The sequence below is a fragment of the Promicromonospora sp. NPDC050880 genome, from assembly GCF_044456525.1.
GTDB lineage: Bacteria > Actinomycetota > Actinomycetes > Actinomycetales > Cellulomonadaceae > Promicromonospora.
The window spans coordinates 113,355-202,786 of sequence record NZ_JBITFV010000009.1 but is presented as its reverse complement, the minus strand read 5'-3'; the positions used below and the strand labels follow the sequence as shown (position 1 = coordinate 202,786).

Here is an 89,432-nt window from a genome sequence, read left to right as displayed (position 1 = left end):
ACCATCCAGCAGCACGATCCGAAACAAGAGAGTCAAATAATTGGCATTGACTATCAAGCACACTGTTGAGTTCTCAAACAACCGACGCACACCGTCAGAGCCACAATCTTCCGACCGTTTCCCTGCCCGGGGCAGTTCCTCTAACTTACCAGATTCTTTCGGCCGATCAAATTCGCTTCCGTTCTCAGAACTGGAAGGAATCGCACCTGCCTGCCGAATTCGGCGACTCACCGAACGAGGGGAACACAAAGTTCCTTGATCCTGCTCGGTGGGTTTCAGCCCCGGCGCGGCCACTCGGTCCCTTGCGGGCCCCGTGTCCGTCTGCCCGTCGGGCTGACCTGGAGAACATTACACACGATCCTGCGTACGCGCCAACTCGGCTGTGGTGGCCTGCGGCACACTGCGTTTCCGCAGGTCAGCGACGCTTTGAACAGTCCATGGGCCGCGCTGGGAGAGTGCTTGTGACGGGGGCCACTGGCGGCGACCCGCATGCACGGCCCGCGCACCTCCCCCAGGCCGTTCGTTGCCCGGCGCCCCACCCGCATTTTCCGGTCCACCGCGCCGTGTCGTCCCGCAGGCCGGGTGTCACAGCCTCGTACTACGTTCGTGTCGTGACATCTGAGCCCGCCCCGACCTCCCCGGACCCGGCGTCCGGCGACGTACGACAGGCGGCACCGCCCGGCGTCGTCCGCCGCGCGACCGTCGACGACGCGGCCGAGGCCGCGTGGCTCGCTGCGCTCACGTTCCCGCTCGCGTGCCCGCCCGGGACCACGCCGTCGGACACGGCCGCGCACATCGCCCGCAAGCTCACGCCTGCGCACTTCCGTGCGTGGGCGGGCAGCGATCGCCACGCCCTGCTGGTGCACGACGACGGCACCCGGCTGCTCGGTTACGCGCTCCTGGTGCTCGGCACGCCGGACGGGGCGACGGAGGCAGGGGTGGTTCGCGATGCGACCGGGCAGGAGGCGCCGTACGTCGAGCTGTCCAAGATCTACGTCCACCCCGACGTCCTCGGCGGCGGTGTCGCGAGCGCGCTCATGCGGGGTGCCGTGGCGGCCGCCGCGCAGCTCGGGCCCGGGCTGCCGCTCTGGCTCGGCACCAACGCGCTGAACCAGCGCGCGCAGGCCTTCTACCGCAAGAGCGGCTTCGAGGTGGTCGGCAGACGCACCTACGTGGTGGGCGGCGTGGAGCACGACGACGTCGTGCTCGTGCGCGCCGGGTCCTGACCCAGGCCCGCCGCGGTGCGGTGTGGCCGGCGCCGCAGGGCGCCGGCCACACCGCACTCATGTCGTCCGGTCCGGCTCAGCAGTCCTTCGCGCGCAGCGAGCGGATCTCGACGTACGACCGCTCGGCGTTGCCGAAGGAGTCGACCGGGTAGCCGGGCGCGGCCACCGTGGCGGCGTTGTCCTGCTCCCAGATGCCGTGCCGTCGGCCGGAGCCCGCGAGCGCCGACAGGAACTCGGTGTAGGGCAGGTCGCCGGCGCCGAACTCCACGATGTCGTAGCCCCCGGTGTTGGCCGGGTTCGCGTCGCCGTCCTTGAGGTGCAGCAGCGGGTAGCGGTGCGGGTCGCGCTTGACGTAGTCCACCGGCTCGAAGCCCGGGTAGCGGTGCTGCCCCACGAACGCCCAGTAGACGTCCATCTCGAGGAAGACCTTCCTCGGGTCGGTGTTGTCGTAGAAGACGTCGTAGAGGCGCACGTCGGGGTTGTCGGTGGCGAAGCCGAACTCGCCGTCGTGGTTGTGCTGGTAGAACTTCAGGCCGCGGGCGGCAGCGGCCTCCCCGAAGCCGTTGAACTGCTCGGCCGCGGCGAGGTAGCCCGCGACCGTGCGGTTGTTGGTGGGCGCCTGCGCGGTGCCCACGTGCTCCATGCCGAGGATCTCGGCGATGTCGAGCTCGCGCTCCATGTTGTTCGCGAAGTCGGCGATGCCGCGGTGCGACCCGACGGCCCGCAGGCCGTTGTCGTCCAGGAGCTGCCTGATCTCCTCGGGCGTGATCGCGCCGACCTGTCCCTGGGTGTACCCGGCGAACTCGATCTCCGCGTACCCCATGTCGGCCAGCCGCTCGAACACGGTACGGAAGCCGAGCGAGGACACCTTGTCCCTGATCGAGTACAGCTGGATGCCGATGTGACCGGCGGGCACGAGCACCCGGCCGCGGCGGGCGGTCTCCGTCGCGGTCGCCGTCGTGGAGGCGAGGGTCGAGGCGGCGGCGCTGCCTGCGAGGCCGGCTCCGGCCAGCGTCGCCGCACCCACGGCCACGGTGCCGCCGGCCAGCCTCAGGAAGTTCCTGCGGTTGACGTCAGTGCGTGATTCCATCACTGCTCTCCTTCGGTCCGAGCGGCCCCGGTCGGGCCGGTCGAGTCTTGTGCGGCGGCCGGCGGCGTCCCGACGCCCTCACCCACCATGGTGATCGCGTCGAGGTCGAGGCTGCCGGTCGCGGTGACGTAGAGCGTCCCCGTGGCGGACCGGTCACCGAACGACAGGCCGAGGTCACGCCACGTGCCCGCGGTCACCTTCGCCGTCGCGAACGGCTTGGCCGTGGGCGAGTCCCAGCGGAGCTGGAGCGTGCCCTTGCCACGCACCGTCGCGGTCGCGCTGTCGATGCCGGCCAGGCTGACCCGGTCGAGGGCGACGGAGTCCCGCTTGCCCAGGCCGGCCACGTAGGCGCCGGCCGAGGCCGCCTCGTCCTGGACCACCTCGGCGCCGGTGACCTCACCGTGCTCGGCCTCCTGCAGCTTCGGGTTCAGGCGCAGCGTGGCCTCACCGGCAGCCGGCGGCAGGCCGTTGGCCCCGTTGTCGGTGTAGGTGATGACGACGGCGCCGTACAGGTGCGCGCCCTCGCCGTGCTCCGGGGAGTTGGGGTCGGTCGGGAACACGCCGGTGCAGCCCGTGCCGGAGACCTCGGGGTGGGCGTGCTCGTCGTGGCCGAGCCCGTAGGACCAGGCGACCCGCTCGCAGACGGTCTCGGTGCCGTCCTCGGCGTCGTTGGTGGTCACCTGGAAGGCGACCTCGTCGCCCCAGTCGAAGAACCCGCCGTCGGCCGGGAGGTCGACGGTCACCTCGGGCGCCTCGTTGCCGACGCTGATCGACGTCGAGGTGAGCGTGCGCTTGCCGCTGCCGTCGGTGACCCGCAGGCGTGCGGTGTAGACGCCGAGCTCGGTGTAGGTGTGCGTGACCTCCGGCCCGGTCAGGTCGAAGGTGCCGTCGCCGTCGACGTCCCACTCGTAGGTGAGCGCGTCGCCGTCCGGGTCGCTGGAGCCCGACGCGTCGAACGTGACCTCGACGGGCGCGGACGCGGACGACTCCGGCGTGGCCGTGAACTGCGCCTGCGGCGCCTTGTTGCCCTCGGCGTAGTCGATCCGGTAGAGCCCGGAGTCCGGGTTCTGGCGGAAGAACCCGTCGCCGTACTCCAGGACGTACAGCGAGCCGTCCGGGCCGAACTCCAGGTCGATCGGGTTGTCGTTGATCGGCATGCCCGCGGCGGTGAGCGCCGAGTTGGGGAAGAAGTCCTCGATCTCGCCCACCTCGAACGTGGACCAGTCCACGCTGAACGCGGCGTAGTAGTCCTGGGAGAACTCGCCGAAGAAGGCCTTGCCGTCCCAGTACTCCGGGAGCTTGCCGGGCGCCGTGCTGTCGGCGTCGTAGTGGTAGACCGGGCCGCCCATCGGCGCCTGGCCGCTGCCCGAGCCGAAGCTGACGAGCTCGTCCCGCGGCTGCTGGCCCGGCTGGTCGCCGTAGTACAGGGTGGCCGCCCGCGACGGGGGCAGGTTCGTCAGGCCCGTGTTCCACCGGGAGTTGTTGACGGGTGCCGCGCAGTCGAAGAACTCACGCGGCGTCGCCGTCTCGAAGTTCCACTCGTTGTAGGCGGCGTTCGGCCCGTGGCAGTACGGCCAGCCCGCGTTGTGCGGGTCGTCGAGCCCCACCGCGTTCCACTCCACGTAGCCCATGGGGCCGCGGTCCGCGTTCGCCGCACCGGCGTCGGGCCCGTAGTCGCCCCAGGTCAGGGAGTTGGTCTCCGGGTCCACCTCGATACGGAACGGGTTGCGCACGCCCATCACGAAGATCTCGGGACGCGTGCCCTCGGTGCCGGGGGCGAACAGGTTGCCCGCGGGGATGTCGTAGGTGCTGCCCTGGCCCGGCGCGGTGCCGGCGGGGATCTCGTCCTTCACGTCGATCCGCAGGATCTTGCCCCGCAGGTCGTTGGTGTTGCCCGCGCCGCGCCGCGAGTCGAAGCCCGGGTTCATGTTCGGGGCGTCGTTGTTCGGGGCGTAGCCGTTGGCGCCCGGTGTGCCGGCCGGGGTGTTGTCACCGGTCGACAGGTAGAGGTTGCCCTCGCCGTCGAAGTCGATGTCGGCGCCGACGTGGCAGCACTGGCCGCGCTGCACCTCGATGTCGAGGATCGGCTGCTCCGAGTCGAGGTCGAGCGCGTCGCCGGTCCAGGTGTAGCGGGCCAGGCGGTTGACGCCCACCCACTGGTCCCAGTAGCTCTCGTCCTCGCCCGCGGGGAGCGTGTTGGGCGCGTTGCCGGCCGGGGTGTCCGCCGCGCCGTCGCCGTCGGCGTCCCGCGGCGCGTACACGAGGTAGACCTGGTTGCTCTCCTCGAAGTCGGGGGCCAGGGCGATGCCCTGCAGGCCGTCCTCCGAGTTGGCGTACACGTCCAGGGTGTTGACGACCCGCGTGACGCCCGTGGCCGGGTCGGTCAGGCGGACGTCGCCGTTCCGGGCGGTGTGCAGCACACGCTGGTCGGGCAGCACCGCCATGTCGATCGGCTCACCGACGTCCTTGGTGAGCAGGATCTTCTCGTAGTTCCCCCAGTCGGTGTCCGCCGCCGTGGCGGCTGCGTCCTCGTGCCCGTCGTGGGCGGACGCCGGGGTGGCCAGCAGAGCCGTGCCGACCAGGGCGGTCGCGGCGAACGCCGCGACCGTCTTTCGCCGCGCACGCGCGCGAGCCTGGATAGTCTTCATACGTGATGCAGCTCCTCGTCGAGTTCGTCACGCCGGCCGGGCCTCGTGCGCATCCCATTCGTCCGGGGCCCGGTCTTCATGCGGGGTCGGCGTCGCGCGGCGACGCCGGGTGGTGCTGGTTGGTTCCCTGACGTACCTCCCTGTCAGCGGCCCGTGGCCGTCAGCGGGTCGAGAAGGCGGCGTCGAACGCGGAGTCCGGCGCGTCGTACGCGTGGGAGCGCACGAACTGGAGGGCCTCCGGCGCACCGACCAGGCGGTCCATGCCGGCGTCCTCCCACTCCACGGAGATCGGGCCGTCGTAGCCGATCGTGTTGAGCATGCGGAAGGCGTCCTCCCACGGGACGTCGCCGTGCCCGGTCGACACGAAGTCCCAGCCGCGGCGCGGGTCGGCCCACGGCAGGTGCGAGCCCATGCGGCCGTTGCGGCCGTTCGTCATGCGCTTCTTCGTGTCCTTGCAGTCCACGTGGTAGATCCGGTCCTTGAAGTCCCACAGGAAGCTGACCGGGTCCAGGTCCTGCCACACCATGTGGCTCGGGTCCCAGTTCAGGCCGAACGCCTCGCGGTGGCCGATCGCCTCGAGGGTCCGCACGGTGGTCCAGTAGTCGTAGGCGATCTCGCTGGGGTGCACCTCGTGCGCGAACTTCACGCCTACCTCGTCGAACACGTCGAGGATCGGGTTCCAGCGGTCGGCGAAGTCCTGGTAGCCGGCCTCGATCGCGGCGTCGGAGACCGGCGGGAACATCGCCACGTACTTCCAGATCGCGGACCCGGTGAACCCGATGACGGTCTTGACGCCGAGCTTCGCCGCCAGGCGGGCGGTGTTCTTCATCTCCTCGGCGGCGCGCTGCCGCACGCCCTCGGGGTCGCCGTCGCCCCAGACGCGGTCCGAGACGATGTCCCGGTGGCGCTGGTCGATCGGGTCGTCGCAGACGGCCTGGCCCTTGAGGTGGTTCGAGATCGCCCACACCTTCAGGCCGTGCCGCTCCAGCAGCTCGAGGCGGCCGGCGACGTACTCGTCGTCGTCCCACCGCCAGGGGTCCAGGTGGTCGCCCCAGCAGGCGAGCTCCAGGCCGTCGTAGCCCCACTCGGACGCGAGACGTGCCACCTCCTCGAGCGGCAGGTCGGCCCACTGGCCGGTGAACAGGGTGATCGGTCGTGCCATCTTTTCCTCCGTCGTTGGTACCAGGTCCCGTGGTGCGGGGCGGGCGGCGCCGCCCACCCCGCACCACGCGTATCAGGTGCAGTCGGGCTCGTCGAGCGTCACGACGAGCCGTGCCTCGTCCCGCGGCCCGTCGGTCCAGTCCCCGCGCAGCACCAGCTCGGTCCCGCGCTCGGCGCGCGCGGTCACCAGGTAGCGGCCCGGGTCCAGGTCGTTCGAGCTCGCGACCGGGCGGCCTGCCTTCCTCCCGTCCCATGTGGTGATCCGGTAGGACCGCACGCCCTCGACGGCGCGCGGCACGATCGCCCCGCCCGCGTCGCAGGTGGGCTGCACGACGTCGACGGCGGGCGACGACGGGAGGTACGCGACCCCGTCGCCCACGAAGTCGAGCCAGTTGACGTTCGACTGGCCGGCCGTCTGCACGAAGTAGAGCGTGCCGGTGCCGGCCGGGACGTCGTGCAGCGTCGCGGTGACGTCGGTGTAGACCTGCCAGTCACCGGTGGCCGGGACGGACACGCTGCCGATCTCCGGCCCGTCCGGTGCGTTCCACCGCACCGAGATCGGTCCGCCGCCGCTCGGCGAGGCCGCGCGCAGCGTGACCGCGTCGATGTTCGTCAGCGAGATCGGTGCGTACGCCCACCAGTCGTCGGGCTCGATGTACCCGATGTTCTGGCCGCCGCCCGCGCTGTCGCCCGTGCCCTCGCGCTGCACGCCGGGGTCACCGCTGCTCGTCGAGCCGGGCAGCCGGCCGGTGTCGGTGAAGTACTCGGCCTGGAGGCGCTTGGGCTGCAGCACCTGGAGGTCGTTGGCGGTCAGCGGGACGCCCACCTCGCCGCCGTCGTCGGTGTAGGTGGCCTCCAGCGTCCAGAACATGTTCGCGTCGGCGCCGTGCCCGTCGTCCGCCGCGGTCTGCAGCACGCCGGTGCAGCCGGTGAGCTCCTCGATGGGGTGCGAGTGCGAGTCGTGGCCCAGCGAGGTGTACAGGGTGACGTCGGCGCAGTCCACGGTGCCGTCGGGGTCGTCGACGTCGACCTCGTAGCGCACCCGGTCGCCCCAGGCGAAGAGCCCGCCGTCGTCCGGGACGGTGAGGGTGACCGTCGGCGCGTCGTTGCCGACCACGACGTTCACGTTCGCGACGCCGGTCGCACCGCTCGCGTCCGTCGCCGTGAGCTGCGCGGTGTAGGAGCCGTTCTCGGTGTAGGTGTGGGCCGGGTCCGCCTCGTCGGACGTGGTGCCGTCCCCGAAGTCCCAGTGCAGCGTGATCGGCTCGCCGGCCGGGTGCCGCGTGCCGTCGGAGGAGAACTGCACGGCGAGCGGCGCGTGGCCGTCCGTGACGTCGGCGGACGCCTGCGCGATCGGCGTGCGGTCGCCCTGGGTGTAGGCCACCCGGTAGACGCCGCTGGTGTCGTTGTTGCCGCCGAAGCCGCTGCCCCAGTCGATCACGTAGAGGGCGCCGTCCGGGCCGAAGTCCATGTCCATGGCCCGGTCGAAGCCCGCCGCGGGGTCCAGGAGCCCGGGCAGCACGCGGTTGATGTCGACGAGGTCGTCGCGCTGCTCGCCCGTGAGCTGGAGCGAGTAGACCTTGCCCTGGTTCCACTCCCCCAGGAACGCCTTGCCGTCCCAGTAGGCGGGCCACTTGACGTCGGAGTCGAGCTCGGGGTCGAACTCGTAGACCGGGCCGCCCATCGGCGCGCCGCCGCCCCCGATCTCGGGGAAGTCCGGGTTGCCGCCGTAGCCGTACCAGATCTCGGCCTCCTGGGCGGGCGGGAGCTGGGCGAGCCCGGTGTTGTTCGGCGAGTCGTTGACGACGCCGCCCGCGCAGTCGAACGCCGCGCCGGACGTGCCGGTGGCGAAGTCGTAGTCGACGTACGGCGTGCTCGCGCCCGTGCAGTACGGCCAGCCGTAGAAGCCCGGGTCGCTCACCACGTTCCACTCCACGACGCCGGCCGGGCCGCGGGCCGGGTCGGCGGTCCCGGCGTCGGGACCGTAGTCGGCGACGAGCACGTTGTCGGTCTCCGGGTCGATGCCGATGCGGAAGGGGTTGCGGAAGCCCATCGCGAAGATCTCGGGCCGGGTCTGCGCGGTACCGGGGGCGAACATGTTGCCCTCGGGGATCGTGTACGTACCGTCCGGCTCCGGGTGGATGCGCAGCACCTTGCCGCGCAGGTCGTTGGTGTTGGCGGCCGTGCGCTGCGCGTCGAAGGCCTCCCGCCCGGACCGCTCGTCGATGGGGGCGAACCCGCTCGACTCGAACGGGTCGGTGTTGTCGCCCGTGACCAGCACCAGGTTGCCCGCGGAGTCGAACTGCATGTCGCCGCCCGCGTGGCAGCACCGGTCACGCTGCGTGGTCACCTTCAGGACGGCGATCTCGCTGGCGGGGTCGATGGTGCCCGTGGCCGGGTCGTAGGTGAACCGCGAGACCCGGTTGTGCGGGCCGTCGCCGCCCACGTCCTCGGGCGACCAGTACAGGTAGACCCAGTGGTTGGTGGCGAAACCGGGGTCGAGCACGATGCCGGTCAGGCCGTCCTCGTTCGCGAGCGTCACGTCCAGGGTCACGGCGGTGGTCGTCAGGTCGGTCTCCGGCGAGATCACCTGCACCCGGCCGTCGCGCTCGACGTAGAAAACGGTTCCGTCCGGAGCGACGTCGAGCATCATCGGGTTGGCCGTGTTCTCGTCCAGCGGCACCGTCTCGTAGCTCGAGTCCTGCGTGGCGTTGCAGTCCGAGTCGACGACGCCCGCCGCGGTCTGGATGCCGCCCAGCAGGTGCTGCAGGAAGGCCGGCTCCGCGTACGACTCGTTGGTGTGCCCGCCGCCCGTGTACCAGGACCGGCCGCCGTCGTAGGTCTGGCACCAGGCCGTCGGGTGGTCGGCACCCATCGCGCCGCCGCCGGGGTCGTAGCTGTCCTCGTCGAGGCTGGCCAGGACGTGCACGTCACCGCGCGGGTTGGACCGGAAGTTGTACCACTCGTCGTACCGGTCCCACCGGTCGGGCAGGTGCGCCGTGGACGCGTGGGCGTGGTCCTCCACGTCGATCGTCGCGTCCTGGTTGGCGGGATGGCTGTTGAAGTAGGCACCCACGAGCTCGCCGTACCAGGGCCAGTCGTACTCCGTGTCGGACGCCGCGTGGATACCCGCGTAGCCGCCGCCACCCTGGATGTACCGCTCGAACGCTGCCTGCTGGTCACCGTTGAGCACGTCGCCCGTCGTGGACAGGAAGACGACCACCTCGTAGCCGGCCAGGCCCTCGTCGGAGAAGACGCTCGCGTCCTCCGTGGCGGTGACGGTGAAGTCGTTGGCGGCGCCGAGCTGGGTGATCGCCTCGATGCCGGCCGGGATGGAGCCGTGCCGGAAGCCCGCGGTCTTGGAGAAGACCAGGGCGTCGAAGGGTTCCGCCACCTCGTCGGCGACCGCGTCGGCAGGTGCGGCGGCGACCTCGGCCGGGACGGCCCGGGACGTGGTGGGTGGTGCGGCGGCCGCGGCCAGAGCGGCCGGGACGCCGAGCGCGGTCACGGCGGCTGCCGCGACCGCGGACCGCAGGATGCGGCGGGTTCGTTGCACGTTTCTCACCTATGGCTCCTCATCGAGTCGGGTCAGTACTAGTGCGGTGCGGTACTTCTCGTGCGGTCGTTCTCGTGCGGTACTGCCGGGGACCGGGAGGCCGGCCCGGACACGTGGCCCGGGCCGGTCCCGCTCCGCCCGCGGGCGCCCGGCCTACCCCGGCCGGGCGCCCGCCACAGCTCAGACCAGGGACACCCAACCCCCTCCGCCGGCCGCGCTGCGCTCCACGGCGTCCAGCACCCGCTGGACCCCGAGCCCGTCGGCGAACGACGGCGTCGGCTGCTTGCCCGCGGCCAGGTCGCCGATCAGGTCGACGACCTGGTGCGTGAACGCGTGCTCGTACCCGAGCCCGTGCCCCGGCGGCCACCACGCCCCGCCGTAGGGGTGCTCCGGCTCGGTGACCACGATCCGCCGGAACCCCGCCGTCGCCGCCTCGTCGGTGGCGTCGAAGAAGTGCAGCAGGTTCATGTCCTCGAAGTCGAAGGCCAGCGAGCCCTCCGAGCCGTTGACCTCCAGCCGGATCGCGTTCTTGCGGCCCCAGGCGAACCGGGTCGCCTCGAAGGTCGCCAGCCCGCCGCCGGACAGCCGGCCGAGGAACACCGCGGCGTCGTCCACGGTGACCTTGCCGGTGCGGCCGGTGTCGGCCACCCCCGACAGGCCGGACGACGCCGCGGCCTCCGGACGCTCGTGCACGAACGTCTCCAGCAGCCCGCTCACGCCCGTGAGCGACTCGCCGGTGATGTACTGCGCGAGGTCCACCACGTGGGCGCCGATGTCGCCCAGCGCACCGGAACCCGCCTTCTGCTTGTCGAGCCGCCACGACATCGGCGCCTGCGGGTCGGCGATCCAGTCCTGCAGGTACTGCGCGCGCACGTGCCGCACCTGACCGATCCGCCCCTGCTCGACGAGCTGCCGGGCCAGCGCGATGGCGGGCACGCGCCGGTAGGTGAACCCCACCATCGCGCGCACGCCCCGCTCGGCGGCGGCCTCCGCGGCCGCCACCATCGTCTCCGCCTCGGCCACGCTGTTGGCCAGCGGCTTCTCGCACAGCACGTGCTTGCCCGCCTCCAGTGCGGCCACCGCGATCTCCGCGTGCGTGTCGCCCGGCGTGCACACGTCGACCAGTCCGATGTCGTCCCGGGTCAGCAGGCCCTGCCAGCCGACCACGGCCTCGTCCCAGCCCAGCCGGCCGGCCGCCGCACGGACCGCGGCCTCGTCCCGGCCCGCCACCGCGCGCATGCGCGGCGCCAGGGCCAGGTCGAAGAACCGCGGCGCCGTGCGCCAGGCCTGCGAGTGTGCCGCCCCCATGAACGCGTAGCCGACCATGCCGACGCCGAGCTCGTTCTTCTCACTGCTCATACCGCGCCTCCCCCCACTGTTGTCCCACTGTCGTGCAGCACGCCCGGACGGGCGTCGTCCCGATGAGTCACAGCGTCAGGAGTCGAAGCCGATGGGCAGGTACTCCTCGACGTTGTCCGCCGTGACGACGGGCGCGAAGAGCTGGACGGTGCGCGGCACGCCGATCGAGGCGAGGTCGCTCACGTTCTTGTTCTGGGCGATCAGGCGGGCGAGCTTGACGCCGTCGGCCGCCTGCGTGGACGGGTAGATGACGGTCGCCTTGACGACGCTCTCCGGGTCCTGGATCTTCTCCATCATGTTGTTGGACCCGGCACCGCCGACCAGGAAGAACTCGTCGCGGCCGGCGTTCTCGATGGCCGCCAGCACGCCGATGCCCTGGTCGTCGTCGTGGTTCCAGATGGCGTCGATCTGCGGCTCGGCGGACAGCAGGTTCGCCGTCTGCTCCTCGCCGGACTCGACCGTGAACTCGGCCGCGACGCGGGCGTCGACGTCGAGCCCGCAGTCCTCGAGGGCGTCCGCGAAGCCCTGGCTGCGGTCCTGGGTCAGCGGCAGCGAGTCGATGCCCGCGATCTCGGCGACGACGGCGTCCGGGTTGTCGCCGAGCTGCTCGCAGATGTAGGTGCCGGCGCTCACGCCCATGCCGTAGTTGTCGCCCAGCACCGTGGCGCGGGCGGCGAACGGGCTGGTGAACTCGCGGTCCACGTTGATGACCGGGATGCCGGCCTCCATGGCCTCCAGCGCGACGTCGGTCAGCGCGGCGCCGTCGAACGGGAGCAGCACGATGGCGTCGACGCCGTCGTTGATGAAGCCCTCGATCTGACTGATCTGGACGTTCACGTCGTTGGTGCCCTCGGCGACCCGGAGGTCGACGTCCTCGTACTTCTCCGCCTCGGCGCGGGCCGCGGTGGTGATGGCACCCATCCAGCCGTGGTCGGCGGCGGGGGCGGAGAACCCGATGACGACCTCGTCGCCGGGCTCGTCGTTCTCGGTGACGGCGACCGGACCGGTCGCGGCGTCCTCCTCGGTCTCGCGGGGCTCGTTGCTCACGCAGCCCGCCAGGAGCAGTGCGGCGCAGGCCGTGGCGGCCACGGCGCCGGCGACGCGGCGCGGACGGACGATGGACGAGGACATGGTGATCTCCCTTGATCCTGGGTGGAACTGCTGGGTTGTCTCGGACGGGGTGTCGCGCAGGGTCACGTGCTCGTCACCTTCTCGCGCGACGCGAACCACTGCTGCAGCAGCACGGCGCCCACGATGATCGCGCCCTTGGCGATCGCCTGGACCGAGCTGTCGAGGTTGTTGAGGACGAAGACGTTGGTGAGCGTCGAGAAGATGAGGACGCCCAGGACGGTGCCCATGATGGTGCCGCGGCCGCCGGCCAGGAGCGTGCCGCCGACGACGACCGCCGCGATGACGTCCAGCTCCAGCAGCGTGCCGTGCGTCGAGGAGCCGGCGGTGGTCCGGGCCAGGAGGATCACCGCGCCGATGCCCGCGGTCAGGCCGGCGAGCCCGTAGAGGTACAGGGTGTGCCGCTTGATCTTGATGCCGGCCAGGCGCGACGCCTCCGGGTTGCCGCCCACGGCGACGGTGCGGCGGCCGAACGTGGTGCGGTTCAGCAGGAACCAGCCGGCGGCGGCGACCACGACGAAGATCCACACGATCGTGGGCACGCCGAGCGGCCGCGACTGGAAGACGTCGAGGAACGGGTCCACGTACTGGATGACCTGGGTCCGGCGCCCGGCGATGATCTCCGCGAGCCCGCGGGCGGCGGCCAGCATCGCCAGCGTCGCCATGAACGCAGGCATCTTGCCGTAGGCCACCAGCAGGCCGTTGATCAGGCCGGCCACCAGACCGACGGCCAGCGCCGTCACCGGGACGACCCACCACCCGTAGTCCTCCGCCATGTACTGGGTCGACAGCGTCGAGGCCCAGACGGAGGCCAGCCCGACGACGGCGCCGACCGACAGGTCGATGCCACCGGAGGTGATGACGAACGTCATGCCGATGCTCACCACACCGGTCACCGCCGCGAGGCTCAGGACGGTGATGAGGTTGCCGGTGCTCCAGAACCGCTCACCACCGGTCGCGATGCCCACGACCACGAGCAGGACCAGGGCGAGCACGAGGCCGCCCATCCGCAGGGCCGGACCCATGAGGGCCGATCGTTGGCTCACGCCACACTTCCTTCCATGACCAGGTCGAGCACGGCGTGCTCGTCGATTTCGTGGGCCGGGCTCTCGTGCACGGCCTGGCCGTCGGAGATGACCAGTACCCGGTCCGCCAGGCCGAGCACCTCGGGGATCTCGCTGGACACGACGATCACGGCGGCACCGTCGTCGGCCAGGCGGCGGATCAGGGTGTAGATCTCGGCACGCGCGCCGACGTCGACGCCGCGCGTGGGCTCGTCGAGCAGGAGCACGCGGCAGCCGTGCACGAGCCAGCGGGCCAGCAGCGCCTTCTGCTGGTTGCCGCCGGACAGCGTGCGGGCGTTGCGGTCCACGGACGCGGGTCGCAGGTCGAGGGCCTCGACCTGCTCCCGCGCCGCGGCGCGCTCGGCGCCCTCGTCGAGCAGACCTCCGCGGGCGATGCGCGCGAAGGTGGACAGGGTGATGTTGCGGTAGACGGGCTCGTCCAGGAGCAGGCCCTGGCTCTTGCGCTCCTCGGGGCACAGGCCGATGCCCGCGGCCACGGCGGAGTCCACCCCGCCGCGCAGGCGCTTGCCGCCCACGCGCACGGTGCCCGACGTCGCCCGGCGGGCGCCGTAGATCGTCTCCAGGATCTCGGACCGGCCCGATCCCACCAGACCCGCCAGACCGACGATCTCGCCGGCGCGAACGGTGAGGGACACGTCGGAGAAGACGGCGCCGAGCGCGAGTCCCTCGACCTCGAGCACCGGCTCGGCGTCCTGCGGGACGCCCGGGCGCTCGGGGAACGCGTACTCGACCGAGCGGCCCGTCATGAGCTTGATCAGGTCGTCGGTCGGGGTGTCCGCCACCACCAGGCTCTCCGCGACGGTGCGACCGTCCTTGAGCACGGTGATCCGGTCGCCGAGCTGACGGATCTCCTCCAGCCGGTGCGAGATGTAGACGACGGCCACACCGTCGGCCGTGAGCTCACGGACGATGCGGTGGAGGTTGCCGACCTCCTCGGAGTCCAGCACCGCGGACGGCTCGTCCATGATGACCACGCGCGCGTCGCGCGACAGCGCCCGGGCGAGCTGCACGATCTGCTTGCCCGCGGCGGGCAGGCTGCCCACCTCGCGGTTCGGCGAGATCTCGTGGTGGCCGAGCCGGTCGAGAAGCTTGCGGGTGTTCCGGGCCGCCTCGGACCGGCGCGTGACGCCGCCGCTCGCGAGCTCGTGCCCGAGATAGATGTTCTCGGCGACGGTCAGGCCGTCGACGACGTCCAGCTCCTGGTAGATCGTCGCGATGCCGAGCCGGAGGGCCGCGACGGGGTCGGAGATCGTGACGGGGGTCCCGTCGAGCAGGATCTCGCCCGCCGTCGGCTGGTGGGCACCGGCCAGGGTCTTGATCAGGGTGGACTTGCCCGCCCCGTTCTGGCCCAGCAGGCAGTGCACCTCGCCGGGGCGGACCTCCAGGTCCACGCCGTCGAGCGCCCGCGCGCCGGGGAAGTGCTTCACGATGCCACGCATCTGCAGCAGGGGCTGCCGTGCCGTCTGAGGTGCCGGCTGCTCTGTCGGTTGGGGGTCTGCGTCGACCATGTATCGAACGTAGAGGGACTTTTGCCGACCGTCAAGCAAAAGTCGCGACTTCGTTGGCCATGATTCACTAGAGGCATGGTGGAAGTGGCACGGGACGTGGTTCAGCAAGCACCGAAGGTCTCTGGAGCGGGTGACATGTTCCAGCTTCTGCGTGACGGGCGGCCCCGCACGCGGGCTGACCTGGCCGCCGTCACGGGACAGGCCCGGTCGACGGTGGCGGCGCGCATCGACCTGCTCATGGCGGCGGGCCTCATCGCCCCGGCGGGCGAGGCGACGTCGACCGGCGGACGCCCGCCCGCGACCTTCGCGTTCGCGCCGTCCGCGCAGGTGGTGCTGGGTGTGGACCTCGGCGCGACGCACGCCCGGCTGGCCGTCACCGACCTCGCCTCCACCGTGCTCGCGCACCGCGAGATGCCCCTGCTGATCACCGACGGGCCCGGACCGGTGCTCGACCGCGTGGCCGAGGCCGGCACGGAGCTGCTGCGCGAGGCCGGACGGTCGGCCGGCGAGCTCGCCGGTGTCGGCGTGGGCCTGCCCGGGCCGGTGGAGCACGCGACCGGCCGGCCCAACAACCCGCCGATCATGCCCGGCTGGGACGACGCCGACGTCCCCGCGATCCTGGGGGCTCGGTTCGACGCGCCGGTGCTCGTCGACAACGACGTGAACATCATGGCCCTCGGTGAGCACCGGGCCGCCTGGCCCGACGTCGCCGACCTGCTGTTCGTCAAGGTCGCCACCGGCATCGGCGCCGGGATCATCGCCGACGGCGCGCTGCGGCGCGGGGCGCAGGGCTCCGCGGGCGACATCGGGCACGTCGCGGTGCCCGGCGTCACCGACGTGGTGTGCCGCTGCGGCAACGTCGGGTGCCTGGAGGCCATCGCGAGCGGGCTGGCCGTCGCGAACCGGCTGGAGGGCGCCACCACCCCCGCCGACGTCGTGGCCATGGTGCGCGCCGGCGACGTCGCCGCGAGCCAGGCCGTGCGCCAGGCGGGCCGGGACATCGGCGCCGTGCTCGCCACGAGCGTCAGCCTGCTCAACCCGTCGATGATCGTCATCGGCGGCATCCTCGCCGACGCCGGCGAGCACATCGTGGCCGGCATCCGCGAGGTGGTCTACCAGCGCTCCCTGCCCCTGGCGACGCAGCACCTGCGCATCGTGACCGCCCGCACCGGCACGCAGGCCGGCGTCCTGGGCGCGAGCGCCATGGCGGTGGACCAGGCCCTCTCCGCCGAGGCGGTGGACCGCCTGGTCGCCTGACCCACCCCGCGCACGCGACAGACGCTCAGGTCACCCGCGTGACCTGAGCGTCTGCCGTGCGGGGACCTAGCTCAGGTCCTTGACCCGGACGTCGCGGTAGCTGACCGCCTCGCCCTGACCGTGGTTCTGGAGCCCGATGAACCCCTGGCTGAGGTCACGCGCGGGGTCGGTGCTGACGAAGTCGTTCACCAGCTCGCCGTTGAGGAAGACCTTGATCGTCTGCCCCTGGACGCGGATCTCGTACGAGTTCCAGGACCCGACCGGCTTCAGCGCCCGCTCCACGACCTCCGGGTCCGCGCCCTGGAAGGTGTAGATCGCACCCGTGGTGCGGTCCGGCAGGTCGGTGGCGTCGATCTGGATCTCGTACCCCTGGTTGACGGCGACCCACGGGTCGTTGCCCGGGTCCGGGAAGCCGACGAAGACACCACCGTTGTCGTCCTTCTTGAGCTTCCAGTCGAGCTTCAGGCTGTACTCGGTCAGCTCCGTGGAGTGCCAGAGCAGACCCATGCCACCGGCCCCGCGGATCGTGCAGTCGGCCTGGCGGCCGAACGAGCCCGGGCCGGCCATGTTCCAGCCGTCCAGCGAGGCCAGCGTGCCGTCGAACAGCGCGGTGTAGCCCCGCTCGTACCGCTTCGGCTCGCAGATGTCGGCCCCGCCGCCGACCTTGAGGAGGTCGAGGTTGACGTTGCCGTCGTCGTCCGCGTCGTACCGCAGGGTGATGGTGTTGACGCCCTTGCGCAGGTCGAGCGACCGGGTCGCCGTCGCCCAGGTCTTCCAGTCACCCGTGGACTCGAGCGCCCACGGCTCGACCTCCTCGCCGTTGACGAGCACCGACACCGTCTTGGTGCCCTGGAACGGGTTGGGCCCGTTGGAGTAGCGCAGGCTCACCGGCTGGGTGCCCGCGCGCTTGACGGTGGTGGTGAAGGTCGCCGAGGCGCCCACCTCGGTGAAGCCCGCCGCGAACCCGGAACCGGAGTAGCCGTTGTGCTCGTTGGCCACGTTCGCGCTGCCGCGGAGCGTCGCCTCCTCCGCCTCCTGGAAGCCGGCCGGGGCCTTGTACCCGGGGATCGCGTTGAGGGTGTACCAGGCCTCCGTGTTCCAGAGCTCCCGGCCCTCGGTGTCCGCGAACGGGCGCGGGCTGCGCAGGTGCACCACGTAGCCGGGCTGGCGCCCGTCCACGGTGAGCGTGACCTTCGTGCGGTCCCGGGAGACCGTGGCACCCGAGACGAAGAGCTGCTGCTCGTCGACCTTCGGGCCGCCGTAGGCGCGCGTGGGCACGTAACGCCAGTGGTCCAGCCGGAACGCCGCGTTCGGGTTCTCGGCGATCTTGTCCACCGTCTCCTGCGACAGCGGCTGCGTGTACTCGACCTCGAAGCCCTTCTTCGTGACCCGCATCTCGGTCATGTCGAATGCGTCCTCGCCGTTGGGCGTGAGCTTCTGCAGGCCGTAGCGCAGCTTGCCGGGCTCGCTCCAGTTGCCGCCCTCGCCGATGCCGCCCACGTACAGGGCGCCGTCGGGGCCGACGACGGTGCGGTTCACGCCCGCCTCCAGACCGGCCGAGTGGCGGAAGACGGCGCCCTGGTACTCGCCGTCGACCTTCTCGAGGAAGCCGCGCTGCAGACCGCCGTAGGTGACGTCGCCGAACACGAGCTGGCCCGCGTACGGGCCCTCCTCGAGTTGCACCGGGGCACTCGGCGAGTTGCCGATCTCGTTCTGCGGCACCCAGAGCGCCGGGGCGGAGACGGGCTGGTCGTCGTACGGGCCGGCCGGGTTGGTGAAGTGGTTGAAGAACTTGCCCTGCTCGATGTGCACGAGCTTGGAGCTGGGCAGCCACGCGCCCTGGTTGTCCATCACGAACAGCTCGCCGTCGGGGCCCTTGACCATGCCGTTCGGCGTGCGCAGGCCGCCGGCCACGTACTCGACCTCGCCGGTGCGGCGGTCGATCCGGATGGCCGTGCCCCGGTTCTCGGCCGGCTGCGGGTCCGTGGTGGCACCACCGTTGTTGATGGCGACCGACAGGTTCACGTAGAAGTACTTCCGGTCGTGCAGCAGACCGAACGCGAACTCGTGGAAGTTGCCGCCGAAGGGCCACTGCGCCACCGTGCGGTGGTTGTCGTAGAAGCCGTCGCCGTCCGGGTCGGTGAGCTCGGTGAGCCCGTCCCGCTCGGACACGTAGATCGAGTCGCCGATGACGGCCACGCCCATCGGGTTGAACAGGTCGGTGGCGACCTTCTCGTAGGTGACCTGGTCCTTGGACGTCTCGCCGGTCACGTTGTCGAGCAGGAACACCTCACCCGGCTCAGGGTTCTCGACCCAGCCGCCCGGACTCACCGAACCGGAGGTGACCACGGCAAGACGGTCGTCGTCGGTCCAGTCGAGCGCGGCGACCATGGGCTCGAACCCGTCGGGGCGCAGGTCGGTGAGCGTGTAGCCCGGGTAGACCGAGTCGAGGCGCATGCCGTCGCCGGCGCTGTCGTCCTGACCTTCGCAGTACTTGGTGCCCGGCGCGGTCACGCGCACGACGCCGGCCTCGGTGCTCAGAACGCTGGACGGCACGACGACGAAGTCGCTGGTACCCGGCGTCCGCCACTCGAGCTTGAGGATGTTGTCGTTGGTGTTGTCGAAGTACTCGACGCGCAGGTCGTGGTACCCCGCGTCGAGCGCGACGGTGCCCTCCTTGGACGTCGCCTCGTGCAGGCCGTCGTGGTCGATGACCACCGCGTCGTCGATGACCAGGCGTGAGCCGTCGTCGCTGGTGAGCCGGAACTCGTAGTTGCCGGCGGCCGGGACGTCCAGGTTGGCCAGCGCGTGCGCGATGAAGCGCTCGCCCATCCCGAAGTCTGCCTCGGTCGAGTAGTCGATGGTGGGCTTGAGCTGGTCGACGTTCGGTGTCTGACCCGAGCGGAGCGTGCACAGCTCGCTCAGGTCGCGCGCCAGGTCATAGGTCCGCAGCGTCACCCCCGGCTCCTGCGGCGGCAGGTCGTCCGCCGCCGTCGCGGCGGGGACGGCTCCCGACAGCATCACCGCTGTCAGTGCGACGGCGGTCGCGCCTGCGGCCGCCTGTCGCGTGAGGGTCGTGGTTCCACGTTGTGGCATGAGGTCTCCTCGGTCGGCATTGACCTTGCGGCTAGCAACCTAAGGGGACTTTTGTCGCTCGTCAAGCAAAAGTTGTCAGATGCTCAGCGTTACACGGCAGCAGATCGGCGCCCGGTCCGAGGGGACCTGGGCGCCGAACGTGGTGTCCGTGACGTGCTTCGGGCCTACTCCGCGGTCTGCTCCGTGGTCTGCTCCGTGGCCTGCTCCGTGCTGCCTGCCAGCGCTGCCGGCCCGCCCTCCAGCAGCAGCTTGAAGCCGTCCTCGTCGAGGGTCGGGATCTCCAGGGCCTCGGCCTTGGCCGCCTTGGAGCCCGCGTTCTCCCCCAGCACCACGTAGTCGGTCTTCTTCGACACCGAGCCGGAGGCCTTGCCGCCGGCCGCGATGATGGCCTCCTTGGCGCCGTCGCGCGTGAAGTCCTCCAGCGACCCGGTCACCACGACGGTCAGGCCCGCCAGCGGCCCGCTCGGCTCGGTGTCGGCCTCGGCCATCGCCGCCGGCCCCGGGTGCCCCGGGGTGGCGAGCTGCACGCCGGCCGCGCGCCATGCGGCCAGGATGTCCTGGTGCCAGTCCACCGCGAGCCAGGCCTTGATCTCGGCGGCGATCACGGGACCGACGCCCTCGACGGCCGCCAGCTCCTCCTCCGAGGCCGCCTCGATCGCGTCCACCGACCCGAACCAGCCCGCGAGCGCCCGGGCCGCGACCGGTCCGACGTGCCGGATGTTCAGCGAGACGAGCATGCGCCACAGGTCCTTCGTCTTGGCGCGCTCCAGCTCGTCGAGCAGGGTCTCGGCAGTCTTGGCCGGTCCGTAGACGGGGTGGTCCTTGCGCACACCAGCGGCACGCCGTTCGGCAGGCGTCGCGTCCTCGTAACCCGGCGGATAGGTTCGACTGACCACCCTCTGGAACGGCCGGACTACCTTGGCCATCATCGTCGAGCCGTCTGACATGGTGACCTCGGCGGACTCACCTCTTCCGTCACCCGGCCGCGGCAGCCCGGTCTCCGGGTCGCGCACGACCACTCGGATAGGGGCCAGCTGCTTGACGGTCAGGTCGAAGAGTCCACTCTCCGTGCGCAGTGGCGGTTCCGCTGGCTCAAGCGGCTGGGTCAGCGCCGCCGCCGTCACCTCGCCGAGGGCCTCGATGTCGAGGCCACCGCGGGATCCGATGTGCTCGACCCGGCCGCGCACCTGCGCCGGGCAGGACCTCGCGTTCGGGCAGCGCAGGTCGACGTCGGCCTCCTTCATGGGGCGCAGCGGCGTGCCGCACTCCGGGCAGTTCGCCGGCATCACGAAGTCCTCGCGCGGGTAGCCGTCGTCGGCGAGGGCCGGCACGGGGCCGAGGATCTCGGGGATGACGTCGCCCGCCTTGCGGAGCACCACGACGTCGCCGATGCGCACGCCCTTGGCCCGCACCACGTCCTGGTTGTGCAGCGTGGCCTGGCGCACCGTGGAGCCCGCGACGAGCACCGGCTCCATCACGGCGTACGGGGTGGCGCGCCCGGTGCGGCCCACGCCGATCTGGATGGCGAGCAGCCGGGTGTTGACCTCCTCCGGCGGGTACTTGAACGCGATCGCCCAGCGCGGCGCGCGACTGGTCGACCCCAGGCGGCGCTGCTGCTCCAGGGCGTCGACCTTGAGGACGATCCCGTCGAGCTCGTGCTCGATGTCGTGCCGGTGCTCGCGGAAGTACTCGATCATCTCCAACGCGCCGTCCAGGCCGTCGACCACCCGGTTGTGCGGCGAGACGGGGATGCCCCACTGCTCGAACAAGGTGTACGCGTCGGACTGCCGGGCCAGCTCCTCGTGCTCCCCCGCCTGCCACTGCAGGGCGCCGACGCCGTGCGCGTACATGCGCAGGCCCTCCACGCGGGCGATGCCCGCCTCCAGCTCCAGCCCGTCCTTGTTCTCCAGGAGCTGGCGCAGCCCACCCGCCGCCGCGTTGCGCGGGTTGGCGAACTGGGGGAAGCGGCGCAGCGCGGCCACGCGGGCCCGCTCCACGTCGAACTCCTTGCCGGCCTGCCGCCCCGAACGCTCCCGCGCCTCCTCCACGGCACGCTCGCGCAGCTCGGCCTGCAGCTCGTTGAGCCGCGCGAAGGTCGCGACCGGGATGAACACCTCACCGCGGACCTCGACCAGGTCGGGGTGGCCCTCGCCGGACAGCCGCTGCGGGATCGCGGCGATCCGGAGGATGTTCCGCGTCACGTCCTCGCCCACCCGGCCGTCGCCCCGGGTGACGCCCCGTACCAGCCGCCCGTTCTCGTACACGAGCGAGATGGCCAGCCCGTCGATCTTCACCTCGCAGAGCAGGCCGGGATGCTCGGTACCGAGGTCTCGGTGCACCCGGTCCGCCCAGACCGCGAGCTCCTCGGTGCTGAACGCGTTGTCGAGCGAGAGCATCTGCTCGATGTGCTCCACGGTGGCGAACCCGGCCGCGGCCACGCCGCCGACGCTCTGCGTGGGCGACTCGGGGCTGGCCAGCGCGGGGTGGGCGGCCTCCAGCGCCTCCAGCTCGCGCATCCGCACGTCGTACTCCGCGTCGGACGACACAGGCGAGTCGTTCTCGTAGTACGCCCGCCGGTCCTCCTCGATCCGGGCCACCAGCTCAGCCCACCGACGCTGCACGGCGGCCTCGTCGCTCGTCGTGTCGCCGGTCCCCGGGATGCCTGTCGTCTCGCTCACAGACACAATCATGGACTGAACCACTGACATCCGGCCGGGCGGGCACCGAAGCCCGCGCCGAAAGCTCTGTCGACCTGGGTATTCGCATCACTACGGCCCCTGTCGCGCACGGTCCGGGTGCCGCTACCATTCGAGCAAAATGCCAGGAATCTACTGAGAGCAGGGGTCCCTTGAAGATTGCCGTCGTCGGTGCCGGTTTCGCAGGCCTGGCCACCGCGAAGATCCTCCGAGAGTTCGAGCACGACGTCACCGTCTTCGAGAAGGCGCCCGACGTCGGCGGCGTCTGGAGCGCGACGCGCCGTTACACCGGCCTGCGGACCCAGAACAACAAGGACTCGTACGCCTTCTCCGACCTGCCCATGCCGCGCGACTACCCCGAGTGGCCCACGGGCGAGCAGGTCCAGGCGTACCTCGAGCGGTACGTCTCCACGTTCGGGCTCCGCCCGAGCCTGCGCCTGGCCACCGAGGTGGTCCGCGCCGAGCTCACCGACGCCGAGGACGGCTGGATGGTGACCGCCCGGCGCATCGGCGCGCCGGTCTCGGCACCCGAGCGGTTCGACCACGTGGTCGTCGCCAACGGCATCTTCTCCGACCCGGTCTTCCCGCAGTACGAGGGCTACGCGGACCTCGTGCGGGCCGGCGGCAAGCTCGTCGCCTCCAGCCAGCTCAACACGCTGGACGAGGCCCGGGGCAAGAACGTCGTGGTTGTCGGGTACGGCAAGTCGGCGTGCGACGTCGCCGCCGAGATCGGCCCCGTCGCCGCCTCCACCACCGTCGTGGCGCGGCGGCTCCTGTGGAAGATGCCCAAGCGCGTGGCCAACTCGCTCAACATGAAGTACCTGCTGCTCTCCCGGTTCGGTGAGGCGTTGTTCCGCTACCAGGACCTGGACAACGGCATGGAGCGGTTCCTGCACGGTCCCGGCGACAAGGTGCGTGCCGGGATGCTGTCCAGCATCGGCTCCGTCGCGACCTGGCAGTTCAAGCTCAAGAAGCTCGGTCTCGTGCCGCGCGGCGAGTTCGCCGAGATCGCCAACAGCACCGTGTCGCTCTCCTCGGACGGCTTCTACGAGCAGGTCGCCAGTGGCGCCATCACCGTCCATCGGGACACCGAGATCCAGCGGTTCGAGGTCGACGGCGACCAGCCGGTGGCGGTGCTCAGCGACGGCGGGCGCATCCCCGCCGACCTCGTGGTCTGCGGCACGGGCTTCCACCAGCGCGTGCCCTTCCTGGACGACGCCGTGGCCGCCCGCCTCGTGGACGACAAGGGCAACTACCAGCTCTACCGCCAGATCCTGCCGGAGGGCGTGCCGAACCTGACCTTCGCCGGGTACAACTCGTCGCTGTTCTCCCCGCTGTCCGCCGAGGCGGGAGCGATCTGGATCGCCGCCTACCTCGCCGGCGTCATCGAGCTGCCGCCGATCGAGGAGCGGCGCAAGCACGTGGCCGAGCGCGTGGCCTGGATGGAGCAGCGCACGGGCGGCAAGCACGCCCGCGGCACCAACGTCATCCCGTTCTCGATGCACCAGATCGACGAGACGCTCGACGAGGCCGGCGTGAACATCAGCCAGCGGGCCCGCACCGTCCAGTGGCTCCTGCCCATCGACCCGTCGGTCTACCGCAACGTGGTGCCCCGCCTCAAGGAACGCATCGCGGCCCGCACCAAGGACCGCGTCGGCTCGGACGCCTGACGCACGGCGAGAGACCTGGTGTCTGCGGTGAGACCTGGTGGAGCAGCACCAGCTCTCACCGCAGACACCGCGTCTCGGCGATCACGGCCGGGAGGGCCGGCCCGTCAGCGTTCCGGTGGGGGGCCCGCGTCCGGCGGGGTGAAGCGGACCGGGAGGGTGCGCGGGTAGCGCGACCACGGCGACACGGACATCTGCAGCGACTCCGCCGGCACCCGCAGCTCCATGTCGAGGATGCGCCGCAGCAGGGTCTCCACGGCGATCCGGCCGATGAGCGGGCCGATCCGGTGCGCCGGGCAGGCGTGCGCGCCTGCGCCCCAGGTCAGGTGGAACCGGCTGCCCAGCTCCTCCCAGGGGTCGTCGGTGCGGATGGCCCGGTCCGCGTTCGCCGCGGCGACCGCGGGGACGAGGGCGTCCCCGTAGGCGATCCGGCGTCCGCCCAGCTCGCAGTCCTGCCGCGCGAACCGGGGCAGCACGTGCGGCGCCGGCGGGTGCCGTCGCGACACCTCGTCCAGCGCGTCGTCCAGGTCGAGCCGTCCCCGGCGCACGCGGGCCGCGAACGCGGGGTCGGTCAGGATCATGTGCAGGGTGCTCGCGATCCAGGCGATCTCGGCGTCGTGCCCCAGGCTGAACATCACGCCGATCGAGGCCATCACCTCGACGTCGTTCGCGTGGTTGGGGTGGTTCACCAGGGCGGTGGTCAGGTCCTCGCCCGGTTCGGCCCGGTGCGTCGCCACGAGCACCGCGAGCAGCGACTCCTGCTCCCTGGCCGCCGCACGGGCCTGCTCCGTGCCCGCGTACAGGGCCTCGGTGAGCTCGTGCATGCGGTTCCCGTCGGACAGGCTCATGCCGAACATCTCGGTCATGACCATGACGGGCACCGTGACGGCGTAGTCGGCGACGAGGTCCGCCTGGCCGCGCGGCATGATCCGGTCGATGATCGCCTCGCACGTCACCGCGACGGTACGGGCGAGGCGCTTCTCGTCGACGCCGCCGAGCGCGTCGTCGAGCGGCGCGCGCAGGCGGCGCTGCTGCATGCCGTCCAGGAAGTACGCGTTCTCCCGCGGCGCCAGCGCCGCGAACACGCCCGAGTCCTCCGGGAGGGAACGCTCCTGGACGTAGCGCCAGTTGCGGGAGTTGCGGGAGAACAGCAGCTCGTTGCGCATCACGCTGCTGGCCTCGTCGTACCCCAGCACGAGCCAGGCGGGCACACCGGGCTCCAGGTCCATCGGGGCGACGGGACCCCACTCCTCGCGCAGCCGCTCGTAGATCTTGTGCGGGTCGCGCGCGCTCGTGATGTCCGACAGCTGCATGCGGTCCGGGATGTCCTCCAGCCGCTGGTGCAGCCTGTTGGCCAACGTCACGCGTTGACCTTCTGGAAGACCGGGAAGGTCATCGCGTGCTCGACGAGGGTGATGAGGGTCAGCACCGCGGACTGGCGGTCGCGTGCGTCGCACTCCACGATGGGCGTCTCGGGCAGCAGGTCCAGCGCCGCCCGGACCCGTTCCAGCGGGTAGTGCGGCGAGTCCGGGAACTGGTTGACCACCACCGCGAACGGGATCTTGGTGCGCAGCTCGAGCTGGTCCAGCACCTCGAAGCTGTCCTCCAGGTGGCGGGTGTCGATCATGACGAGCGCGCCGACGGCGCCGTCCGCCAGACCGGCCCAGAGGTCCCAGAAACGGCGCTGGCCCGGGGTGCCGAACAGGTACAGGGCGATGTCGTCGGTCACGGTGATGCGACCGAAGTCCATCGCGACCGTCGTCGTCTCCTTGTTCGGCTGCCCCGGGTCGATGCCGACGCTCGCCGTGGTGATGCGCTCCTCGGTGCGCAACGGGTCGATCTCGCTGACCGCGCCGATCAGCGTCGTCTTGCCCACCCCGAAGGCACCCACGACCAGCACCTTGACCGACCGTGCGACGGTCGGCGCCAGGTGCTGTCCGGGCGCGGTGCGGTCAGAGCTTGCGGAGTCCATCGAGAATCTTCTCCAGGATGTCCTTGCCGGGCAGGACGTGCGCTTGATGGTTGGAACGGATGGTCAGGTTCCCCGAGTCGACCAGGTCCGAGACCATGACCGCCACGAGGCTCACGGGTAGCTGCAGGTATGCCGCCACCTCGGCGAGCGCGAGCGTGCCACGGCAGAGCTGGACGAGCTCGCGCTCCATCCGGCCCGCCGTCGAGAGCACTGGCCGGCTCTCGACGGCGCGCACGAGCGTCTCCGGTCGCAGCGTGTTGCGCGACGGGTGCGCCCGCCCCGAGGTGAGCACGTACGAGCGCACCGGGTGGTCGCGGTACTCCTCGGTGTCCATCCCCTCGCCCCCTGTCGGTCGGTCGGGTCCTGGTCGAGCTGTGGTGCCTGAACCTCCGGGCCCGGACGGGCCCGGTCACTGCTTTCCGCGGTACTTTCCGGACGGCGCCGGCGGGCCGGTCAGCCCGTGATCGGGTCGGTGCGCAGGGTGCGCTCCCCGATCTGCAGCACCTGGGCCTGCATCTGCTGGGCGATCAGCGCCGGGTCGATGACCGCCTCGGTCACGACCGCGAGGCGGGAACCGTCACCGGCCCCCCGCACGAACAGGAACCCGCCGTCGAACTCCACCATCACCTGGCGGATCGTGTCGCTGTTCCCGAACTCCCTGCTCATTCCGATACCCAGTGCCGCCAGTCCGGCGCACGCCGCCGCCACCTTGTCGGCCACGTCCAGCGGTGTCTGGTCCGTCCGGACCTTCATCAGCCCGTCCGAGGTGAGCACGACGACATGCCTCACCCCCCGTACACCACTGATGAGCTCGAGCATCCAGCTGTTGCCGTCGGTGCTCGTCATGCCGTCGGCCTGCGTAGTCATCGGTCCTCCGAAGGTCCGCCGGCACCGGCCGGCGGTTCGCTGCTGTCAGGTGAGTCCCCGAACCGAGCCTCGCTCGAGCTGAAGAAGGCGCCCATCCACTCGCCGGCTTCCTCGGCCGTCTGAGCAGCACCCGGAGCGCTGGTACGGGGCTCCGGGGCCGTGGTCCGTCCTTCGGGCGCGTCCGCCTCTCCTCGGCGCGAACGCCGCTGCGGGAGCGCGGACGGCTCGGGGAACTCGTCGTCCTCCGGGCGGGGCCGCCCAGGACGCAGGGGCAGCTCGCCAGGGGCCTGCACCGGGGCACCGGCCACGGGCGTCTCCTCCTCGTCGTCGACGGTCTCGCCGGGCGCGCTCAGCGGCTCGGCCAGGACCTCGGTCACAGGGTCGGGTGCCGCGGGGGCGGGCCACTCGTCGTCGTCCGCGGGCTTCGCGGTGGGCAGCTCGGGTGCGAGCGGTGCCTCGACGACGGCGGTGGCGCTGCGGCTGGACCCGAGCGCCGACACCCCGCTGGACGGCGTGGTGGCGCTCGGCAGGGTCGCTGCCGGCGTGAGCATCCCCGACGGCACCACTGCCTCGGTGAGCTCGGCCGGGATCATGACGATGGCGCGCAGACCGCCGTACACGGACTCGGTGACGTCGACGCGGAAGCCGTGCCGGCGTGCGTAGGTACCGACCACGGCCAGGCCCGTCTGCGGGATCTCGCCGAGCTCGGTGATGCTGATCTCGCGCTTGCCGGAGGCGATGTCGCGCGCCTGCTCGAGCTGCTTGAGGTCGAGGCCCACGCCGCAGTCGTCGATCTCGACGACGGCACCACGTTGCACCTGGCGCAGGGCCACGAGCACCTGGGTGGTGGGCGGGGAGGACTGGGTGGCGTTGGACAGCAGCTCGGCCACGAGGTGGATGAGCGGCTCCACGATCCGCGCGGAGACGGCGACCCCGGGGTCACCCGAGACCTCGACGCGGTGGAAGGCGGTGATCCGGCTGGCGGCGCCCTTGACGACGTCGGGCAGCGGGAGGGGCTCGCTCCACTGCTGACCGGGCCACTCGCCGCACAGGGCCGCGAGGCTCTGGGCCTGGCGGGCCTGCTGGGCGGCCGCGTGGTCGACGCGCATGGAGGTCTGCAGGATGTCCGGGTCGGTGGGGTGGCGCTGCACCATGCGCGCCGCCTCCTCCTGGATGCGGTGCGCGGCGGCCTGGACCTTGCGGCTCAGGGCGACCACGGCGACCTGGACGGCGTCGCGGCGGGCGACGCGCTCCTCCTGCACCCGGGCGAGCATGCTCGCGGCCTCGTCGAGGCGGGCCTGGGCGGCGGCGTCGCCGGGCAGGTGCGGCAGCGGCGGAGCGGGCTCGCTGTCGAGGAAGGCGGGCAGCTGCTCCTTCGCCAGGGCGTCGAGGGCGGCGGACGCCGCGGCGGCGCGCTCCTCGGCCCGGCGGTAGGCGAGGACCAGGTCCTCGTGCGAGGCCATGTCGTCCCGGGACGACCGCGCCGCGATGAGCGCGGCAGCCACGGCGAGACCGACGGCGGCGATGCCGACCAGCCATGCGGGCCACATCGACGAGGCCCCGGTGGCGGTGAACAAGACAGGTGCCACGAGTACGTAGGCAAGCACGCCGGCGACGCACACCCAGGGCGCGACCTGGCGCAGCCTGCTCGGCGGAGGAGAAGAAGACATCGAGCTCACCGAGCCGATCCCCCTAAGTTGTTGTCTCGTCAGAGTCTGGGAAGACTCGGCTGAAGAGGGCGAACAACCCCCTGGAGTGCAGTTTCTACCACAGAGCGTCCTGGCCGTGGAAGGGCGCGACTGTGGTGCGACAAGCGAAAATATCTGCCATTGAGGAATGTGGCACCCTCATGGCGCGATAACACCACAATAGGGCTAAAAGCGGGCAGGTGCGATGCGGGAGCCTGACGCACCTCCGGAACGGCCGCGCGGACCGCCGCCCGGCCGGCCACCCCGCCACGGTCGGCCGCGTAGGGTGCTCACCATGAGCGTCGAGCACACCCAGACCACCCCCCGGACCGCTCTCCCCACGACCCCCCTGGACCCCTGGGCCCCCGACCCGTTCGCGTGGCTCGAGGACGTCGAGGGCGACACCGCCCTGGAGTGGGTGCGCGAGCGCAACGCCCACAGCGCGGCTGCGCTCGGCGGCGAGGCCTTCACCGCCACGGAGCGTGCCGTGCGCGAGGTGCTCGACTCGGACGACAAGATCCCGCACGTCTCCAAGGTCGGCGAGCACTACTACAACTTCTGGCAGGACGCCGCGCACCGGCGCGGCCTCTGGCGCCGCACCACCCTCGACTCCTACCGGACCGGCGAGCCCGAGTGGGAGACCGTCCTCGACCTCGACGCCCTGGCCGAGCAGGAGGGCGAGAGCTGGGTCTGGCACGGCGCGAGCGTGCTGCGCCCGACGCCGGAGCAGATCGCGGCCGGCGAGCCGCGGCGGCACGCGCTGGTGGACCTCTCCCCCGGTGGCTCCGACTCCGACGTGACACGCGAGTTCGACCTGGTCACCAAGCAGTTCGTCGCCCCGGAGGCGGGCGGTTTCGTCCGGGCCCAGGCCAAGGGCGGGCTGTCGTGGGTCGACGCGGACACCGTCTACGTGTACACGGACTTCGGCGCCGGCACGATGACGCCGTCGGGCTACCCGCGCCAGGTCAGGCTGTGGCGGCGCGGCACGCCGCTGGCCGAGGCGACCCTCGTCTACGAGGGCACCGAGCAGGACATGTACATCAGTGCGTCCCGCTCGCACACCCCGGGCTTCGAGCGCGACCTGGTGCACCGCGCCCTGCGGTTCTACGCCAACGAGACCTACCTGGCCACGGGCGTGGGCACGGCCGGGCAGGCCCTGACCAAGATCGACGTGCCGGACTCGGCGAACGTGAGCCTGCACCGCGAGTGGATGCTCGTGCGGCTGCGCGACGACTGGAGCGTCGGCGGCGCCACGTACCGCGCCGGCTCGCTGCTGGCCGCGCTGTTCGACGCGTTCATGGCCGGGTCGCGCGACCTGACGGTCCTCTTCGAGCCCACGCCGACGACGTCGCTCGCCGGGGTCACCTGGACGCGGCACCACCTCGTGGTCAACGTGCTGGACGACGTGAAGAACCTGCTCCACGTGCTGACGCCGCCGGCGGACGGCGGGGCGGGCTCGGACGCCGGGGCGGCGGGCGGCGAGTGGGTACGCGGCGAGCTGCCCGTGGGCGGCGAGCTGCTCACCGTCGGCGTGGGCGCGGTGGACGTGGTCGACTCCGACGACGTCTGGGTGGTCACCACCGGCTACCTCACGCCGTCGACCCTGAGCCTGGCCACCGTGGGCGGTACGCCGGCGGAGCCCGAGGTGCTCCGGTCCGCGCCGTCCTACTTCGAGACCGCGGGGCTGGAGGTGCAGCAGCGGTTCACCACGTCCGACGACGGCACGCGGGTGCCGTACTTCGTCGTCGGCCGGGCGGACCTCGTCTCCGGCGCGGCGGGTCCCGCGCCCACGCTGCTGTGGGGCTACGGCGGGTTCGAGCACGCGATCCTGCCCGGGTACTCGGGCACCGTCGGGCGCGCGTGGCTGGACCGCGGCGGGGTGTACGCCGTGGCGAACATCCGCGGCGGTGGCGAGTACGGGCCGGCGTGGCACCAGGCGGCGCTCAAGGAGAACCGGCACCGTGCGTACGAGGACTTCGCCGCCGTCGCCCGCGACCTGGTGGCCACCGGCGTCACGACGCCGGAGCGGCTCGGCATGGAGGGCCGGTCCAACGGCGGGCTGCTGGCCGGCAACATGCTGACCCAGTACCCGGAGCTGTTCGGGGCGATCATCGTGGGCGTGCCGCTGCTCGACATGAAGCGGTACTCGCACCTGCTGGCCGGTGCGTCCTGGATGGCCGAGTACGGCGACCCGGACACCGACGACTGGTCGTTCGTGCGCGGTTTCTCGCCGTACCACCTGTTCGACGCCGCACGGGAGTACCCGCCGGTGCTGTTCACGACGTCGACCAAGGACGACCGCGTGCACCCCGGTCACGCCCGCAAGATGGCGGCGCTCATGCTGGCCGCGGGCAAGGACGTGACGTACTACGAGAACATCGAGGGCGGGCACGGCGGCGCGGCGGACAACGCCCAGGCGGCGTACATGGCGGCGACCCACTGGACGTTCCTGTGGAACCGGCTGGCGGGCTGACCTCCCCGCGCCGGCCTGGCTGAACCTGGCGCGGCCCGGGTCCGCCGGGCCGGCCGGGCGGTCAGGCCTCGGCCCGCTCCGCCAGGGTCTCCGCGACGCGGCCCAGGTTGGCCAGCTCCGCGCGGTGCGCGTCCACCGAGGCGAGCGTGGCGCGGTGCGCGGCCAGCAGCGTGACGTCCGCAAGGCCCGTGGCGGGCAGGCCGATCCGTCGCCACGGGACCGCCACCAGGTCGGACAGCGCGCCGAGCGCCGGGCCCGCGCACTGCGAGACCTGCGCCGGCGGCAGCCCGGCCCACAGCCCGGTGCCCCGCTCCACGGCGCGGGCGATCAGCTCCCAGGCCTTCTCGTTCCACCCGCCCGGACCGACGTCGGCAAGGTCGAGGCCCAGCGCGTCGGCGCCCGCGAGCACCACCGGCGGCACTCCCACCCAGGTGCCCCCCAGGTGCACCACCGAGCGCGCGCCCGCGTCCCGTACCGCGGCGAGCACCGGCTCCAGACCCTCCACGATCTCGGGTCCGGCCACGGCACGCAGCCGCGAGTAGCCGGAGAACGTGGGCAGCACGCCCGCGTGCACCTGGCCGAGCAGCGGCTCCGCGAGCTGCACGGTCACCTCGGCGCCGGGCACCTGGGCCACGACGTCGGAGACCAGCCTGCGCACACCGTCGGCGAGCGCCAGGCCCAGGTCGGCACGCGCCCCGGTGTCGGCCAGGACGCGGTCGCCGCGGGCCGCCCAGAGCTGGGCCGCCAGGGTCCACGGCCCCAGCACCTCGACGGTGAGCGCACCCGTGTGGCCGTGCGCCGCGACGGCCAGCGCGCCGAGGTCCTCGCGCCAGAACGCGTCCGCGCGCCGGGCGTCGGCACCGGGGTGGTCGGTGAGCTTCCAGCCGTGGGGGCCGAGCTCGACGGGCATCTCGGTCAGGAGCACCGCCGTCCGTCCCAGCGGGTCCGCGCCCGGGCCGCGCTGCGTGAGCTGCGTCAGGAAGGGCACCGCGTCCACGCCGGTCGGCAGCTCGGCGAGCTCGCCCAGGGCGGTCTGCTGTGCGTCGAGCACGTCACGCTCGCTGCCGGGCCACGGCCCGTGCCCGCTCACCGCGGTCATCGGCTCTCCTCGTTCAGATAGGGGGTGGTGCAGGCCAGGGTCGCGCTGTTTCGGTCCCTTGCATGGGATCGGGACGGCTGGTCGGTCGCGTGCACCGGATCAGGACGGATGATCGGTCCCTTGCACCGGATCGGAACCGCTGATCGGTCCCTCGCACCCGATCAGGACCGCTGATCGGTCCCTCGCACCCGATCAGGACCGCTGATCGGTCCCTCGCACCCGATCAGGACCGCTGATCGGTCCCTCGCACCCGATCACAACCGCTGATCGGTCCCTCGCACCCGATCACAACCGCCGATCGGTCGCCAGCCCCGAGATCGGTCCGTTGAACGACCGATCTCGGTACCTCCGACCGAAGTCGACAGGGCAGATCGGGCAGGGGACCGATGTCAGTGCCGGGCGGGCCGCGTCAGCTTCGCGCCCGGGAGCGTCCGGCGTGGGACACCGTTGCCTGGCCCAGCACCCGCGTCCCTCGGTACACGACCAGGGACTGACCGGGCGCGACGCCTCGCAGCGTACCGCCCGTCAGCTCGACCTCCATCCCCGGCGTCGCCGGACCGCCCGCGGTCGCCAGCTCACCCGCGGACGCCAGCTCACCCGCGGACGCCGACTCACCCGCAGTCGCCAACTCACCCGCGGACACCGACCCACCAGCGGACACCAACTCACCCGCGGACACCGACCCAGCCCCGGCCCCGACCCCAGCCGGCTCCACCCCGGCCACCGCGCGGACGCGCGCCGCGACGGGTGCCCCGTGCGCGCGCACCTGCACCTCGGCGTCGAACCAGCCGTCCGCGTCCGGCACGACGGCGCCCTCCGGTGCCCCGGCCCCAGGCCCGGCGCCGTCCGGCAGCACCCCGTCGAACCACAGGGCCTTCTCCCCCGCGATCCGGTCCACGCTCAGCAGCTCGGCCGGGCCCACCACCACGGTGTTGGTCGCGGGCTGCACGTCCACCACGTAGCGCGCCCTGCCGTCGGCCGCCGGACGTCCCAGCGCGAGGCCCCGCCGCTGTCCCACGGTGAACGCGTAGGCGCCGTCGTGCTCGCCCACCACCTCGCCGTCGACGTCGACCACCTCGCCCGGGCGCGAACCCAGGCGCTCGCGCAGGAAGCCGCGGGTGTCGCCGTCGGCCACGAAGCAGATGTCGTAGGAGTCGGGCTTGGCCGAGACCGACAGGCCGCGGCGCGCAGCCTCGGCGCGCACCTCGTCCTTGGACGCGAAGCCGCCGAGCGGGAACATCGCACGGGCGAGCCGCTCGGGCCCCGCCACGGCCAGCACGTACGACTGGTCCTTGGCGTCGTTCGGCGAGCGGTGCAGCTCGCGCACGGTGCGCGCGCCGCCGTCGGGCAGGGCGACCTCCCGCGTGACGATCTGCGCGTAGTGGCCCGTCGCGACGGCGTCGAAGCCGAGGGCGGTCGCCTTGTCGAGCAGGGCCTCGAACTTGATGTGCTCGTTGCAGCGCACGCACGGGTTGGGGGTGCGCCCGGCCTCGTACTCCGAGAGGAAGTCGGCCACGACCGTGTCCTCGAACCGCTCGGACAGGTCCCACACGTAGTACGGAATGCCGAGCACGTCGGCCGCGCGGCGGGCGTCGCCGGCGTCCTCGATGGAGCAGCAGCCGCGCGAACCCGTGCGGAACTGGTCGCGGTTGCGGGACAGCGCCATGTGCACGCCCACCACGTCGTGCCCCGCCTCCACGGCGAGCGCGGCGGCCACGGCGGAGTCGACGCCGCCCGACATGGCGGCCAGCACCCTCACGAGACACCGCCCAGCGCCCGGCCCGACACCAGGCCCGCGGCCTGGGCCCGGGCGACCACCTGGGGCAGCGCGGCCACGAGCCGGTCGACGTCGGACTCGACGGACGTCGACCCGAGCGTGAACCGCAGGGCACCGCGGGCCTCGGTCTCGGGCACGCCCATCGCCAGCAGCACGTGCGACGGCTGCGGCACGCCCGCCTGGCACGCGGAACCGGTCGAGGCCTGGACGCCCGCCGAGTCGAGGAGGTAGAGCAGCGAGTCGCCCTCGGCGCCCGGGAACGTGAAGTGGGCGTTGCCCGGCAGGCGCAGGCCCGACGCCGGGTCCGCGCCGCGCAGCACGGCGTCCGGGGCGGCGTCCCGCACCCGGGCGACGAGGTCGTCGCGCAGGGCGGACAGACGGGCCGCGCGCTGCGGCAGGCAGTCGACGGCGTGCCGAGCGGCGACGCCGAAGGCCGCGATCGACGCGGTGTCCAGCGTGCCGGATCGCACGCCGCGCTCCTGGCCGCCGCCGTGCAGCACGGCGTCGAGCGCCAGGTCTCGCCGGGCCAGCAGCGCGCCGACGCCGACCGGGCCGCCGAACTTGTGCCCGGACACGGTCATGGCGTCCACGCCGGACGCCGTGAAGTCCACCTCGGTCTGACCCACCGCCTGCACGGCGTCGGTGTGCACGGGGATGCCGTAGGGCCGGGCGGCGCGCACCACGTCACGGACCGGCTGGATGGTGCCCACCTCGTTGTTGGCCCACATCACGCTGATCAGCGCGGTCTCGTCGCCGTGGGCGGCGAGCTCCGCGCGCAGGGCGTCGAGGTCGAGCACGCCGTCGCCGTCCACGGGCAGGAGCACGATCTCGGCACCCGCATGGCCGGCCAGCCAGAACGCGGGGTCGAGCACCGCGTGATGCTCGACGGCGGAGACGAGCACGCGGGTGCGGCGCGTGTCCTGGGCGCGGCGCCCCCAGAAGATGCCCTTGATCGCGAGGTTGTCCGCCTCGGTGCCGCCGGACGTGAAGATGACCTCGCTCGGCCGGGCGCCCAGGGCGTGGGCGAGGGTCTCGCGCGCCTCCTCGACCGCACGGCGCGACGTACGGCCCGCGGAGTGCAGCGACGACGCGTTGCCGGTGCGCTGCGCCTCGGCGACGAACGCCGCGAGCGCCGCGGCCGACATGGGCGTGGTCGCGGCGTGGTCGAGGTAGGCGCCGTCCGGCTCGCGGGGCGCCTCGCCGTGCGACACCGTCAGGGGCGCGCGCTCGGGCTCGGGGGGCGGGGTGGTCACGGTCATCAAGTCTACGAACGTCTCGGGGCCGCCAACGCTTCCCGTGGTGTGACCCCCGCGATCCCCACGCGAACCAAAGACCGCTGAGTGCGGGATATTCGACCTCCCGAGGCGTTCGGAAGGGCGAATGTCCCGCACTCAGCGGCTCGGGTCAGCGGCTCGGGTCAGCGGCGGTCGCGGTAGACCTGGACGACCGTGGGGCGCGGGCCGCGGAAGTCGCCCGCCTCGGGGCGGACGCCGGCCGCGACGTAGTCCGGGAAGAAGGACTCCGGTGCGTCGAACGAACCGTTCTCGCCCGGGTGCTGCACGTTGACGTAGACCATGCCGTCGCGCGAGTCGACCAGCGGGCCGCAGGTCTCGGCGCCGGCGGGCACCGAGAGGAACTGCTGCACGTGACCGCGCTCGCGGCCGGCGACGGGCACCTTGAACAGGCCGTCGCACTTGGCGATGCCGCTGGAGCTCGGCTGTCCGTCGGTGGAGATCCAGAGGTTGCCCTCGGCGTCGAACGCCAGGTTGTCCGGGCACGAGATCGGCGAGACCCGGTCCTTGGGGTAGCCGGAGAAGTACGTGCCCTCGACGGCCGGGTCGCCCGCCACCAGCAGCAGGTTCCACGTGAACCGGGTGGAGGTCTGGTCGCCGGACGGGATGATCTCGACCACGTGGCCGTCCCGGTTGCCGTTGGTGGTGACCCCGTTCACGACCTTGTGGGTGCGCGGGTTGGGCTCCGTGGCGCCCTCGACCGTGTTGGTCGGGGTGCGGCCGGAGTTGTTGGTGCACGCGACGTAGATGCGGCCCGTGACGGGGCTGATCTCGACGTCCTCCGGGCGGTCCATCTTGGTGGCGCCGACCTTGTCCGCGGCCAGGCGCGTGTAGACCAGCACCTCCTCGAGGGACATGCCGGGCACCTTGCTGCGGCCGTCCTTGACGAGCGGGATCCACTCGCCGGTGCCGTCGAAGGCGCCGTCGGAGGGCAGGGCGCCCGAGCCGTCGATCTCGGCGGCCGGCGAGTCGCCGGTGAACTTCGCGACGAACAGGTCGCCCTCGGACAGGAGGGTCTTGTTGTGGGCGCGCGCCCAGCGGGAGTCGCCCTTGGCGACGCGGTTCTTCGAGACGAACTTGTAGACGTAGTCGAACGCCTGGTCGTCGCCCATGTAGGCCACGGCGTGGCCCGAGCGGGACAGCGTGACGTTGGCGCCCTCGTGCTTGAACCGGCCCATGGCGGTGTGCTTCACGGGCTTGGCGTCCGGGTCGTACGGGTCGATCTCGACGATCCAGCCGAACCGGTTGGCCTCGTTCTCGTAGCCCTCGGACTGCGCGAAGCGGGCCTCGTCCTTCTCCCAGCCGTAGCTGGTCGAGGAGCCGATGCCGTAGCGGGCGTCGGCGGTCGGGTTCGCGCCGGCGGCCACGAAGTAGCCGTTGAAGTTCTCCTCGCCGGACAGCACCGTGCCCCACGGCGTGGTGCCGCCCGCGCAGTTGTTCATGGTGCCGAGCACGCGGGTACCCGTCGGGTCCGCGGCGGTCTTCAGCAGGTCGGAGCCCGCCGCCGGGCCGTCGAGCACGAACTCGGTGCCCAGGTGGATGCGCCGGTTGTAGACGCTGATCCGCTGGTAGTCCCACGGCTTGCCCGTCGAACGACGGCGCACCTCGACCACGGCCATGCCGTGCGCGGCGCGCTCGATCGCACGCGCGTAGGCGTTCTGGGTGCGGCTGCCGTCGGCGGCGGTGTCCCAGTACTTCTCCGTGGGCGGGAACATGATCTCGGCGTTCGTGTACTCGAGGTTCGACACCAGGAGCCCTCGGGTGCCGCGGCTCTTGTCACCCGGCCGGATCGGCAGGATGTCGAGGTAGTCGCAGTTGTAGCCGAACTGCTTGGCCTGCTGCTCGGGCGACTGGTTGTCCGGGTCGAAGGTACGGGCGCCCGGGAGGATCGGGTCGCCCCAGCGGATGATCGGGTCCCAGGTGTAGCCCTCGGGCACGACCAGCGCGTCGACGTCGACGGGCTGCGGCTCGATGGCACCGAAGGCCAGGCCGCGACCGTCCCCGTGCCCCGGCAGGCGGCCCTCGGCCAGCGTCGTCGCGGTGGCGGACGGCGCCCCGGCGGCCTGCGCGCCGATCACCACGGCACCGGCGGCGACCGCCATGGTGCCGAGCATCGCGCGGCGCGACAGCACGGAGCTCACGACGTCCTTGAAGTACTCGTTGGCGCTCTCGTTCGGAGCGGGGTGAAGGCACGCGTCATTGCACTTGAGGCGGCAGGTCACGGGGCTGCGCTTGCCACGCGCGTGCGTGTGCACCGTCAGCAGGGGGCGGTTCTCAGGGGCGATCGTCATCGGAGGTTCTCCGGTCCGAAAGGGGGGTGGGACGTCGTCAACCTAGGAGCAGGCGGTGTCCCGGCCGCGAAAGCCCCGGTACGCGCAGGTGAACGGGACATGTCCGGCAGGTGGTGAGGGCTTTCCTCACCCGAGGATCGCGTGGCTGGTGACGTCCCGCCACCCCTCGGCGCGCAGGAGCTGCTCCGCGCCGCGCGACCGCAGGCCGCGCTCGCAGACCACGAGCACCGGGCCGTCGAGGGGGTGGTCCAGCAGCTCCGCCGGGAAGTTCCCGGCCGCCAGGTCCTCCAGCCGTGCGAACACGGCACCGGGCACGGCGCCCGGGCGCAGCCCGACGTCCAGGAGCAGGACGCCGGGGCCGGGTGCGACGGCGGAGCCGTCGGACGGCGCCGCGGGGTCTCCCCCGGACGCCGCAGCACCCCCCGCGGAGTCCGTGGAGCCCGCAGGATCCGCTTCATCGCCCGTGAGCCCCACGGCACCCCCGGCGTGACCCGGCGCACCACCCTCGGACGACGCCCCGGCACCCTCGTCCGCCCCGCCCGGCGCCGCCAGCGTGATCGTGTCCCACCCCGAGGTGCGCGCGTCGTAGGCCAGCAGCCGGCCCAGCGCCGGGTCGCCCGTCCCGGTCAGCACCTTGACCGCCTCGACCGCCATGGTCGAGCCCACGACGCCGCACGCCGGGCTCAGCACGCCGACCGTCGCGCACGACTCGCCCTCGGGCGGCTGCGGTCCGAACACGTCCGGGTAGGTGATGGCGCGCCCGTCCGGGGCGGCCGACCAGAAGACGCTCACCTGGCCGTCCCAGCCGAGCACCGTGCCCCAGACGACGGGCAGGCCCAGCGCCGCGGCGGCGTCGGACACGGCGTACCGGGTCTCGAACGTGTCCGACCCGTCCACCACCAGGTGGTAGCCGGCCAGGATCGACGCGGCGTTCTCGCGGGTCAGCCGGTCCCGGTGCGCGATCACCCGGACCTCGGGCGCCAGGGCACGCAGCGCGTCGGCGGCGGAGTCGGTCTTGGCGCGGCCCACGTCGGCCGCGGTGTGCAGCACCTGGCGCTGCAGGTTGGACGTCTCGACGGCGTCGTCGTCGATGACGCCGAGCGTGCCGACGCCGGCCGCCGCGAGGTACTGGAGCACCGGCGACCCGAGGCCACCGGCCCCGACCACGACGACCCGCGCCGCGGCCAGGCGCTCCTGCGCGGCCACCCCGAACCCGTCGAGCAGCAGGTGACGGGCGGCCCGTCGCCGCTCGGCGGGCCCGAGCCCGCCCGCGGGGGTCATGATCGGCTCCACCACGTCATCCCACCACCCCGGTGCGCCGCGCCTCAGCCCTTGTGCCGGCGGATCTCCGCCGCGGCCTGCGGGAGCACGTCGGCGAGCTGCCCGACCACCGCGAAGTCGCAGATCTCGAAGATCGGCGCCTCCGGGTCGCTGTTCACCGCCACGATCACCTGGGACGCCTGCATGCCGCCCCGGTGGTGCGGCGCCCCCGAGATGCCGGCGCCGATGTAGACGCGCGGGGCGACGGTCACGCCGGTCTGTCCCACGTAGGTGTCCCACCAACCCTCGAACGCGGCGTCACGCGACGCGCCCACCGCGGCACCCAGGGCGTCCGCGAGGTCCTCCACGGGGCCGAAGTCGCCCTCGGTGCCGCGCCCGCCGGCCACCACGATCGCCGCCTGGTCGAGCGGCGGGCGGCCGCTCGTGTCGGCCTTGACCGCACGCGACACGAGCGTCACCGGGGACGGTGCCACCTCGACGGCGTACCCCTCGGTCACCGGCTCGACCGCGGCCTGCGCGGGCTGCGCCACGGCGGAGTTGGCCCGGACGGTCACGACGGCGACGTCGGTGGTCACGGCGCACTCGGTGTCCCACGCCCCGGCGAACACGCGCTTGCCGGCCACGACCCGGCCGTCCACGTCGCGCACGGAGGCGGCGTCGATGACCAGGCCCGCGCCCAGGTCGCGGGCCGCGAGCGCCGCGGCCTCCTTGGCGGCGAACGAGGTGGGCAGCAGCACCAGGTCGGCGTCGGTCAGCCGGACGGCGGCGGCGAGCGCGGACGCGACGACGGCGGGCAGGTGCCGCTCGTCGCCGCTCACGCAGGCGCCGTCCCGGGACAGCTCGGCCTGGTGCACGGTCTCGACGCCGTAGGTGCCGAGCTGGGCGAGCACCTCGACGGTCGGGGCCTCCAGGGTGACGGCCTCGACGCGGCCGAGCCCGCGGGCGATGGTGAGGAGCTCCAGGGCGCTGGTGCGGACCTCGGTGGCCGGGTCGAGCAGGACCAGGACGGTGCGGTTGGTCATCACGTGCCTTTCGTCAGGCGCTGTCTGTGCGGTCTGGGGGCTCCGGTTCCGCTCCGGCTCAGACCAGGTCGTTGCGGATGAGGAAGCCGGCCAGGGCCACGCCGCCCTCACCCTTGTCGGTGACGATCTCGGGTTCGGCCCGCTCGGGGCGCGGGGCCGCGGCCAGCACCTCGGTGCGGGCCCCGGAGGCGCCGGCCAGGGCGGTGTCCAGCCCGAGGTCGGCCGGCGACCACACCTCGATCTCCTTGGTGCGGGCCGCCATGATGAGCTTGAAGCCGGGGAACCGCGGCTGGTTGGCGCCGTCGGTCACGGACAGCACGGCGGGCAGCGGCGCGGACAGCACCTCGGTGGCGTCGTCGATCTCGCGCGTGATCGTCAGGACGCCGTCGGCGAGGTCGACCTTCTTGGCGAGGTTCAGGGTGGGCAGGCCGAGCTCGGCGCCGAGCAGCGTCGGCACCACGGAGCCGAGGCCGTCCAGCGCCGCCATGCCCGTCACCACGAGGTCCACCGGCGACTCCTGGCCGAGCCTGCGGATCGCGGCGGCGAGCACCGCGGCGGTGCCGAAGTAGTCCGAGCCGGCCAGCTCGTCGCCGGACACGCGGATGCCGCGGTCCACGCCGAACTGGAAGGCCTTGCGCACGGCGAGGTCGCCGTCGGGGCCGGCCATGGTGACCACCACGACCTCGCCCTCGTCCGGGCCGATCGCGCCCGAGGCCCGCTCGGCCTCCAGCAGCCGCAGGGCGGCCTCGATCGCGTTCTCGTCGAGCTCGTTCAGGCTGCCCTCCGCGGCCGCACGGACGACCCGGCCACCGGAGAAGCCGCGCTCGGTGTTGATGTCCGGGACGTACTTGACGGTGACGACGATGCGCATGGGGTTACGGTACGACGCCGAGCGGTGTGGCACGGATCGTGTCCGCCGACAGTCCTGCAACGATTGATCACATGGCGCAGTCAGAAAGAGTCGAACCGCAACGGGCGCCGGGCGAGCCGGCGCCCCGCCAGGTCGTGCGGCCGCTGATCCGGCCGACGGCCCGGCGCAGCCACGTGCCGCCGCTGGGCGTGTACGTCACGCCCGACGGCGGTATCGACGCGGCGGTGCTCGCGTCGCACGCGACCGCCGTCGACCTGTGCCTCATCGACGTCACCGACCCGGCCCTGGACGAGCACGATCCCGCCCGGTACACCGAGCGGCGGGTCGAGATGGTGGGTCCGGTGTACGGCGTCTGGCACACGCACGTGCCGGACGTCGCCCCGGGCCAGCGCTACGGCTTCCGCGTGCACGGGCCCTGGGACCCGCACGCGGGGCTGCGGCACAACCCGGCCAAGCTGCTGGCGGACCCGTACGCGCGGGGGTTCGCGGGCCGCCTGCGCTACGGGCCCGAGGTGATCGGCTCGGTCTCGGCGCGGCAGGACGACCGGCCCGGCCCCGGCCTGTGGCTCGGCGACCCGTACGGGGCGGCGGACGGGACCGACTCGCTGCCGTACGTGCCGCACTCCGTCGTGGTCGGGCCGCTGACGCCGCCACCGCCGCTGACGCGGCCGCGCGTGCCCTGGGCGGACACCGTGATCTACGAGGCGCACGTGCGCGGGCTGACGATGCTCCGCGAGGACATCCCCGCCGAGCTGCGGGGCACCTACGCGGGGGCGGCGCACCCGGCCGTCGTCGAGCACCTGCTGAGCCTCGGTGTCACGACGCTGGAGCTGCTGCCGATCCACAAGAGCGTGGCCGAACCGCGCCTCGCCGCGCACGGGCTGCCGAACTACTGGGGCTACAACACGCTCGGGTTCTTCGCGCCCAACGCCGCCTACGCGACCCGCGCCGCGCAGGAGCAGGGTGCGGAGGCCGTGCTCGACGAGGTGCGCGGCATGGTGCACCTGCTGCACGAGGCGGGCATCGAGGTGCTGCTCGACGTGGTCTACAACCACACCGGCGAGGGTGGCGACGACGGCCTGCACCTCGCGTGGCGCGGCCTCGACAACCCGGTCTACTACCTGCACGACGGCGCCTCGCCCGCCGCCCTGGCGGACGTCACCGGTACCGGCAACTCCCTCGACTTCCGGCGCCCGCGGGTGATCCAGATGGCCCTGGACTCGCTGCGCTACTGGGCGCAGACGGTGGGCGTGGACGGCTACCGGTTCGACCTGGCCGTGACGCTGGGGCGCGGCAACGTCGGCTTCGACCCGGACCACCCGTTCCTCGTGGCGCTCCAGACGGATCCGGTGCTGTCGGGGCTCAAGCTGGTCGCGGAGCCGTGGGACGTGGGGCCGGGCGGCTGGCAGACGGGCTCGTTCCCGCCGCCGATGGCGGAGTGGAACGACCGGTTCCGGGACGCCGTGCGCGGGTTCTGGCTCGACGCGCCCAAGCAGGGCGTGCGCGGGCAGGAGATGCTCGGCCTGCGCGACCTGGCCACGCGGCTGGCGGGGAGCGCGGACCTGTTCGGCCCCGGTGACCCGCCGCTGGTGCGCGGGCCGGTGGCGTCGGTCAACTACGTGACGGCGCACGACGGCTTCACGCTCGCCGACCTGGTGGCCTACGACCACAAGCACAACGAGGCCAACGGCGAGGGCAACCGCGACGGCTCGGACAACAACCTGTCGTGGAACCACGGCATCGAGGGCCACACGCCGTCCGGCGACGACGCCACGACCGACCCCTGGCAGGCCATCGTGCCGCCGCGTCGCAAGTCGCAGCGCAACCTGCTGGCCACCCTGCTGCTGGCGGCGGGCACCCCCATGCTGACGGCGGGCGACGAGCTGGGCCGCAGCCAGGGCGGCAACAACAACGCCTACGTCCAGGACAACGAGACGTCCTGGATCCGGTGGGCGCTCGACGACGCCGCCACCGACCTCCTGGAGACCACCCGCTACCTGCTGCGACTGCGGCGCGAGCACGCCGCGCTGCGGGCCGACTCGTTCTACCTGGGCTCGCCACGGCCGCACGAGTCGGACCCGGACCTGCTGTGGTTCGCCGAGACCGGTGCGCTGATGGAGCCCGCCACCTGGAACGAGCCCGGGCGGCGTGTGCTGCAGATGCTGCGCCCCGGGCCCGGCGCGGGCGACGCCGACGTGCTGCTGGTGCTCAACGGCGGTTTCGGTGACGTCGCGGTGACCCTGCCCGCCCGGGCGGACGGCGACGCACCGTGGGAGCTGGTCTGGGACTCCGGGTGGGACGCCCCGCGCGTGCCCGAGGACGAGGCCGGGCCGCGGACGGCGTCGACCCTCGACCCGCTCAGCATCCAGGTGCTGCTCTCGCCGGGCCGTACGTAGTTCACCCCGGGGACGGCCGAGGGGGCTGACCGTGGCGCCCGCGACCTGGCTACAGTGCGGTCATGACTGACTCCGTCCACAACAACGACGTTGCCGCCGCGGGGAGCACCGACGTGATCGTCGTCGGCGCGGGCCTGTCGGGTCTCGTGACCGCGACCGAGCTGACCGCGGCGGGCCGGCGCGTGGTCCTGCTCGACCAGGAGCCGGCCGCGTCGCTGGGCGGTCAGGCGTGGTGGTCGTTCGGCGGGCTGTTCCTGGTGAACTCGCCCGAGCAGCGCCGGCTCAAGGTCCGCGACTCCGCCGAGCTCGCGTTCGCCGACTGGCTGGGCTCCGCGCAGTTCGACCCCGGCGCGGAGCGCGGCGAGGGTCCGGACCGGTTCGGGTACCGGTGGGCGCAGGGGTTCGTCGAGTTCGCCGCGGGCGGCATGCGGCCGTGGCTGCACGGCAAGGGGGTGCGCTGGTTCCCGCTGGTGCAGTGGGCGGAGCGCGGCGGCTACCCGGCCGGCGGCCACGGCAACTCGGTGCCCCGCTTCCACGTCACCTGGGGCACCGGGCCCGCGATCGTCGCGCCGTTCGTCGCCGCGGCGCACGAGGCGAACCGGGCCGGGCTGCTCGACCTGCGCTTCCGGCACCGGGTCACCTCGCTCGTGGTCACCGACGGCCGCGTCACCGGCGTCCGCGCCGAGGTCCTGGCCGACGACGACGCCGAGCGCGGCGAGCCGTCCGGCCGTACCGTGACCGGCGAGGTGGAGCTGTCCGCCCAGGCCGTCGTCGTCGCCAGCGGGGGCATCGGCGCCAACCACGACCTGGCCCGCGCCCGGTGGTCCGCGAGCGCCGGGCGCCTCCCGGAGCGCATGCTCTCGGGCGTGCCCGACTCGACCGACGGACTCATGCTGGGGGTCGCCGCGGCCTCCGGTGCGGCGCTGGTGCACGAGGGCCGGATGTGGCACTACCCCGAGGGCATCGCGAACCACTCGCCGGTCTGGTCGAAGCACGGCATCCGGATCCTGCCCGGCCCGTCGTCGCTCTGGCTGGACGCCGACGGCAACCGGCTGCCGGGCCCGCTGTTCCCCGGGTTCGACGCCCTCGGCGCCCTGCAGCACGTGACCTCCCGTGGCGACGACCACTCGTGGTTCGTGCTGAACAAGACCATCATGGAGAAGGAGTTCGCACTGTCGGGCTCCGAGCAGAACCCCGACCTGACCGGCAGGTCGGTGCCGCTGCTGCTGGAGCGCGTGCGCGGCCGGTCGGTGCCGGTGCGCACCTTCGCCGAGCAGTCGCAGGAGTTCCTGTGGGCCGACACCCCCGCCGAGCTCGCGGCGAAGATGAACGCGCTGACGGAGGCGACGCCCGGATCGAGCGGGCACGTCGACGCCGAGGCCCTGGCCCGGCTCGTCGCCGCCCGGGACGCCCAGGTCGCCACGGGGCTGGGCAAGGACCCGCAGGTCGTGGCGACGTCGGCGGCGCGGCACTTCATCGTGGACAAGGCGATCCGGGTGGCGCCGCCGCGCGCGCTGACCGACCCGCAGGACGGACCGCTGCTCGCGGTGCGCCTGTCGGTGCTGACCCGCAAGACCCTGGGCGGCCTGTGGTGCGACGAGACGGGCCGGGCCCTGACGCCGGACGGCGAGGTGCTGGACGGCCTGTGGGCCGTGGGCGAGGCCGCGGGCTTCGGGGGCGGCGGCGTGCACGGGCACCGCGCCCTGGAGGGGACGTTCCTCGGCGGCTGCCTCTTCACGGGGCGGACGACGGGCCGGGCCCTGGCGGAGTCGCTCTGAACCCGGCTGGCCCGGCTGCGCGCGTCGGCCGGGTCGGCCGGGCGGTGCCGTCTCCCGCTACCGCAGCAGGGCCTGGCCGTCCTCCAGGCTGATCACCACGGCGCCCTGGGCGCAGCGGGTCACCAGCTCCGTGGGCCAGTCGTCCGTCAGCCGCACGGTCTCCACCGTCTCGTCGGCACCGGCACCGGCACCGTCCCCCGGGCGCAGCCCGGTCACGCGGCTGCTCCGCGCCCGGCCGAGCCGCGCGCGCACCGGGTCGGGCCGGTCGAAGAACCAGTGCGTCGGCGCGTTGGAGTCGAGCGCGTCCGCGAGGCGCTCCAGGTCCCGGGCGGCCAGCCGGAGCGCGGGGGCCACCCAGGTGCCGTTCTCGGTCACCATCGCCTCGGTGCGGCGCGGGTCGGTGAGGCCCACGCGGGTCCCGTCCCGGAACGAGCCCGCGGCCAGCCCCAGGGCGAGGTCGCGCACCGGCGCCCCTGCCACGGCGCCGAGGAGCTGGGTGGCCAGCACGTGGGGCACGTGCGACACCAGCGCCACCGCCTCGTCGTGCAGCTCGTCGGTGAGCACCGCGGCCGTGCCGCCCAGCGGCCCGGTCACCAGGGTCAGCACCTGCACGAGCCGGTCCGGGTCCGTACCGGGCCCCACCGTCACCGCCCACGGGACGCCCTGCATCAGCTCCGCCGACGACGCCGCGAAACCGCTGTGCTCGGTACCGGACATCGGGTGTGCACCGACGTACCGCTCCCCCAGGCCGGCCTCGGCGACCGCCTCCCGCACCGGCCCCTTCACCGAGCCCACGTCGGTCACCGTCGGGTCCCAGCCGGGCTCGCCCGCGAGCGCATCGGCCAGCTCGGCAGCGACCGACCGCATCGCGCGCAGCGGTGCGGCGAGCACCACGACGTCGGGCCGGTTGGCGGCCAGGCGGGCGACGTCGTCGGCCACCGTGAGGCCCGCCGCGCGGGCCTCGCCGCCGGAGACGGGGTCGGTCGCGACGACCGGCACCGCCGCGGCCTGGAGGGCGCGGGCGATCGACCCGCCGACCAGCCCCAGGCCGACGACGCCGACGCTCACCACAGCAGCCCCCGGGCCCGCGCCGGGTCGGGGTCGGCCGAGGAGACCGAGCCGACGGGCACGTGGTCGGGGTCGAGCGGGCCGTCCAGGGTCCGGAACCCGGCCCCGGCGGGGAACAGCCCGAGCGTCTTGAGGGAGTCCCCCGCGGCGAGCAGGTCGCTGAGGACCTCGCGGGCGGCCGGGGCCCACGGGGCGTCGTCGAACGTCACGACGAACACGTACCGGCTCTCCTGCGCCTTGAGCGGCCGCGTGATGAGGCTCGACATGTTCACGCCGCGGTCGCCGAAGGCGGCGGTGATCCGCGCCAGCACACCGGGGCCGGTCACCGACGGGGTGATGGCGAGCATCGTCTTCCACGCGGTCTCGCCGGCGGCCCGCGTGCGCTCCAGGTACGCGCCGGCCACGGCACGCCGCGTCAGGACGAGGAACCGGGTCCGTCCGCCGCGGAAGTCCTCGACCGCCGTCGCGTAGGTGTCCAGCCCGTACAGCTCGCCGCAGATCGTGGGTCCCAGGGCGACGGTCCCGGGCCCGGCGTCGCGGCACGCGGCCGCGTTGGACGACGCCGGGGCCGTCGCCAGCCCGGTGCTCGTCACGAAGCCGGCGCACTGCGCCAGGCCGTGCGGGTGCGCGGACACCTCGGTCAGCTCGCCGTGGTCCGGGCGCACGAAGGCGTCGAACGACACGTCGATGGCCACCTCGTCGACGGCCACGACGTCCGCGCTGGACAGCAGGGCGTCCAGGGACGGCACCACGTAGCCCTCGACCGAGGACTCGACGGCCACGACGCCGAACCGGGGGCTCGCCGGCCCGTCCGTCGGAGGACCGGCCGGAGAGTCGGCCGCGACGGCGTCGTGCACGTCCTTGACCGTGGCGAGCGGTTCCGCGACGACCGCGCCGTCGGGCGCGTACCGACGGGCCCAGTCGAGCGCCGCCTGGTGGGTGAAGGTGCCCTCGGGACCCAGGTATGCGACCCGGGTGGCGGGGCGACCGGCCGGCGCCGTCATGCCCACCGCGGCGTCAGGGCGTCCGGACCGGGCACGAACGAGTCGCCCGGCAGCACCGCGAGCGTGCGGTGCGCGACCCCGCGCTGCGTGAGGGCGGCGACGAGGTCGTTCAGCACGTCCGACGTGGGGCACGAGAACGAGGCGAAGAACGCGTGCGGACCGCCCGAGGAGGGCTGGCTGCGCAGGTGGACCAGGTCCAGACCGGCGTCGGCGATGACGGCGAGCGTGGGCTGGAGGGATCCCAGGTGGTCGTCGGACGGCCCGAACGCCAGCCACACCTGCGCGGGCTCGGTGAACGGCGGCCAGTCCGCCCGGGACTCCAGGAGCCCGTACCAGACGGGTCCGCCCGCGGCCAGCGCCGCGCTGTCCGGCAGCTCGGTGAACCCGGCGGGCACCCGGGACCGTTCGATCACGAGCGAGCCGCCCTCGCCGGCGAGCGCGATCCGCTCCGCCACCGTCGCCCGCGTGGGTACCAGGCGCAGGCTCGCACCCAGGCCGCGCAGCACCGCGGCGCAGTCCCGCACGCCCGCCTCGTCGATCACCACCTGACCACCCGTGGCGCCCGAACCGACCCAGACCCACTGACCGGGCACCGCGACGGCGGCCGTCACGATGAGCGACGCGTCGCCCTCCAGCAGGGCCCGCTCGAGGCCCGGCGCCGGGTGCTCCGGGTGTCCCAGGTGCACCACGGCGGCCAGCGCGTCGATGCTCGCTACGGTGGCGAGCGTGTCCGCCGTCGTGCCGAGGTCGAGCAGCTCCACCGGGTCGTTCCAGCCCGCCATCCGCGCGGCGAGCACCGCGTGCGCGGGAGACTCCCGCTCGCTCCGTCCTAGCATGTGCGCAACCTACCGCCCGTCAGCCGTCCGAGCCGCCCGGTCCGTCGCAGACCACGGGGTTGTCGGGGTTGTAGGAGTGGTTGAACGAGTTCTCCTTGACCACCTTGCCCTCGTGGAGCACCTTGCGGGAGATGGTGACCGAGAAGCCGTCCTCACCGCCCGGGTACGGCTGGCAGTCCGCCGAGGAGTCGTGGATGGTCGTCTTCGGCACGATGTTCCGCTTGGGGCTGGTGCTCTCCTGGACCGTGTAGTACTTGGTGCTCCAGATGCGGACCGTGAGCTTGCCGTCCGCCACGAAGGCCTGCATGACCGCGCCGTACGGGGTGTCGTTGCGGAACTTCATGTCCTTGGCGCCCACGTAGATCGTGGCCTCGCGGCCCGCCGGGTAGCGCGGGAACCAGTAGGAGTGCGCGTGGTGCTCGATGTCGTCGAACCCGGCGAAGAAGCCCGCGTTGAACGAGGTGGTGGCCATCTGCGAGAGACCACCGCCCACCGCCTCCACGTGCTCGCCGTTCTCGACGACGCCCGCGTCGAAGTACCCGTTCTCCAGGGTGATCGGCGCCAGGGCCTCCAGCAGCGAGAAGGTCTCGCCCGGCTTGACCAGGTTGCCCGTGACCATCTCGGCGCCCCGCACCAGGTTCTGGGTGCGCACGGGCTCGTTCGTCAGCGGCGTGCTGAACTCGGACACGATCTCCTTGACGCCCAGCGCCTCCAGCGACTCGACGGTCTCCTTCGGGTCCTGCTCGACCAGCTCGACCGACGTCTCGCGGTCGTCGCTCGTCGCGGCGATCCGCACGGCCTTGCCGGTCTCCGCCGGGTCCAGGGTGGTGCCGGTCTTGCCCTCGACGACCGTCGGCGCACCGCCCACGAACTCGAAGTGCGCGTCGTCCGGGACCTCCAGCAGGTCGGTCGTGCCCTCCACGATCGCCGCCACGGCGGCCTCGCGGTCCACGATGGTCCGCAGCGTCTCGTCCCGCTGCTCGAACCGGACCAGCCCGGCCAGGACGGCGGGCGTGAGCACGGGCTTCTGCCCGCCCACCGACACCGTGACGGGTGCCGAGACGACCTTCTGCGCCACCGCGAAGCTGTCGTCCGTCTCCTGCTGCGTGATCGTCGGCTCGACGGTCTCGATCGGCAGGTCGAACGGCCCCTCGTCGTGCAGCCAGCGCTCCTGGATGATCCGGGAGGTCTCGCTGGTGACGATCCGTGAACCGTCCTTCGCGTCGGTCTTGGCCGGCTGCCCGTCGACGAACGACACGGTGCCGTCCACGGGCGCGACGGTGAGCGACTCCTCGAGGCCCGCCACGGCGGCGTCGAACTTCTCGGAGTCGATGTCCAGGACCAGCTCCTCCTCGGTGCCGCCGAACATGTGCGCCCACATGCGCACCGGGCTCAGCGAGAAGCCGGTGAGCTGGGCCGCGGTTGCCTCGGCGTCGATCGCGAGGCCGCTCGGCTCCGGGGAGAGCTGTGCCTTGCCCTCGCCCGCCGTCAGCGCGATCGGCTCCTTGAGCCGCGGGCCGAGCTGCTCCGTCAGCGCGGAGGCGGCCTCGCCCTGCGTCATGCCGCCGACGTCGACGCCGGCCACCGTGGTCTCCTTCGGCACCCGGTCGCTCAGGCTCCAGGCCACGAGCGAGTAGACGCCGAACAGCACGACGGCGGCGAGCACCGCGAACAGCGCGAACTTCGGTCCGCGGCTCGGGGCGCCGTCACCGGCGAGCCCGTAGAAGCTGCCCGGGGCGGTCGGGGCGCCCGGCCCACCGGGTCCGCCGGGTCCGCCCGGTCCACCGCCGGGACCGGCAGGTCCGGCCGGCTGCTGCGCGGACGCGGACGCGGCGCCGGGGTTCACCGGCGCCCAGCGCGAGACACGCTGGATCGCGCCGGTCAGCGGCTTGAGGAACGAGTTCTGGCCGCCGTCCGGAGCGGGCACGCTACCCGGGCCGGACGGTGCGGCGGAGTCCGGGCCCGACGGCGGGATGAGCGAACGCGGCGGCACCGACGGCGGCGCACCGGGGGTCGCCGGTGCCGGCGGGGCTGCGGGAGCGGACGCGGCGACGCCCGGCGCGGGGGTGGACGGGGCGGACACCACGCCCAGCGGGGTGACGCCGGAGGCAGCGACAGGCGCGGTGCCGCCCGAGGCGGCGGGGGTGACGCCGGACGCCGCGGCGGAGGCGGCGGCCGCGCTCGCCGCGACGGCTGCTGCCGTGTCCTTGGTGGGCGACGGGGCGCCGGCGGCTGCCGGGCCCGCGGGGACGGAGGCGGACGTCCTGTCCGGTGCCGTGCCCGGCGATGTGCCGGGCGATGTGCCGGGCGATGCGTCGGCCGGGGTGTCGGCGGATGCACCGCCTGACGAGGTGTCGGAGGACGCGGGGCCGGCAGGCACAGCGCCCTTCGAGGCGTTGGTCGGCGCACTCTCCGTTGCGGGCCTGCTCACCGGAGCAGCGGACGGAGACGCGTCGCCGGACGGCGTAGCGTCTCCGGCGGCGGCACCCGCGGCAGCACCTCCGGCGGCCCTCGCAGCAGAACCGGCCGGAGCACCCGCAGCGGCACCGGCCGCAGCACCCGCAGCGGCACCGGCGGCGGCGCCCGCCGTCGCGTCCGAGCCGGACGCACCAGGGGCGGCGTTCGGGGTGCTGCCCGCGCCCGGCGCCTGCTTGGGCGGCCGTTCGAACGCGAAGACACGCGGCGTGTACCCGCTCTTCGGCGTGGTGGTGGCCTTGGTCGCCGGGGTCGCGAGCTCGTTGACGACCGTCTGCAGCACGGCCACCTGGTCCGGGTTGTCGGCGGTCGGCGGCTCGGCCGGGGTCGCGGACGACGAGCCCTGCTGGTCCCCCGACGGGCTCGGCTTGCTCCGCACGGGAACGGCCGGGGCCGACGCCGCGCCCGGCGCCGACGCACCCTGCCCGCCCGCGGACGGGGCGGCGTCACCGGCGCGCGGAGCGGACCCCGCGGGGACGGCCGGTGTACCCGACGGCTGGGCGTCGCCCGGTCCGGGAGCCCCGGCGGCCGACGCAGCGGGGGTCCGCCCGGCGTCGACGGGTGTCGCCTCCGGCCGGTCGGCCCCGGCCGGCGAGGCACCGGACCCCGCGTCGGCCGTCGTCGCACCGCCGTCCGACGTCGCAGCCGGCTTGGCGCCGCCCGACGTCGCAGCCGGCTTCCCGGCGTCCGACGGCGACGCGGCGGGCTCGTGCGGTGACGCTGCGGACGGCGCGGCGCCCGCCGCTGCCTCCTGGGCGCGCGCGGGCGTGACCGGCGGGGTGACGGGCTGGCGGGCCTTCGGGGCCTCGGACTGCTCCGGAGGGGTCACGGGCTGGGCTTTCTCTGGGGACGGGGAAGCCGGCTGTGCGGTCGGTCGACCGGCCGGTGCTGCGAACTGCACGGCTCCCGGGTCGGTCGGCCGTGCGGGGGGTGTGGCAACCTGTCGGGGAACGCTGCCGGGGCGCGTTCGGGACAGGCGGGGAGGCATCGCCGGGGCAGGTTCCGTCCCGGCGTTCTCGTCTGACGTCGGCTCGAGCGGTTCGTCACGCTCGGTCGGCTGACCCATCGGCACGCTCCGTGCAACTACCCGAGACGCGGGCCCTCCGCGTCCCCCAGGGCGCACCGAAACTGCGGCGAATCCGCTGGACGGGGCCGCCCTGCCGGGAATCCTATCGAGCAGGAATCCGACTCAAGGTCGCGTACCGGACGTCCCGAGGTGGAGGTTGTGTATCAATCCTGCCCACCATCCTGAAGCACTTCGCGCAGACGCGCAGACCTCAGGCGGCAGACCGGTTCCGGCGCGCCGGAACCTCCGCGAACCACGACGACGGCAGGAACGCCACGACGGCCAGCACGGCCACCCCGGCGTACGACCAGACCATGCCCAGCAGGCCCGCCGGCACCACGACGTCGCCCCCCGAACCCGGCAGGGACAGGGCCTGCACCATGGCGACCCAGCCCACACCGAACCCCAGCAGCGTGCCATAACCCGCCCAGGCGCGCGCGAGGACGCCCGCGGCGGCGGTCAGGGCGAGGGCGAGCACGAGACCGAGGTACCAGGACTCGTCGCCGTACCTGTGCACCACCGTCCCGAGCGCGCCCAGCACCACGCCGAGCAGGACGGCCAGCAGGGTGCGCACGATCGTTCGTCCGAGGTGACGTCCGGGTGAGTTCACCCGACCATTGTCCAGCACTCACCTGGGAGGGTCCTGCGGATGTGGAACACTCCCGCGGGTGAACACGCTCCAGGCACAGACACAGCTCATCGTCCGACAGCGCATCCGGATGCTGGTCAACCAGTACGAGGTGCACGGCGCCCGGCCCGACGGCTCCGAGGGCGACCTCTACGCCTTCGCGCAGCAGAAGCGCATGGCGTTCCGTGAGCAGGTGACGCTCTACACGGACGAGAAGAAGCAGGAGGCCGTGCTCGGCTTCAAGGCGCGGCAGGTCATCGACCTCGGCGCCACCTACGACGTCGTCGACGCGGGTGGCTCCCCCATCGGCTCGTTCCGCAAGGACTTCGCACGCTCGCTGCTGCGCAGCACCTGGCACCTGGAGCAGCCGGGCTACGCCACGGCCACCGGCTCCGAGCGCAGCACCGCCGTCGCGATCATCCGGCGGCTGGCCGAGGTCGACTGGCTGCCGTACCACTTCGACTTCCTGGTCGAGGGCCGGCCGGCGTTCTCCGTGGAGAAGAAGTGGGGCCTGCGCGACCGGTACGTCGTGAACATCCACGACCCGCAGCTCGACCGCCGGCTCGTGGCCGCCATGGCCATCGCGCTGGACGCCCTCCAGGAGCGCTGAGCCCCCTCAGCGGAACGGCCGGGCCACCAGGTAGGTCTCGTCGGGCAGGAGCGGCGCCAGCACGCCGTTCGACAGGGCGTACCAGCCGACGACGGGCCCCGCCGCGTGGGGCAGCGCCGTCGCGTGCTGCACCTGGGTCGCATGCGCCCGCAGCGCGGCGACGACCCGCCCCAGCACGGGCCGTGCATCGACCCGCACCGCGCCCAGACCAGCCGCCCCGCCGAGCCGGGTGATCGGCAGATCGTCAGGTGATCGATACCCCGGGGTGCCGATCACCTGGCCTTCTGCCGACCACGGCTGCAGGTCTGCAGGCTCTGGAGCCGACCAGCACGCGTCCAGGGTGGGCTTCGCCAGCGGGGGCAGGGGCTCGTGCGGGTCCGGGAGGGTGAGGGCGTGGGTCGTCGCGAGCTCCCGGGCCTCCGGAAGGGCGGCGAGGGTCGCCCGCGCCGCGCGCACCTCGGCGGCCGGTGCGACCGCCTGCCACAGCTCCGGGCCGGCCCACGGCTCTCCCTGCCGCACGGCCGGACCGGCCGCGAGATCGAGCGCACGGACGGTCACCTGGTGCGTGCGCACGTGGTCGGGGTGGCCGTAACCGCCTCCGGGCTCGTACGTGGCGACGACGGCGGGACGCCGCGCCCGGAGCAGCGCCGCGAGCCGCCCGGCGGGCTCGTCGAGCGGCACCCGGGCGAACGCCGTCGGCGGGGAGTCGGGTGCGGGGCCGGCGACACCCGGTGCCACCCAGGCCATGCCCGAGTCCTCGTACCGCGCCGCACCGGGGGTGCCGGCGACGAACGGCGCGACGTCCGCGGGCAAACGCGGCGCACCGGACACCCCAGACGCCGCGCCCGGCGTACCGGAGACGGTGTCCGGTACACCAGGCAGCATGTCCAGGAAGACATGCTCGATCCGGCCGGGTCCCTCGGCATCGCCCGCCAGATGCTCCAGCGCCGCGGCCAGCTCCGTCTCGCGGTAGGCGCCCAGGGCAGGACCGTCGCCCTCGAGGCCGGCGAGCCCCTCCGACGTCGTCCCGGGCAGGGCGATCACCTCACCCCGCTCGCCGCGCGTGCAGGTCACGATGCACACGGGCAGCCCGGCCGCGGCGAACGTGGCGATCAGCCCGCCGGTCGACAGCGTCTCGTCGTCGGGATGCGCATGCACGGCCACCAACCCACCGGACAAAGCGTTGAGTGCTGGATCTTCACCCTCGGAACGGCTGCTCAAGGGCGAAGATCCAGCACTCAACGGCAGGGCGTGGTCAGGAGCGCTTGGCGCGGGCCGCGGCGCGGGCGCGGTCCGTGGCGTTCAGCACGACCTTGCGGATGCGGACGACCTCAGGGGTCACCTCGACGCACTCGTCCTCCTGCGCGAACTCCAGCGACTCCTCGAGCGTGAGCTTGCGCGGCGGGATGAGGTTCTCGAAGTTGTCGGCGGTCGAGGACCGCATGTTCGTCAGCTTCTTCTCCTTGGTGATGTTGACGTCCATGTCCTCGTTGCGCGAGTTCTCGCCGACGATCATGCCCTCGTACACCTCCTGCGTGGGGTCCACGAAGAAGGAGCCGCGCTCCTGGAGGTTGATCATGGCGAACGGCGTGACCTTGCCGGCGCGGTCCGCGACCAGCGAGCCGGTCATGCGCGACTCGATGGGGCCGTGCCACGGCTCGTAGCCCTCGGAGATCGACGCGGCGATACCCGTACCGCGCGTGTCGGTGAGGAACTGGGTGCGGAACCCGATCAGGCCGCGCGCCGGCACCATGAACTCCATGCGGACCCAGCCGGTGCCGTGGTTCGTCATGGTCTCCATGCGGCCCTTGCGCTGCGCGAGGAGCTGCGTGACGGAGCCGAGGTACTCCTCGGGCACGTCGATGGTCATGCGCTCCATGGGCTCGTGGCGCTTGCCGTCGATCTCCTTGGTGACCACCTGCGGCTTGCCGACCGTGAGCTCGAAGCCCTCGCGGCGCATCTGCTCGACCAGGATGGCCAGCGCGAGCTCACCACGGCCCTGCACCTCCCAGGCGTCCGGACGCTCGGTCGGCAGCACCTTCAGCGAGACGTTACCGATGAGCTCGGAGTCGAGGCGGTCCTTCACCTGGCGCGCGGTGACCTTGTGGCCCTTGCCACCCTTGCCCGCCAGGGGCGAGGTGTTGATACCGATGGTCATCGAGATGGCCGGGTCGTCCACCGTGATGAGCGGCAGGGGGCGCGGGTCGTCGATGTCGGTGAGGGTCTCGCCGATCATGATGTCGGCGATGCCCGCGACGGCGACGATCTCGCCGGGGCCGGCCTTGTCGGTCGGCACGCGGTCGAGCGCCTTGGTCTCCAGCAGCTCGGTGATCTTCACGCTCTGCAGCGTGCCGTCGTGCCGGGCCCACGCCACGTTCTGGCCCTTGGACAGGGTGCCGTTGTGGATGCGCAGCAGCGCGAGGCGGCCGAGGAACGGCGACGCGTCGAGGTTGGTGACGTGCGCCTGCAGCGGCACGCCCTCCTCGTAGGTCGGCGCGGGGATCTTCTCGAGGATCGTGGCGAACAGCGGCTCGAGGTCCTCGTTGTCCGGCAGGCCGCCGTCGGCGGGCTGGTCGGTGGAGGCGCGGCCGGCCTTGGCCGACGCGTACACGACGGGCACGTCGAGGATGGCGTCCAGGTCGAGGTCCTCGACCTCGTCCGACAGGTCGCCGGCCAGGCCGAGCAGCAGGTCGGTGGTCTCGGCGACGACCTCGCTGATGCGGGCGTCGGGCCGGTCCACCTTGTTCACGACGACGATGACCGGCAGCTTGGCGGCCAGGGCCTTGCGCAGCACGAAGCGCGTCTGGGGCAGCGGGCCCTCGGACGCGTCGACGAGCAGCACGACGCCGTCGACCATGGACAGGCCGCGCTCGACCTCGCCGCCGAAGTCGGCGTGGCCGGGGGTGTCGATCACGTTGATGGTGATGCCGTCGGGCTCACCGCTCGCCGCGGCCGCGGGGCCGGCGTACCGGATCGCGGTGTTCTTGGCGAGGATCGTGATGCCCTTCTCACGCTCCAGGTCGCCGGAGTCCATCACGCGGTCGTCCACGTGCTGGTGCGCCGAGAACGCGCCCGCCTGCTTCAGCATGGCGTCCACGAGCGTGGTCTTGCCGTGGTCGACGTGGGCCACGATGGCGACGTTACGCAGGTCGGAACGGGTCGCACGGGCCGAGGTCGGCGCGGTTGCAGGCACGGTCACGGAGCACTCATTTCCAGAAGGGAGGTCAGGGGGCGCGGACTCTGGCCCGAAGGGACCGGTCTCGCAGCACCACCCATCTTACCCGCGAATCGAAATCCCCAGGTGTCGACCGTGTCACTGCGCGGTGAACACACCGAATGCGTCAGGCCCTCAGGCCGCCGGAGCGACCTGAGGGCCTGACACGTGCGCGGAGGAAGCGGTCAGCCGCCGATCTCCAGGCTCGCGCCCGGGATGGCCGCCAGGAGGTCGCGCGTGTACTCCTGCTGCGGGTTGTCGAACACCTCGTCGGTGGTCGCGTGCTCCACGATGCTGCCGTCCTTCATCACCGCGACGAGGTCGGCGATCTGCCGGACCACCGCGAGGTCGTGCGTGATGAACAGGAAGGACAGCCCCAGCTCGGCCTGCAGGTCGTTGAGCAGCGTCAGGATCTGCGCCTGGACCAGCACGTCGAGCGCCGAGACGGCCTCGTCGAGCACCAGCACCTCGGGCTTGAGCGCCAGCGCACGCGCGATGGCGATGCGCTGCCGCTGCCCGCCCGACAGCTCGTTCGGGAACCGGCGCATGGTGGCCTGCGGCAGCGACACCATGTCGAGCAGCTCGCGCACGCGCGCCTCGCGGGACTTGCGGTCGCCCACCTTGTGCAGGACGAGCGGCTCCTCGATCGAGCGGTAGATCGAGTACGTCGGGTCGAGCGACCCGTACGGGTTCTGGAACACCGGCTGCACGCGACGGCGCAGCGCGAACTGCTCCTTCGCGGACATCTTCGCCACGTCCTTGCCGTCGAACATCACCGTGCCCGACGTCGGTTCGAGCAGTCCCAGCACCATGTTGGCCGCCGTCGACTTGCCGGAGCCCGACTCCCCCACCAGGGCCAGCGTGTGACCCTTGGGCAGCGTGAAGTCGATACCGTCCACCGCCGTGAAGTCGGTGTGCGTACCCGGCCGGGAGCCACGGATGTGGAACACCTTGGTCAGGTCCTTCGCCACGACGACGTCGGGCGCCGTCGTGGCGGCCTCGTCGGCGTGCTCGGCGAGCAGGTCCTCGGACTCCTGGCCGCGCGCGTGCGCGGACTGGATGCGACGCGACGCCAGCGACGGGGCCGAGGCCACGAGCCGCTTGGTGTACTCGTGCTGCGGGTCCTGGAGGATCTGCAGCGCCGGGCCCGACTCGACGACCTTGCCCTTGTACATCACCACGAGGTGCTCGGCGCGCTCGGCGGCCAGACCCAGGTCGTGCGTGATGAACAGGACGGCCGTACCGAGCTCGGCGGTGAGGCCCTCCAGGTGGTCCAGGATCTTCTTCTGGACCGTCACGTCGAGGGCGGACGTCGGCTCGTCCGCGATGAGCAGCTTGGGCCGCGAGGCCAGGCCGATCGCGATGAGCGCACGCTGCCGCATGCCGCCGGAGAACTCGTGCGGGAACTGGCGGGCCCGGCGCTCGGCGTCGGGCAGGCCGGCCTCGCCGAGCAGCTCGGCGACGCGCGCGGTGCGCTCCGCCTTGCTGCCCTGGAAGCCGTTGGCCACCAGTGCCTCGTCGATCTGCGTGCCGATGCGCCACACCGGGTTCAGGTTGGACATCGGGTCCTGCGGGACCAGGCCGATCTCGCGGCCGCGGATGTCCTCGACCTGCCGGCGCTTGAGCCCCACGAGCTCGCGGCCGCCGAACGTGATGGACCCGCCGGTCACCTTGCCGGTGCCCGGCAGCAGGTCGATGATCGCGTGCGCGGTGGTGGACTTGCCGGAACCCGACTCGCCCACGATGGCCACGGACTGGCCCGGGTAGACGGTGAGGTCCACGCCGCGCACGGCGTCGACGACGCCGGTCGCCGTGGTGAACGAGATCTGCAGATCCTTGATCTCGAGCAGCGGGGTGTTGTCGTCGCGCTTCTCGGCGGGCACCGGGGCGTCCTCGGTGGAACCGTCGGTGAGGGTGATCGTGGTGGTCATCGCTTCCTCGCCTTCGGGTCGAGGGCGTCGCGCACGACGTCGCCCAGCATGATGAAGCCGAGCACGGTGAAGGCGAGTGCGGCGGCCGGGTAGAACATGATCTCCGGGTTGGTGCGGATCGAGGACCGCCCGTTGGAGAGGTCACCGCCCCACGAGACCGTCGACGGGTCGAGGCCGATGCCGAGGAACGTCAGCGTGGCCTCGGCCACGATGAACGTACCGAGCGCCACCGTGGAGTACACGATGATCGGCGCCGCGGAGTTCGGCAGCACGTGCTGCCAGAGGATCGCGCCGCGGCTCATGCCGAGCGCCTTCGACGCGGTGACGAACTCGTTGTTCTTCACGCTGAGCACGGCGCCACGCGTGATGCGGGCGATCGTGGTCCAGCCGAAGGACGCCAGCACGAGCGCCACGGCCAACGCGCTGCGCGAGGGCACGATGCTCAGGATCACGATCGCGGCGAGCACGAACGGCACGGCGAAGAAGATGTCCGTGATGCGCGACAGGATGGTGTCGGTCCAGCCGCCGTAGTAGCCGGCGATGGCGCCGATGGCCGTGCCGAGCACGACGACGAAAGCCGTGGTGAGCAGGCCGACGAGCACCGATGCCCGCGCGCCGAACAACGTGCGCGTGTAGATGTCACAGCCGTTCTTGTCGGTACCGAAGAAGTGCTCGCCCGACGGAGGGAGCAGCGAGTTCGACAGCACGCAGTTGTCGCGCGGGAGCTGGGAGGTGAACAGGCCCGGCGCGATCGAGACCACGATGACGATCACGATCATGGTGATGGACACCCAGAACAGCGGCCGGTGGCTCATCTCGCGCCACGCCTCGCGCCACATGCTCGACGGCGCCTCGTCGGTCGAGACGGCGTCGACCACGCCGACCTTGACGTCCTCCGGTGCGGCCACGTAGCGGCCCTGGCCCGGACGCGGGGCCTTGTCGTAGCGGTTCTCAGGCATAACGGATCCTCGGGTCCAGGACGGCGTAGAGCAGGTCCACGAGCAGGTTGGCGACGATGTAGACGAGCACGATCACGGTGGACATCGTCACGATCGTGACCGACTCCCCGCGCGCGATCGCCTCGAACAGCGTGCCGCCGACGCCGCGGATGTTGAAGATGCCCTCGGTGACGATCGAGCCGGTCATCAGGTTGCCCAGGTCCACGCCGATGAAGGTGACGACGGGGATCAGCGAGTTGCGCAGCACGTGCCGGTTGACCACCTTGCCGCGCGACAGGCCCTTGGCCCGCGCGGTGCGCACGAAGTCGGCGGTGACGTTCTCGATCACCGAGGTGCGGGTCAGACGCAGGATCTGGGCGAACGACGTGGTGGCCAGCACGATGGCGGGCATCAGCAGGCTGACGAAGTCGGGATCTCGTCCGGCGGTGACGGGCAGCCAGTCGAGCTGGACACCCACGACGATCTGCAGCACCAGGCCGGTGACGAACGTCGGCAGGGCGATGAGCAGCAGGCTGAACACCAGCACCGTCGAGTCGAAGAGCTTGCCCTTGCGCAGGCCGGCGAAGAGGCCGAAGCCGATGCCGAAGATCGTCTCGATCGCGAGCGCCATGATCGCGAGCTGGAACGTGATGGGCAGCGCCTCCGCCACGACCTCCGCCACAGGGCGGCCGGTGAAGGTGTTGCCGAGGTCGAAGGTGAAGATGCCCTTCAGGAAGTACAGGTACTGCACGATGAACGGCTGGTCCAGGTGGAACTGGGCGCGGATCTGCTGCTGCACGGCCTCGGGCAGCCCGCGCTCACCGCCCAGGCCCGCCACGGGGTCACCGGGACGCAGGAACACCAGCGCGTACAGCAAGAGGGTGGCGCCGAGAAACACAGGGATCACCTGCAGCAGCCGGCGTCCGAGATACCAAAGCATCGAGAATTCTCCTTGGGCGGTGTCAGCGAACCATTCTCCCGGACAACTCCGCGGTGGTGCGCCACAGCACAGTGGAAGGCGGGGTACGCGTCGCGCGTACCCCGCCTCACCTGGAGCGGAGCGTCACACCGGGGGTCCGGTCGTGATCAGGCTCACTCCGACTTGGTCACCTGGTACAGGATCGGGTCGCTGTCCCAGCCGAACACGACGTTGTCCACGGCCTCGGACCAGCCGCCGGTCGCGTTGTTGTACCAGAGCGGGATACCCGGCAGGTCCTGGAACAGGATCGTCTGGGCCTCCTTGTAGAGCTCGATGGCGGTGTCCGGGTCGGACTCGCCGTTCGCCTCGGTCATCTTGGCGTCGAACTCCTCGGACGAGTAGCCCATGTCGTTCGAGCCGGCGCCCGTGCCGTAGATCGGGCCGAGGAAGTTGCTCATGGCCGGGTAGTCGGCCTGCCAGCCGCCGCGGAAGAGACCCTTGATCTCCTCGTTGTCACGCGCGTCGAGGAACTCGTCGAACGTGGGGTAGGCGTCGAACTCGCAGTCGATGCCGAGCGTGTCGCGGATACCGTTGCAGGTCGGGTCGATCCACGACTGGTGGTCGCTGTCCGCGTTGGACGCGATGTACAGGGGCTCGTCACCCCACGGCTCGATCTCCTCGGCCTGGTCCCAGAGCGCCTTGGCCTCCTCCGGGTTGTAGTCGAGCACCTCGTTGCCCTCGAGGTCCTCGCTCCAGCCGTTGATCACCGGCGAGGTGAAGTCGGTGGCCGGGGTGCGCGAGCCGGAGAACACCGTCTCGGTGATGGCCTCACGGTCGATCGCCATCGAGATGGCCTGACGGCGCAGCAGGCCGGCCTCGCCGGCGAGCTTCTCGTTGTACTCCGGGACGTTGATGACCTGGATGACGGCGGCCGGCTGGTTGACGGCGCGGTCGCCCAGCTCGTCCTCGAACGTGCCGAAGGCGGAGGCCGGGACGTTGGTGACGATGTCCAGGTTGCCGTCGAGCAGGTCGTTGTACGCCGAGTCCTCGTCGGTGTAGGCGACCAGGTCGACACCACCGTTCTGGACCTCGCGCTCGCCCGCGTACGTCTCGTTCGGGCGCAGCTCGATCAGCGAGTTGTGCTCCCAGTTCTCCAGGACGTAGGGGCCGTTGCCGATCGGGTCCTCGCCGAACGCCTCCGGGTCGTCGAAGAACGACTCGGGCAGCGGGTAGAAGGCCGAGTAGCCCAGCCGCAGCGGGAAGTCGGACTCCGGCTGCGAGAGCGTCGCCGTGAACTCGGTGTCGCTGACGACCTCGAGGCCCGACAGCGTGTCGGCGGCGGGGTCCTCACCGGTGGGCTCACCGGCGTCGTCCGTGGGGACCTGGACGTCCGCGAAGCCCTCGATGGGCTCGAAGAAGTAGCTCAGGTTCTGCGCGTTGGGGCCGTAGGCGCCGTAGTTCCAGGCGTCCACGAAGCTCTGTGCCGTGACCGGCGTGCCGTCCGAGAACTCCCAGCCGTCCTTGAGCGTGATCGTCCAGACCTGGTTGTCGTCCGACTCGATCGACTCCGCGACCTCGTTGTGCACGACGCCCTCGGCGTCGTAGTAGACGAGACCGGCGAAGATGTTGCTCGTGACCTTGGACCCGAAGGTCTCGTTGGTCATGGTGGGGATGATCGGGTTCTGCGGTTCACCGTTGCCGACCGTCACGATGCCGGTGCTGGCGCCGCCGTCGCCGGTGTCATCGCCGCCGCCACCGCCGCAAGCGGTCAGCACGAGCGACGAGGCGAGCGCGAACGCGCCGAGCCCCACAAGTCGCTTTCGAGGTGTCACGTGTCCTCCTGGGTAGCAGTACACCCCGGTCCGGCGGGTGCCGTCCGGAGTGATGCGGGCGCTTCGTTGCGCCCCGTGGTATCACGACCTAACGTAACCGCTCCGCGCGAATGGTGATGACCACCACCGGGGAAACGCCACCGAGTTGTGACCATCTCGGTATGCACGGGTAACACCGGGTAACAGTTCTGACCAGGTGGTTCTCACACCCGTAACAAAGCCGCCGTGAGGCCGTCCACCAGGAATTTCACCCGTCAGCGGCTGGTTTCACCCGCCCGTCGTGCAGTTCCACCACCCGGTCCGCCCGCGCCATCAGCTCGGGGTCGTGCGTGGAGACGACGGCCGCCACCCCGCGTTCGTGCACCACCCGGGCCAGCAGGTCCATCACGACCGCCGCGGTGGCGGAGTCGAGCTGTCCGGTGGGCTCGTCGGCGAGCAGCACCTCGGGTTCGGCCACGAGTGCCCGCGCGATACCCACCCGCTGCTGCTGCCCGCCCGACAGCTCGTACGGACGCTGCTTCGCGTGCCCGCTCAGGCCCACGGCCGCAAGGGCCTCGGCCACCCGCCGGGCGCGCTCGGCCGGGGCCGTCCGCCGCAGACGCAGGGGCACCTCCACGTTCTCGGCCGCCGAGAGCACCGGCACCAGCCCGAACGACTGGAACACGTAGCCGATCCGGTCGCGCCGCGCGGCGAGCACCGCCTTCTCCCCCAGCGCCGTCAGCTCCGCGTCGCCCAGCCACACGCCACCCGACGTGGGCCGGTCCAGTCCCCCGAGCAGGTTCAGCAGCGTGGTCTTGCCCGAGCCCGACGGGCCGCGCACCACCAGCAGCTCACCGGCGGCGACCTCCACCGACGCGTCCGTCAGGGCGTGCACCTCGCCCGCGCCGGTACCGAACACCCGGGTGAGCCCCTCGGCGCGCAGCACGGTGCGCGCGGACGTCGTCGTGGTCATCGGTCCTCCTCGGTCCCGGTGCGTCCGGCCTCTGTACGTCCGGCCTCTGTACGTCCGGCCTCTGTACGTCCGGCCTCTGTACGTCCGGTCTCCGTACGTCCGGTCTCCGTGCGCCCGGCCTCTGTCCGCCCGGTGGTGGCACCCGGCGCCGCCGGCCACACCCCGACGTGGTCCGGCTCCAGGGCCAGCCGCACGCGGTCACGCAGGTCGAGCGCGTGCACGAAGTCCTGCGGGAGCTGCAGGCGCCCCACCCGGTCGACCACCGCGAACTCCTCGGCGACGTGCCGTTCGGTGCCGTGTTCGTCCACCTCCGTGCGGCGCAGCGTCTCCGTGGACGTCCGGCCGTCGCGGATCTGGACGGTGCGCGCCACGTGCTCGGACACCGTCGGGTCGTGGGTGACGATCAGCGTGGTCACGCCCGTCTCCCGGTTCACGCCGCGCAGGGCCTCCAGCACCTCGACCGAGGTCGCCTCGTCGAGCTCACCCGTGGGCTCGTCGGCCAGCAGCACGCGCGGGTCGTTGGCCACCGCGACCGCGATGGCGGTGCGCTGCTGCTCACCACCGGACATCTCGCCCGGTCGCCGCCCGGCCACGTGGCCCACCTCCAGCAGCTCGAGCAGATCCTCGACGCGACGCGCGCGGTCGCGCCGGGGCAGCGTGCCGGCCAGCTCCAGCGGGAGCCGCACGTTCTCGCTCGCCGTGAGGTACGGCAGCAGGTTGCGGGAGGTCTGCTGCCACACGAAACCCACGGTCGACCGCTGGTACCGCACCCGTTCGGCGTGTCCCATGGTGAGCAGGTCGGTCCCCGCCACCACCGCGGACCCGCCCGTCGGTGTGTCCAGGCCGGAGAGGATGGTCAGCAGCGTGGACTTGCCGGAGCCGGACGCGCCCACGACGGCCACGATCTCGCCCGGGTCGACGCTCAGGGTCAGGCCCTGCAGCGCCTGGACCTCGACGCCGTCGGTGGCGAAGATCCGCACCAGGTCGCCGCACCGGATCTCGCCCCCACCCGCACGGGCGGCCGACGCCGGGGCGCCGCCGGTCAGCTCGATGGTCGTGCTCATCGCGTCTCCCTCCTCAGTCATTGCTTCCCATCCGGAGCTGGGCCGCCACCTCGCCGCGCCGGCCGAGCGCGGCGGCGACACCGACCGCGGCCAGCACGGCGACAAGGAAGCCCGCGGCCGCCGCGCCGAGCAGCACCGGGTCGTACTCCGGCCTCGGCTGGGTCACCCCGCCGGTCAGGGCGGTGACGTCCACCGCCGCCAGCACGAGCGACGGCACCGCCACCCCGAGCACCGCGCCCACCAGGAGCGCGATCACGGCCCACGGCCCGATCTCCCACCCCACGAGCCCGCGCCCCTGGCGCGACGACATGCCGAGCGTCTGCAGCACGGCGAGCAACCGGGCCCGCGCCGGGGCCGCGAGCATCAGGGTCATCACGACCGCGGCCACGCAGAGCAGGGCCGCCAGCACCACGGCCAGCACGAACGCGGCCACCAGCCCGGCCGAGACCGGGGCCGCGCGCAGGGCGTCGGCCTCCTGGTCCGGGTCCTCGACCACTGCCGACGGCAGCAGCCGCGAGATCTCGGCGGTCACGGCCGCGCGGTCGGCGTCGTCGGACAGGCCGACCAGCGCGAGGCGGGCGAAGGAGCTGTCGCCGGTGCCCAGCTCCAGACGCTCGGTGTCGGCGAGCACCAGCGCGCGGCCGGCGGGCAGGCCGGGCAGCTCGTCGACCACGTCGACCACCACGACGGGCACGCTCCCCTCCTGGGTCGCCAGCGTGATCCCCGTGGTCCCCGGGGCGACGCCGGGGCCGGCGGCACCGCGGGTGAGGATGACGGGTACCGCTGCGTCCGGGCCGTCCGGCCCGGTGAGCGCCGCGAGCGTCTCAGGACTGCCCGCGACGTCCTGCTGGACCTGCGCGAGCCGTTCCGCGTCCACCGTGTACACCCGCGCGCGGGGCGCCGACCCCTCGCCCTGCAGCACGGCGTCGCCCACGTCGGCGACCGGGGTGACCGCGTCGACGCCGTCGAGCGCGGCGATCTGGCCGGCGCCGCTCTCGTCGACGATGGGCCCGGAGACCCGCAGGTCGGCCCCGGTCGCGCTCCACGCCTCGCGGACGATGCCACCCGACACGGTGGAGTACAGCACCGCCGAGGTGGCGGCGACCGCCACGGCCAGCACGAGGGCGACCGCCGGCACCGGCCCGCCCGCCGGGTCGCGCGTGGCTCGTGCCGCGCCCAGGAACGGGACCAGGTCGCGACGCGGCGCGAGCGCCCGCTCGACCGCGAGGGCCAGCCACGGGTAGGCCCGCACCGCGAGCAGGGTCAGCGCGAGGGACACCAGCAGCGGGGCCGCCGCGACCAGCGGGTCGACGCCGGAGCCGCCGCCTGCTCCCGCGACGACGCCCCGGGACAGCAGCAGCCAGCTGGCCAGCACGGCCCCGGCGACCACGAGCAGCTCCAGCACCCAGCGCACCCGGCTGCGGGAGCGCGGCGCGAGATCGCTCCGGGTCGGGCGCAGGCCCGCGGGCGAGGTCGCCAGCGCAAGGGCGAGCGCGGGGGCGAGTCCCGCCGCGAGCGCGAGCCCCACCTGGCTCACCGTGACGGGCGAGGTCACGCCCGCGGCCGTCGTGACGGCCAGCCCGGCCGCGAACCCGAGGGCGGCGCAGCCGAGACCCACGACGAGCCCCTCGCCGCCCATGAGCAGACGGAGCTGCGTGCCGGAGGCGCCGCGCGCCCGCAGCAGGGCGAGCGCCGGGCGCCGCCGGTCCACGACGAGGCGCGCCCCCAGGGCGAGCACGGCGAGCGTGGCCCCGAGCGGCCCGACGGCGAGGACGGCCACGATGGCGTCGACGCCGGTGCGCTGCGCGAGCAGGCGCTCCAGGATCTCGCCCAGCCGGCTCGCGGGCCGCAGCTGGAGGGGCGCCGGGTCGTCCGGACCGGCCGGCACGAGGAACGTCTGCGCCGACTGGCCGTTGACCTGCGCCAGGAGCTCCGGCACGGCGGCGGCGGTCACGCCGTCGGTGTCCACCGGGTACCACACCCGGGTCTCGGCCATGCCGAGCGTGACCGGTGTGATCATGGCCGGGTTCACGTAGGCCGTGGCCGTGCCGAGCAGCCCGCGGTTGGGGTCGGCGACGACCGAGGCACGGGCCGCGAGGGCGTGGTGCAGCCAGTAGTCGGCGTCCGGGTCGCCGGTCTCGAAGATGCCCGTCACCACGAGCGACGGGTAGCGGTCGGCCAGGGCGACCACACCGACGCCGGCGAGGTTGTCGTACCGGCCGCCCAGCTCCCAGCCGTAGGTGTCGGCCACGGCGCGCGAGACCGCCACCTCGACCGGCGGGGCCGGGCGGGTGGGCTGTCCCAGGGGCTGGTCCTCGCCGTCGACGACGGGTTCCGCGGTGGCGGCCGGCCAGCGTCCCTCGACGAGCTCGGCGTGCTGGTCCACGTCGGTGGCGGCGCGGAGGAAGACCTTGGCCTCGGCCAGCTCCGACCGGGGCACCGGGCGGGTGTAGGCGGGGTCCGTCGAGGTGACGTGGAAGCGCGGGGCCCCCATCGCCGAACGCAACGGCTCGGGCGTCTCGGCACGCACCGCGTCCAGGTTCTCGGTGAAGGGCGCCCAGTCCGGCTCGTCCGGCACACCGGACCCGGCCTGGCCCGGGTCGTAGAACATGCCGCTCATCGGCTGACCGGGGACGGCCCCGACCACGGAGATCACGTCACGCGCCGGTCCCGACGCCGCGGCCGTCTCGTAGACCACCTGGTCGGCGTGCATCGCCGAGACGGCCCGGGGTGCCGTCGAGAGCACACCCGCCGCGAGGAACGCGACCAGGCCGAGCGTCGCCGTCGCGCCCCAGGAGGTGCGTAGCTGGCGCCGCGCGAGCAGGCCCAGCCCGGACAGTGCCCCCATCAGCGGACCTCCTCGCGGTAGGTGGTGTCACGAGCCTGTGCGGCCACGCGCGCGCCCACGCCGGTGGCGACCAGCACGAGCCCGGCCACGGCGGCCGCCAGCACCAGACCGGTCCCGGTCGTCTCGAGGACGAACCGGGCGGGCGGGGCCGTGCCGATGCCGGTGAGGGTCGCGGCGGCGAGGCCCCCGGCCAGCAGGCGCGCCACGGCCCAGCCCGCGACGGCGCCCACGACGAGCGCCGCCAGGCCGACCGTCACCAGCTCCGTGACCCGCGACCGGGCCTGGGCGACGGGACCGAGCCCGACGGCACGCAGCACGACCACCTCACCACGCCGCTCGCGCAGGGTGGCGACGGCCACCGCGAGCACGCCGGCCAGGGCCAGCACCGTCGCACCGGCGGCAGCGAGCCAGAACGAGACGCGCACCGGTACGGCCGCGTCCGCGGCCCCGGAACCGGGGGTCAGGACGCCGGGCTGCTCGCGGCCCGCGGACCTGCCCGCCTCGGCCGTCGCCTCGTCGGCCAGTCGGGTCACGGCGGCCGCGGGTGCGGGGCCGCCCGGCGGTCCGGCGGCGAGCCAGACCTCGCTGGTCAGCAGCGGGTCGCTCACGTCGCGCACGAGCAGGGTGGCCAGCGCACCTCGGTCCAGCAGCGCGGCGTACAGGTCGAGCGCCCCGGGCACCGTGCCCGCCGACGCCGCCGCGACCACCGGCAGCCGCGTGCCGCCCAGGGTCAGCTCGAACGTGTCCCCCGGCGCGATGCCCAGCGTGTCCGTCAGGGAGGTCGAGGCGAGCAGGGGCACCGGCCCGGGATCAGGCGTGGTCAGGAGGCGCAGGCGGCTCGCGCCGGTCGCGGCGCCGCCGAGCGGCATGGTCAGCTCCGCGGTCCCGGGCGGCGCGTCCGGGCTCAGCTCCAGGCCCGCACCGTCGAGGGTCTCCGACGGCGTCCATGCGGCGTCCGCCACGGGTGTCCCGTCCGCCACCAGGCCGGCCACCGACAGGGTCAGCTCCGCCGCGGACCAGCCGGGCCGGGTGTCCAGGTCCAGGCCGGCCACCCGCCACGCCTGCCCCGCGGGCGCGGGCGGGACGTCGCCGGTCAGCGCGTGCTCGGTCTCGGCCTCGCCCAGGGTGCCGGCGGTCCCGTCGCCCGCGGTCAGCTGCCCGAGCGGGACCGTGGCGAGCGTCCCGTCGGGCGTGGCGAGCACGAGCGCCGCGTCGAGCTCGTGCGGCGGTCCGGGCTGCTCGGTCCAGCCGTCGAGCGGCCGGATGCTGCCGCGCACGGTGAGGGTGACGTCGCGGACGCCGTCCGGCAGGGCCGGTGCGTCGGCGAAGGCGTCGGTCGACAGGTTTGTGGCCAGCCGCTGCACGTCGAGCACGTCGCCCGGAGCCCGGACCACCTGCGGCAACGCGGCGGCGGGCAGCGCGAGCAGGGTGACCGGCTTGCTGTCGGCGTACGCGGTGGCGGACAGCGCGGGCGCCGACGCGACGGCCGAGTCACCGGGGCCCGAGCCACCCGGCAGGTACGGCACGGCGTCGAGACGGCCGCTCTCCGGCGCGGTCACGCGCACGTCGGCACCGACCGCCAGCACGTCGACGTCGGCGCGCAGGCGTTCGGCGGTCCCCGTGTACCCGCCGGCCAGGCCGGCCGACCCGCCGGCCAGGACGAGCAGGACCACGGGCACCACGTAGACCACGATCCGCCGGGCCACCTGCCACGCGGCCAGCGGGCCGACGACGCCCCGCGACCGCCCCGCCAGACCGGCCCACAGCCGCGTGGCGGGTCCGAGCACCGCCATCGCCACCACCGCGAGCGCGGCCAGGACGAGGGCCGGGGCGGCGGCCGCGGCCGGATCGGTGGTCGCGCCGCCGGGGGTCGTGACCAGCGGGGACCCGTACCGCAGAAGCTGCGTCAGGCTCACCGCGGCAGCGGCCACCGTCAGCACGACCGTGCCCAGGGCGGCCACCTGACGTACCCGGCCCGACCGGTCGGTCACCTGCCGCCGCACCGCCGCCTGGGCCTGGAGCGCCGCGACGAGCACGAGCACCAGCGACGCCGCGACCGCCACGACCAGGGCGACGACCAGCGGCGTCGCCAGGGAGACCGCCGCACCGGCGTCCGCCCGGGCCACGAGCAGCAGGGCCGCCCACGCGGCCGCGCCGCCCGCCGCCGCGGCGGTCAGCGCCAGCAGCACGCCCTCGACGGCCGCGGCCGCCGTGACCGTGCCCGGCGCGGCCCCGCGGGAGACGAGCAACGACACCTCGCCCTCGCGGGTGGCGGCCAGGAGCCGCGCGACCTGCACCAGGGCCACCAGCCCGACGAGCGCCAGCAGGCACAGCGGCACCAGGGCGACGGCGTCCGCCGCGCGCAGGGCGTCCGCGAGGTCGGTGGCCGTCACCTCCAGGGTGCCCGCGACGGTCAGCCCACGGGGCGCGACGTCGGAGTCCTCGCCCAGGACGCCCTGTGCCTGGCCGGTGAGCCGCGCCAGGGCGGGCAGGTGCGCGGGGGTGAGCGCGGCGACGTCGGGCACCACGGTCCAGCGCGCGAACGGGTCGGTGCCCAGCTCCGCGACGACCTGCTCGCTCACCACGACGGGACCGGGGTAGGCCCCGTCCGTCCCGGTGAGCACGGTGGGGTCGCCGAGCCAGACGGCGTCGTCCGGGTCGGTCACGCGCCACGTCGCCGCGACGGTGACGGGCGTGCCGGTGGCCGTCGGCTCGTCCGGGTCGACACCCACGCGCAGCGTGTCCCCGACGGCCAGCCCGGCGGCCCGTGCGGCGTCCGCCTGCACCGCCGCCTCGTCCGCCGCGACGGGCCAGGCGCCGTCGACCAGCGTGACGCCGTCGGCGCCCGCACCGGCGAGGGCGGCGTCCCGGGTGGCGGCGGGCAGCAACGCGAGCGACCAGCGGCCCAGGTCCCGGCCGTCGGCGCCCCGCGTGTACTGGGGCTCGGTCCGCACGTCGTAGGCGACGTGGTGCGGCACGCCCTCCAGCAGGCCGGCGAGCACCTCCCGGACGCGGGCGTCCTGCGCGGCCGCCTCGTCGTCGTCCGCGAGACGGGTGGAGAGCTGGAGCGCACGACCGGACGGCTCGGCGGCCAGCAGCCCGTCGCGGGCGCTCGCGGTGGCGGCGGCCTGCGTCCAGCCGACCGTCACGCCCAGCGCCCCGGTCAGCACCGCGACCAGCAGCCAGACGAGCGCGAGCAGCCCGCGGTGCGCCGTCGACCGGCGGGCTAGGAGGGTGGCTCGACTCACGGGCCCAAACTAGCCGGGGCCGGTGACACGGACGACGAAAAAGCCGGCGCCGCGGGCAACGATCAGGTCACGCCGGCCACGACGCGGGCCCCCGTCCGGCGAGGACGTCCCGGGACACAGCGGTCCCGGGACTTCCTCGCCTGGCGGGGGCCCGGAAGAGGCGGACTAGCGCGACGCCACCGGCACGTACGGACGCTCCGTGGCACCCGTGTAGACCTGGCGCGGGCGGCCGATCTTGGTCTGCGGGTCCTTGATCATCTCGCGCCACTGGGCGATCCAGCCGGGCATGCGGCCCAGCGCGAACAGCGGCGTGAACATCGCCGGCTCGAAGCCCATGGCCTTGTAGATGAGGCCCGTGTAGAAGTCGACGTTCGGGTAGAGCTTGCGCTCCACGAAGTAGTCGTCCGAGAGGGCGATCTCCTCCAGGCCGCGCGCGATGTCCAGCAGCTCGTCCTTGGCGCCGAGCTTGTCGAGCACCTCGTCGGCCGACTTCTTCACGATCGCGGCGCGCGGGTCGTAGGACTTGTACACGCGGTGGCCGAAGCCCATCAGGCGCACGCCGTCCTGCTTGTTCTTGACCTTGTTCATGAAGGTCTCGACGGTCTCGCCGCCCGAGCGGATCTTCTCCAGCATGGTCAGCACGGCCTCGTTGGCCCCGCCGTGCGCCGGGCCCGACAGGGCGTTGACGCCCGCGGCCACCGACGCGTACAGCGTCGCGTTCGAGGAGCCGACCACGCGCACCGTGGACGTGGAGCAGTTCTGCTCGTGGTCCGCGTGCAGCACCAGCAGCTTCTCCAGCGCGTCCACGACCACCGGGTCGGCCTCGTAGGCCTCGTACGGCGTCGCGAACGTCATCCGCAGGAAGTCCTCGACGTAGCCCCGCGAGTAGTCCGGGTACAGCAGCGGCTCGCCCACGCGGCGCCGGTGCAGGTAGGACGTGATGGTCCGGGTCTTGGCCAGCAGCAGCACGGTGGCCAGGTCGACCTGCTCGTCGTCGGTCGGGTCGAGCGACTCCGGGTAGAACGTGGACAGGGCGTTCACCGCGGAGGCCAGCACCGCCATCGGGTGCGCGTTGCGAGGGAACGTTCCCATGAACGTACGGAAGTCCTCGTGCACCAGGGTGTGCCGGTTGACCCGCTCGGTGAAGGAGTCCAGGTCGGCCGCGCTCGGCAGCTCGCCGTAGATGAGCAGGTACGCGACCTCGAGGAAGGTCGAGCCCGAGGCGAGCTGGTCGATGGGGTACCCGCGGTAGCGCAGGATGCCGGCGTCACCGTCGATGTAGGTGATCGTCGACTCGCACGACGCCGTGTTCATGAAACCCGGATCGACCGTGACCAGGCCCGTGTCCTTGAGCAGCGACGACACCACGATGCCGTCGTTGCCCTCGCTCGCGGCGACGACAGGCAGGGGGTGAGTGGTTCCGTTGACGGCGAGCTCGACGCGGCTCGAGCCGTCCACCGGTGTGGAGGTCATGTCTTCCTTCCTGAAGAGCGCACGAGGGACACTGCGGCGAAGAAAGCAGTCGGGGCAGCGTCGACCTGGGGCCACGACAGTATCGTGCCCAGCTCTCGTTTTTCCAATCCGTCGGTCAAGCCTGTGTGAGGCGCGACACAGCATCGGCAATCTGCGCGTCAGTCGAGGTCAGTGCCACGCGCGTGTGCCGGTCGTCGCCGTAGAGGTACCCGGGCGTGGTGAGGAGGCCACGCTCCGCGAACCATTGTGCGACCTGGAGCCCGGATCGGCCGTCCGGGGCGGCCACCCACAGGTACAGGCCGGCCTCCGAGTCGTCGACGACGAGCCCCGCCGCGACGACGGCCGCGGCCAGCGCCTCCCGCCGGGCCCCGTAGAGGTCGCGCTGAACGGCGACGTGCTCGTCGTCCGACAGGGCCGCCGTCATCGCGGCCTGCACCGGGGCGGGCACGATGAGACCCAGGTGCTTGCGGGTCTGCGTGAGATCGGTCACCAGGGCACGGTCGCCCGCCAGGAACGCCGCCCGGTAGCCCGCGATGTTGGACTGCTTGGACAGGGAGTACGCCGCCAGCAGACCCTCGTGCGATCCCCCGCACACGCGCGGGTCCAGGATCGACGGGACGCTGCCCGACGGCGTGTCCCACGCCAGCTCGGCATAGCACTCGTCCGAGACGACCACGGCGCCGATCGCCCGCGCCGCCTCGACCACGGCGCGCAGCGCCGCGACGTCGAGCACGCGGCCCGTCGGGTTGCCGGGTGAGTTGACCCACACCATGCGCACGTCGTCGCGGCCCGCCCAGTCGGCCACGTCGTGGGCTGCGAGCGGCGTGGCGCCGGCGGCCCGGATGCCCGCCACGTAGGTCGGGTAGGCCACGGCCGGGTGCACCACCACGTCACCGGGACCCAGGTGCAGCAGGGCGGGCAGCAGGCCCACGAGCTCCTTGGAGCCGATGGTCGGTACCACGGCGGCGGGGTCGAGGTCCGGCACGCCACGGCGCCGGGCGAACCAGTCCGCGACCGACTGCCGCAGCGCCGGCGTCCCCGCCGTCAGCGGGTAGCCCGGCGCGTTCGACGCCGCCTCCAGCGCATGCCGCACGACGTCCGGCGTCGGGTCCACGGGCGTGCCCATGGAGAGGTTGATCAGGCCGCCGGGGTGGGCCTTCGCCGTCGCCGTGAGGTCGTCGAGCGAGTCCCAGGCGAAGGGCAGGTCGGAGATGTCGTGCAGGCCCATGCGTGCGAGGTCAGGCCTGCGGCGGGAGGGCCGCGATCATCGGGTCGTCCTTCTCGATGACGCCCATCTTCGCGGCGCCGCCGGGCGAACCCAGGTCGTCGAAGAACTCCACGTTCGCGCGGTAGTAGTCCTTCCACTCGTCGGGGACGTCGTCCTCGTAGTAGATGGCCTCGACCGGGCACACCGGCTCGCAGGCGCCGCAGTCCACGCACTCGTCCGGGTGGATGTAGAGGGAGCGGCTGCCCTCGTAGATGCAGTCCACGGGACACTCCTCGATGCACGCCCGGTCCTTGACGTCGACGCACGGCTGAGCGATCACGTAGGTCACTTCGAGGGTGTCCTTCCACTTCCGGACTGGGGGGCATGCACTGCGCGGGCCGCGTGGGCGGCCCTGCCGCGCGATCCTAGTATCTCCCGGGAGACCCGCAGATCCCGACCGGTCTCACGCAGCGGAAAGAGAACGCACGTGACATTCGCTACACCGCCGGACGCCGCGGGTGGCTGGCGCGCCCTGCGACCCGGTACGCGGGTGGTGGTCCGACGCCGCCTCACGCCCGACGGACCGGTCGTCTCCGACGGCGGCTCGGCCCACCGCTGGACCGACCTGATCGGCTTCGTCGTCGAGGTCTCGGACGCGGGGCTGCGCCTGCGCACCGACCCGGTACCCGGGCGCGCCGAACCGACGGAGGTGGAGGTGGCCGCGGCGGAGATAGCAGCCGCCAAGCCGATCCCCCCGCGGCCCACCCGCCGCCCGCGGAAAACCTGACCTCGGTCACATGCCCGCGAATCGGATCGACTTCGGTCCCTTGCCTCGAGTTCGGTCAATCAGGGGACCGATCTGGAGGCAGGCGACCGAAGTCGAGTCCCGAGGCCGAGCAGCTGACCGAAGCAGCAGCCTCGTGGCCAAGCAACTGACCGAAGCAGCGGCCCCGTGGCCTAGCAGCTGACCGAAGTAACAGCCTCGTGGCCTAGCAGCTGACCGAAGCCACAGCCCCGTAGCCAAGCAACTGACCGAAGCCACAGCCCCGAGGCCGAGCTGACCGAAGCAGCGGCCCCATGGCCCAAGCCCTCGCCGCTCAGGCGTTGGCCACCAGCCCCAGCTCCGCGACGCTCGTCAGGTGCCGGTGCCTCGGCACGATGCGCACCGTGTAGCCGAAGGGGCCCGACGTCTCCAGCTCGACCTCGCCGCCGAACGCGTGCCGCCCGGCCTCGTAGGACTCGGCGAGGGCCAGGGGCTCGGCGGTGAACTCGTCGATCACGTCGGCCTCGGTCACCCGCCCGTGGACCACCTGCACGTCCACGTCGTCGGGCGACAGGGAGCCGAGCGAGACGTACGCCCGCACCGTGAGGCGGTCGCCCACCCGGACGGCCTCGCCGATGCCCGCCGACTCGACGTGGTCCACGCGCACCTGCGACCACGAGCCGCGCACGTGGGCCTTCCAGCCCGCGAGGTCCTTGGCGGCGGCGAACCCGTCGGCGGCGAGCGCCCGGCCCGCCTCGGCGGCCGGGGCGTACAGCCCGTGCACGTACTCCGAGACCATGCGCGTGGCCTGGACCTTGGGGCCCAGGGTGGCCAGCGTGTGCCGCACCATCTCCAGCCAGCGGCCCGGCACGCCGTCGGTGCGGTCGTAGAAGGCGGGCGCCACCTGCGACTCCACGAGGTCGTACAGCGCGGCGGCCTCCAGGTCGTCGCGGCGGTCGGCGTCCTCGACGCCGTCGGCCGTGGGGATGCCCCAGCCGTTCTCGCCGTCGTACCACTCGGCCCACCAGCCGTCCTCGATGGAGAGGTTCAGCCCGCCGTTGAGCGCCGACTTCATGCCGGACGTGCCCGACGCCTCCAGGGGCCGCAGCGGGTTGTTCAGCCAGACGTCGCAGCCCGGGTACAGCGACTGCGCCATGCCGATGTCGTAGTTCGGCAGGAAGACGATGCGGTGCCGCACCTCGGGGTCGTCGGCGAACCGGACGAGCTGCTGGATGAGCCGCTTGCCCGAGTCGTCGGCCGGGTGCGACTTGCCGGCCACGATGAGCTGGACCGGGCGCTCGGGGTGCAGCAGGAGCGCCTTGAGCCGCTCCGGGTCGCGCAGCATGAGCGTGAGCCGCTTGTACGTGGGCACACGGCGGGCGAAGCCGATGGTGAGCACGTCGGGCGACAGCACGTCGTCGACCCAGCCGAGCTCGGCCGGGGACGCCCCGCGCTCGCGCCAGGACTTGCGCACCCGGCGCCGCGCCTCGGCCACGAGCTCAGCGCGCATCTCACCGCGCAGGGCCCACAGCTCGGCGTCGGACACGCGGCCCGCGTCCAGCCAGCCGCCCGACGCCTCGGGCGCCGTGATCTCGTCCAGGCCCAGCCGCTCCGCCTCGACGGCGGCCAGCCGCGGCGCCACCCAGGTGGGCGAGTGCACGCCGTTGGTGACGGACGTGATCGGCACCTCGCGCGCGTCGAACCCGGGCCACAGGCCCTCGAACATCTCGCGGGAGACCTGGCCGTGCAGCAGCGAGACGCCGTTCGCGCGACCGCCCAGCCGCAGGCCCATCACGGCCATGTTGAACACGGTGGGGTCGCCGCCGTCGTAGTCCTCCGAGCCGAGCGCGAGCACGGTCTGGGCCGGCACGCCGGGCATCTCGTTGTCGCCGCCGAAGTACGCGCTGACCAGCTCCTTGGGGAACCGGTCGATGCCTGCCGGCACCGGCGTGTGCGTGGTGAAGACCGTGGCCGCGCGGACCGCCTCGTGGGCCTCGCCGACGCTGAGCCCGGCACCGACCAGCTCGCGGATCCGCTCGACCCCGAGGAAGCCGGCGTGGCCCTCGTTGGTGTGGTACACCTCCGGCTCGGGCGCCCCCGTCAGGCGCGACCAGGCACGCAGCGCGCGCACGCCGCCCACGCCGAGCAGGAGCTCCTGCTGCAGGCGGTGCTCGCCGCCGCCGCCGTACAGGCGGTCGGTCACCTTGCGGGCCGCGTCGTCGTTCTCGGGCACGTTCGAGTCGAGCAGCAGCAGCGGCACCCGGCCGACGGCGGCCACCCAGACGTGCGCGTGGAGCGTGCGGCCCCCGGGCAGGTCGAGCGAGACGACGGCGGGCGTGCCGTCGTCCTCGCGCAGCACCGCGAGCGGCAGACCGTCCGGGTCGAGCAGCGGGTAGGTCTCCACCTGCCAGGCGTCCCGGGTGAGCGACTGCCGGAAGTACCCGGCGCCGTACAGCAGGCCCACGCCCACGATGGGCACGCCCATGTCGGACGCGCTCTTGAGGTGGTCGCCCGCCAGGATGCCCAGACCGCCGGAGTACTGCGGCAGCACCGAGGTGATGCCGAACTCGGGCGAGAAGTAGGCGATCGCCCGCGGCAGCCCGGCGCCCGAGGGCTGCTGCTGGTACCACCGCGGGTCGTGCAGGTAGCGGTGCAGGTCGTCGGACGCCGCGCGCACGCGGCCCGTGAACTCCTCGGAGGCCGCGAGCGCCTCCAGCCGCTCGGAGCCGAGGGCCGCGAGCAGCGCCACGGGATCCCCGCGGACGTCGGACCAGAGGTCCGGGTCGATGCTCGCGAACAGCTCGCGCGTGGGCGCGTGCCAGGACCAGCGGAGGTTCTGGGCCAGCTCGTCGAGCGCCGCGAGCTGCTCGGGGAGGACCGTGCGGACGGTGAATCTGCGGATCGCTCTCACCGGCAGAACACTACGCACTCCTCGGGGCGAGCACACCTGTTGCCGAGGGCTTCACCGACCCGTCCGACGACGTTCACCGGACCTCGGCGTGCCCCGCAGGCGAGTCACCCGGACCGGTCGATAGCGTGGTCCGGTGAGCCCGCACACGCGTCCCGGCCGGATCGGCCGCATCCCCGTCCTCGAGGTCGCCCCTGTCGTCGAGGCGGGCCGCTGGCCTGCGAAGGCGGTGGTCGGCGAGGTGGTCCCGGTCGAGGCCACGGTCTTCCGCGAGGGGCACGACGCCGTGTCCGCCACCGCCGTGCTCGTCGCCCCCGACGGGTCGGACCACTCGTGGGCGCCGATGGCCGACGTCGCGCCCGGGCTCGACCGGTTCCGCGGGGAGGTGCAGCCCGACGCCGAGGGTGACTGGACCTTCCGCGTCGAGGCGTGGTCGGACCCGTACGCCACGTGGGTGCACGACGCCGGGATCAAGATCGGCGCGGGCATCGACGTGGACCTGATGCTGGCCGAGGGCGTGCGCCTGTTCGAGCGCATCTGCCGGGACGTCCCGAAGGACCCGCTGGTCGGACCCGGCCGCACGACCCGCGACGCCCGGGCGCTCGCCGCGGCCCGCCGTGCGCTGTCCGACGCCACGCGGCCGGCCGAGGCCCGGTTCGCCGCCGCCACCGCTCCCGAGGTGACCACCGCGCTGCGGCGCGCGCCCCTGCGCGAGCTGGTCTCGGCGTCCGAGGCGTACCCGCTGCGGGTGTCGCGGCAGCTCGCGCTCGCGGGCTCCTGGTACGAGATGTTCCCGCGCTCCGAGGGGGCGTACCAGAAGAAGGACGGCACGTGGGTGTCGGGCACGTTCGCGACGGCGGCCGAGCGGCTGCCGGCTATCGCGGCGATGGGCTTCGACGTCGTGTACCTGACGCCGGTCTCCCCCATCGGCACCACGTTCCGCAAGGGCCGCAACAACACGCTGGAGGCGCAGCCGGGCGACCCGGGCAGCCCGTACGCGATCGGCTCGGCGGACGGCGGGCACGACGCCATCCACCCCGACCTGGGCACCGAGGACGACTTCCGGGCGTTCGTCGCCGCCGCCCGGGCGGAGGGCCTGGAGGTGGCGCTCGACATCGCGCTGCAGTGCTCCCCCGACCACCCGTGGGTGACCGAGCACCCGGAGTGGTTCGTGGTGCGGGCCGACGGGTCGATCGCGTACGCGGAGAACCCGCCCAAGAAGTACCAGGACATCTACCCGCTCAGCTTCGACACGGACCCCGAGGGCCTGTACCAGGCGGTGCTGGACGTGATCCGCACGTGGATCGACCGGGGGGTCACGCTGTTCCGCGTCGACAACCCGCACACCAAGCCGCTGGACTTCTGGGAGTGGCTGCTGGCGCAGGTGCACGCGACCAACCCCGAGGTCATCTTCCTCTCGGAGGCGTTCACCAGGCCGGCGATGATGCTGACGCTGGCCCGGATCGGGTTCCACCAGTCGTACACGTACTTCACCTGGCGCAACACGAAGGAGGAGGTGGAGGAGTACCTGGCCGAGGTGAGCGGTCCGGCCGGCTCGGTGCTGCGCCCCTCCTTCTGGCCCACCACGCACGACATCCTGCCGCCCTACCTGACCCACGGCGGGGTGGCGGCCTTCGCCGCGCGGGCCGTCCTGGCCGCGACCGGCTCGCCGACCTGGGGCATCTACTCGGGCTACGAGCTCGTGGAGAGCACCCCCCGCCCCGGCGTCGAGGAGCAGATCGACAACGAGAAGTACGAGTACCGCCCCCGCGACTGGGCCCGCGCCGACGAGTACGGGATCGCCCTGCTGCTCGGCGAGCTGAACGCCATCCGCCGTGCGCACCCCGCGCTGCGGCAGCTGCGCAACCTGACCGTCCACCCCACCACGAACGGGCAGGTGGTCGCGTACTCGCGCCGGATCTCGGCCGATCACGCGTCGGGCGCGACAGCGACGCCCCCGGGCCGCACCATGGGTACCGGGGGCAACGGTCGACGTGCCCCGCGACACGACGACGTGATCGTGGTCGTGCTGAACCTGGACCCCCGGAACGCACAGGAGTCAGTAGTGCATCTGGACCTCTCCGCCCTCGGCCTCAGTGCACCCGAGGGCGATGACAACGCCCCGTTCTTCGTGGCCCACGACCTGCTCTCGGGCGAGACCTACGGCTGGGGCGCCCATCCCTGGGTCCGGCTCGACCCGCAGGTCCGGGTGGCCCACGTCCTCCAGGTGGGGCCGGCATGACGACGTTCGGGCCGGGAGGCCCCGCCGTCGGGCCGCCGGAGCACTCCGGTGAGCAGGCCGCGCTGCCGGCCGAGCAGCCTGCTGCCCGGCCGCAGCCCGAGCGGCCCAGCATGCCCAACCCGCCGTCCGTCCCGGTGCCCGTCCAGGCGCTGCCGCCACGCCGGCAGCCGCGGCTCGACGCGCGCCGCAAGGGCCTCGTCGACGACCCCGAGTGGTACAAGAAGGCCGTCTTCTACGAGGTCATGATCCGCTCGTTCTCCGACTCCGGGGACAACGGCACGGGCGACCTGCGGGGCCTGGTCGAACGCCTGGACTACCTGGAGTGGCTGGGCGTCGACTGCCTCTGGCTGCCCCCGTTCTTCCCGTCCCCGCTGCGCGACGGCGGGTACGACGTCGCCGACTTCACCGCCGTCGCACCGCAGTACGGCACGATCTCGGACTTCAGCGACCTGGTCGCCGCGGCGCACGAGCGCGGCATCCGCGTGGTGATCGACCTGGTCATGAACCACACCAGCGACGCCCACCCGTGGTTCCAGGCCTCGCGGGCCGACCCCGAGGGCCCGTACGGCGACTTCTACGTCTGGAGCGACGACCCGACGCGGTACGAGGACGCGCGCATCATCTTCGTCGACACCGAGACGTCGAACTGGACGTTCGACCCGGTGCGCCGGCAGTACTTCTGGCACCGGTTCTTCAACCACCAGCCCGACCTCAACTTCGAGAACCCGCGCGTGGGCGAGGCGATGCTCGACGTCGCGCGGTTCTGGCTGCAGCTCGGCGTGGACGGCTTCCGGCTCGACGCCGTGCCGTACCTGTTCGAGGAGGAGGGCACCAACAGCGAGAACCTGCCCGAGACGCACCGGTTCCTGCGCCGGGTCCGGCGCATGGTCGACACGGAGTTCCCGGGCCGGATCCTCCTGGCCGAGGCCAACCAGTGGCCCGCGGACGTGGTGGAGTACTTCGGCACGGAGGACGATCCCGAGTGCCACATGTGCTTCCACTTCCCGGTGATGCCGCGCATCTTCTACGCGATCCGCGACCAGCGGGCCCGCCAGCTCCTGGAGATCCTCGCGGACACCCCGGCCATCCCGCCGCACGCGCAGTGGAGCACGTTCCTGCGCAACCACGACGAGCTCACGCTGGAGATGGTGTCGACGGAGGAACGCGCCAGCATGTACGGCTGGTACGCCCCCGACCCCCGGATGCGCGCCAACGTGGGCATCCGGCGGCGGCTCGCGCCGCTGCTCGACAACTCCCGCAAGGAGATCGAGCTGGCCAACGCCCTCCTGCTGTCGCTGCCGGGCACGCCGTGCCTGTACTACGGCGACGAGATCGGCATGGGCGACAACATCTGGCTGCCCGACCGCGATGCGGTGCGCACCCCGATGCAGTGGACGCCGGACCGCAACGCCGGCTTCTCCACCGCCGACCCGGGCAAGCTCTACCTGCCGCTGATCCAGTCGCTGGTGCACCACTACCAGCACACCAACGTCGAGGCCCAGCTCGCGCAGCCCACGTCGCTGCTGCACTGGATGCACAACATGCTGGCCTTCCGCCGGCTGCACCCCACGTTCGGCACGGGCGACTTCACGGCGCTGGACTGCAACGACGAGTCGGTCATCGCGTTCACCCGCTCCTCGGCGGAGGAGACCCTGCTGATCGCCGCGAACCTGTCGGCCACCGCCCGCTCCTCCACCATCAAGCTCCCCGGGTACGCGGGCTGGACGCTCACCGACGTGTTCGGCGGGGCCGGGTTCCCGTGCGTGGGTGACGACGGCGTGCTGACGATGACGTGGGGCGCCCGCGACTTCTACTGGCTCGTGCTGGCCCCGCCGGCACCGGCACAGGCGGCGCCCGCGGAACGGGCGACCCCGGCGGATCAGCCGGCCCCGGCAGGCCAGGCGGAGACCGGCGGGCAGGCGCGAGAGGTGTGAGCCCGGCGCGCCCCGTCCACGTCTCCCCCGGAGCCGCGCACCTCGCCCCGGAGGTGCTGCGGCTGCTCGACACGTGGCTGCCCCGGCAGCGGTGGTACCCCGTGCCCGCCGAGGGCGTGGTGCACGAGCCGTGGCTCACCGTCACCTTCGCGGGGGTGGCCGACGTCGTGGTCGCGCTGCTGCGGCTGGCGGGGCCCGGGCTCGCGACCGGCGACGAGTCGCTCGTCGTCCAGGTCCCGCTCGTGCTGACCCCGACGGCGGAGCCCGAGGCCGACACCGCCGACACCGAGGCGGCCGGGCTGATCGGCACCGTGACCACGGCGTCGGGCACGGCCACCGTGCACGACGGCGGCGTGCACCCCGCGGCCTGGCACGCCTACTTCACCGCCGCGCTGCCCGCCGCGTGCGAACCAGAGGACTGCGCGGAGCTGCGCGGGGCGCGGCGCATCTCCGGGGAGCAGTCGAACACGTCGGTCGTGCTGCCGGCCCTGCCGCACGCGACGGGCCGGGGCGGCATGCTCAAGATCCTGCGGACGGTCGCGCTCGGCCCGCACCCCGACGTCGTGATCCCCGAGGCTCTGACGCGGGCCGGCTGGGACGGTGTGCCCCGGTTCCTCGGGGCGGTGCCGCTACCGGTACCCGCCGGCCAGGGCGGCACCGGCACGGCCTCCGGCGACCCGGCCCCCGCGCCGCTCGCCCACCTCGCCGTGCTGTCCGAGCTCGTCCACGACGCGACCGACGGGTTCGAGCTGGCCTGCGCGTACGCGGCACGCGACGAGGACTTCGGGGAGCGTGCGGCCGAGCTCGGCGCGGTCGTCGCACACCTGCACACGACGCTGCGCGAGGCGCTCGGCCCGGGGCCGGCGCTCGAACCGGCGGGCTTCATGGGCGTGCTGCGCCGCCGGGCCGCCGAGGCGTTCGCGGACGTGCCGGACCTGGCCCCGCAGCGCGCGGGCGTCACCGCCCTGTACGACGCCGTGAGCGCCCGGCTGGCCGCCGTCGGCGAGCGCGCCGGGAGCATCGTGCGGCTCCAGTCCATCCACGGCGACCTGCACCTCGGCCAGGCCCTGTACTCGCCCGACGGCTGGAAGGTGCTCGACTTCGAGGGCGAGCCGCAGCGCCCCGTGGCCGAGCGCACCGCGCCCGACCTGCCCCTGCGCGACGTCGCGGGGATGCTGCGCTCCCTCGACTACGCGGGCGCCGTCGGCCGGGCCACCGACCCGCAGTGGGTGTCCCACGCCCAGATCGGCTTCCTCGAGGGGTACCGGCAGGCCAGCGGCGAGGCGCACGAGGGCACGGTCCGCCCGGTGCCCGGTGCCGCGACGTCGGGCAGCGAGCTCGACGTCGCCACCGCCGAGCTGCTCCTGCGCGCCCTGACCGTGGACAAGGCGCTCTACGAGGTGGTCTACGAGTTCCGGCACCGGCCCGCCTGGATGCACATCCCGCTGGCGGCAGTGGAACGCGTCCTGCAGGACCGTTGACTTCGGTTGGTTGCGCCGCGCAGACACCTGACTTCGGTCGGTTGCGCCGAGATCGGTCAATCAAATGACCGATCTCAGCGCAACCGACCGAAGTCGAACCAGCCGCTGTGCACGAGACCGAAGCCAACCGCCCACTCGGGCCGTGCGTCTCATGAACCTGTGACGTGTCGCACGCCGGGCACCTGGCATGGAAAGGTAAACCCATGGCTGACCTGCCCGACGTCGACCTCGAGCTCCTGACCGCCATCGCGTCCGGGACCCACCACGACCCGCACACCGTGCTCGGCCCGCACCTGCTCGACGGCCCGTGGGCCGTCGTGCGCGCGCTGCGCCCGCTCGCGGACGAGGTCGTGGTGACCACACCGGACGGCGAGGTGTCCGCGACCCACCAGGGCGCGGGGGTCTGGGCCGCCGTCGTCCCGGCCGCCGAGGAGCCGGACGGGTCCCGGCACGCCCCCGACTACCGCATCCGCACCCGCTCGGGCACGGACACGTGGGTGTCCGACGATCCCTACCGGTTCCTGCCCACGCTGGGCGAGGTCGATCTGCACCTGATCGGCGAGGGCCGCCACGAGCAGCTCTGGCAGGTGCTCGGCGCCAACCTGCACCGCTACCCGAGCGCGGACGGCGACATCGCGGGCGTCGCGTTCGCCGTCTGGGCACCGAACGCGCGCGGCGTGCGGCTCGTGGGCGACCACAACGGCTGGGGCGGCACGCACCCCATGCGGTCGCTGGGTTCCACGGGCGTCTGGGAGCTGTTCGTCCCGGACGTCGGCCCCGGCCTGCGGTACAAGTTCGAGATCCTGGGGGCCGACGGCGTCTGGCGCGCCAAGGCGGACCCGCTGGCCAAGGCGACGGAGCACCCGCCCGCCACCGCGAGCGTGGTCACGTCCTCGACGCACGAGTGGCACGACGACGCGTGGCTCGCCGCCCGGGCCGCCACCGACCCGCACTCCGCGCCCCTGAGCGTGTACGAGGTGCACCTGGGTTCCTGGCGTCCCGGCCTCGGCTACCGGGAGCTGGCGGAGCAGCTCGCGACCTACGTCACGGAGCAGGGCTTCACGCACGTGGAGCTGCTGCCCGTCGCGGAGCACCCGTACGGCGGCTCGTGGGGCTACCAGGTCACCAGCTACTACGCGCCGACCTCACGGTTCGGCTCGCCCGACGACTTCCGGTACCTCGTCGACCGGCTCCACCAGGCGGGGATCGGCGTCATCCTGGACTGGGTGCCCGCGCACTTCCCGCGCGACGAGTTCGCCCTGGCCCGGTTCGACGGCGGGCCCCTGTACGAGCACCCCGACCCCCGGCGCGGTGAGCAGCAGGACTGGGGCACGCTGATCTTCGACTTCGGCCGCCGCGAGGTGCGCAACTTCCTGGTGGCGAACGCGACCTACTGGTTCGAGGAGTTCCACGCCGACGCGCTGCGCGTGGACGCCGTCGCCTCCATGCTCTACCTCGACTACTCCCGCAAGGAGGGCGAGTGGACGCCCAACGTGCACGGCGGGCGGGAGAACCTGGAGGCCATCGCGTTCCTGCAGGAGGCGAACGCGACCGCGTACCGGCGCACGCCCGGCGTCATGATGATCGCCGAGGAGTCCACGGCCTTTCCGCAGGTCACCGGGCCGACCTCCAGCGGCGGCCTGGGGTTCGGCCTGAAGTGGAACATGGGCTGGATGAACGACACCCTCCGCTACCTGGCCGAGGACCCGTACAACCGCCGCTACCACCACGGCGAGCTCACCTTCTCCCTCGTGTACGCGTACACGGAGCAGTTCGTGCTGCCGATCAGCCACGACGAGGTGGTGCACGGCAAGGGGTCGCTGCTGCGCAAGATGCCTGGCGACCGGTGGCAGCAGCTCGCGGGCGTGCGGTCGTTCCTGACCTACCAGTGGACGCACCCCGGCAAGCAGCTCCTGTTCATGGGGTGCGAGTTCGCGCAGGACACCGAGTGGGCCGAGTCGGAGGGCCTGCGCTGGGACCTGCTCGGCGACGCCGGGCACGCGGGCGTGCAGCACGTGGTCCGGGACCTGAACGCGCTCTACCGTGCGACACCCGCGCTGTGGGAGCTCGACTTCGACCCGGCGGGCTTCGAGTGGCTGGAGTCCGACGACGCCGACCACAACGTGCTCGCCTACGTGCGCCGGTCCCGGTCCGGCGACCCGGTGGTGGTGGTCGTGAACTTCGCGGGCATCCCGCACGAGGGGTACCGCCTGCCGCTGCCGGACGTGCCGCGCCCGGCCGGCCCCGGGCCAGGAGCCGTCGAGGCCCTGCCGCCCGCCGAGCCGGTCGAGACGTCGGTCCGCCCGTCGCCGACGCCGCTGGTCGACATCGTCGGCGACGCGGACGAGGGCCACGTGTGGCTCGAGGTGCTGAACACCGACGCGACCGTCTACGGCGGTTCGGGCGTGGGCAACATGGGCCGCGTCCGGGCGGAGCGGGTGCCGCACCACGGCCGACGCTGGTCGGCCGAGATCCGCGTCCCCCCGCTGGGCGCTCTCATCCTGACCCCAGAACCTCGTTGAGTGCGGGATATTCGCCCTTCTGACCCGAACAGAAGGGCGAATGTCCCGCACTCAACGGTCGTCAGTACAGGCTGATGGCCAGGCGCTTGCGGGCCTTGCTCACGCGCGGGTCCGTGGTGCCGGCCACCTCGAAGAGCTCCAGCAGGCGGACCCGGATCTTCTCCTTGCCGTCGGCGTCGGCGCCCGGGAGCAGGTCCAGCAGGCGGGCGAACGCGTCGTCGACCTTGCCGCCCAGCATGTCCATGTCGGCGACGGCGAGCGCCGCGTCGACGTCGGCCGGGGCGTCCGCCGCGGCCTTCCGGACCGCTGCGAGGTCGGCGTCGTGGGTGCGCTGCATGAGGTGCACCTGCGCCAGGCCCGCGGTCGCGTCGGTGTCCTTCGGGTCCTGCCGGAGCGCCTTCTCGTAGGCGGCCGCCGCGGCACCGAGGTCGTCACGCTCGATGGCGTCGTACGCCTCCTGGTGCAGGGGCGGCAGCGGCTTCTCCGGCTCGGGCTCCGGCTCGCCGTTCGCGGCCGCCGCACCGGGCGCCCGGCCGGTGACGCCGTTCTGCTCGGCGGCGGCCAGCACCTGGTCCAGCACGCCGCGGATCTGCTGCTCGTCGGCGGCGCCCTGGAACAGCGGCAGGGGCTGCCCCTGCAGCACCGCGACGACCGTGGGCACGCCCTGCACCTGGAACGCCGCGGCGACCTGCGGGGACGCCTGCGCGTCGACGCGGCCGAGCAGGAACCGGCCGCCGTACTCCTGCGCGAGGCGGCCGAGCGTCGCACCGAGGTCGGCGTTCGCCTGGTCGGTCGGGATCCACAGCAGGATCACCACCGGGTAGGTGGCCGAGTCGCGGACGAGCTGCTCGAAGTTCGCCTCGCTCACGTCCACGACGAAGCCGCCGGCTTCGGGCGCACCGCCGGGCTCGCCGGGCGGCGGCGCCTGGGGACGGTTGAGGGCGGACAGGTCGACCGCGCCGCGCACCGCGAACTCGGGCTGCGCGCTCCGGGCGGGACCGGGCTGAGGGGTGGCACTGCTCATGGGCGCAATCCTAATGAACGGCGCGCGACTCACCCGCCGACTCCGCTCTGGGCGATCACTCGCCGGTCACCCCGGCGCGCCGGCAGCCCGGGGCGGGTTGTCCGGGACCGGGCGGTCCGCCCACAGCCGACGCCCGGAGGTCAGCCTCCCGAGACGGCGTAGGGCACGCGGTGGAAGCCGAGCAGGCTCACCGTGGCGGCCGATCCGGCCGGCGGCACGTACCACGCCACGGTGTAGTGGTAGGAGGTCTTCAGGACGTCGTTCCCGGCGCCGCCGCCCCACAGCGCGGCGGCCGACGACGAGACGGGTGCGAGCTGCCAGCCTTCCTCGGCCCGGAGCGTCTCCTGACCCCGGAGCGCGGCCAGCACCATGGCGCCGCCGTCGACGGTCCGGACCGCCTTGACCGCGCCCTCGACCGGCTCGAACGCGGTGCTGAACCGGCCCTCGCCGTCCTGCTCCTCGATCTGGGCGACCTGCTCGCGGCCGTCTTCGCGCAGCCGCTGCCGGAGTGCGTCGTCCGCGGCGAAGGTGCCCGCGTGCTTCGACCGGTCCCCGACCGTCAGCACGGACGCGTACTGGCCTGCCACGACGCCGGGCGGCACCAGGAGGCTCGTGTCGTCCGCCGGGACGGTGGCGCTGCCGAAGCCTGGCTCGGCGAACCGCGGCATGGTCACCAGGGACGCCAGCTGGACGTAGGCCCACAGCTTGTACTGGTCGCGGGCGCCGGCCTGCTCGAAGGCCATGAGCACGGGCGTCGTCCGGGCGTCGGGCTGCTCCGTGACGGCGAAGCTGCTGCGGGGCCACCCCTGGTCCGAGGGCAGGATCACCTGCTGCATCTGCATCGACAGGTCGGTCAGGCCGCGGGGATCGTCGGCCGCGTCGGCGACCTTCAGCTCGGCCTCGCGCATCGTGAGCGCGGGTCCGGTCAGGCGCGAGGCCAGCGGAGCACCACCCTGCCCGGCGCCCTCCAGGACGGTCGCGACGCTCTGGAGGATCTCGCGTTCCTGCGGCTCGCTGACCACCGCCGCGACCACCGGCGCCTCGGGTTCCGGGACGGGCGGCTCGGCCGAGCAGCCGGCGAGCAACGCCACCGTCGTACCGATCCCCATCAGGGCGATGACTGCCCGCGAACGTGCTCCGGAACGCAGCAAGGGTGGCCTCCGTGGATTCACGGGGGCCACCCTAGCGGCGGGTGCCGAGACGGTCAGCCGTTCGAGACCGACATCGGCACGTGCTCGTAACCGACCAGGCTGATCTGGTCGTCCGAGCCCTTCGGCGGCACGTACATCGCCACCATGTCCTGGTAGTTCACCTCGACGACGTTGGTCACGTCGGCGTCGCCCCACAGGGCCTGGGTGGTCTTGGTCGGCGGGCCGATCTCGCAGCCCTCCTCCTTCGCGGTGATGGTCTCCTTGCTGATCATCGCCGCCATGACGAGCGCGCCGCCGTCCGCCGTGCGGACGGACTTGACCGGGTCCTTCGTGGGCTCGTACGCGACCTCGAAGGCGCCCTTGCACTCCTCCTTGTTGATCGCGTCGACCTGCAGCTTGCCGTAGTCCCGGAAGAACTGGCGCAGGTCGTCGTCCGCGAAGTTGCCCGCGTACTTGGAGTCCTTGTCGACGGTGAGCACCGACGCGTACTGCTTGATCGCGTCCGTCGGCGTCGTCTTGAGGCTCTCGTCGTCCGCCGCGACCGCGGCGCTGCCCAGGTCCGCCTCCGCGAAACGCGGCATGGTGACGCCCGGCAGCAGGCGGACCCAGCCCCACAGCTTGTACTGGTCGCGGGCGCTCGCCTGCTCGAAGGTCATGAGCACGGGGGTGGTCAGGTCCTTGGGCTGCACCGTGATGGCGAAGCTGTTGCGCGGCCACTCCTGGTCGGACGGCAGGATCACCTGCTGCATCTGCATCGACAGGTCCGTGAGCGGTTCCTGGTCCTTGCGGGCCGCGGCCACCTTGAGCTGCGTCTCGCGGATGTCGAGCGCCGGACCGGACAGGCGGCCGGCGAGGTCCTCGGCCTGGCTGGACTTGGTCACCTTCTCGACGACACCCGCCACCTTGTCCAGGATCTCGCGCTCCTGCGCCTGCGTGACGACGGCCGCGGCGACCGGCGCCTCCGGCTTCGGGGTGGGCAGCTCCTCGGCGCAGCCGGTGAGCAGGCCGGCGACGGCAAGGGCCGCGACCACGGCCGCGGATCGGGTTCGTACCTTGTGCGTGCGGCTGGTCGTGCGGCTCATCGGTTGCCTCCGTCGTCGGACCCGGTGACTCCCCAGGTCTGGCGCCATGCGGCAGCACGGCTGTTCGGTGTCTGCTGTTCCTCGGGCTCGGGCTCGGGCTCCGGCGCGGCCGCGGGCACGGCGGGCATCGCACCCGTCGCCGCCCGGCGCTGCGCCTGCTCCCGCATGCGCATCTCACGCCGCGTCATCGGCCGGCCCGACGCCGTCTGCTCGGTCGCCTCGGGCGCCGCGGGAGCCTGCTCCGGGGCGACCCCGCCGAGCGACGCGGGCTGGACCGGCGCCGCAGCGGGAGCGCTGCCCGGCTGTGCCCGCCGGCTGCGCCGCAGGCCGCGGATCGAGGCGGCCGGCGCCGCGACGGGTTCCGGCGCGGGCGGCGGCGTGATCGGCGCTGCTCCCCCGGCCCCGCCGAACGGGGCGGGCGGACCCCAGGCCGGGGCCGGTTCGGGCTCGGTCTGCGGTGCGGCGGGCTCCGGCGCGCCACGCCCCGGCCGGAGCCGGCGCGCCGGCGAGAACCCGGCCGCACCGCTCCCGACCGGCTCCGGGGCAGCGGGCGGGAACGTCGCCGTGTGCTCCTGCGCCGGTTCTCCCGAGGCGGGCGGGAAGACGCTGGTGCCGCCGGCGGCGGGATCGGGCTGCGCGGGCGGGAATCCACCCGGCTCGGCGCCGTGCGTGCCCGGCTGCTCGCCGTCCACGCCGAAGACGTCGCGGCGCGGCAGGTCGGAGTCGGGCGTGCGGGTACGGACCGTCGAGGGCGTCCGGCCCTTGCTCGCCTTCTTGCTCTTGCTCTTGCCACCCTTGCCGCGGCGCGCGCCGATGGCCATGAAGATGCCCAGGATCAGGGCGAAGCCACCGCCGAGCACGCCGGGCCACAGGTAGGGGGTGGTCACCGGACGCGGCCAGGTCAGCTCGAGCGTCGGTGCCACGGCGTCCTTGCCGACGCCGGCCGCCAGCAGCACGACGCGGCCCGGCTCCTCGGTCCAGCGCATCGAGACGGTGGTCTCGCCGCTCACCTCGGACAGCCACATGTCCGACCCGGCGGGGTCGGGGCCGGTGCTCGGCTTCTCGGCCGGGGCCTCGTCGGCCGGGGCCTCGGACTCGCCGTCCGCTGCCTCGTCGGTGGCGGGGCCGGTGCCCGGGACGACGCTCAGCGTCTCCCAGGACGACAGGCCGGTCACCGAGTCGTAGGGGTCGGTGCCGACCCAGCCGAGCACGTCGACGTCGGACCCGAGCGCGAGCGTGACCTTCTGTCCTTCGGGCACGGTGGCCCGCACGGTCACCTGGTCGTCGACGAGCCCCAGCACACCGGGCTCCGTCACGACCATGGTTCCGTCACCGCTGGGGGTCGCGGTCGCGACGACGGTGTCGGACTCGCGCAGGACGGTCGCCGTCGCGACCCCGTAACCGATCCCGCCGAGGCCGGCGAGGATCAGGAGAGTCGCCAGAAAGCGTTGCACCACCGATTCCCTTCGAATTTTGGGCGCGTGCCCGTCGATCAGGTGGGTGATCCAGCATAAGGACCGATCACGGACGACTGTCCAATGACGGTCGTGCTTGTGCGGTTCGGCCGGGATCCTCACCCTTCCTTCACCGGGGCGACGGAACCACCAGGTCGCGACCGGGGCCGCGCGGGCCGCCGTGAGTATTCCATGCAATCCGTACATTGCATCCGGTAGTGGTGTATCCACATCAGCACAACACACGTATCCTGGGCGCCGGACGGGCCGTAACGAACGGCGTCCCACAGGGGGGAGCCTGACCCGCGCCTCACCAAGTCCCGACACTGGAGGTCTGCACCGTGTCCGACGAGCGCTCGCTCTTTCCGACTGCCATGCGCGGGTACGACCGCGACCAGGTGCACGCGCACCTGGACCGGCTGAACCATGCCCTCGAAGAGGCACGTCGACAGGTCGAGGCCTCCGACAGCCGCGCCATGCAGCTCACGCAGGACCTCAACGACGCCAAGCGCAACCTCCGCGAGACCGAGAAGCCGTCGTACGCCGGCCTCGGCTCGCGGATCGAGCTGCTGCTTCGCTCCGCGGAGGACCAGTCGACCGACATCATCAACCAGGCCAACCAGCAGGCCGCGGACATCATGGCACGGGCGAAGCTGTCCGGCGGGCAGGTGCGGTCGCGCGCCGAGTCCGAGGTTGCCGAGATGCTCGCCAGCGCCCGCCGCGAGGCCGAGGAGATCCGCACCACGACGGCCGCCGAGGCCGAGGGCCACCTGCTCGCCGCGCAGCGCCGGGCCGAGGAGCTCGTGGGTTCCGCCGAGCGCGAGTCCGCGCAGATCGCCAGCGCGATCAGCGCCGAGGAGAGCGAGCGCCGCGCCAGCCTGGAGCGCGAGCTCGGCACCCTGCGCTCGACCGTGGAGCGCGAGACCACCGAGCTGCGCGTGAACACGGAGCGCGAGACCGCCGCGCTGCGCGCCAAGGTCAACGCCGAGACCACCGAGCAGCGCGAGACCGCCGAGCGCGACTCGTCCGCCATGCTGGCGAGCGCCCGGGCCGAGGCCGAGCAGATCCTCTCGGAGGCGCGCCGCCAGGCCGCCGAGGCGTCCAACGCCGTCACCACCGAGATGGAGGACCTGCGCGAGCAGGCGCGTGCGGCGCTCGCCCAGGCGGAGCTCGACATCGCGACCCGCAAGGAGGCCGTGGAGAAGGAGCTTGCCGAGCGGCACGAGACGGCCAAGGCCGAGACGGCGAAGCTCGTCGCGACGGCCGAGGAGCAC

Annotated in this window: 59 protein-coding genes (1 of these 59 only partly in view); 13 read left to right on the top strand and 46 right to left on the bottom strand. The window is 72.9% G+C overall.

Annotation, left to right across the window (positions count from 1 at the left end):
* The coding region (locus ACIBBF_RS16375) for a hypothetical protein (protein ID WP_397415185.1) at positions 1 to 231 on the bottom strand (231 nt) is incomplete at its 3' end.
* 380 nt (positions 232 to 611) lie between these two features.
* Between ACIBBF_RS16375 and ACIBBF_RS16370 the strand changes: the two genes are divergently transcribed.
* Positions 612 to 1,226 (top strand): GNAT family N-acetyltransferase, encoded by a 615-nt coding sequence (locus ACIBBF_RS16370; protein ID WP_397415182.1) that lies wholly within the window; start codon positions 612 to 614, stop codon positions 1,224 to 1,226.
* A 76-nt stretch (positions 1,227 to 1,302) separates the two neighbouring features.
* On the opposite strand, the gene ACIBBF_RS16365 is transcribed toward ACIBBF_RS16370, so the two are convergent.
* From ACIBBF_RS16365 to ACIBBF_RS16330, 8 genes are all read right to left on the bottom strand, one after another.
* Positions 1,303 to 2,316, bottom strand: coding sequence for a sugar phosphate isomerase/epimerase family protein (locus ACIBBF_RS16365; protein WP_397415180.1), 1,014 nt, complete (start codon positions 2,314 to 2,316; stop codon positions 1,303 to 1,305).
* A complete protein-coding gene (locus ACIBBF_RS16360; RefSeq protein WP_397415178.1) occupies positions 2,316 to 4,964 on the bottom strand; it encodes a PQQ-dependent sugar dehydrogenase in 2,649 nt (882 codons plus the stop codon). The genes ACIBBF_RS16365 and ACIBBF_RS16360 overlap by 1 nt, the downstream gene beginning before the upstream one ends.
* Before the next feature lie 160 nt (positions 4,965 to 5,124).
* Positions 5,125 to 6,126 (bottom strand): sugar phosphate isomerase/epimerase family protein, encoded by a 1,002-nt coding sequence (locus ACIBBF_RS16355; protein ID WP_397415175.1) that lies wholly within the window; start codon positions 6,124 to 6,126, stop codon positions 5,125 to 5,127.
* Positions 6,127 to 6,198: 72 nt separating this feature from the next.
* Complete coding sequence (locus ACIBBF_RS16350) at positions 6,199 to 9,681, bottom strand: ThuA domain-containing protein (protein WP_397415173.1); 3,483 nt, start codon at positions 9,679 to 9,681, stop codon at positions 6,199 to 6,201.
* A gap of 180 nt (positions 9,682 to 9,861) precedes the next feature.
* Entirely contained in the window at positions 9,862 to 11,040 is a 1,179-nt protein-coding gene (locus tag ACIBBF_RS16345) for a Gfo/Idh/MocA family protein (RefSeq protein ID WP_397415171.1), read from the bottom strand.
* A 75-nt stretch (positions 11,041 to 11,115) separates the two neighbouring features.
* A complete protein-coding gene (locus ACIBBF_RS16340) occupies positions 11,116 to 12,171 on the bottom strand; it encodes a substrate-binding domain-containing protein (protein ID WP_397415169.1) in 1,056 nt (351 codons plus the stop codon).
* 62 nt (positions 12,172 to 12,233) lie between these two features.
* Entirely contained in the window at positions 12,234 to 13,193 is a 960-nt protein-coding gene (locus tag ACIBBF_RS16335) for an ABC transporter permease (protein WP_397415205.1), read from the bottom strand.
* Between the two features lie 17 nt (positions 13,194 to 13,210).
* Positions 13,211 to 14,761, bottom strand: coding sequence for a sugar ABC transporter ATP-binding protein (locus ACIBBF_RS16330; protein ID WP_397415167.1), 1,551 nt, complete (start codon positions 14,759 to 14,761; stop codon positions 13,211 to 13,213).
* Between the two features lie 135 nt (positions 14,762 to 14,896).
* Between ACIBBF_RS16330 and ACIBBF_RS16325 the strand changes: the two genes are divergently transcribed.
* A complete protein-coding gene (locus tag ACIBBF_RS16325) occupies positions 14,897 to 16,018 on the top strand; it encodes an ROK family protein (protein WP_397415164.1) in 1,122 nt (373 codons plus the stop codon).
* Between the two features lie 66 nt (positions 16,019 to 16,084).
* On the opposite strand, the gene ACIBBF_RS16320 is transcribed toward ACIBBF_RS16325, so the two are convergent.
* Complete coding sequence (locus ACIBBF_RS16320; RefSeq protein WP_397415161.1) at positions 16,085 to 19,114, bottom strand: family 16 glycoside hydrolase; 3,030 nt, start codon at positions 19,112 to 19,114, stop codon at positions 16,085 to 16,087.
* Positions 19,115 to 19,278: 164 nt separating this feature from the next.
* Positions 19,279 to 21,804, bottom strand: coding sequence for an NAD-dependent DNA ligase LigA (gene ligA, locus ACIBBF_RS16315; RefSeq protein ID WP_397415158.1), 2,526 nt, complete (start codon positions 21,802 to 21,804; stop codon positions 19,279 to 19,281).
* A 158-nt stretch (positions 21,805 to 21,962) separates the two neighbouring features.
* Between ligA and ACIBBF_RS16310 the strand changes: the two genes are divergently transcribed.
* Positions 21,963 to 23,480 carry a flavin-containing monooxygenase gene (locus tag ACIBBF_RS16310; RefSeq protein WP_397415156.1) on the top strand — a complete coding sequence of 506 codons (1,518 nt, stop codon included), beginning with the start codon at positions 21,963 to 21,965 and terminating at the stop codon, positions 23,478 to 23,480.
* 104 nt (positions 23,481 to 23,584) lie between these two features.
* Here the strand turns inward: ACIBBF_RS16310 and ACIBBF_RS16305 are convergent, their stop codons facing one another.
* From ACIBBF_RS16305 to ACIBBF_RS16285, 5 genes are all read right to left on the bottom strand, one after another.
* Positions 23,585 to 24,841: a cytochrome P450 gene (locus tag ACIBBF_RS16305; protein WP_397415154.1), complete on the bottom strand. Its 1,257-nt coding sequence runs from the start codon at positions 24,839 to 24,841 to the stop codon at positions 23,585 to 23,587.
* The gene (locus ACIBBF_RS16300; protein WP_397415203.1) at positions 24,838 to 25,374 is read right to left on the bottom strand and encodes a GTP-binding protein; all 537 of its coding nucleotides are present in this window, start codon (positions 25,372 to 25,374) and stop codon (positions 24,838 to 24,840) included. Before ACIBBF_RS16300 ends, ACIBBF_RS16305 begins: the two co-directional genes overlap by 4 nt.
* A 55-nt stretch (positions 25,375 to 25,429) precedes the next feature.
* Positions 25,430 to 25,783, bottom strand: a complete 354-nt coding sequence (locus tag ACIBBF_RS16295) for a DUF742 domain-containing protein (protein WP_119142763.1) — start codon at positions 25,781 to 25,783, stop codon at positions 25,430 to 25,432.
* A 119-nt stretch (positions 25,784 to 25,902) separates the two neighbouring features.
* Positions 25,903 to 26,316 carry a roadblock/LC7 domain-containing protein gene (locus tag ACIBBF_RS16290; protein WP_220454811.1) on the bottom strand — a complete coding sequence of 138 codons (414 nt, stop codon included), beginning with the start codon at positions 26,314 to 26,316 and terminating at the stop codon, positions 25,903 to 25,905.
* Positions 26,313 to 27,986, bottom strand: a complete 1,674-nt coding sequence (locus ACIBBF_RS16285) for an ATP-binding protein (RefSeq protein WP_397415152.1) — start codon at positions 27,984 to 27,986, stop codon at positions 26,313 to 26,315. Before ACIBBF_RS16285 ends, ACIBBF_RS16290 begins: the two co-directional genes overlap by 4 nt.
* 313 nt (positions 27,987 to 28,299) lie before the next feature.
* Between ACIBBF_RS16285 and ACIBBF_RS16280 the strand changes: the two genes are divergently transcribed.
* Positions 28,300 to 30,477, top strand: a complete 2,178-nt coding sequence (locus ACIBBF_RS16280; protein WP_397415150.1) for a prolyl oligopeptidase family protein — start codon at positions 28,300 to 28,302, stop codon at positions 30,475 to 30,477.
* A 61-nt stretch (positions 30,478 to 30,538) separates the two neighbouring features.
* On the opposite strand, the gene ACIBBF_RS16275 is transcribed toward ACIBBF_RS16280, so the two are convergent.
* From ACIBBF_RS16275 to ACIBBF_RS16245, 7 genes are all read right to left on the bottom strand, one after another.
* Positions 30,539 to 31,576 carry a hypothetical protein gene (locus tag ACIBBF_RS16275; RefSeq protein WP_397415148.1) on the bottom strand — a complete coding sequence of 346 codons (1,038 nt, stop codon included), beginning with the start codon at positions 31,574 to 31,576 and terminating at the stop codon, positions 30,539 to 30,541.
* Between the two features lie 409 nt (positions 31,577 to 31,985).
* Positions 31,986 to 33,335, bottom strand: coding sequence for a tRNA 2-thiouridine(34) synthase MnmA (gene mnmA / locus ACIBBF_RS16270; RefSeq protein WP_397415146.1), 1,350 nt, complete (start codon positions 33,333 to 33,335; stop codon positions 31,986 to 31,988).
* The gene (locus tag ACIBBF_RS16265; protein WP_397415144.1) at positions 33,332 to 34,612 is read right to left on the bottom strand and encodes a cysteine desulfurase family protein; all 1,281 of its coding nucleotides are present in this window, start codon (positions 34,610 to 34,612) and stop codon (positions 33,332 to 33,334) included. Before ACIBBF_RS16265 ends, mnmA begins: the two co-directional genes overlap by 4 nt.
* 158 nt (positions 34,613 to 34,770) lie before the next feature.
* Complete coding sequence (locus tag ACIBBF_RS16260; protein WP_397415142.1) at positions 34,771 to 36,936, bottom strand: PhoX family protein; 2,166 nt, start codon at positions 36,934 to 36,936, stop codon at positions 34,771 to 34,773.
* A 126-nt stretch (positions 36,937 to 37,062) separates the two neighbouring features.
* Positions 37,063 to 38,217, bottom strand: coding sequence for a ThiF family adenylyltransferase (locus ACIBBF_RS16255; protein WP_397415140.1), 1,155 nt, complete (start codon positions 38,215 to 38,217; stop codon positions 37,063 to 37,065).
* Positions 38,218 to 38,261: 44 nt separating this feature from the next.
* The gene (locus tag ACIBBF_RS16250; RefSeq protein ID WP_397415138.1) at positions 38,262 to 39,239 is read right to left on the bottom strand and encodes an electron transfer flavoprotein subunit alpha/FixB family protein; all 978 of its coding nucleotides are present in this window, start codon (positions 39,237 to 39,239) and stop codon (positions 38,262 to 38,264) included.
* Positions 39,240 to 39,297: 58 nt separating this feature from the next.
* Positions 39,298 to 40,110 carry an electron transfer flavoprotein subunit beta/FixA family protein gene (locus ACIBBF_RS16245; protein WP_397415136.1) on the bottom strand — a complete coding sequence of 271 codons (813 nt, stop codon included), beginning with the start codon at positions 40,108 to 40,110 and terminating at the stop codon, positions 39,298 to 39,300.
* A gap of 71 nt (positions 40,111 to 40,181) precedes the next feature.
* On the opposite strand from ACIBBF_RS16245, the gene glgX reads away from it, so the two are divergent.
* On the top strand, positions 40,182 to 42,506 hold the full coding sequence (glgX, locus tag ACIBBF_RS16240; protein WP_397415134.1) for a glycogen debranching protein GlgX: 2,325 nt from the start codon (positions 40,182 to 40,184) through the stop codon (positions 42,504 to 42,506).
* A 62-nt stretch (positions 42,507 to 42,568) separates the two neighbouring features.
* Positions 42,569 to 44,284, top strand: coding sequence for an FAD-binding dehydrogenase (locus ACIBBF_RS16235; RefSeq protein ID WP_397415132.1), 1,716 nt, complete (start codon positions 42,569 to 42,571; stop codon positions 44,282 to 44,284).
* Between the two features lie 57 nt (positions 44,285 to 44,341).
* Here ACIBBF_RS16235 and ACIBBF_RS16230 read toward each other — a convergent pair whose 3' ends face one another.
* From ACIBBF_RS16230 to ACIBBF_RS16210, 5 genes are all read right to left on the bottom strand, one after another.
* Positions 44,342 to 45,352 carry a prephenate dehydrogenase gene (locus ACIBBF_RS16230; RefSeq protein WP_397415130.1) on the bottom strand — a complete coding sequence of 337 codons (1,011 nt, stop codon included), beginning with the start codon at positions 45,350 to 45,352 and terminating at the stop codon, positions 44,342 to 44,344.
* The gene (locus ACIBBF_RS16225; protein ID WP_397415128.1) at positions 45,349 to 46,356 is read right to left on the bottom strand and encodes a prephenate dehydratase; all 1,008 of its coding nucleotides are present in this window, start codon (positions 46,354 to 46,356) and stop codon (positions 45,349 to 45,351) included. Before ACIBBF_RS16225 ends, ACIBBF_RS16230 begins: the two co-directional genes overlap by 4 nt.
* Positions 46,353 to 47,192, bottom strand: coding sequence for a hypothetical protein (locus ACIBBF_RS16220; protein WP_397415126.1), 840 nt, complete (start codon positions 47,190 to 47,192; stop codon positions 46,353 to 46,355). Before ACIBBF_RS16220 ends, ACIBBF_RS16225 begins: the two co-directional genes overlap by 4 nt.
* Positions 47,193 to 47,211: 19 nt before the next feature.
* On the bottom strand, positions 47,212 to 50,496 hold the full coding sequence (locus ACIBBF_RS16215) for a VanW family protein (protein WP_397415124.1): 3,285 nt from the start codon (positions 50,494 to 50,496) through the stop codon (positions 47,212 to 47,214).
* Between the two features lie 448 nt (positions 50,497 to 50,944).
* The gene (locus tag ACIBBF_RS16210) at positions 50,945 to 51,307 is read right to left on the bottom strand and encodes a hypothetical protein (protein WP_397415122.1); all 363 of its coding nucleotides are present in this window, start codon (positions 51,305 to 51,307) and stop codon (positions 50,945 to 50,947) included.
* Positions 51,308 to 51,401: 94 nt separating this feature from the next.
* On the opposite strand from ACIBBF_RS16210, the gene ACIBBF_RS16205 reads away from it, so the two are divergent.
* Positions 51,402 to 51,971 (top strand): hypothetical protein, encoded by a 570-nt coding sequence (locus tag ACIBBF_RS16205; protein ID WP_397415119.1) that lies wholly within the window; start codon positions 51,402 to 51,404, stop codon positions 51,969 to 51,971.
* Positions 51,972 to 51,977: 6 nt separating this feature from the next.
* Here ACIBBF_RS16205 and ACIBBF_RS16200 read toward each other — a convergent pair whose 3' ends face one another.
* From ACIBBF_RS16200 to fdxA, 13 genes are all read right to left on the bottom strand, one after another.
* Complete coding sequence (locus tag ACIBBF_RS16200; protein WP_397415117.1) at positions 51,978 to 53,129, bottom strand: PIG-L family deacetylase; 1,152 nt, start codon at positions 53,127 to 53,129, stop codon at positions 51,978 to 51,980.
* Between the two features lie 97 nt (positions 53,130 to 53,226).
* Positions 53,227 to 55,170, bottom strand: a complete 1,944-nt coding sequence (gene typA / locus ACIBBF_RS16195) for a translational GTPase TypA (protein WP_397415115.1) — start codon at positions 55,168 to 55,170, stop codon at positions 53,227 to 53,229.
* 200 nt (positions 55,171 to 55,370) lie between these two features.
* Positions 55,371 to 57,116 (bottom strand): dipeptide ABC transporter ATP-binding protein, encoded by a 1,746-nt coding sequence (locus ACIBBF_RS16190; protein ID WP_397415112.1) that lies wholly within the window; start codon positions 57,114 to 57,116, stop codon positions 55,371 to 55,373.
* Complete coding sequence (locus ACIBBF_RS16185) at positions 57,113 to 58,075, bottom strand: ABC transporter permease (RefSeq protein ID WP_397415110.1); 963 nt, start codon at positions 58,073 to 58,075, stop codon at positions 57,113 to 57,115. The genes ACIBBF_RS16190 and ACIBBF_RS16185 overlap by 4 nt, the downstream gene beginning before the upstream one ends.
* A complete protein-coding gene (locus ACIBBF_RS16180) occupies positions 58,068 to 58,994 on the bottom strand; it encodes an ABC transporter permease (RefSeq protein WP_397415108.1) in 927 nt (308 codons plus the stop codon). The genes ACIBBF_RS16185 and ACIBBF_RS16180 overlap by 8 nt, the downstream gene beginning before the upstream one ends.
* A gap of 152 nt (positions 58,995 to 59,146) precedes the next feature.
* Positions 59,147 to 60,805, bottom strand: a complete 1,659-nt coding sequence (locus ACIBBF_RS16175) for an ABC transporter substrate-binding protein (protein ID WP_397415106.1) — start codon at positions 60,803 to 60,805, stop codon at positions 59,147 to 59,149.
* A gap of 247 nt (positions 60,806 to 61,052) precedes the next feature.
* A complete protein-coding gene (locus ACIBBF_RS16170) occupies positions 61,053 to 61,757 on the bottom strand; it encodes an ABC transporter ATP-binding protein (protein WP_397415104.1) in 705 nt (234 codons plus the stop codon).
* A complete protein-coding gene (locus ACIBBF_RS16165) occupies positions 61,754 to 62,821 on the bottom strand; it encodes an ABC transporter ATP-binding protein (protein ID WP_397415102.1) in 1,068 nt (355 codons plus the stop codon). Before ACIBBF_RS16165 ends, ACIBBF_RS16170 begins: the two co-directional genes overlap by 4 nt.
* A 13-nt stretch (positions 62,822 to 62,834) precedes the next feature.
* On the bottom strand, positions 62,835 to 65,669 hold the full coding sequence (locus ACIBBF_RS16160; RefSeq protein WP_397415100.1) for an FtsX-like permease family protein: 2,835 nt from the start codon (positions 65,667 to 65,669) through the stop codon (positions 62,835 to 62,837).
* Entirely contained in the window at positions 65,669 to 68,917 is a 3,249-nt protein-coding gene (locus tag ACIBBF_RS16155; RefSeq protein ID WP_397415097.1) for an FtsX-like permease family protein, read from the bottom strand. Before ACIBBF_RS16155 ends, ACIBBF_RS16160 begins: the two co-directional genes overlap by 1 nt.
* 165 nt (positions 68,918 to 69,082) lie before the next feature.
* Positions 69,083 to 70,390 carry a citrate synthase gene (locus ACIBBF_RS16150; protein ID WP_397415095.1) on the bottom strand — a complete coding sequence of 436 codons (1,308 nt, stop codon included), beginning with the start codon at positions 70,388 to 70,390 and terminating at the stop codon, positions 69,083 to 69,085.
* 115 nt (positions 70,391 to 70,505) lie between these two features.
* Positions 70,506 to 71,618, bottom strand: a complete 1,113-nt coding sequence (gene dapC, locus ACIBBF_RS16145; protein ID WP_397415093.1) for a succinyldiaminopimelate transaminase — start codon at positions 71,616 to 71,618, stop codon at positions 70,506 to 70,508.
* A 10-nt stretch (positions 71,619 to 71,628) separates the two neighbouring features.
* Positions 71,629 to 71,946 carry a ferredoxin gene (gene fdxA, locus ACIBBF_RS16140; RefSeq protein ID WP_020017584.1) on the bottom strand — a complete coding sequence of 106 codons (318 nt, stop codon included), beginning with the start codon at positions 71,944 to 71,946 and terminating at the stop codon, positions 71,629 to 71,631.
* 138 nt (positions 71,947 to 72,084) lie between these two features.
* On the opposite strand from fdxA, the gene ACIBBF_RS16135 reads away from it, so the two are divergent.
* Complete coding sequence (locus ACIBBF_RS16135; protein ID WP_397415091.1) at positions 72,085 to 72,384, top strand: DUF6725 family protein; 300 nt, start codon at positions 72,085 to 72,087, stop codon at positions 72,382 to 72,384.
* Between the two features lie 310 nt (positions 72,385 to 72,694).
* Here the strand turns inward: ACIBBF_RS16135 and glgP are convergent, their stop codons facing one another.
* Positions 72,695 to 75,271 carry an alpha-glucan family phosphorylase gene (glgP, locus tag ACIBBF_RS16130; protein ID WP_397415089.1) on the bottom strand — a complete coding sequence of 859 codons (2,577 nt, stop codon included), beginning with the start codon at positions 75,269 to 75,271 and terminating at the stop codon, positions 72,695 to 72,697.
* A 133-nt stretch (positions 75,272 to 75,404) separates the two neighbouring features.
* On the opposite strand from glgP, the gene ACIBBF_RS16125 reads away from it, so the two are divergent.
* The 4 genes from ACIBBF_RS16125 (at position 75,405) to glgB (ending at position 83,447) form a co-directional block, all read left to right on the top strand.
* Entirely contained in the window at positions 75,405 to 77,510 is a 2,106-nt protein-coding gene (locus ACIBBF_RS16125) for a maltotransferase domain-containing protein (RefSeq protein WP_397415087.1), read from the top strand.
* Positions 77,511 to 77,620: 110 nt separating this feature from the next.
* Positions 77,621 to 79,444, top strand: a complete 1,824-nt coding sequence (gene treS, locus ACIBBF_RS16120) for a maltose alpha-D-glucosyltransferase (RefSeq protein ID WP_397415201.1) — start codon at positions 77,621 to 77,623, stop codon at positions 79,442 to 79,444.
* Positions 79,441 to 80,925 carry an aminoglycoside phosphotransferase gene (locus ACIBBF_RS16115; RefSeq protein WP_397415084.1) on the top strand — a complete coding sequence of 495 codons (1,485 nt, stop codon included), beginning with the start codon at positions 79,441 to 79,443 and terminating at the stop codon, positions 80,923 to 80,925. Before treS ends, ACIBBF_RS16115 begins: the two co-directional genes overlap by 4 nt.
* A 203-nt stretch (positions 80,926 to 81,128) precedes the next feature.
* Positions 81,129 to 83,447 (top strand): 1,4-alpha-glucan branching protein GlgB, encoded by a 2,319-nt coding sequence (gene glgB / locus ACIBBF_RS16110; RefSeq protein ID WP_397415082.1) that lies wholly within the window; start codon positions 81,129 to 81,131, stop codon positions 83,445 to 83,447.
* A gap of 61 nt (positions 83,448 to 83,508) precedes the next feature.
* Here glgB and ACIBBF_RS16105 read toward each other — a convergent pair whose 3' ends face one another.
* From ACIBBF_RS16105 to ACIBBF_RS16090, 4 genes are all read right to left on the bottom strand, one after another.
* Positions 83,509 to 84,471 (bottom strand): tetratricopeptide repeat protein, encoded by a 963-nt coding sequence (locus tag ACIBBF_RS16105; protein WP_397415079.1) that lies wholly within the window; start codon positions 84,469 to 84,471, stop codon positions 83,509 to 83,511.
* A gap of 140 nt (positions 84,472 to 84,611) precedes the next feature.
* Positions 84,612 to 85,580 (bottom strand): hypothetical protein, encoded by a 969-nt coding sequence (locus ACIBBF_RS16100; RefSeq protein WP_397415077.1) that lies wholly within the window; start codon positions 85,578 to 85,580, stop codon positions 84,612 to 84,614.
* Between the two features lie 95 nt (positions 85,581 to 85,675).
* The gene (locus ACIBBF_RS16095; protein WP_397415074.1) at positions 85,676 to 86,704 is read right to left on the bottom strand and encodes a hypothetical protein; all 1,029 of its coding nucleotides are present in this window, start codon (positions 86,702 to 86,704) and stop codon (positions 85,676 to 85,678) included.
* Positions 86,701 to 88,158 carry a hypothetical protein gene (locus ACIBBF_RS16090; protein WP_397415072.1) on the bottom strand — a complete coding sequence of 486 codons (1,458 nt, stop codon included), beginning with the start codon at positions 88,156 to 88,158 and terminating at the stop codon, positions 86,701 to 86,703. Before ACIBBF_RS16090 ends, ACIBBF_RS16095 begins: the two co-directional genes overlap by 4 nt.
* A gap of 341 nt (positions 88,159 to 88,499) precedes the next feature.
* Here ACIBBF_RS16090 and ACIBBF_RS16085 point away from each other — a divergent pair, with 341 nt between their 5' ends.
* Positions 88,500 to 89,432: the 5' portion of a DivIVA domain-containing protein gene (locus ACIBBF_RS16085; RefSeq protein WP_397415070.1), read on the top strand. 615 nt of this gene lie beyond the right edge of the window; the window shows 933 of its 1,548 coding nt (coding positions 1–933); it begins with the start codon at positions 88,500 to 88,502; its stop codon lies off the right edge, out of view.

Excerpts from the sequence above, each read along its gene's own strand:
- ACIBBF_RS16365 (WP_397415180.1), bottom strand. The coding sequence starts at position 2,316 with ATGGAATCACGCACTGACGTCAACCGCAGGAACTTCCTGAGGCTGGCC.
- ACIBBF_RS16360 (WP_397415178.1), bottom strand. The coding sequence starts at position 4,964 with ATGAAGACTATCCAGGCTCGCGCGCGTGCGCGGCGAAAGACGGTCGCG.
- ACIBBF_RS16355 (WP_397415175.1), bottom strand. The coding sequence starts at position 6,126 with ATGGCACGACCGATCACCCTGTTCACCGGCCAGTGGGCCGACCTGCCG.
- ACIBBF_RS16345 (WP_397415171.1), bottom strand. The coding sequence starts at position 11,040 with ATGAGCAGTGAGAAGAACGAGCTCGGCGTCGGCATGGTCGGCTACGCG.
- ACIBBF_RS16340 (WP_397415169.1), bottom strand. The coding sequence starts at position 12,171 with ATGTCCTCGTCCATCGTCCGTCCGCGCCGCGTCGCCGGCGCCGTGGCC.
- ACIBBF_RS16335 (WP_397415205.1), bottom strand. The coding sequence starts at position 13,193 with ATGGGTCCGGCCCTGCGGATGGGCGGCCTCGTGCTCGCCCTGGTCCTG.
- ACIBBF_RS16330 (WP_397415167.1), bottom strand. The coding sequence starts at position 14,761 with ATGGTCGACGCAGACCCCCAACCGACAGAGCAGCCGGCACCTCAGACG.
- ACIBBF_RS16325 (WP_397415164.1), top strand. The coding sequence starts at position 14,897 with ATGTTCCAGCTTCTGCGTGACGGGCGGCCCCGCACGCGGGCTGACCTG.
- ACIBBF_RS16320 (WP_397415161.1), bottom strand. The coding sequence starts at position 19,114 with ATGCCACAACGTGGAACCACGACCCTCACGCGACAGGCGGCCGCAGGC.
- ligA (WP_397415158.1), bottom strand. The coding sequence starts at position 21,804 with ATGATTGTGTCTGTGAGCGAGACGACAGGCATCCCGGGGACCGGCGAC.
- ACIBBF_RS16295 (WP_119142763.1), bottom strand. The coding sequence starts at position 25,783 with ATGGACACCGAGGAGTACCGCGACCACCCGGTGCGCTCGTACGTGCTC.
- ACIBBF_RS16290 (WP_220454811.1), bottom strand. The coding sequence starts at position 26,316 with ATGACTACGCAGGCCGACGGCATGACGAGCACCGACGGCAACAGCTGG.
- ACIBBF_RS16285 (WP_397415152.1), bottom strand. The coding sequence starts at position 27,986 with ATGTCTTCTTCTCCTCCGCCGAGCAGGCTGCGCCAGGTCGCGCCCTGG.
- ACIBBF_RS16280 (WP_397415150.1), top strand. The coding sequence starts at position 28,300 with ATGAGCGTCGAGCACACCCAGACCACCCCCCGGACCGCTCTCCCCACG.
- ACIBBF_RS16275 (WP_397415148.1), bottom strand. The coding sequence starts at position 31,576 with ATGACCGCGGTGAGCGGGCACGGGCCGTGGCCCGGCAGCGAGCGTGAC.
- ACIBBF_RS16265 (WP_397415144.1), bottom strand. The coding sequence starts at position 34,612 with ATGACCGTGACCACCCCGCCCCCCGAGCCCGAGCGCGCGCCCCTGACG.
- ACIBBF_RS16260 (WP_397415142.1), bottom strand. The coding sequence starts at position 36,936 with ATGACGATCGCCCCTGAGAACCGCCCCCTGCTGACGGTGCACACGCAC.
- ACIBBF_RS16255 (WP_397415140.1), bottom strand. The coding sequence starts at position 38,217 with ATGACCCCCGCGGGCGGGCTCGGGCCCGCCGAGCGGCGACGGGCCGCC.
- ACIBBF_RS16250 (WP_397415138.1), bottom strand. The coding sequence starts at position 39,239 with ATGACCAACCGCACCGTCCTGGTCCTGCTCGACCCGGCCACCGAGGTC.
- ACIBBF_RS16245 (WP_397415136.1), bottom strand. The coding sequence starts at position 40,110 with ATGCGCATCGTCGTCACCGTCAAGTACGTCCCGGACATCAACACCGAG.
- glgX (WP_397415134.1), top strand. The coding sequence starts at position 40,182 with ATGGCGCAGTCAGAAAGAGTCGAACCGCAACGGGCGCCGGGCGAGCCG.
- ACIBBF_RS16235 (WP_397415132.1), top strand. The coding sequence starts at position 42,569 with ATGACTGACTCCGTCCACAACAACGACGTTGCCGCCGCGGGGAGCACC.
- ACIBBF_RS16225 (WP_397415128.1), bottom strand. The coding sequence starts at position 46,356 with ATGACGGCGCCGGCCGGTCGCCCCGCCACCCGGGTCGCATACCTGGGT.
- ACIBBF_RS16220 (WP_397415126.1), bottom strand. The coding sequence starts at position 47,192 with ATGCTAGGACGGAGCGAGCGGGAGTCTCCCGCGCACGCGGTGCTCGCC.
- ACIBBF_RS16190 (WP_397415112.1), bottom strand. The coding sequence starts at position 57,116 with ATGACCACCACGATCACCCTCACCGACGGTTCCACCGAGGACGCCCCG.
- ACIBBF_RS16185 (WP_397415110.1), bottom strand. The coding sequence starts at position 58,075 with ATGCCTGAGAACCGCTACGACAAGGCCCCGCGTCCGGGCCAGGGCCGC.
- ACIBBF_RS16180 (WP_397415108.1), bottom strand. The coding sequence starts at position 58,994 with ATGCTTTGGTATCTCGGACGCCGGCTGCTGCAGGTGATCCCTGTGTTT.
- ACIBBF_RS16170 (WP_397415104.1), bottom strand. The coding sequence starts at position 61,757 with ATGACCACGACGACGTCCGCGCGCACCGTGCTGCGCGCCGAGGGGCTC.
- ACIBBF_RS16165 (WP_397415102.1), bottom strand. The coding sequence starts at position 62,821 with ATGAGCACGACCATCGAGCTGACCGGCGGCGCCCCGGCGTCGGCCGCC.
- ACIBBF_RS16160 (WP_397415100.1), bottom strand. The coding sequence starts at position 65,669 with ATGGGGGCACTGTCCGGGCTGGGCCTGCTCGCGCGGCGCCAGCTACGC.
- ACIBBF_RS16150 (WP_397415095.1), bottom strand. The coding sequence starts at position 70,390 with ATGACCTCCACACCGGTGGACGGCTCGAGCCGCGTCGAGCTCGCCGTC.
- dapC (WP_397415093.1), bottom strand. The coding sequence starts at position 71,618 with ATGGGCCTGCACGACATCTCCGACCTGCCCTTCGCCTGGGACTCGCTC.
- treS (WP_397415201.1), top strand. The coding sequence starts at position 77,621 with ATGCCCAACCCGCCGTCCGTCCCGGTGCCCGTCCAGGCGCTGCCGCCA.
- glgB (WP_397415082.1), top strand. The coding sequence starts at position 81,129 with ATGGCTGACCTGCCCGACGTCGACCTCGAGCTCCTGACCGCCATCGCG.
- ACIBBF_RS16105 (WP_397415079.1), bottom strand. The coding sequence starts at position 84,471 with ATGAGCAGTGCCACCCCTCAGCCCGGTCCCGCCCGGAGCGCGCAGCCC.
- ACIBBF_RS16100 (WP_397415077.1), bottom strand. The coding sequence starts at position 85,580 with ATGGGGATCGGTACGACGGTGGCGTTGCTCGCCGGCTGCTCGGCCGAG.
- ACIBBF_RS16095 (WP_397415074.1), bottom strand. The coding sequence starts at position 86,704 with ATGAGCCGCACGACCAGCCGCACGCACAAGGTACGAACCCGATCCGCG.